Origin of the sequence: Vineibacter terrae, assembly GCF_008039615.1 — a bacterium.
Classification (GTDB): Bacteria; Pseudomonadota; Alphaproteobacteria; order Reyranellales; family Reyranellaceae; genus Vineibacter; species Vineibacter terrae.
In genome coordinates this window covers 55,918-168,530 of record NZ_VDUZ01000008.1, presented here as the reverse complement: position 1 = coordinate 168,530, position 112,613 = coordinate 55,918, and the positions used below count along the sequence as shown (strand labels likewise).

108 protein-coding genes and 1 pseudogene (2 of these 109 only partly in view) are annotated in these 112,613 nt (G+C 68.4%); 59 read left to right on the top strand and 50 right to left on the bottom strand.

Features of this window, described 5'->3' with window-relative positions; all coding sequences use genetic code 11:
* Both FHP25_RS09585 and FHP25_RS09580 read left to right on the top strand, forming a co-directional pair.
* On the top strand, positions 1-879 hold the 3' portion of the coding sequence (locus FHP25_RS09585; protein ID WP_147846700.1) for an NAD(P)-dependent oxidoreductase. 6 nt of this gene lie to the left of the window's left edge; 879 of the gene's 885 nt are visible here — the last part of the coding sequence; the start codon falls outside the window, past its left edge; it ends in the stop codon at positions 877-879.
* Between the two features lie 147 nt (positions 880-1,026).
* Complete coding sequence (locus FHP25_RS09580; protein WP_178133418.1) at positions 1,027-3,072, top strand: vWA domain-containing protein; 2,046 nt, start codon at positions 1,027-1,029, stop codon at positions 3,070-3,072.
* Between the two features lie 149 nt (positions 3,073-3,221).
* Here FHP25_RS09580 and FHP25_RS09575 read toward each other — a convergent pair whose 3' ends face one another.
* Together FHP25_RS09575 and FHP25_RS09570 are read right to left on the bottom strand one after the other, a co-directional pair.
* Positions 3,222-5,048 (bottom strand): acyclic terpene utilization AtuA family protein, encoded by a 1,827-nt coding sequence (locus FHP25_RS09575; RefSeq protein WP_147846698.1) that lies wholly within the window; start codon positions 5,046-5,048, stop codon positions 3,222-3,224.
* Positions 5,049-5,166: 118 nt separating this feature from the next.
* On the bottom strand, positions 5,167-5,946 hold the full coding sequence (locus FHP25_RS09570; protein WP_218578297.1) for an enoyl-CoA hydratase: 780 nt from the start codon (positions 5,944-5,946) through the stop codon (positions 5,167-5,169).
* A 103-nt stretch (positions 5,947-6,049) separates the two neighbouring features.
* Between FHP25_RS09570 and FHP25_RS09565 the strand changes: the two genes are divergently transcribed.
* The 3 genes from FHP25_RS09565 to FHP25_RS09555 all read left to right on the top strand — a co-directional run bounded on the left by FHP25_RS09565 (position 6,050) and on the right by FHP25_RS09555 (position 8,765).
* The gene (locus FHP25_RS09565) at positions 6,050-6,994 is read left to right on the top strand and encodes a PaaI family thioesterase (RefSeq protein ID WP_178133417.1); all 945 of its coding nucleotides are present in this window, start codon (positions 6,050-6,052) and stop codon (positions 6,992-6,994) included.
* Complete coding sequence (locus FHP25_RS09560; RefSeq protein ID WP_147846695.1) at positions 6,991-7,467, top strand: PaaI family thioesterase; 477 nt, start codon at positions 6,991-6,993, stop codon at positions 7,465-7,467. The genes FHP25_RS09565 and FHP25_RS09560 overlap by 4 nt, the downstream gene beginning before the upstream one ends.
* Before the next feature lie 188 nt (positions 7,468-7,655).
* Positions 7,656-8,765: an ARPP-1 family domain-containing protein gene (locus tag FHP25_RS09555; protein WP_147846694.1), complete on the top strand. Its 1,110-nt coding sequence runs from the start codon at positions 7,656-7,658 to the stop codon at positions 8,763-8,765.
* Between the two features lie 21 nt (positions 8,766-8,786).
* Here FHP25_RS09555 and FHP25_RS09550 read toward each other — a convergent pair whose 3' ends face one another.
* The 5 genes from FHP25_RS09550 to FHP25_RS09530 form a co-directional block, all read right to left on the bottom strand.
* Positions 8,787-9,359, bottom strand: coding sequence for a helix-turn-helix domain-containing protein (locus tag FHP25_RS09550; RefSeq protein WP_147846693.1), 573 nt, complete (start codon positions 9,357-9,359; stop codon positions 8,787-8,789).
* A gap of 30 nt (positions 9,360-9,389) precedes the next feature.
* Complete coding sequence (locus FHP25_RS09545) at positions 9,390-10,187, bottom strand: phosphodiesterase (RefSeq protein WP_147846692.1); 798 nt, start codon at positions 10,185-10,187, stop codon at positions 9,390-9,392.
* An 87-nt stretch (positions 10,188-10,274) separates the two neighbouring features.
* Positions 10,275-10,823, bottom strand: coding sequence for a tetratricopeptide repeat protein (locus FHP25_RS09540; RefSeq protein WP_147846691.1), 549 nt, complete (start codon positions 10,821-10,823; stop codon positions 10,275-10,277).
* A 68-nt stretch (positions 10,824-10,891) separates the two neighbouring features.
* Positions 10,892-12,307, bottom strand: coding sequence for a chromate efflux transporter (gene chrA / locus FHP25_RS09535; protein ID WP_147846690.1), 1,416 nt, complete (start codon positions 12,305-12,307; stop codon positions 10,892-10,894).
* Entirely contained in the window at positions 12,304-13,284 is a 981-nt protein-coding gene (locus FHP25_RS09530) for a chromate resistance protein ChrB domain-containing protein (RefSeq protein WP_231712263.1), read from the bottom strand. Before FHP25_RS09530 ends, chrA begins: the two co-directional genes overlap by 4 nt.
* 96 nt (positions 13,285-13,380) lie before the next feature.
* Between FHP25_RS09530 and FHP25_RS42450 the strand changes: the two genes are divergently transcribed.
* The 8 genes from FHP25_RS42450 to FHP25_RS09490 all read left to right on the top strand — a co-directional run bounded on the left by FHP25_RS42450 (position 13,381) and on the right by FHP25_RS09490 (position 20,178).
* Positions 13,381-14,334 carry a Fe-Mn family superoxide dismutase gene (locus FHP25_RS42450; protein WP_147846688.1) on the top strand — a complete coding sequence of 318 codons (954 nt, stop codon included), beginning with the start codon at positions 13,381-13,383 and terminating at the stop codon, positions 14,332-14,334.
* A 15-nt stretch (positions 14,335-14,349) separates the two neighbouring features.
* The gene (locus FHP25_RS09520) at positions 14,350-14,802 is read left to right on the top strand and encodes a chromate resistance protein ChrB domain-containing protein (protein ID WP_147846687.1); all 453 of its coding nucleotides are present in this window, start codon (positions 14,350-14,352) and stop codon (positions 14,800-14,802) included.
* Between the two features lie 241 nt (positions 14,803-15,043).
* Positions 15,044-15,979: a YncE family protein gene (locus FHP25_RS09515; RefSeq protein WP_147846686.1), complete on the top strand. Its 936-nt coding sequence runs from the start codon at positions 15,044-15,046 to the stop codon at positions 15,977-15,979.
* 2 nt (positions 15,980-15,981) lie between these two features.
* The gene (locus FHP25_RS09510) at positions 15,982-17,049 is read left to right on the top strand and encodes an ornithine cyclodeaminase family protein (RefSeq protein WP_147846685.1); all 1,068 of its coding nucleotides are present in this window, start codon (positions 15,982-15,984) and stop codon (positions 17,047-17,049) included.
* A gap of 108 nt (positions 17,050-17,157) precedes the next feature.
* Entirely contained in the window at positions 17,158-18,048 is an 891-nt protein-coding gene (locus FHP25_RS09505) for a DUF1259 domain-containing protein (RefSeq protein WP_218578296.1), read from the top strand.
* 73 nt (positions 18,049-18,121) lie between these two features.
* Positions 18,122-18,415, top strand: coding sequence for a hypothetical protein (locus FHP25_RS09500; protein WP_218578295.1), 294 nt, complete (start codon positions 18,122-18,124; stop codon positions 18,413-18,415).
* Between the two features lie 97 nt (positions 18,416-18,512).
* A complete protein-coding gene (locus FHP25_RS09495; protein WP_218578293.1) occupies positions 18,513-19,520 on the top strand; it encodes a YncE family protein in 1,008 nt (335 codons plus the stop codon).
* A 7-nt stretch (positions 19,521-19,527) separates the two neighbouring features.
* Entirely contained in the window at positions 19,528-20,178 is a 651-nt protein-coding gene (locus tag FHP25_RS09490; RefSeq protein ID WP_178133416.1) for a LamG domain-containing protein, read from the top strand.
* Positions 20,179-20,453: 275 nt separating this feature from the next.
* Here FHP25_RS09490 and FHP25_RS09485 read toward each other — a convergent pair whose 3' ends face one another.
* Positions 20,454-21,185, bottom strand: a complete 732-nt coding sequence (locus tag FHP25_RS09485; RefSeq protein WP_178133415.1) for a hypothetical protein — start codon at positions 21,183-21,185, stop codon at positions 20,454-20,456.
* A gap of 166 nt (positions 21,186-21,351) precedes the next feature.
* Here FHP25_RS09485 and FHP25_RS09480 point away from each other — a divergent pair, with 166 nt between their 5' ends.
* A complete protein-coding gene (locus FHP25_RS09480; RefSeq protein WP_147846682.1) occupies positions 21,352-22,398 on the top strand; it encodes a DMT family transporter in 1,047 nt (348 codons plus the stop codon).
* A 32-nt stretch (positions 22,399-22,430) separates the two neighbouring features.
* Here FHP25_RS09480 and FHP25_RS09475 read toward each other — a convergent pair whose 3' ends face one another.
* Entirely contained in the window at positions 22,431-23,240 is an 810-nt protein-coding gene (locus FHP25_RS09475) for an HAD-IIB family hydrolase (RefSeq protein WP_147846681.1), read from the bottom strand.
* A 91-nt stretch (positions 23,241-23,331) separates the two neighbouring features.
* Here FHP25_RS09475 and purB point away from each other — a divergent pair, with 91 nt between their 5' ends.
* The gene (purB, locus tag FHP25_RS09470) at positions 23,332-24,657 is read left to right on the top strand and encodes an adenylosuccinate lyase (RefSeq protein WP_147846680.1); all 1,326 of its coding nucleotides are present in this window, start codon (positions 23,332-23,334) and stop codon (positions 24,655-24,657) included.
* Between the two features lie 97 nt (positions 24,658-24,754).
* Here purB and FHP25_RS09465 read toward each other — a convergent pair whose 3' ends face one another.
* Positions 24,755-25,084, bottom strand: coding sequence for a DUF1476 domain-containing protein (locus FHP25_RS09465; protein ID WP_147846679.1), 330 nt, complete (start codon positions 25,082-25,084; stop codon positions 24,755-24,757).
* 165 nt (positions 25,085-25,249) lie between these two features.
* On the opposite strand from FHP25_RS09465, the gene FHP25_RS09460 reads away from it, so the two are divergent.
* The 4 genes from FHP25_RS09460 to FHP25_RS09445 all read left to right on the top strand — a co-directional run bounded on the left by FHP25_RS09460 (position 25,250) and on the right by FHP25_RS09445 (position 27,725).
* Positions 25,250-26,104, top strand: a complete 855-nt coding sequence (locus FHP25_RS09460; protein WP_147846678.1) for an FAS1-like dehydratase domain-containing protein — start codon at positions 25,250-25,252, stop codon at positions 26,102-26,104.
* 113 nt (positions 26,105-26,217) lie between these two features.
* Positions 26,218-26,460, top strand: a complete 243-nt coding sequence (locus FHP25_RS09455) for a carboxymuconolactone decarboxylase family protein (protein WP_147846677.1) — start codon at positions 26,218-26,220, stop codon at positions 26,458-26,460.
* A 51-nt stretch (positions 26,461-26,511) separates the two neighbouring features.
* Positions 26,512-26,772 (top strand): carboxymuconolactone decarboxylase family protein, encoded by a 261-nt coding sequence (locus FHP25_RS09450; RefSeq protein WP_178133414.1) that lies wholly within the window; start codon positions 26,512-26,514, stop codon positions 26,770-26,772.
* Positions 26,773-26,873: 101 nt separating this feature from the next.
* Entirely contained in the window at positions 26,874-27,725 is an 852-nt protein-coding gene (locus tag FHP25_RS09445) for a hypothetical protein (RefSeq protein ID WP_147846675.1), read from the top strand.
* Positions 27,726-27,732: 7 nt separating this feature from the next.
* Here FHP25_RS09445 and FHP25_RS09440 read toward each other — a convergent pair whose 3' ends face one another.
* Positions 27,733-28,869 (bottom strand): ferritin-like domain-containing protein, encoded by a 1,137-nt coding sequence (locus FHP25_RS09440; protein WP_147846674.1) that lies wholly within the window; start codon positions 28,867-28,869, stop codon positions 27,733-27,735.
* A gap of 263 nt (positions 28,870-29,132) precedes the next feature.
* Between FHP25_RS09440 and purC the strand changes: the two genes are divergently transcribed.
* The 11 genes from purC to FHP25_RS09385 all read left to right on the top strand — a co-directional run bounded on the left by purC (position 29,133) and on the right by FHP25_RS09385 (position 38,309).
* Complete coding sequence (purC, locus tag FHP25_RS09435) at positions 29,133-29,900, top strand: phosphoribosylaminoimidazolesuccinocarboxamide synthase (protein WP_147846673.1); 768 nt, start codon at positions 29,133-29,135, stop codon at positions 29,898-29,900.
* Between the two features lie 31 nt (positions 29,901-29,931).
* Positions 29,932-30,174, top strand: a complete 243-nt coding sequence (gene purS / locus FHP25_RS09430) for a phosphoribosylformylglycinamidine synthase subunit PurS (protein ID WP_147846752.1) — start codon at positions 29,932-29,934, stop codon at positions 30,172-30,174.
* Positions 30,175-30,231: 57 nt separating this feature from the next.
* Positions 30,232-30,918 (top strand): phosphoribosylformylglycinamidine synthase subunit PurQ, encoded by a 687-nt coding sequence (gene purQ, locus FHP25_RS09425; RefSeq protein WP_147846672.1) that lies wholly within the window; start codon positions 30,232-30,234, stop codon positions 30,916-30,918.
* Between the two features lie 202 nt (positions 30,919-31,120).
* Complete coding sequence (gene purL / locus FHP25_RS09420) at positions 31,121-33,367, top strand: phosphoribosylformylglycinamidine synthase subunit PurL (protein ID WP_147846671.1); 2,247 nt, start codon at positions 31,121-31,123, stop codon at positions 33,365-33,367.
* 6 nt (positions 33,368-33,373) lie between these two features.
* Complete coding sequence (locus FHP25_RS09415; protein WP_147846670.1) at positions 33,374-33,610, top strand: BolA family protein; 237 nt, start codon at positions 33,374-33,376, stop codon at positions 33,608-33,610.
* A 58-nt stretch (positions 33,611-33,668) separates the two neighbouring features.
* A complete protein-coding gene (gene grxD / locus FHP25_RS09410) occupies positions 33,669-34,004 on the top strand; it encodes a Grx4 family monothiol glutaredoxin (RefSeq protein WP_147846669.1) in 336 nt (111 codons plus the stop codon).
* Between the two features lie 289 nt (positions 34,005-34,293).
* On the top strand, positions 34,294-34,539 hold the full coding sequence (locus tag FHP25_RS42445) for a type II toxin-antitoxin system prevent-host-death family antitoxin (RefSeq protein ID WP_331461676.1): 246 nt from the start codon (positions 34,294-34,296) through the stop codon (positions 34,537-34,539).
* A gap of 339 nt (positions 34,540-34,878) precedes the next feature.
* On the top strand, positions 34,879-35,517 hold the full coding sequence (locus FHP25_RS09400; RefSeq protein WP_147846668.1) for a GNAT family N-acetyltransferase: 639 nt from the start codon (positions 34,879-34,881) through the stop codon (positions 35,515-35,517).
* A gap of 24 nt (positions 35,518-35,541) precedes the next feature.
* Positions 35,542-36,492: an extracellular solute-binding protein gene (locus FHP25_RS09395; RefSeq protein WP_147846667.1), complete on the top strand. Its 951-nt coding sequence runs from the start codon at positions 35,542-35,544 to the stop codon at positions 36,490-36,492.
* Between the two features lie 21 nt (positions 36,493-36,513).
* The gene (locus tag FHP25_RS09390; protein WP_147846666.1) at positions 36,514-37,422 is read left to right on the top strand and encodes a carbohydrate ABC transporter permease; all 909 of its coding nucleotides are present in this window, start codon (positions 36,514-36,516) and stop codon (positions 37,420-37,422) included.
* Positions 37,419-38,309, top strand: a complete 891-nt coding sequence (locus tag FHP25_RS09385; protein ID WP_147846665.1) for a carbohydrate ABC transporter permease — start codon at positions 37,419-37,421, stop codon at positions 38,307-38,309. The genes FHP25_RS09390 and FHP25_RS09385 overlap by 4 nt, the downstream gene beginning before the upstream one ends.
* Positions 38,310-38,317: 8 nt before the next feature.
* Here FHP25_RS09385 and FHP25_RS09380 read toward each other — a convergent pair whose 3' ends face one another.
* Positions 38,318-39,520, bottom strand: a complete 1,203-nt coding sequence (locus tag FHP25_RS09380; protein WP_218578292.1) for an iron-containing alcohol dehydrogenase — start codon at positions 39,518-39,520, stop codon at positions 38,318-38,320.
* A 59-nt stretch (positions 39,521-39,579) separates the two neighbouring features.
* Here FHP25_RS09380 and FHP25_RS09375 point away from each other — a divergent pair, with 59 nt between their 5' ends.
* A complete protein-coding gene (locus FHP25_RS09375) occupies positions 39,580-40,008 on the top strand; it encodes a cupin domain-containing protein (protein ID WP_147846664.1) in 429 nt (142 codons plus the stop codon).
* 8 nt (positions 40,009-40,016) lie between these two features.
* Here the strand turns inward: FHP25_RS09375 and FHP25_RS09370 are convergent, their stop codons facing one another.
* Positions 40,017-40,805 (bottom strand): DODA-type extradiol aromatic ring-opening family dioxygenase, encoded by a 789-nt coding sequence (locus tag FHP25_RS09370; RefSeq protein WP_147846663.1) that lies wholly within the window; start codon positions 40,803-40,805, stop codon positions 40,017-40,019.
* Positions 40,806-40,936: 131 nt separating this feature from the next.
* On the opposite strand from FHP25_RS09370, the gene FHP25_RS09365 reads away from it, so the two are divergent.
* Positions 40,937-42,505 carry an ABC transporter substrate-binding protein gene (locus tag FHP25_RS09365; RefSeq protein ID WP_218578291.1) on the top strand — a complete coding sequence of 523 codons (1,569 nt, stop codon included), beginning with the start codon at positions 40,937-40,939 and terminating at the stop codon, positions 42,503-42,505.
* Positions 42,506-42,658: 153 nt separating this feature from the next.
* A complete protein-coding gene (locus FHP25_RS09360; RefSeq protein WP_218578290.1) occupies positions 42,659-43,024 on the top strand; it encodes a winged helix-turn-helix transcriptional regulator in 366 nt (121 codons plus the stop codon).
* Position 43,025: 1 nt separating this feature from the next.
* Here FHP25_RS09360 and FHP25_RS09355 read toward each other — a convergent pair whose 3' ends face one another.
* A complete protein-coding gene (locus FHP25_RS09355) occupies positions 43,026-44,036 on the bottom strand; it encodes a succinylglutamate desuccinylase/aspartoacylase family protein (RefSeq protein ID WP_147846661.1) in 1,011 nt (336 codons plus the stop codon).
* A 425-nt stretch (positions 44,037-44,461) separates the two neighbouring features.
* Here FHP25_RS09355 and FHP25_RS09350 point away from each other — a divergent pair, with 425 nt between their 5' ends.
* Complete coding sequence (locus FHP25_RS09350) at positions 44,462-45,223, top strand: DUF2927 domain-containing protein (RefSeq protein WP_178133413.1); 762 nt, start codon at positions 44,462-44,464, stop codon at positions 45,221-45,223.
* Between the two features lie 165 nt (positions 45,224-45,388).
* Positions 45,389-46,177, top strand: coding sequence for a DUF2927 domain-containing protein (locus FHP25_RS09345; RefSeq protein WP_178133412.1), 789 nt, complete (start codon positions 45,389-45,391; stop codon positions 46,175-46,177).
* Positions 46,178-46,299: 122 nt separating this feature from the next.
* Here the strand turns inward: FHP25_RS09345 and FHP25_RS09340 are convergent, their stop codons facing one another.
* The gene (locus FHP25_RS09340; protein WP_147846658.1) at positions 46,300-47,172 is read right to left on the bottom strand and encodes a phosphonopyruvate hydrolase; all 873 of its coding nucleotides are present in this window, start codon (positions 47,170-47,172) and stop codon (positions 46,300-46,302) included.
* Positions 47,173-47,629: 457 nt separating this feature from the next.
* Between FHP25_RS09340 and FHP25_RS09335 the strand changes: the two genes are divergently transcribed.
* A complete protein-coding gene (locus FHP25_RS09335; protein ID WP_147846657.1) occupies positions 47,630-47,992 on the top strand; it encodes a hypothetical protein in 363 nt (120 codons plus the stop codon).
* Between the two features lie 48 nt (positions 47,993-48,040).
* Here FHP25_RS09335 and FHP25_RS09330 read toward each other — a convergent pair whose 3' ends face one another.
* The 4 genes from FHP25_RS09330 to FHP25_RS09315 form a co-directional block, all read right to left on the bottom strand.
* Complete coding sequence (locus FHP25_RS09330) at positions 48,041-48,991, bottom strand: lytic transglycosylase domain-containing protein (protein ID WP_178133411.1); 951 nt, start codon at positions 48,989-48,991, stop codon at positions 48,041-48,043.
* A 153-nt stretch (positions 48,992-49,144) separates the two neighbouring features.
* On the bottom strand, positions 49,145-50,956 hold the full coding sequence (locus tag FHP25_RS40730; protein WP_178133410.1) for a hypothetical protein: 1,812 nt from the start codon (positions 50,954-50,956) through the stop codon (positions 49,145-49,147).
* 438 nt (positions 50,957-51,394) lie between these two features.
* Positions 51,395-52,126, bottom strand: a complete 732-nt coding sequence (locus FHP25_RS09320; RefSeq protein WP_178133409.1) for an FkbM family methyltransferase — start codon at positions 52,124-52,126, stop codon at positions 51,395-51,397.
* Positions 52,127-52,477: 351 nt separating this feature from the next.
* Positions 52,478-53,608 (bottom strand): ferritin-like domain-containing protein, encoded by a 1,131-nt coding sequence (locus tag FHP25_RS09315; RefSeq protein WP_147846654.1) that lies wholly within the window; start codon positions 53,606-53,608, stop codon positions 52,478-52,480.
* 324 nt (positions 53,609-53,932) lie between these two features.
* Here FHP25_RS09315 and cas9 point away from each other — a divergent pair, with 324 nt between their 5' ends.
* Positions 53,933-57,019 carry a type II CRISPR RNA-guided endonuclease Cas9 gene (gene cas9, locus FHP25_RS09310; protein WP_147846653.1) on the top strand — a complete coding sequence of 1,029 codons (3,087 nt, stop codon included), beginning with the start codon at positions 53,933-53,935 and terminating at the stop codon, positions 57,017-57,019.
* A 1,972-nt stretch (positions 57,020-58,991) separates the two neighbouring features.
* Here cas9 and FHP25_RS41800 read toward each other — a convergent pair.
* Positions 58,992-59,225: pseudogene (locus tag FHP25_RS41800) on the bottom strand (PQQ-dependent dehydrogenase, methanol/ethanol family); the annotation flags it as partial.
* 212 nt (positions 59,226-59,437) lie between these two features.
* Here FHP25_RS41800 and FHP25_RS09300 point away from each other — a divergent pair.
* The 3 genes from FHP25_RS09300 to FHP25_RS09290 are packed head-to-tail and all read left to right on the top strand — an operon-like array spanning position 59,438 to position 62,251.
* A complete protein-coding gene (locus tag FHP25_RS09300; RefSeq protein ID WP_147846652.1) occupies positions 59,438-60,460 on the top strand; it encodes a TRAP transporter substrate-binding protein in 1,023 nt (340 codons plus the stop codon).
* 4 nt (positions 60,461-60,464) lie between these two features.
* Positions 60,465-60,959 carry a TRAP transporter small permease subunit gene (locus FHP25_RS09295; RefSeq protein ID WP_147846651.1) on the top strand — a complete coding sequence of 165 codons (495 nt, stop codon included), beginning with the start codon at positions 60,465-60,467 and terminating at the stop codon, positions 60,957-60,959.
* On the top strand, positions 60,956-62,251 hold the full coding sequence (locus tag FHP25_RS09290) for a TRAP transporter large permease (RefSeq protein WP_147846650.1): 1,296 nt from the start codon (positions 60,956-60,958) through the stop codon (positions 62,249-62,251). The genes FHP25_RS09295 and FHP25_RS09290 overlap by 4 nt, the downstream gene beginning before the upstream one ends.
* Before the next feature lie 17 nt (positions 62,252-62,268).
* On the opposite strand, the gene FHP25_RS09285 is transcribed toward FHP25_RS09290, so the two are convergent.
* The 6 genes from FHP25_RS09285 to FHP25_RS09260 all read right to left on the bottom strand — a co-directional run bounded on the left by FHP25_RS09285 (position 62,269) and on the right by FHP25_RS09260 (position 67,944).
* Entirely contained in the window at positions 62,269-63,315 is a 1,047-nt protein-coding gene (locus FHP25_RS09285) for an amidohydrolase family protein (protein WP_147846649.1), read from the bottom strand.
* Positions 63,316-63,507: 192 nt separating this feature from the next.
* The gene (locus tag FHP25_RS09280; protein WP_147846648.1) at positions 63,508-64,305 is read right to left on the bottom strand and encodes a cysteine hydrolase family protein; all 798 of its coding nucleotides are present in this window, start codon (positions 64,303-64,305) and stop codon (positions 63,508-63,510) included.
* Positions 64,302-65,489 (bottom strand): CaiB/BaiF CoA transferase family protein, encoded by a 1,188-nt coding sequence (locus tag FHP25_RS09275; protein ID WP_147846647.1) that lies wholly within the window; start codon positions 65,487-65,489, stop codon positions 64,302-64,304. Before FHP25_RS09275 ends, FHP25_RS09280 begins: the two co-directional genes overlap by 4 nt.
* A complete protein-coding gene (locus FHP25_RS09270) occupies positions 65,486-66,346 on the bottom strand; it encodes an HpcH/HpaI aldolase/citrate lyase family protein (RefSeq protein ID WP_147846646.1) in 861 nt (286 codons plus the stop codon). Before FHP25_RS09270 ends, FHP25_RS09275 begins: the two co-directional genes overlap by 4 nt.
* Positions 66,347-66,400: 54 nt before the next feature.
* Positions 66,401-67,009, bottom strand: a complete 609-nt coding sequence (locus FHP25_RS09265) for a GntR family transcriptional regulator (protein ID WP_178133408.1) — start codon at positions 67,007-67,009, stop codon at positions 66,401-66,403.
* Between the two features lie 35 nt (positions 67,010-67,044).
* Positions 67,045-67,944 (bottom strand): allantoinase PuuE, encoded by a 900-nt coding sequence (locus FHP25_RS09260; protein ID WP_218578287.1) that lies wholly within the window; start codon positions 67,942-67,944, stop codon positions 67,045-67,047.
* Positions 67,945-68,039: 95 nt separating this feature from the next.
* Between FHP25_RS09260 and FHP25_RS09255 the strand changes: the two genes are divergently transcribed.
* The 6 genes from FHP25_RS09255 (at position 68,040) to FHP25_RS09230 (ending at position 76,191) form a co-directional block, all read left to right on the top strand.
* Entirely contained in the window at positions 68,040-69,368 is a 1,329-nt protein-coding gene (locus FHP25_RS09255) for a tetratricopeptide repeat protein (RefSeq protein ID WP_147846643.1), read from the top strand.
* Between the two features lie 171 nt (positions 69,369-69,539).
* Positions 69,540-70,379 carry an AraC family transcriptional regulator gene (locus FHP25_RS09250; protein WP_147846642.1) on the top strand — a complete coding sequence of 280 codons (840 nt, stop codon included), beginning with the start codon at positions 69,540-69,542 and terminating at the stop codon, positions 70,377-70,379.
* Positions 70,380-70,516: 137 nt separating this feature from the next.
* Positions 70,517-73,144, top strand: a complete 2,628-nt coding sequence (locus FHP25_RS09245) for a spermidine synthase family protein (protein ID WP_147846641.1) — start codon at positions 70,517-70,519, stop codon at positions 73,142-73,144.
* On the top strand, positions 73,141-73,995 hold the full coding sequence (locus FHP25_RS09240; RefSeq protein ID WP_147846640.1) for a protein-L-isoaspartate O-methyltransferase family protein: 855 nt from the start codon (positions 73,141-73,143) through the stop codon (positions 73,993-73,995). Before FHP25_RS09245 ends, FHP25_RS09240 begins: the two co-directional genes overlap by 4 nt.
* Positions 73,996-74,072: 77 nt before the next feature.
* Positions 74,073-74,963: a TauD/TfdA dioxygenase family protein gene (locus FHP25_RS09235; protein ID WP_147846639.1), complete on the top strand. Its 891-nt coding sequence runs from the start codon at positions 74,073-74,075 to the stop codon at positions 74,961-74,963.
* Between the two features lie 220 nt (positions 74,964-75,183).
* Positions 75,184-76,191: an NAD(P)-dependent oxidoreductase gene (locus FHP25_RS09230; RefSeq protein ID WP_147846638.1), complete on the top strand. Its 1,008-nt coding sequence runs from the start codon at positions 75,184-75,186 to the stop codon at positions 76,189-76,191.
* A 27-nt stretch (positions 76,192-76,218) separates the two neighbouring features.
* Here the strand turns inward: FHP25_RS09230 and FHP25_RS09225 are convergent, their stop codons facing one another.
* Positions 76,219-76,650 carry an acyl-CoA thioesterase gene (locus tag FHP25_RS09225; protein WP_147846637.1) on the bottom strand — a complete coding sequence of 144 codons (432 nt, stop codon included), beginning with the start codon at positions 76,648-76,650 and terminating at the stop codon, positions 76,219-76,221.
* A 156-nt stretch (positions 76,651-76,806) separates the two neighbouring features.
* On the opposite strand from FHP25_RS09225, the gene FHP25_RS09220 reads away from it, so the two are divergent.
* On the top strand, positions 76,807-78,015 hold the full coding sequence (locus tag FHP25_RS09220; protein ID WP_147846636.1) for a CaiB/BaiF CoA transferase family protein: 1,209 nt from the start codon (positions 76,807-76,809) through the stop codon (positions 78,013-78,015).
* Positions 78,016-78,230: 215 nt separating this feature from the next.
* Here the strand turns inward: FHP25_RS09220 and FHP25_RS09215 are convergent, their stop codons facing one another.
* Positions 78,231-79,280 carry an isopenicillin N synthase family dioxygenase gene (locus FHP25_RS09215; RefSeq protein WP_147846635.1) on the bottom strand — a complete coding sequence of 350 codons (1,050 nt, stop codon included), beginning with the start codon at positions 79,278-79,280 and terminating at the stop codon, positions 78,231-78,233.
* 208 nt (positions 79,281-79,488) lie between these two features.
* Between FHP25_RS09215 and FHP25_RS09210 the strand changes: the two genes are divergently transcribed.
* The 3 genes from FHP25_RS09210 to FHP25_RS09200 all read left to right on the top strand — a co-directional run bounded on the left by FHP25_RS09210 (position 79,489) and on the right by FHP25_RS09200 (position 82,392).
* Positions 79,489-80,664, top strand: coding sequence for an amidohydrolase family protein (locus FHP25_RS09210; protein ID WP_178133407.1), 1,176 nt, complete (start codon positions 79,489-79,491; stop codon positions 80,662-80,664).
* A 73-nt stretch (positions 80,665-80,737) separates the two neighbouring features.
* Positions 80,738-81,664: an ornithine cyclodeaminase family protein gene (locus tag FHP25_RS09205; protein WP_147846633.1), complete on the top strand. Its 927-nt coding sequence runs from the start codon at positions 80,738-80,740 to the stop codon at positions 81,662-81,664.
* Positions 81,665-81,780: 116 nt separating this feature from the next.
* Entirely contained in the window at positions 81,781-82,392 is a 612-nt protein-coding gene (locus FHP25_RS09200) for a pyridoxamine 5'-phosphate oxidase family protein (RefSeq protein WP_147846632.1), read from the top strand.
* A 142-nt stretch (positions 82,393-82,534) separates the two neighbouring features.
* On the opposite strand, the gene FHP25_RS09195 is transcribed toward FHP25_RS09200, so the two are convergent.
* A complete protein-coding gene (locus tag FHP25_RS09195) occupies positions 82,535-82,993 on the bottom strand; it encodes a 2,4'-dihydroxyacetophenone dioxygenase family protein (protein ID WP_147846631.1) in 459 nt (152 codons plus the stop codon).
* A 246-nt stretch (positions 82,994-83,239) separates the two neighbouring features.
* Between FHP25_RS09195 and gloA the strand changes: the two genes are divergently transcribed.
* Positions 83,240-83,785, top strand: coding sequence for a lactoylglutathione lyase (gene gloA, locus FHP25_RS09190; RefSeq protein ID WP_147846630.1), 546 nt, complete (start codon positions 83,240-83,242; stop codon positions 83,783-83,785).
* A 290-nt stretch (positions 83,786-84,075) separates the two neighbouring features.
* Here the strand turns inward: gloA and FHP25_RS09185 are convergent, their stop codons facing one another.
* The 8 genes from FHP25_RS09185 to FHP25_RS09150 all read right to left on the bottom strand — a co-directional run bounded on the left by FHP25_RS09185 (position 84,076) and on the right by FHP25_RS09150 (position 92,919).
* Positions 84,076-85,614, bottom strand: a complete 1,539-nt coding sequence (locus FHP25_RS09185) for a hydantoinase/oxoprolinase N-terminal domain-containing protein (protein WP_147846629.1) — start codon at positions 85,612-85,614, stop codon at positions 84,076-84,078.
* A 124-nt stretch (positions 85,615-85,738) separates the two neighbouring features.
* Entirely contained in the window at positions 85,739-86,818 is a 1,080-nt protein-coding gene (locus FHP25_RS09180) for a DUF917 domain-containing protein (protein WP_147846628.1), read from the bottom strand.
* Positions 86,819-86,929: 111 nt separating this feature from the next.
* On the bottom strand, positions 86,930-88,009 hold the full coding sequence (locus FHP25_RS09175; RefSeq protein ID WP_147846627.1) for a DUF917 domain-containing protein: 1,080 nt from the start codon (positions 88,007-88,009) through the stop codon (positions 86,930-86,932).
* The gene (locus tag FHP25_RS09170) at positions 88,009-88,680 is read right to left on the bottom strand and encodes an AroM family protein (RefSeq protein WP_178133406.1); all 672 of its coding nucleotides are present in this window, start codon (positions 88,678-88,680) and stop codon (positions 88,009-88,011) included. The genes FHP25_RS09175 and FHP25_RS09170 overlap by 1 nt, the downstream gene beginning before the upstream one ends.
* Positions 88,681-88,893: 213 nt before the next feature.
* Positions 88,894-89,961: an ABC transporter ATP-binding protein gene (locus FHP25_RS09165; protein ID WP_147846625.1), complete on the bottom strand. Its 1,068-nt coding sequence runs from the start codon at positions 89,959-89,961 to the stop codon at positions 88,894-88,896.
* A gap of 137 nt (positions 89,962-90,098) precedes the next feature.
* The gene (locus tag FHP25_RS09160; RefSeq protein ID WP_147846624.1) at positions 90,099-91,151 is read right to left on the bottom strand and encodes an ABC transporter substrate-binding protein; all 1,053 of its coding nucleotides are present in this window, start codon (positions 91,149-91,151) and stop codon (positions 90,099-90,101) included.
* A gap of 53 nt (positions 91,152-91,204) precedes the next feature.
* On the bottom strand, positions 91,205-92,008 hold the full coding sequence (locus tag FHP25_RS09155) for an ABC transporter permease (protein ID WP_147846623.1): 804 nt from the start codon (positions 92,006-92,008) through the stop codon (positions 91,205-91,207).
* On the bottom strand, positions 92,005-92,919 hold the full coding sequence (locus FHP25_RS09150; RefSeq protein ID WP_147846622.1) for an ABC transporter permease: 915 nt from the start codon (positions 92,917-92,919) through the stop codon (positions 92,005-92,007). Before FHP25_RS09150 ends, FHP25_RS09155 begins: the two co-directional genes overlap by 4 nt.
* A gap of 98 nt (positions 92,920-93,017) precedes the next feature.
* On the opposite strand from FHP25_RS09150, the gene FHP25_RS09145 reads away from it, so the two are divergent.
* Positions 93,018-94,001: a zinc-dependent alcohol dehydrogenase family protein gene (locus FHP25_RS09145; RefSeq protein ID WP_147846621.1), complete on the top strand. Its 984-nt coding sequence runs from the start codon at positions 93,018-93,020 to the stop codon at positions 93,999-94,001.
* Between the two features lie 211 nt (positions 94,002-94,212).
* Here the strand turns inward: FHP25_RS09145 and FHP25_RS09140 are convergent, their stop codons facing one another.
* Both FHP25_RS09140 and FHP25_RS09135 read right to left on the bottom strand, forming a co-directional pair.
* Positions 94,213-95,460, bottom strand: a complete 1,248-nt coding sequence (locus tag FHP25_RS09140) for an amidase (protein WP_147846620.1) — start codon at positions 95,458-95,460, stop codon at positions 94,213-94,215.
* A 55-nt stretch (positions 95,461-95,515) separates the two neighbouring features.
* Entirely contained in the window at positions 95,516-95,920 is a 405-nt protein-coding gene (locus FHP25_RS09135) for a DUF423 domain-containing protein (protein WP_147846619.1), read from the bottom strand.
* Between the two features lie 66 nt (positions 95,921-95,986).
* On the opposite strand from FHP25_RS09135, the gene FHP25_RS41325 reads away from it, so the two are divergent.
* From FHP25_RS41325 to FHP25_RS09120, 4 genes are read left to right on the top strand one after another with little or no spacing between them, the layout of a single operon-like run.
* Positions 95,987-96,283 (top strand): hypothetical protein, encoded by a 297-nt coding sequence (locus FHP25_RS41325; protein ID WP_218578286.1) that lies wholly within the window; start codon positions 95,987-95,989, stop codon positions 96,281-96,283.
* Positions 96,280-97,692, top strand: coding sequence for an amidase (locus FHP25_RS09130; RefSeq protein WP_218578285.1), 1,413 nt, complete (start codon positions 96,280-96,282; stop codon positions 97,690-97,692). Before FHP25_RS41325 ends, FHP25_RS09130 begins: the two co-directional genes overlap by 4 nt.
* A 51-nt stretch (positions 97,693-97,743) precedes the next feature.
* Entirely contained in the window at positions 97,744-98,970 is a 1,227-nt protein-coding gene (locus FHP25_RS09125) for an alpha-hydroxy acid oxidase (protein ID WP_147846617.1), read from the top strand.
* A 14-nt stretch (positions 98,971-98,984) separates the two neighbouring features.
* Positions 98,985-99,986, top strand: a complete 1,002-nt coding sequence (locus FHP25_RS09120) for a phosphotransferase (protein WP_147846616.1) — start codon at positions 98,985-98,987, stop codon at positions 99,984-99,986.
* An 18-nt stretch (positions 99,987-100,004) separates the two neighbouring features.
* Here the strand turns inward: FHP25_RS09120 and FHP25_RS09115 are convergent, their stop codons facing one another.
* Together FHP25_RS09115 and FHP25_RS09110 are read right to left on the bottom strand one after the other, a co-directional pair.
* On the bottom strand, positions 100,005-100,979 hold the full coding sequence (locus FHP25_RS09115) for a diacylglycerol/lipid kinase family protein (protein ID WP_147846615.1): 975 nt from the start codon (positions 100,977-100,979) through the stop codon (positions 100,005-100,007).
* Positions 100,980-101,116: 137 nt separating this feature from the next.
* Positions 101,117-101,308, bottom strand: coding sequence for a DUF6496 domain-containing protein (locus FHP25_RS09110; protein ID WP_147846614.1), 192 nt, complete (start codon positions 101,306-101,308; stop codon positions 101,117-101,119).
* A gap of 106 nt (positions 101,309-101,414) precedes the next feature.
* Between FHP25_RS09110 and FHP25_RS09105 the strand changes: the two genes are divergently transcribed.
* Positions 101,415-101,984 carry a phosphatase PAP2 family protein gene (locus FHP25_RS09105; RefSeq protein WP_147846613.1) on the top strand — a complete coding sequence of 190 codons (570 nt, stop codon included), beginning with the start codon at positions 101,415-101,417 and terminating at the stop codon, positions 101,982-101,984.
* A 63-nt stretch (positions 101,985-102,047) separates the two neighbouring features.
* Positions 102,048-102,368 (top strand): hypothetical protein, encoded by a 321-nt coding sequence (locus FHP25_RS09100; RefSeq protein ID WP_178133405.1) that lies wholly within the window; start codon positions 102,048-102,050, stop codon positions 102,366-102,368.
* Between the two features lie 33 nt (positions 102,369-102,401).
* Here the strand turns inward: FHP25_RS09100 and FHP25_RS09095 are convergent, their stop codons facing one another.
* Entirely contained in the window at positions 102,402-104,657 is a 2,256-nt protein-coding gene (locus FHP25_RS09095; protein ID WP_218578283.1) for a cation:proton antiporter domain-containing protein, read from the bottom strand.
* A 229-nt stretch (positions 104,658-104,886) separates the two neighbouring features.
* Here FHP25_RS09095 and FHP25_RS09090 point away from each other — a divergent pair, with 229 nt between their 5' ends.
* Positions 104,887-105,096, top strand: coding sequence for a hypothetical protein (locus FHP25_RS09090; RefSeq protein WP_147846610.1), 210 nt, complete (start codon positions 104,887-104,889; stop codon positions 105,094-105,096).
* 93 nt (positions 105,097-105,189) lie between these two features.
* Here the strand turns inward: FHP25_RS09090 and FHP25_RS09085 are convergent, their stop codons facing one another.
* From FHP25_RS09085 to FHP25_RS09050, 8 genes are all read right to left on the bottom strand, one after another.
* Complete coding sequence (locus tag FHP25_RS09085) at positions 105,190-105,936, bottom strand: ABC transporter ATP-binding protein (protein WP_147846609.1); 747 nt, start codon at positions 105,934-105,936, stop codon at positions 105,190-105,192.
* Positions 105,933-107,750 carry a branched-chain amino acid ABC transporter ATP-binding protein/permease gene (locus tag FHP25_RS09080; RefSeq protein WP_147846608.1) on the bottom strand — a complete coding sequence of 606 codons (1,818 nt, stop codon included), beginning with the start codon at positions 107,748-107,750 and terminating at the stop codon, positions 105,933-105,935. Before FHP25_RS09080 ends, FHP25_RS09085 begins: the two co-directional genes overlap by 4 nt.
* A gap of 4 nt (positions 107,751-107,754) precedes the next feature.
* Complete coding sequence (locus FHP25_RS09075) at positions 107,755-108,633, bottom strand: branched-chain amino acid ABC transporter permease (protein ID WP_147846607.1); 879 nt, start codon at positions 108,631-108,633, stop codon at positions 107,755-107,757.
* Between the two features lie 151 nt (positions 108,634-108,784).
* Positions 108,785-110,041 (bottom strand): ABC transporter substrate-binding protein, encoded by a 1,257-nt coding sequence (locus FHP25_RS09070; RefSeq protein ID WP_178133404.1) that lies wholly within the window; start codon positions 110,039-110,041, stop codon positions 108,785-108,787.
* Between the two features lie 183 nt (positions 110,042-110,224).
* Positions 110,225-110,659, bottom strand: a complete 435-nt coding sequence (locus FHP25_RS40725) for a nuclear transport factor 2 family protein (protein ID WP_178133403.1) — start codon at positions 110,657-110,659, stop codon at positions 110,225-110,227.
* A 14-nt stretch (positions 110,660-110,673) separates the two neighbouring features.
* The gene (locus FHP25_RS09060; protein ID WP_147846604.1) at positions 110,674-111,441 is read right to left on the bottom strand and encodes an ABC transporter permease; all 768 of its coding nucleotides are present in this window, start codon (positions 111,439-111,441) and stop codon (positions 110,674-110,676) included.
* The gene (locus FHP25_RS09055; RefSeq protein WP_147846603.1) at positions 111,438-112,271 is read right to left on the bottom strand and encodes an ABC transporter ATP-binding protein; all 834 of its coding nucleotides are present in this window, start codon (positions 112,269-112,271) and stop codon (positions 111,438-111,440) included. The genes FHP25_RS09060 and FHP25_RS09055 overlap by 4 nt, the downstream gene beginning before the upstream one ends.
* Position 112,272: 1 nt before the next feature.
* Positions 112,273-112,613, bottom strand: the end of a protein-coding gene (locus FHP25_RS09050) for an ABC transporter permease (RefSeq protein WP_178133402.1). It continues 433 nt past the right edge of the window; the window shows 341 of its 774 coding nt (coding positions 434-774); its start codon lies beyond the right edge, outside the window; the stop codon is at positions 112,273-112,275.

The window sequence follows — 112,613 nt, the reverse complement described above, 5'->3', positions numbered from 1 at the left end:
ATCCGGAAAGTGGCGGTGATCGGCGTCGGGGCCATGGGCAACCCCATGGCCCGGCGCATCCACGCGGCCGGCTACGAACTCACCGTCTGCGATACCAGCGACAAGGCGCTGGCGCCCTTCGCCGAGCTCGGTGTCGCCACGACCACGCGGGCGGCCGATTGCGCCGGCTGCGACGTGGTGATCATCCTCGTCGCGACGCCCGACCAGGCGCGACAGGTGGCGCTGGGTGAAGGCGGCCTGCGCGCCGGACTGTCCGGGACACCGCCCCTGCTCGTGGTCATGGGCACGGTGGCGCCGGCCTCGATGCACGAGCTGCAGCGCGAGCTGGAGCCTTTGGGCATCCGTGTCGTCGACGCGCCGATCAGCGGCGGCGTGGTCAAGGCACGCGACGGCACGCTGGCGATCATGATGGGCGGCCGCGCCGACGACCTGGACGCCCTGCAGCCCCTGATGGCGAGCATGGGCACGAGCCTGTTCCGATGCGGTGCGCTGGGCGCGGGCCAGGCGACCAAGATCGTCAACAACGCCATGGGCATCGCCAGCATCATGGTCGCGGCCGAAGCCTACCGCATCGGACTCGACAATGGCCTTCGCCTCGAGGACGCGGTGCCGGTGTTCGAGGCCAGCAGCGGCCGGAACTTCTTCACCCACGGCGCTCGCGATGCCAGCGACGCCTACGCCGCCTGGGCGCCGACACGAGCCGATTTCAACTCGCTGCAGGCCATCATACGCAAGGACCTCGACCTGGCGCTGGCGATCGGCGGCGATGCGGCGTCGCTGCCGGTCATGCGTGCCCTGCGCGCCATGCTCGACGGCATCGGCGATGAGACGTTCGAGACTTGGCGCACGGTGGCGCGCGCCGGCACGCCCGTGAGCTGAGGCGGAGACGACCGTCATCCCGAGCGCAGCGAAATGGATCCTCGATCCATAAAGATCCTCGCTTCGCTCGGGATGACAGCCTTTGTTTGCATGGAACGGGCATTGCGACGATAGTCCCGCCGGTTTCTCACCGGAGGTGATATGCGCGTGCGCGTCAGTGCCTGGTTGTCCGTCGTCGTCGTTGCCACCCTCGCTGCCACCTTTCCCTCCGGTCCCACGACCGCCCAGCCCACCGCCAGCAAGAACGCCGACGGGCCGCCGCGGACCATCATCGTGCTCGACGCCTCCGGCAGCATGCTGGCCCCGGTGGGCGGGCGGCCCAAGATCGCGATCGCGCGCGAGGCGCTGGGTGACCTGCTGAAGGGTTGGGACCCCAAGGTCGAGGTCGGGCTGATGGCCTACGGGCACCGGCGCAAGAACGATTGCAGCGATATCGAGCTGCTGGTGCCCGCCGGCAGGCTCGATGTGACGCGCGTCATGACCGTCGTCGGCGGCATTCAGCCCAAGGGCATGACGCCGCTGTCGGAGGCCGTGAGGCAGGCGGCCCAGTCGCTGCGCTTCACCGAGCAGAGCGCCACGGTGATCCTGATCAGCGACGGCATCGAGACCTGCAAGGCCGATCCCTGCGCCGTGGGCGCCGAGCTCAAGAAGCTGGGTGTCGACTTCCGGACCCACGTCATCGGCTTCAACGTGCAGCGCCAGGACGAAGGCGGCCTGCGCTGCCTTGCCCGCGCGACCGGCGGCACGTACTTCAGCGCCAAGGATGCAGCCGCGCTGCACGAAGCGCTGACACAGGCCGGACGCGCGGCCGCCGCGCCGACACCGCCGCCGGTACCGGCGCGCCCGGCACCCAACCCGGCACTGCCCAAGGCAACGCTGACAGCACCGGCATCCGTGACCGCCGGCAGCGCGCTTTCGGTCGCCTGGACCGGCCCGAACGCCAAGGGCGACTACATCGCCTTTGTCGCGCCCGGCACCGAGGGCGACAGCGGCAACATGACCGAGACAGCTGCCGGCAATCCAGCGCCGTTGCGGGCGCCGGACAAGCCCGGCCGCTACGACGTCGTCTATGGCAATGCCGCGGGCAAGGCGCTGGCACGCCAGCCGATCGACGTGACGCCGGCGCTGGCCACGCTGGAAGCGGTCGAGACGATCACGATCGGCGGCACGGTCGATGTCGGCTGGACCGGCCCCAACGGCCCCGGCGACTTCATCACGGTCGTGCCGCCGGCCGCCGACAAGAGCGCCTATCGCGACTACGCCGACACGCGCAATGGCAGTCCGGCCAAGGTGCGCGTGCCGGACAAGGCGGACACCTACGAGATCCGCTACGTCACCGGCGAGACCAACCAGATCCTGGCGCGACGCACGGTCGTGGCGGCTCCCGCCCAGGTCGAGCTGCAGGCGGTGGAAAGCGCGCCCGCCGGCAGCCGGATCAAGGTGGTCTGGACCGGCCCCAACAACGCCGGCGACTTCATCACCCTGGTCAAGCCCGACGCGGCCAGGAGTGAGTACACCGACTACTTCAACACCCGGGATGCCAGCCCTGACGGGCAGACGCTGCGCCTGCCCGACCAGCCCGGCACCTATGAGCTGCGCTACGTCACCGGCCAGAGCAACGAGGTCCTCGCCCGCCACCGCATCGTGGCCACCACGACGCGGGCCACGATCGAGGCGGCGGCCAACGGCCCGGCCGGGGCACACATCAAGGTGAAATGGACCGGCCCCAACGGCGACGGCGACTTCATCACGGTGGTGAAGCCCGACGAGCCGAAGAGCGCCTACGGCACGTACTTCAACACCAGGGACGCCGACCCGGACGAGCAGACGCTGAAGCTGCCCGGCCAGCCCGGCAGCTATGAGCTGCGCTACGTCACCGGCCAGAGCAACGAGGTCGTGGCCCGCAGGCCGATCACCGTCACTGCCGTCACAGCGACGCTGGCGGCGCCGGCGTCCGCGCCGACCGGCGCCCGCATCCGGGTGACGTGGACCGGGCCCAACAACGAGGGCGACTTCATCACTGTCGTACGCCCCGACGCAGAGAAGAGCGCCTATACCGAGTACTTCAACACCAACGGCACCGAGCCCGAGGACGGCAAGCTGGTCCTGCCGGCCGATCCGGGCGCATACGAGCTGCGCTACGTCACCAGCGACAGCGAGGTGCTGGCGCGACGGCCGATCGTCGTGAAGTGAACATCTTCACCTCTCCCGCAGGCGGGAGAGGTCGACGAACGCGAAGCGTTCGGCGGGTGAGGGCTTAGAGACGAGGCATCTTGTCTGTAGCCCTCACCCTCCCACGCTGCGCGTGGGCCCCTCCCTCTCCCGCTCGCGGGAGAGGGGATTCAGGCCGCCTTCTGTGCTGCCTTGAGCTCCCCGGCAACCGCCGGTGGCACGCGCACGGGCATGTCGAGCAGCATCTGGGCGAAGGCCTTGGCCAGCGGATCCGCCTTGATCGAGGCCATGCCGCCACCGCCCAGGGCTTCGCGCAGCAGGAAATTGAAGCCGCCGATGCCGGGCAGACGCCAGCGCGTCACCTTGCCGTTGATGCGGTGCGCGAACCACTTCGCCACCGCCTCTTCCGTCACCTCGGCATCGAGGATCGGCTCGTAGGCCGGCTTGCGCGCGAAGATGCCGATATTGGCGTTGTCGCCCTTGTCGCCGGAGCGGCCATAGGCCAGCGCCACCAGCGGCACGGTCTCGGTCGCAGCGTCGGGGCCTGTCATCGGCAACGGCGGCGCCGGCGGTGCCTCCTGCGGCAGCAGGCCGGCATGAAAGCCGCCCGGCGGCGCACCAGGGTCGACCGCGATGGTCCTGCCCTCCAGCTCGACCGTGACCGGCACCATCGTCTTGGGCACCAGGCAGGAGAACATGCGGATCACCGGCGAGGGCGCGACCCGGCCGGCGCCAAATGATCCCGACATGCCGACCACGCCGCCGGTCGCCATGGGCGCGATCTCGCGGCCCAGCAGCCCCAGCGCCTCCTTCTGATCGTGCCGTGCCGCGATCTTGACCACCACCTCGCGCGCATCGGCGGCGCGGCTGTGCGGGCCGTAGGTGTCCTCGCCGCCGATCACCTCGATGCTGACCTCGCGGTAGTCGCCCAGGTTCTTCTCGCGGAACATGCGGCGCGTCTTCTTGATGATCATCTCGGCGCTGTGGCGGCCCTTGGCCACCGCGTCGATGCCGCTGAGCATGAAGATCGAGGCGAACTTGAAGCCGTCCGGCCAGGTGGTCGAGACCTTGTAGCTGTCGGTCGGCGCCCGTCCCGTCACGCCTGAGATCCGCACCTTGTCCTTTCCGACCTGCTCATAGCGCGCCTGCGTGAAGTCGCAGGCCACGTCGGGCACCATGTAGGCGCGCGGATCGCCGATCTCGTAGAGCATCTGCTCGGCGACCGTGGCGGTGGTGATCAGGCCGCCGGTGCCGTCGGGCTTGGAAAGCACGAAGCTGCCGTCGGCCGAGACCTCGGCGATGGGAAAGCCCATGTTGTCGTAGTCCGGCACCAGCTGCCAATCGGTGAAGTTGCCGCCGTTGCACTGCGCGCCGCACTCCAGGATATGCCCGGCCAGGGTGCCGGATGCGAGCCGGTCGTAGTCTTCCATCGTCCAGCCGAACTCGTGGATCAGCGGCCCCAGGGTGACGGCCGAGTCGACGCAGCGGCCGGTGATCACCACGTCGGCCCCCTCGGCCAGCGCCCGCGCGATGGGGAAGCCGCCGAGATAGGCATTCATGCTGGTGATCTTCGCCGGCAGCGGCGCATCGCCATCCATCTCCTTGATGCCGGCGTCACGGAACCGCTGCACCTGCGGCATCAGGTCGTCGCCTTGCACGACCGCCACCCTCAGCTTCACGCCGGCGGCCTCGCAGGCCTTCAGCACGGCGTCGCGGCAGGCCTGCGGATTCACGCCGCCGGCGTTGGTCACCACCTTGATCTTCTTGTCGGCGATCTCGCGCGCCAGCGGCGCCATGACCGCGGTCGCGAAGTCGGTGGCATAGCCCGCCTGCGGGTTGCGCATCTTCTGCGCCGCCATGATCGACATCGTGACCTCGGCCAGATAGTCGCTGACGAGGTAGTCGATCTTGCCGTGGCGCACGAGCTGGATGGCCGCCGTCTCCGTGTCGCCCCAGAAGCCTGAGCTGCCGCCGATGCGGACCGTCTTGCCGCCCATGATCATTCCTCCCGATCCATACCTGAAAACTGTCATTCGAAGCGCAGCGAGGAATCTTCCGCGAACGGAGACTCCATACACGGGAGATGTCTCGCTGCGCTCGACATGACGGTGTGACCTACCCGCGCTTGCGGTTGATGAAGGCGGTCATCTTCTCGGTGTGCTCGCCCGTGGTCACGGACTGCGCGAAGGAGTCGATGCCGACCTGGATGGCGCCGGACAGCGGCAGCTCCTCCCAGCGCCGCATCAGCGCCTTCTGCGCCCGGATCGCCTTGGGCGTGCCTTCGAGGATCGACTGCACGCAACGATCGATCGCGGCGCCGATCTCCGCGGTCTTCACGACCTGCTCGAGAAGGCCCCACTCTTCGGCCTTGCGGGCGCCGATGTTCTCCGCCGCCATCAGAAGCCATGAGGTGCGTCCCCATCCGATCAGGCGCGGCAGCAGCGCCGCCTCGATCACCGAGGGGATGCCGACCCTGACCTCGGGCATGCCGAACGCGGCGCTTTCCGTGGCGATGCGGATATCGCACGCCGCCGCCACCTCGAGCCCCGCCCCCAGCGTGTAGCCTTCGAGCCGCGCGATCACCGGCACCGGGCAATCACGGATCGCCTGGCAGAGCTTGTGGATCGACGTGATGAAGGCACGCCCCTCGTCGGCGGTCTTCAGCGCCGCCATGTGCTTGATGTCGGCGCCGCCGATGAAGGCCTTGCCGCCGACACCCGAGAAGACGACCACGCGCACCTGCTCGTCGCGGGCGATGTCCTCGAACGCCCGCACGAGGTCGGCCAGCGCCGGCGGGTTCACGATGTTGAGCCGCCGCGCATTGTCGTACATCACATGGGCGACGATGCCGCCGTTGCGGGACTCGCGGACGATCTCGACCTTGTGCTCTGCCACGGTGCGCTCCTTGCTGTCCGCAGGGCGGAAATCGGCCGGCCGCTTCCGTCCCTGCACCTTTTCCCGTAATACAGCGCGAACGTCCGTTCAAAGAGGATTTGTCGTGCCGGATACGCTGCTGGCGCCCGATCTGTCGGGCTACAAGCTCTATGACCCGAGCGATCCGTTCGAGGACTATGTTGGGCCGATCTATTACCAGCGCCAGAACGACGGCATTCATTGCGTGATGCCGACCCAGGAGCGGCACGCCAATGGTGGCGGCGTCCTGCATGGCGGGGTGCTGCTGACCTTCGCCGACTACGCGCTGTGCTCGGCTGCCGGCTACGCCGCATCGGGCGGACAGATGCCGGGCAGCTTCGCCATGACGCTGAGCCTGACTGTCCAGTTCCTTGCTGGCGGCCAGATCGGCCCGGCTATCGAATCAATGGGCGAAGCCACCCAGGTCACTGGCCGGCTCGCCTTCGTGCGCGGCTCGGTCACGCAGCAGGGGCGCCGGCTCGCCACCTATAGCGGCGTGTGCCGGCATGTCGCGCGCGACAAGGCCATGGGACGGCGCAACGACAGCGGCCTGGCGGTCGTGCCCGGCGGCACGCGCCCACCCGGGCCGCCTGCCGACGTGCCGCTGCCGGAGGGCTATGCGCCCGTGCTGCGGCCCAGCCCGTTCACCACCCTGCTGGGCCCCACCTTCTACCGGCAGGCCGGCGATCAGGTGCATGTGCTGCAGCCGACCTTCCCCTACATGCAGAACTCGGGCGCGTCCTTCCATGGCGGCATGCTGATGACCTTCGCCGACAACGCGCTCTGCACCAGCATCACGGCCAACACGGGCAAGGCGCCCTACACCGCCACCTTCTCGGCCGAGTTCCTGGCCGGCAGCAGCACGCTGGGCGTCCCGCTGGAATCGACGGTCGACCTGGCGCGGGTCACCCGTTCGCTGGGCTTCACCACCGGGCTCGTGACCCAGGGCGGCAAGAAGCTGCTGAGCTACAGCGCCTCGGTGGCGCTGAAGGACTGGGACGGCGCCAAGCGCGCCGGGTCGGCGGCATGACGCCGCCCGACGCCGGCAATGCAGCCGCTGCCGCCGATGTCCCGCCGCATTTCGAGCTGCTGCGCGATGCCAGCGGCTTCGGCGGGCTGGTCGGCCCGCTCTACATACGCAAGCCCCGGGACGGCCGCACCTTCGCCTGGGGCTTCCGTGTCGCCGACAAGCATCTCAATATCGGCGGCATCGTGCATGGCGGCATGCTGGTCACCTTCGCGGACCAGTGCCTGGGCGCGCTGGCGTTCTTCGCCGCCGGCAAGCAGCCCAGCTCGACGGTCGACCTGGCCGCCAGCTTCGTCGCGCCGGGGCGGCCGGGCGACTGGATCGAATGCACCGGCGCGGTCAGCCGGGTGACGCGCGAGCTGGTCTTCGTCACCGGCCGGGTCACCGCCGATGATCGCACCCTGGTTGAGCTCAAGGGCATCTGGAAGCGGCTCGACCGGTGGCTGGGCGAAAAGCCTTCCAAGTCACCACGTTGAGCATTACTGGCGAGGTCGAAAGAGACCTTGCCCATGCCAGTAAACTTCGCCCGGAGCCGACTCGGCGGATGAAATATGCCGCGTGCCGGCAAGAATAGCGGCCGCCACAATCCCGCCGTATCGCCACCGCGCCTTCGCCGAAAACGTGGCGCGACAATCCCTTGTCAAAGACAACGGGAGGCATCGTCATGGCAGTCTCGGGCATTCTGCGCCGATGGGCGCCGTTTGCGTTCGCCGCAGTCGCTTTTGCCGTCACCGCCCCACCCTCGCTGGGCGCCGATCTCAGCGCCGCCGACTACCGCTTCTCCGGCCCCTACACCCACGAAAACCTTACGGTCTTCCTGGTGCACGGCAAGCCGGGGCTCGCCGGCAAGCCACCGATCACGCTGCAGGAAGCGCTGCAGCGCGGCCTGGTGCGGGTCATCGAGACCGGCAGCGTCAACCAGCTCGAGGTCGAGAACGTGGGCGCCGACGCGGTGTTCATCCAGTCGGGCGACATCGTCAAAGGCGGCCAGCAGGACCGTGTGCTATCGGTCGACCTGATCCTGCCACCTCGCTCGGGCAAGGTGTCGATCGCCTCGTTCTGTGTCGAGCAGGGCCGCTGGGCGCCGCGCGACAAGGAGGACGCCAAGACGTTCAGCCGTTCGGCGACAATGCTGCCTTCACGCGAGATGAAGATCGCGGCCCGTGCGCCGCTGATGGCGGCCAATACGCCGACGCCCCAGTCTTCGACCGGCGGACGGCGCGTGCAGGCCAATGATGCCGCCGGCAGCGTCGGCAGCAGCCAGGGTAAGGTGTGGCGCGGCGTCGCCGACATGCAGGAGAAGCTCAAGCGCAATGTCGGGGTCACGGTCGCTGCGCCACAGTCGGCATCGAGCCTGCAGCTCTCGATGGAGAACGAGGCGCTGAAGAAGACAACCGGGGCCTACGTCACGGCGCTCGCGGGTGCGGTCGACGGAACACCCGATGCGATCGGCTTCGTCTTCGCCATCAACGGCCAGATCAACAGCGCCGACGTCTATGGCGCGCCCGAGCTGTTCCGCAAGATGTGGCCCAAGCTGCTGCAGGCCAGCACCATCGAAGCGGTCGCCGAGCGCAAGGACGGCGCCTCGCCGGCGGCACCCTCGGTCGATGCCGTGCGCGCCTTCCTGAGCGCCGCCGAAAGCGGCAAGCGCGCCGACCGGCAGCTCGCGCATGGCGTCACCATCGAAACCCGCGACGCCGACAAGGCGCAGCTGCTGGAGTCGCGCGCCGGCACGGGTGGCGGCTATGTGCATCGCAGCTACGTGCTCAAGTAGCAGCCCTTCTCGGGGCTGAGCTCAGATACACACGACATCCGGCGGCAGCGGCGCTGCTGCCGCCAGGGTGCTGACCAGGCGCGCCTCGCTGCCGTCCTCCAGGCGGAGGCGCTCCCACAGCACGACGCCGGGCGCGATCGGCACCACGGGATCGCGCGTCGCCTGCGTGCGGAAGGCGACGGCGCGGACAGCGCCGTCACGCCAGCCCAGCTCGTCCAGGCGCGCTTCCGCCGCCGCGATGGCCGGTGACGCGAACGGCCAGAGCGACCGGCCGATGAGCGCGGTGGCCGGCGCGCCCCACTCCGCTGTCCGCGCCGGCGAGGCCGCGAGCAGGTGATGGCTCTCGTCGCAGATCAGGTGGACGCGCTGGCTCGACGACTCGACCAGGCGCCGCAGCGCCGCATCGCCCCCGCCCGGCGGTGGGCCGCCGATCAGCGCCATCAGCGCCTGCCGTTGCGCCGGCGACGGCGGATGGATGCCGCGCTCCCAGCGCGAAACCGTCGCCTGCGTCACCGACAGCAGCTCGGCCACGTGGCTCTGCTTCAGGCCACGCAGCAGGCGCTGGCGCTTCAAGGTACGACCGAGCTGCAGCATGTGTCGCTCCAACGGATCCGGCGGCACCCGTCAGAACGGGTACGGCCCGCCGTAGTCGCCGATATAGCTGAGATGGCTGACCAGCCCGGTGCCCGGCCGCCACTGATAGAGGGAGGCGGCAGGCGGCTCGAAGCCGAAGGTGAGCGGCGCGGCAGGATCGAGGTCCAGCGTCAGCTGATGCGCGGTGCTGGGCACTGTCGCGGCGATCGTGCCGGCCCAGCGGACCTGGATCGGCCGGTGCAGGTGACCGCACAGCACCCGCTCGATGTTCGGATGCCGTCGCACGATCCGCGCCAGGCGGTCGGCGCCGTCGCGCAGGCCATAGTCATTGTCCATGACCGCGATGCCGCTGTCGAACGGCGGATGGTGCATGAACAGGATCGTCGGCTGGCTGGACTCGGCCAGCCGCGCGTCGAGCCAGTCGAGCCGGGCCGTGCACAGCTCGCCGTGCCCCTCGCCAGGCACCAGCGTGTCGAGCGCGACCAGCCGCAGCTCATGGCCTTCGACGGTGTATTGCAGGAAGCCCTCGGCGGGCAGATAGCGATGCTCGGCGAACACGGTGCGCAGCGGGTCGCGCGCATCATGGTTGCCGGGGATCAGGTATGCCGGCATCGCGAGCGGCGCCAGCAGCGCCTTGAGGTGGGCGTACTCCGCCGGCGATCCGGCATCGACCAGGTCGCCGGTCACCAGCACCAGATCGGGCCGTGGCTTGAGCGCGTTGAGATGCGCCACCGCTCTGGCGAGATGCGCCGCCGTGTCGACCCGGCCATTATTGGCGAGCTGCCCCTGCGGCTTGATATGCGTGTCCGAGATGTGCGCGATCAGCATCGGTGCGGCCCCCCGCGGCCATGAACCCGTCGGCGGCCTTCATATCAGGCCGACGGGTGGGACGCACCTGTGCCCACAGCGGCGCTGTCACGTCTTCTGCCGCGCCGCCTTGCGCTTCACGTCCTCGATATGGGCGCGCAGGCCTTCGGCGTAGGGGTTGTACTTGAGGCATTCCTCATAGGCGCGGATCGCCGGCTCGTACTGCTCGCGCTCCTCGAAGATCATGCCCAGCCCCGACCAGGCGCCGAAATGGCGCGGCTCGAGCGCCACCGTCTTCTGGATGTCGGCGACCGAGGCCTCGTGGTCGCCCCGCATCCATTGCACCGTGGCGCGCTTGTTCCAGGCCTCGGCGAAATCGGGCGCCTTGTCGATCAAGGCGGTGAAGGTGGCCACGGCGCCGTCGAGGTCGCGGACCTGCATCTGGCCCAGGCCGCGCGCCATCAGCGCATCGAGCGCCGGGTCGCCGGACGCCGTCCACGTCTCCCAGATCGCCTGGATCAGCAGCTGCGCCTGCAGCGGGTCGGTGACCGTCTGGAGCCGGTCGAACAACCCGTCGAGCGAGGGATCCTTCTGGGTGGCCATGGCAGGTGCGTCGAGGCTGGCGGCAAGCATCAGGGCGAGAGCGAGACGGCGCATCGGTCTCTCCGGGCAACGATGCGACTGCAGCCTACACCCCGCCTGTCTCCCGCGCGAGGGCCCTGTCCTCACAACTTCGGCAGGCCGACGAGCAGGTCATAGGCCATGCCCGCCAGCGCGCATGCCCCAAGCACAGGGATCATCCCGGCCTTGAAGCGGAAGACGGCCAGCACCGCGCCGGCCGTCAGCACGAGAGACGGTGCGTTCAGTGATGCAGGCACCGGCACGCTGACAGACATGCCGAGCCAGCTCACGGGTGTCTGCCGGGCGAAGAGGACATGCAGCGCGAACCAGATCGCGAGGTTCAGGATCACACCGACGACCGCAGCCGTGATCGCGCCCAGCGCGGCGGACAACGCTTTGTTGCCGCGCAGCGCTTCGGCGAACGGGGCGCCGAAGAAGATCCACAGGAAGCAGGGCGTGAAGGTCACCCAGGTCGTCAGCAGGCCGCCGAGCGTGCCGGCAATCATGGGATGCAGGCCACCCGGCTCGCGGAAGGCGGCCATGAAGCCGACGAACTGCGTCACCATGATCAGCGGTCCCGGCGTCGTCTCGGCCATGCCCAGGCCATCGAGCATCTCGCCGGGACGCAGCCAGCCGTAGTGGTCGACCGCCTGCTGCGCGACATAGGCCAGCACCGCATAGGCGCCGCCGAACGTCACCACGGCCATCTCGCTGAAGAAGACGGCGATCCTGCTGAACACGTTGCCGCCGCCGAGGAGCACCAGCAGCAGCGCCACCGGCACCAGCCAGAGCAGCAGAAAAGCGCCCGTGACGCGCAGCGACCAGCCAAGCGAGGGGCGAGCATGCGCCGGCGTCTCCTCGCCCAGCAGGGAGTCGCTGTCCATGACCTGCCTGCCGCCGACCTTGCCGTGTCCGCCGCCAGCCAGAAACGCCGGCAGGCCGGCGCGGCCACCGAAGAACCCGATCAGCCCGGCGGCCAGGATGATGATGGGAAACGGCACGTCGTAGAAGAAGATGGCGATGAAGGCGACGGCCGCGATCATCACCATCACATTGTTCTTGAGCGCGCGCCGGCCGATGCGAAGCACCGCCTCGAGCACGATGGCGAGCACCGCGGCCTTCAGTCCGAAGAAGAGGGCCTGCACGACGCCGACATTGCCGACGCCGGCATAGATCCAGCTCAGCACCATGATGGCGAGCACCCCCGGCAGCACGAAGAGCGTGCCGGCGACCAGGCCGCCTTTCGTCTTGTGCATCAGCCAGCCGATATAGATTGCCAGCTGCTGCGCCTCGGGGCCGGGCAGCAGGGTGCAGTAGTTCAGTGCCTGCAGGAACCGGTTCTCGCCGATCCAGCGCTTCTCCTCGACGATGATGCGATGCATGACCGCGATCTGGCCGGCCGGGCCGCCGAAGCTCAGCGCCGCCACCCGGGCCCACACTTTCATGGCCTCGCCGAAGGAGGGATACGCGGACGCCGCGCCGGTGGTGGCGCCGGCCGCGGTCGCCGTGCTGGCGGTCATTTTTTCTTCTCCTTCTTCGCGGCGGCAGCGAAGGCATCGTACAGGCCGTCGAGCAGGTCGGCGCCGCGCGCCAGGCGCGCTGCGTCATCGAGCGGACCGTTCGCCAGCGCGCTCATCAGCGTGGCGACTCCGGCGGTCTCCGGCCGCTCGTAGCGGTCGTCCTTCAGGTCGATGTCGTGCACGACCTCGCCGATGGCGACGAGCGCCGGATCGTCGAGGGACGCGCGGCGCAGCAGGGTCTCGAAGGTGCAGCGATCGCCCTCGTGCGTGAACTCGGCCTCGAACATGTCGAAGCGCAGCTCCTCCGGCTCGGGCTTGTAGCCGCGGCCGTCGACGAACTTGAAGCGCGCCTGCGGATCGATGAAACGCCGGATCAGCCAGGCGCTGGCGATACGGTCGACGGCAACGTTGCGACGCGTCACCCAGGTGCGGTTGAGCCATAGCTTGAGCGCTGCCTCTGTCGTCATGGCCGGGGCCTCCCGCTCAGCGCCACCCGCCAGACGGCGCTGCAGTTCCTCGATGAGGCCAGCCGCGGCGACGCGGCCGGTCGTGCCGAAGAAGTCGATGGCGGCGATCTTCTCGGCACGCTTGGCGAGCCGCTCCACGCGCGTGCGCGCCTCGTCGGCGGCGAGCTCGCGCCAGCCGTCGGCGAGCTGGCGCGCCTCGGCCACGATCTCGTCCCAGTCGGCCGTGCGCGCCGCATCGAACAAAGCGATCACCTGTTGATCGCTCAGCCCGTCGACCAGGCGCGCCTCCACGATGGTGGCCTCGCCGCCCCCGGCGACGATCTCCTGCGCCAGCCACTGGAAATCCTCCAGCGCATCGTCATTGGCCGGCAGGGCGTAGACCGAGTTCTTGACCGCGACGGCGCCCAGGCTCTGCAGCCGGCGCCAGATCTTGACGCGGAAGTAAGCGGGCTGCGGCGGCAACTGGTGCAGCAGCAGAAGCCAGGAACGGGCGATGGATGCGTCGGTCACATCTTCGTGTATAACATATGTTTCTTAAAAAGCAACATTTGTATCATTTCAATCTCGGGCGTATCTCCCCGGTGTGCCCAGGGGAGGAGCAAGCCGATGACCCGCTACGTTCGTGCCCTGTCGTTCAAGCCGTCGCGACTGCACGGCCTGTCGTTGCGGCTGATCGCCAGCCACTACGAAAACAACTACGGCGGCGCGGTGCGGCGGCTGAATGCGATCCGCGCGCAACTGGGCGCGCTGAACGTCGCCGCTGCAGCGGGCTTTGCCCTCAACGGCCTGAAGCGCGAGGAGCTGATCGCGGCCAACTCGGCCGACCTGCACGAGATCTATTTCGATGGGCTGGGCGGTGACGGGACGATCCCGCCTGACATGGAGGCGGCCCTGGCGCGCGACTTCGGCTCAGCCGACGCCTGGCGCCGCGAGTTCGTCGCCATGGGCAAGGCGCTGGGCGGCGGCTCGGGCTGGGTGCTGCTGAGCCTGTCGCTGGGCGACGGCATGCTGCGCAACGTCTGGGCCGCCGACCATACACACAGCATGGCGCTGGGCGTGCCGATCCTGGCGCTCGACATGTACGAGCATGCCTATCACCTCGACTTCGGCGCCAACGCCGGCGCCTATGTCGAGGCCTTCATGTCCAACATCGCCTGGGATCGCATCGCACGCCGCCATGCGGCGGCGACTGCGCTGCTTGCCATGAGCACCCAGCCGGCACCGGATGAGATCGACGGCGTGCCGATGGTCGATATCGACACGGCGCGCGTCCTGACGGCCGATCCTGCCGTGACCGTCATCGATGCCCGCATGGACGACGACTACGCCTTCCAGCACACGGTCCTGCCTGGCGCCCGCCATTTCGCGCCCCAGAAGCTTGATGCGCTGGCGGCGGCGGTGCCGGCCGGCGGCAAGGCACTGGTCTATTGCGCCTACGGCTTCGAGATCGGCCGCAACGCCGCGCAGCGCCTGCGGCAGCAGGGCGTCGATGCCGTGGTCGTGCGCGGCGGCATCGGCGCCTGGCGCGCCGACGGCCTGCCGACCGAGCCGGCTTCATGAGAAGGGAGACGCATCATGAAATGGGTGACCCGCGAGCGGCCCAAGATCGATCGGCTGGCCTGCCCCTGGCTGATCACGCGCTTCATCGACACGCAAGCCGAGTTCCTCTATGTGCCGCCGGCCGAGGTGGCGGTGACCGCGACGAACGCGGGCGCCATTCCCTATGATGTGCCTGGCGTGAAGTTCAGCCATGTCGGCGAGCGCTGCAGCTTCGACGCCTTTCTCGCCGAATATAGCCTCGACGACCCGGCATTGCGTCACCTCGCCACCATCGTGCGCGGCGCCGACACATCGCGGCTGGATCTCACGCCGCAATCATCCGGCCTGTTCGCGATCTCGCTGGGCCTGTCGTCGGTGTTCGCCGACGATCACGCCATGCTGCGCTGGGCCATGATCATGTACGACGCGCTCTACGCCTGGTGTCGCGATCACCAGGATGAGACGCACGCCTGGCCACCCAAGATGTGAGGCGCGCGGTGCCATGACGTCGCCGGCTTCCGAGGCCGCCTTCGCCCGCCCACACGGGATGGGTTCGTCGCCCGCAGCCGCGGCGCGCGTGAGACTGCTGCAGGAGCCGATCGTCGCCACCTTGCTTCACGGACAGCGGTGTGGCGGGGCTCGCGGCCGTGACGGCGCTGGGTCTCGTCATCGCCGGCGCCATGGTCGCGACAGCCTTCGGGCTGCGCATGCGCCGCCGGCAGGAGGTGCCATGATGGCCGTTTCACCCTTGCGCCTCGCGGGATATGTCGAGCTGCCCGAGCACCGGGCGAAGGGCGGCTTCGACCATGCCGCGGTCCATGGCGCCACGGGCCATGTCTATGTCGCGCACACCGCCAACGACACGGTCGACGTCTTCGATCCCGCAGCGCGGCGGCATCTCTTCTCGATCCCCGACGCACCTGGCGCCGCCGGTGTCCTGGTGTGCAGCGAGGTGGTCATCGTCTCCAACCGCGCGGCCGACACGATCGGCGTGTTCGCGCCAGGGCCCCATCCCTTGGTGCGGCGCATCGCGGTCGGCATGCGCCCCAACGGCCTGGCCTACGATCCCGGCCGGCAGATGGTGCTGGCGGCCAATGTCGGCGATCCGTCCGTGTCGGGCTCGCACACGCTCTCGATCGTCGGCCTGGCGCCCGATGGCGTGCGCCGCGAGATTGCCGTCCCCGGCCGCACGCGCTGGGCGATCTTCGATCCTGACCTGGCACTGTTCTACGTGAACATCGCCGACCCGGCCGAGATTATCGTCGTCGATCCGCGGCAGCCGGACAGGATCGCCCGCAAATTCGCCGTTCCCCATGCCGGTCCGCATGGCCTTGATCTCGACGGCGCCACCCACCGCCTCTTCTGTGCCTGCGATGCGGGCATGCTTGTCGTCCTGGATGCCCGGTCGGGAAGCGTGCTGTACGAGAGACCGCTCAGCGGCGTACCCGACGTCGTCTTCTTCAACCGCCAGCGCCGGCAGCTCTACGTCGCCGTGGGCGATCCCGGCGTCATCGATGTCTTCTCGACCGCGACTCTGGAGCGGCTGGCGGTCGTCGAGACGGAGGCGGGATCCCACACCACCGCCCTTTCCCCCGCCGGAGACCGGCTCTATGCCTTCCTGCCTCGCACACATCGGGCGGCAATCTACGATCTGGCGAGCGACTAGCCATGGTCACGCTCACCACAGGTCCCGATCCAGCAAGCGCACCGTTGGGCGACGGGGCGTCCAGTGGACATGCGATCGCAGCGCAGGATGGTCTGCTGGTGCTGTCTCGGGCTGAGATCGCACGCCTGCTGTCGTTCAGCGACTATGTCGACGCTGTCGAGGGGGCGCTCAGGGCCGCCGCTGCCGGTCGCGCGACCGCACCACCGGCGTCCGCCCTGCACGTGGCCGATGGCTCGTTCCATGCCAAGGCGGGCGCGCTGGTCGACGACGGCGGCACCGTCGTGGCGATCAAGCTGAACGGCAACTTCCCCGGCAATCCAGCCGCCTATCGGCTGCCGACGGTGCAGGGCGTGATCTATCTCGCCGATGGTCGGAATGGCCGGCCTTTGGCGCTGATGGATTCGATCGAGGTCACCATCAATCGCACAGGTGCGGCCACCGCGTTGGCGGCTCGCCACTTGGCGCGCCCCGATTCGCGCATCGCCACGATCTGCGGCGCAGGCGTGCAGGGCCGCATCCAGGCCGTGGCCGTCGTCGCCGCCGCCAAGCTCGAACGCGTGCATGTCTGGGACGCCCGGCCGGAAGCGGCCGTCGCTCTGGCCGCTGAACTGGCCCGCGAGCTGCGGCTGGATGTGCGCGCGAGTCGTGATCTGGCGCCGGTATGCGACAGCGACATCGTCGTCACCTGCACTTCCGCCCGCCGGGCCTTCCTCACGCGCAGCCTGATACGGCCGGGCACCTTCGTCGCCGCGATCGGCGCCGACAACGACGACAAGAGCGAGATCGATCCGACGCTGTTTGCTTCCGCACGCGTCGTGGTCGATTCGCTGGAGCAGTGCGCCAAGATCGGTGACCTGCACCACGCGCTGGAGGCCGGCACCGTCACGCGTGGTGACGTGGATGCGACGCTGGCCGAGATCGTAGGAGGTGGCAAGCCGGGACGATGCGACAATCACGAGATCACGCTGTTCGACAGTACCGGTCTGGGACTGCACGACGTTGCGGCGGCGTACGCGATCTATCGCCGCGCGCTGGCCCAGGGTTTCGGCACGCGTTTGGTCCTTAACTGAACTGAACGGAATGCGGATCGTATCGCAGGCAATTTGAACGCTGGAAGATCACAACGATCGAACTTCGGGTTGCGGGTGATAGCCACATCGATTGGGATGGAGATTTCCATGCTTCGTATGGTCAGCACCGCAGCAGCCATCTTCATCACGGGCTGCTTTCATGTGTTTCCTGCCCGGGCGGCCGATATCGACTGGTCAAAGGTCGCAACGGCCTTTGGCCGACCTCTGCCGGCCGCCGCTGCCGGCATCTATCGCTTCGGCTTGCCACGCGGTGATCTCAAGGTGGTTGTGGATGGCGTCGCGATCCGCCCTGCCTTCGCCTTGGGCGGATGGATCGCGTTCATGCCGGCGGGCGATGGCGTCATGGCGATGGGCGACCTCGTCCTCACTCAGAGCGAGGTCAACCCGGTGATGAAGCGCCTCATCGAGGGCGGCTTCGAGATCAGCGCCGTCCACAATCACCTGCTGCGCGCAGAGCCGTCGCCCATGTACATGCATGTCAGCGGCCATGGCGATCCTGTGCGTCTTGCCGAGACACTACGCGCGGGGCTCGCCCTCAGCGCCCTGCCCGCAGCCTCTGCACCGGCTTCACCACCGCCGCCACTCGACATTGACACGGCCGCGATCGACAAGATCATGCAGGCGAAGGGCGCCGCGAATGGCGGCGTCTACCAGTTCAGCGTACCCAGGCCGCAGCCGGTTCATGAAGGCGGTATGGAAGTGCCGCCCGCCATGGGATCGGCGCACGCCATCAACTTCCAACCGACCGGCGGCGGCAAGGCCGCGATCACCGGTGATTTCGTGCTGCTGGCCGATGAGGTCAATCCAGTGCTGCGCACGCTGCGCGACCATGGCATCGAGGTCACGGCAGTGCACAGCCATATGTTGCGTGACGACCCACGGCTGTTCTTTATGCATTTCTGGGCCAATGATGACGCCATCACCCTGGCACGTGGCGTGCGCGCCGCGCTCGACATGGCCAAGGGCAAGAGCGGTTGACGTCGGCACGGTTACGCCTTTTCCGCAAGCAGCCGGCATGGGGATCGCCGTCGATTTTCCGGAGGGTCACGTCATGAGATTGCTGATCGCGATTGCAAGTGTCGTTCTTGTCACAACGGCCGCCACCGGGGTGAACGCACAGCCGATTCTCCGGGATCCGGGCACAGGCGTGGTCCTGGCGCAGGCGGAGATGACACCGTCGGAGAAGGCTGCTCGCTCGAAGCTGGAAGCGGCCGGGTACAGCCAGATCAAGGACATCAAGTCTGGTCCGGAAGGCATCACGGCAACGGCGGTCAAGGACGGAAAGGAGGTGGCCGTCATCGTCGACTCCGGCGGCAGGATCAAGGAACTGCGCCCGAAACAATGAACGGTCGGAGTCAGGGGAGGCGCCGTGCCTGTTCCCGAGCTGATTGTCCGTGACCACCGATGCGTGAGCACGGCTATCGTCCTCGATGGAGGTCGCAATGGTGTTCCGATCAGGCGGACTGGCCTTTTTATTTGGAGCGTTGCTGGCAATATCGTTCGGTCGCATGACCGTGGCCGAACCCAATCCCTCCCTGGTGCTGGAACGGACGATTCCACTCAAGGGAGTCTCTGGGCGGATCGACCACTTGGCGGTGGACCTTGGGCGTAGCCGTCTGTTCGTCGCCGAGCTTGGCAACAACACAGTCGACGTAATCGATCTGGCCAGCGGCCAGGCGCTCCATCGCATCGCCGACCTCAAGGAGCCGCAGGGTGTCGCGTACACGAAGCAGGGGGACGTCCTTGCCGTCGCCAATGCCGGCGACGGATCGGTCCGGCTTTTCCGCGCCGATGATTTCTCCGCGGTCGGAACCGTCGCGCTGGGTGACGACGCCGACAACATACGTGTCGAACCGCGTCGCGGTCATCTCATCGTCGGATACGGCAGGGGCGGCCTGGCCATTCTCGACTCGACCAGCCGCTCCCTCGTCGGCACGATCAGCCTTGAAGCGCATCCGGAAGGTTTCCAGATTGATCCGCGAACGCAGAGGGTGCTTGTGAACGTCCCGGACGCTCGGCAGATCGCCGTTGTCGATCTGGAGGCCCGCAAGCAAATCGCGACCTGGAAGGTGCCGGCTGCGCGCGCCAATTTTCCCATGGCGATCGACGGCGATGCGGCGAGACTCGCAACGGTGTTCAGAAATCCCGCACGGCTGATCCTGCTCGATACCGGGACCGGAGGGGTCGTCTCCAGCCTCCCCACTTGTGCTGACTCGGATGACGTCTTTTTCGACGCCAAGCGTCGCCGGATCTATGTCAGTTGCGGCGAGGGTGCGGTCGATGTGTTCCAGGGCTCTGCAGCCGGCTATCAGGCAGCCGATCGCATCAAGACGTCCTCGGGGGCACGCACCTCTCTTTTCGTTCCCGAGCTGGACCGCCTGTTCGTCGCCGTCCGTGCCGGCCTGCTCGGATCGGACGCATCCATCCTGGTGTTTCGACCCGCACCGTGAGGCTGAGATGTCCACCTATCGAATCGCTCTCGCCGCAGCTGCCATGCTGAGTACGCATGCCACGACACAGACGCACGCGCAGCACCCGATTCCCGTCGAGCTGGTCTCCTCGACCGGCACGCCGACCTGCACGCCGGCGTTGACCGGCAGCGGCAAGCCCGTGCGCTGGGAGGTCGTGGCAGCGCCGGGCGCACCCGGCGATCGCGCCGTTGCCGAGACAACACGCGACCGTACTGACGAGCGTTATCCGCTCTGCATCCATGAACCACTATCAGCGGCAAATGTCGACGTGACGCTGAACTTCAAGCCGGTCGACGGCAAGAACGACCGGGCGGGCGGCATCGCGGTGCGCCTGCGTGATGCCGACACCTACTATGTCGTGCGCGCCAACGCGCTGGAGGACAATGTCAGGCTGTATCACGTGCTCAAGGGCGTGCGCCGGCAGTTCTCGGGCAAGGATGGCGTCAAGGTCGCATCGGGCCAGTGGCACACGTTGCGCCTGCGCGTCGTCGGCGATGCGTTCGAGGTGTTCTTCAACGGCCAGCCGCTGTTTGCTGCCCGAGATGCCCGCATCACGGCCGCCGGCAAGGTGGCCGTGTGGACCAAGGCCGACAGCCTCACCCAGTTCGGCGCGATGACGGTAACGGTGCTGCCGTGACAGGTGCGACCGAACGGAGCTACCTTGCCGAGGGTCACGCCGGCCTGGGTCAACTCGATGCATGGATCCGCCAGGATCCGGTCCACCGCGACGATTGCGATTGCCCGATGGCGAAAAAGGAAACATGCACGACGCATACGTCATCAACGGCAATACCTTGAAGCTGGCATTCACCCCCGAGGATCTGCTCATCGCGCCTGATCCGAAGCCAATGTTGCCGCAGTAGGCAGACGTCAGTTCCCTCGGGAACTGCTGGAGCCCATGCTTATAGATACTCAGGCTACGCGCGGAAACGCGGCGGCCAGCATGAGCACGCCGAGCAGAAGCACGATCGCTGAACTGCCGATCTCGATGACCTGCATCACGATCCGCACAGATCGTCGCGATGGATCGAGCAGTTTCAGCCCGAGGCGGCGCGATGCTATGGCAATCGTGCCGATGAGCGCGATGGTCATCGCCGCGCCCACGCTGACGAAACCCGCCTGGACAAGGCCGGCGGCGAGGGCCTGACTGCCCAGAGCGTACGCAAACACGATCATCGTCAGTGGGCACGGCAACATGCCGACGGCAACGCCAAGCAGCGGCCGTGGCCGCCCGTCGCGCCGGTCATGGGCATGATCTGCGCCGCCGGTGATCGCCTTTGCCAGGTACCAGACACCGATGGCAGCGACGATCACACCACTGAAGACCTCCACGCCGGCGGCGGCCCCCACCGGGCGGCCGAAGCGGCTGACAGCACCGCCCAGCAGACTGACCAGCAGCACAGCGAAGACGCCGTGCGCCGTGGCGGCTACAGTCCCCACGCCAAGGCCCGCGGCGGGATGTGCATCCCTGCCGATGAAATGGGAGAACACAACCGACTTGCCGTGGCCGGGCGTAAAGGCGTGGACGCACCCCAGAGCGATCGCCAGGCCCGCCGTACCGAGGAATTGCGGGACAGAGTCGAACATTTGGGTGCCCTGCACACCGAGCTGCTGCTGCAGAGCGCGTTGAAGGCTGAAGATCATCTCGGGGATTGTCTCCACGGCCGGAATCACTCTCCTTTGAGAAATTCGTCAGTCAGTGTCACTGGGCGCGAAGCCATAAGATAACGACAAGCGCGCTGAACCGGCATCGTCTAAACTGTCACGGTTAAAGTGACAGAGCCGCGCTTTGCTTCCGAGGATCCGCCACATGAATATTACGGCCGTCGCCTACGCCCTCGCCGCGGCCGCCTTATTCGGCATGTCGACGCCGATGGCGAAAGCACTCGTCGGCGTGGTGGATCCCTGGCTGCTGGCGGGCCTGTTCTATCTCGGCTCGGGTGTCGGCCTGAGCGTACTGCATACGGCGCTGGGACGATGGCGGCCGGCATCGGAAGCACCGCTGGCGCGCCGCGATATTCCTTGGCTTGCGGGCGCAATCCTGTCTGGTGGTGTTGCCGGGCCGATCCTGCTGCTGATCGGATTGACGAAAACCGAAGGCACGACGGCGTCACTGCTGCTGACCATGGAAGGAGTCGCCACGGCGCTGATCGCCTGGTTCGCCTTCCGCGAGAACTTCGATCGGCGCATTGCTCTCGGCATGGCCCTGATCGTGGCCGGTGCCATGGTGCTGGCCTGGCAGGATGAACCGGGCTTCGCCGGCATTCTGGGTCCGCTGCTGATCGTGGGTGCGTGCGTCGCCTGGGGCATCGACAACAACCTGACGCGCAAGGTTGCGCTGGCCGACCCGCTGCAGATCGCGATGATCAAGGGCCTCGTCGCTGGTCCCGTCAGCCTGGGGCTGGCGTTTGCCAACGGCGCTACGCTACCGGCGACCCATTCCGTCATCGCCGCCCTGGTGGTCGGTTTTCTCGGATACGGCGTCAGCCTGGTGCTGTTCGTTGTCGCGCTCAGGCATCTGGGCACGGCAAGAACCGGCGCCTATTTCTCGACCGCGCCCTTCTTGGGCACCGCCGTCGCCATTCCGCTGCTGCATGAGCCGCTGTCGCTGCAGCTCCTGGCCGCCGGCGTGCTGATGGGTGCCGGCGTCTGGCTGCACCTCACGGAACGTCATACGCACGAGCATGAGCACGAGGTGATCGAGCACACCCACCGCCACATGCACGACGACCACCACCGCCACGCGCACGATGCCGCTGACCCGCCGAGCGAGCCTCATAGCCATCGCCATGTTCATGTCCGGCTGCGTCACGCGCACCCGCATGTGCCGGATGCACATCATCGCCATGTGCACTGATCAAAGGCGCCTCAAGGATCCATCCCGAGCTCCTATCGCGCCGCCAGCAGCGCCTGCGCCAGCTCGGCGAAGCCGGCGCCCGACCGCGCGGTGGTGATCCAGCGCGGCAGGTGCGCCATCCGGTCGGCGAAGTCGCGCACATTGGCGACGCCGACGGCGTCGGGGAAATAGCCGAACATCGGGGCATCGTTGGGCGAGTCACCCGAAAACACGTAGTGCTCCCGTTCGGCGTCGAGATCGACCCCGAACAGCTCGCGCATCATCTGGCGGGTGGTCGTGAGCTTGTCGTAGTCGCCGAACCAGCCGTTGACATGGATCGAGCTGACCTTGGCCTGGGCGCCATGGGCTTCGAAGATCGCCACGATCCGGTCGACCGCGGCGCGCGGCAGCGGCGGCACGTCCTCGCAGAAATCGATCGCGAGGTCGGCTAGCCGATAGGGCTGATCGGAGGCGATGCCGGCCCCTGGCACGTCGCGCAGCACGGCGGCGCGGACCGCCTGCAGCCGGCGGCGCCCCTCCTCGCGCTCGGCATCGGGCTGCACGAAGCGGGTGCGCAGCTTTCCGGCCTGGCGGTCGAGCCACATCCAGAAGGCGCCGTTCTCGCCCACGACCGCGTCGACCGGCCACATGCGGGCGATGTGGTCGCACCAGCCAGCCGGCCGGCCGGTGACCGGCACGACCAGCAGGCCGGCGCCTTTGAGGGCGGCCAGCGCGGCATAGGCCTCGCCGGTCAGGCTGCCATCGGTGGTGAGGGTTTCGTCGATGTCGGTGAAGATGCCGCGCACCAGGCGTCGCGCGGACGCAGAAAAGGCGGATAGCGGCAGCAGGCGCTGATCGGACATGAGCACTCTTTGATACGGGCGGACGCACGATTCTTACCATGGCGGCGCCGGGCGAAGGGCTGTAAAAGGCGCCGTCAAGAACGAGGCCGAGATGATCCCCCGCTACAGCCGCCCCGCGATGGTCGCGATCTGGGAGCCGCAGAACCGGTTCCGCATCTGGTGCGAGATCGAGGCGCATGCCTGCGATGCCATGGCCACGCTCGGCGTCATCCCCGAAGCGGCCGCCGCGTCCATCCGCGCGGGTGGCCGCAAGGCCATGGCGGCGATGGCGGCCGACCCGGCGACCCATGTCGCCCGCATCGACGAGATCGAGCGGGTCACCAAGCATGACGTCATCGCCTTCCTCACCTGGCTGGCCGACTTCGTGGGTCCGGATTCGCGCTTTGTCCACCAGGGCATGACCTCGTCGGACGTGCTGGACACGACGCTCGCCGTGCAGCTGTCGCAGGCCGCCGACCTGCTGCTGGAGGATATCGACAAGGTGCAGGCGGCGCTGAGGAAGCGCGCCCTGGAATTCAAGGATACGCCGACCATCGGCCGCAGCCACGGCATCCATGCCGAGCCTACGACCTTCGGCGTCAAGCTGGCCGGCCACTACGCCGCCTTCGCGCGCTGCCGCGAGCGTCTGGCTGCTGCCCGCAAGGACGTCGCGACCTGCGCCATATCCGGCGCGGTGGGCACCTTCGCCAACATCGACCCACGGGTCGAGGCGCATGTCGCAGCCAAGCTGGGCCTGGCGCCGGAGCCGGTCTCCACCCAGGTGATCCCGCGCGACCGCCACGCGATGCTCTTCGCCACCCTGGGCGTGATCGCCGGCTGCATGGAGAACCTCGCCACCGAGATCCGCCACCTGCAGCGCACGGAGGTGCGCGAGGCGGAAGAGTTCTTCTCGCCCGGGCAGAAGGGCAGCTCGGCGATGCCGCACAAGCGCAACCCGGTGCTGACCGAGAACCTCACCGGCCTGGCGCGCCTGGTGCGCGGCTACGTCGTGCCGGCGCTGGAGAACCAGGCGCTGTGGCACGAGCGCGACATCTCGCACTCCTCGGTCGAGCGCACGATCGGGCCGGATGCCACCGTGACCTTGGACTTCGCGCTCAACCGTCTGGCCGGCGTGATCGAGAACCTGGTGGTCTATCCCGAGCGCATGCAGGCCAACTTCGATGCGCTGGGCGGCCTGGTGTTCTCGCAGCGCGTGATGCTGGCGCTGACACAGCGGGGCATGAGCCGCGAGGACGCCTACGCCGCCGTGCAGCGCAACGCCATGGAAAGCTGGAAAGGCAACGCCTCGTTCATGGCGCTATGCCGCGCCGACGCGGATATCCGCCGCTGCCTCGCCGACGACGAGCTCGTGGCCCTGTTCGACCTGCGCTACCACACGCAGCACGTCGACACGATCTTCAAGCGGGTGTTCGGCTGACTCCTCGCAGCGTCGGGCAAGAGGCACGCACGACGCTACGCCCGAGAATGACAGGAAGGCGATAGACCTTCCTGCCGTGACGGCTTGACGGCGGAGGCTACTTCGCCTCCTGCATCACCTGCTCCTTGGCCAGGTCGAGCAGTCTTGTCATGTGCTTGCGCACGGCGGCGGCATCGATCGCCTTGCCGGCGGCGGTGAGGTCGGTCAGGACCTTGGTCAGCACGTCCTCGTCGCCGGGCTTGTCGAAGTCGGCCATCACGACGTCCTTGGCGTAGGCGTCCGCAGCCTCGCCCGATTTGCCCATCTCGGCAGCCGCCCACAGCCCCAGCAGCCTGTTGCGCCGGTTGTTGACCTTGAACTGCAGCTCCTGGTCCTTCTGGAACTTGGTCTCGAAGGACTTCTTGCGGTCGTCGAAGGTCGTGGACATTAGCGCGAGTCTCCCTGGCGTCATGGTCGGCGGCCCGCAGCCGCGGCCTTTATATAGCTATGCACATAGGCCAGCGCCACCCTGCCACGCCCGCCATTGTCGGCGCCGCTGTGGGAGTGGCACAGTATCGTCACATTTGATCACCGTACCCGGGATGGAACCGCCATGGCTGATGCAGCCTCCGACTATCGCGCCTGGATCGGACAGCGGCGCACGCACGAGGACGTCATCGCGCCCTTTCCGCCCAAGGCGTTGATCGCAACGTTCGACACCGGCGATCCCGACCCCCGTATCGGCGATCCCCTGCCGCCGGTCTGGCATTGGCTCTACTTCCTCGACACCGCGCCGTGGTCCAAGCTGGGCCGCGACGGCATGCCGACCCGAGGCGACTTCCTGCCGCCAATTCCGCTGCCGCGGCTGATGTGGGCGGGCACGCAATTCACGTTCCACGATGCGCCGCTGCGGATCGGCGATCAGGTCACCCGCGAGCAGGAGGTGTCGAGCATCGAGCCCAAGACCGGCAGCACCGGGCAGATGGTGTTCGTCACGCAGCGCCTGCGCATCCATGGTCCCGCCGGACTCGCCATCACCGAGGAGCGCAGCTCGGTGTTCCGTGAGGATGCCAAGCCCGGCGAAAAGCAGAAGGCGCCGCGTCAGGCGCCGACCGACGCCAGCTGGTCCAAGACGATCGCGCCCGACCCGGTGCTGCTGTTCCGCTTCTCGGCGCTCACCTTCAACCCGCATCGCATCCACTACGACCAGCCCTACGTGACCAGCGTCGAGGGCTATCCCGGCCTGCTGGTGCATGGGCCGCTGATGAGCCTGCTGCAGATCGAGCTGGCCCGCCGTTCGACCCCCGGCCGCAAGGTCGCGTCCTATTCCTGCCGTGCGCTGGCACCGGTCTACGCCAACGCCGCCTTCTCGGTGCATGCGCGGGCGGAAGCCGATGGCTCGGTGACCACCTGGATCGCCGACCCGAACGGCGGCATGGCGCAGCAGGGCAAGGTGACGTTCGCCTGATTTTTTGGACCGCGCGCGTCCACGCGCGCAATCGCCCGAAGCGCGAGCGGAGGGCGGCAATCGGTGCTGACACCGAGGCGTGCGGTCCGAACAAAGATCGAAAGGAGTACTTGATGCCACGCGTTCGCGAAATCACGGAGGATGGCGGCGATCCCATCCTCACCGAGATCTTTGACAAGGAGCGGGCGGCGTTCGGCGACCTGCTGAACCCCACCAAGGTGATGGCGCATTGCCCGCCGATCATGATCGCGGCCAAGCGGCTGAGCGCCGCCGTCGAGAAATCCAACCTCCTGCCGGCGCAGCTGCGGGCATTGCTCTACCTGCGGGTAGCGACCATCAACGGCTGTCCCTTCTGAATCGACATCAACGCATCACGTGTGATGCAAGGCGAGGAAGGCGAAGCCAAGATGCGTCAGGTCGCCGATTGGCGATCGAGCACGCTGTTCAGCGACGCCGAGCGCGCGGCGCTGGAGTATGCCGAGCGCATGACCATCACCGGCCAGCGTGTCGATGACGCGCTGTTCGAGCGGCTGAAGCGGCATTTCGACGAGCCCAAGCTCGTCGAGCTGACGGCGGCCATCGCCCTGGAGAACTTCCGCAGCAAGTTCAACGTGCCTTTGCAGGTCGACGCTCAGGGTTTCTGCATCGTGCCGCAACGGGGCACCTGATGCAGCGCCATCGGGAATCCGCTTGATCCGGCGCTGATCTCGTTCTTCCGTCGTGCCTTGGCCGGCAGCACCACGGCACGAACGGGTGATGGAGATCGCGCATGGCTTCCCCAGTTCCCGCACCGATCCTGCGCGCCATCGGCTGGCTGTGGTGCGCCGTGATCGTCGTCTACATCGCCTATGGCTGGTATGCCTACGCTGGCCTTTACCGCATGCTGGCCGAATGGCAGCTGGCCGTCTTCGGCGGCTACCGCGTGTTCCTGACCGCGCTGCTGCCGGCCATCGCGCTGGCGCTGCCCGGGCTATGGCTCGCCGGCCTCGGCCATCGCGGCGCGGAAGCCGCGCCGGCCAACCCGCGCCGCAGCCTGCTGCTGGTGACGGCGATCGGCGTGGCGGGGCTGGCCGTCGCTGCCGCTGCGGTGGTGCTGGGCCTGCAGGAAGCGCGCCGGATCCCGGTCGTGGCCACGCTCGACCTGCGCCAGTCGGCGACGCTGCCGGATGGCGACGTCTTCGTCGTCATCGGCCTGGCGCGCACCGACCTGATGCTGGCCTTCGCGACTGAAATGCGCGGCGCCAAGCGCGACTATGCCTACGTGCCGCTGACCACGCCGCAATGGCGGCGCGGCGAGCCGCTGGCCTATTTCCTCAAGACCAACCAGAACGCCTATATGCCGCCCGAGGGTGGCCGCATGTTCCGGCTGGCGCCCGGCGAGGCGCCGTTCCTGATGACCCTGCAGCGCGCCGTGGTCGAGACCGACACCCTGCCCGGTCCCGTGCGCGAGATCTACCGCACCCACAACGTGGCGCTGGCGCCTGAGCTGCACGTCTTCAGCCAGAACGTCTCCGTGACGCTGGACCACTACTGGATCACGGCCGCCATCGCCGGCCTGAGCGGCCTCGTCTGCCTGCTGGCCGCCGGCATCACCGCCCTGCGCCTGCGGCCCGGCGGCTAGGACCGCTTCACTCCGCCGCGACGGAAGGCTGGGCGATATCCTTGCTGACGATGCGGCGGCGCTTGGCGTTGATCTCGCGCAGGCTCACCATCATTTCCTCGGCGACGATGTCGCCGGGCATCTCCTCGCTCTCGGTGGCGAGCTCCTTCATGTCGACCCACACGGCGTAGAGCGGCTTGGTGCGGTCGCTGATGATGCCGGCATGCAGCAGCGTCTTGATCAGGACGCGGAAGATGTTGGTGTTGTCCTGCATGCGCGCGCGCCGGTCGTCGTCGGTGAAGGCCTCCTTCAGCGCGTCGCGGGCCCATTGCCAGTCGATGCCATATTTCTCGTAGACGACCTTCTTCTGCTCGGCGTTGATCAGGTTGAACAGCAGCACCTGGAAGCACTGCGCCGTCCAGTCCTCGACCTTGCGGTGCTCCTCCTTGGTCAGGTGCTTGATCGTCTTCTGCGCCCAGATGCGGCCGAAACGGTGGTGGAAGGCCTCGTCGCTCATCACCAGCTGGATCAGCCGGCGCAGGGTGGGATCGTTGGTCTTGGCGTTGATGGTGGCAAAAGCCCCCATCGCCAGGCCTTCGACCAGCATCTGCATGCCCACGATCTTCTTGTAGACCTCGTGCGCCGTGACCAGCTCGGTGAGCAGGTTGCCCAGAGTCGGCCCGACCGGCAGCGGCTCACCCCAGCGCGCCGTGATGTACTTCGTGAAGCCGGTGACGTGCCGGGCCTCCTCGCGCGCCTGGTTGGCGGCATATTCCTGCGCCCCCGGGTCGAGCAGGATGTGGCAGAGGCTGGCCGACAGCGACAGCGCCCCCTGCTCGCCGTGCAGGATGCTCGACAAGGAAAAGTGCGTCAGGTCGTTGGCGAAGCGGATCCGCTTGTCCTGCGGCACCCGCTCGATCACCGCGCATTTCAGCTCCAGCGTCTGGTCCTCGGGCAGGATGAGCTGGCGATCGGTGTCGAAGGGCGCGTCGAAATCGATATAGGCCTTGTCGAGCGGATCCCAGAAATGGTCGTGGGTCTGGGAGATGATGGTGTCGAAGGCATTCGACCGCCGGCCATAGCGCGGCACCGCCATCATGGCCGGGAAATCCTCCGGCGCCACGGTGTCGTAGGCGGCGTCGTAGGTGATCTGCTCGCTGGCCATGGCATTCCTCCGGCGCGCCCGTCCGGCGCACGGTTGATGAGCAATTGCCCCAACTTACAGGACGCTGCATCCTTCGACAATATGACGTTACCGTCATTTTCATAAAAGCAGCGTGATTTGGGAGTCTTGGATCAAGCCCGAGCCGGCTGGAAGATGGCCGGCCGGCGCTTGTTGCGCCGCAACGGACCCCCCTGCTAGAACCCCGCTTGCCCGGGGCCGGCCTCGCCCCTGGCATGGGCGCAGACGCGCCCCCGGAGATCGCCATGAGTAGCCGCCGACGCCGCATCTACGAGGGCAAGGCCAAGATCCTGTACGAGGGGCCGGAACCCGGAACCATCGTCCAGTACTTCAAGGACGACGCCACCGCCTTCAACAACCAGAAGAAGGGGACCATCACGGGCAAGGGCGTCATCAACAACCGCATCAGCGAATACCTGATGACCCGGCTGAACGAGATCGGCGTGCCGACCCATTTCATCCGCCGGCTCAACATGCGCGAGCAGCTCGTCCGCCAAGTCGAGATCATCCCACTGGAAGTGGTGGTGCGCAACGTCGCGGCCGGGTCGCTGGCACAACGGTTCGGCATCCCCGAGGGCCAAGCCCTGCCACGGTCGATTTTGGAATTTTATTACAAGAACGACCAACTCGGCGACCCAATGGTTACCGAAGAGCACATCACCGCCTTCGGCTGGGCCACGCCGCAGGACATCGACGACATCGTGGCGCTGGCGTTGCGGGTCAACGATTTCCTGTCCGGCCTGTTCCTCGGCATCGGCATCAAGCTGATCGATTTCAAGATCGAGTTCGGCCGCCTCTACGAGGAGGAGATGGTGCGGGTGGTGCTGGCCGACGAGATCAGCCCCGATTCCTGCCGGCTCTGGGACCTCAAGACCAACGAGAAGATGGACAAGGACCGCTTCCGCCGCGATCTCGGCAAGGTCGAGGAGGCCTATCAGGAGGTCGCGCGGCGGCTGGGCATTCTTCTCGACCCGGGTGCCGGCGACCATCGCGGCCCGGCCACCGTTCAATGACGATCTGGCCAATGACGATCTGGAGTGCGCCATGAAGGCCCGCGTGCACGTAACCCTCAAGACCGGCGTGCTCGACCCGCAGGGCAAGGCGATCGGCAATGCCCTGCACCGGCTGGGCTTCCCCGAGGTCGGCGACGTCCGTCAGGGCAAGTTCATCGAGCTGGAGCTGGCCGAGACCGACGCCGACCGCGCCAAGAGCCGGCTGGACGAGATGTGCCGCAAGCTGCTCGCCAACACCGTGATCGAGAACTACCGGATCGAGCTGGTCTCCTGATGCGGACACGCGCGACCCGAATCTCGCCTTCTCCCTCCTGACACCGCAGGCTGCGCGATGAAATCCGCCGTCCTCGTCTTCCCCGGCACCAATCGCGAGACCGACATCGCCGGCGCCATCGAGCGCAGCGCCGGCATCAAGCCGCATATGGTCTGGCATGGCGACAGCGACCTGCCCAAGGTCGATCTGATCGTGGTCGCCGGTGGCTTCTCCTACGGCGACTATCTGCGCTGCGGCGCCATGGCGGCTCACTCGCCGATCATGCGCGAGGTCAAGGCGCGGGCCGAGAAGGGCGTGCCCGTGCTGGCGGTGTGCAACGGGTTCCAGATCGCGGCCGAGATCGGCCTGGTGCCCGGCGTGCTGATGCGTAACGCCCACCTGCAGTTCGTCTGCAGCGACGTGAACCTCAAGGTCGAGAGCAGCCAGAGCCTGTTCACCCACCGCTACCAGGCGGGTCAGGTGATCCGGGTGCCGGTGGCCCATGCCGAGGGCAACTACTTCGCCGACGACGACACGCTCAAGCGCCTGGAGGATCGCGGCCAGGTCGCCTTCCGCTACTGCGACAGCACGGGCGACGTGACCGCGGGCAACCCCAACGGCTCGATCCGCAACATCGCCGGGGTGTTCAACGACACCAAGACCGTGCTCGGCATGATGCCGCACCCGGAGAACGCCACCGAAGCCTTGTTCGGCGGCACCGATGGCAAGCCGCTGTTCGATGCGCTGGCGGCGGCGCTGGTGTGATGAAAGAGACGTGCGCTTCTTCACCTCTCCCGCCACGCGGGAGAGGTCGACGAGCGCGTAGCGCTCGGCGGGTGAGGGCCCAAGGACACGGCGCCTCGTCCGTGGCCCCTCACCCTTCCCATTGCGCTGCGCACAATGGGCCCCTTCCTCTCCCGCGCCGCGGGAGAGGAGCAGGACGCCTCTTGCAACAGATGATCACACGATGACCACCTGGGAACAGAACCCGCCCGTCAAGCTGCCCAACGAGCCGGCGATCACGCCGCAGATCGTCGCCGAGCACGGGCTGTCGCCGGACGAGTACCAGCGCGTGCTCAAGATCATGGGCCGCGAGCCGACCATGGTCGAGCTCGGCGTCTTCTCGGCCATGTGGAGCGAGCACTGCTCCTACAAGTCCTCCAAGGTGTGGCTGAAGAAGCTGCCGACCGAGGCGCCCTGGGTGATCCAGGGGCCGGGCGAGAACGCCGGCGTGATCGACATCGGCGACGGCCAGGCCGCCATCTTCAAGATGGAGAGCCACAACCACCCGTCCTACATCGAGCCCTACCAGGGCGCCGCGACCGGCGTCGGCGGCATCCTCCGCGACGTCTTCACCATGGGCGCCCGCCCGATCGCCAACGTCAATGCACTGCGCTTCGGCGATCCGGAGCATCCCAAGACGCGGCACCTGGTGGGCGGCGTCGTGGCTGGCATCGGCGGCTACGGCAACTGCATGGGCATCCCGACCGTGGCCGGCGAGACCAGCTTCCACCGCGCTTACAACGAGAACTGCCTGGTCAACGCCATGACCGTGGGCATCGCGCGCGCCGACCGCATCTTCTATGCCGCCGCCGCAGGTCTCGGGAACCCGGTGGTCTATGTCGGCTCCAAGACCGGCCGCGACGGCATCCATGGCGCCACCATGGCGTCGGCTGAGTTCACCGAGGACAGCGAGAGCAAGCGGCCGACCGTGCAGGTGGGCGACCCGTTCGTCGAGAAGCTGCTGCTCGAGGCCTGCCTGGAGCTGATGGAGACCGACGCCATCGTCGCCATCCAGGACATGGGCGCCGCCGGCCTCACCTCCTCGTCGTTCGAGATGGCCGACAAGGGCGGCCTGGGGCTGGAGATCGCGCTCGACAAGGTCCCGATGCGCGAAACCGGCATGAACCCCTATGAGCTGATGCTGTCGGAGAGCCAGGAGCGCATGCTCATGGTGCTGAAGCCCGGCCGCGAGGACGAAGCCCGCCGCATCTTCGAGAAATGGGAGCTCGACTTCGCGGTCATCGGCCGGCTCACCGACACGCGCCGCATGGTGCTGCGCTGGTACGGCGATGTGGTCGCCAGCATCCCGATCCCGCCGGTCGTGACCGAGGCACCGGTCTACGAACGGCCGTGGACGGCAACGCCCCTGCCACCCGCGCTCGACGCCGCCACGATCGCGCCGCCGAAGGATTACGCCGACGCGCTGCTGCAGCTGGTGGGCTCGCCCGACCAGTGCAGCAAGGCCTGGATATGGCGCCAGTACGATCACCTGATCATGGGCAACACGGCGATCCGGCCCGGCGGTGATGCCGCGGTGGTGCGCGTGCCCGACGGCAACGGCAAGGCGCTGGCGATCACGTCGGACTGCACGCCGCGCTACTGCCAGGCCCATCCCGAGACCGGCGGCCGCCAGGCCGTGGCCGAGGCCTGGCGCAACCTCACCGCCGTGGGCGCCACGCCTTTGGCCTGCACCGACAACATGAATTTCGGCAACCCGCAGAAGCCCGAGATCATGGGCCAGTTCGCCGGCTGCACCATGGGCATGGCCGAGGCGTGCACGACGCTGGCCTTCCCGATCGTCTCGGGCAACGTCTCGCTCTACAACGAGACCCAGGGCCGCGGCATCCTGCCCACGCCGGTGATCGGCGGCGTCGGTGTGATGAAGGACGTGACCCGCTGCGTCGATATCGCTACCCGCGAGGCCGGCCTGGTGCTCGTGCTTATTGGCGAGACCAGGGGCCATCTCGGTCAGTCGATCTACCTGCGCGACATCCAGGGCCGCGAGGACGGACCGCCGCCGCCGGTCGATCTCACGGTCGAGAAGCGCAACGGCGACTTTGTGCGAAGCCAGATCCAGGCCGGCCATGTCGCCGCCTGCCACGACCTGTCGGACGGTGGCCTTGCCATCGCGCTGGCCGAGATGGCCATGGCCGGGGGCACGGGATTGACCATTGCCATCCCCGAGGACGCCGGCTGTCCCGTCCACGCCTACCTGTTCGGGGAAGACCAGGGCCGCTACGTCATGGCCGTGCGACCGGCTGTCGCCGACGCCGTCCTCGCCAGCGCCGCCGCGGCCAAGGTGCCCGCGACGCGGCTGGGCAGCAGCGGTGGCGCTGCATTGACAGTGGAAGGTGTGCTCGCCATATCCGTGGCGGACCTGCGCCGGACCCACGAAGCGTGGCTGCCGGCCTATATGGAAGTGCGGAGCTAGCCTGCCATGCCAATGGCCGCCGACGACATCGCCCAGCTCATCCGGGAAGGCATCCCGGATGCCCAGGTCCAGATCGAGGATCTGGCGGGTGACGGCGACCACTATGCCGCAACGGTCGTTTCGGCCACCTTTGCCGGCAAATCGAGGGTCGCCCAGCACCAGATGGTCTATGCCGCCCTGAAGGGGCGCATGGGCGGCGAGCTGCACGCCCTGAAATTGACCACCTTGGCGCCGCCGCGCTGATTGCGTAACATCCCCGTCAAAGGAACGGCCCCAACCCGGGCTCAGGCAGGAGACAGACATGAGCGACGTCGCCACCCGCATCCGCGACGAGGTCACGCAACACGATGTCGTGCTCTTCATGAAGGGCACGCCGGTCTTCCCGCAATGCGGCTTCTCGGCCGCCGTGGTCGAGGTGCTCGACCATATCGGGGTGCAGTTCAAAGGCATCAACGTGCTGGTCGACCCCGAGATCCGCGACGGCATCAAGGCCTACAGCGACTGGCCGACGATCCCGCAGCTCTACGTCAAGGGCGAGTTCATCGGCGGCTGCGACATCGTGCGCGAGATGTACAGCACAGGCGAGCTGCACCAGCTGCTGAAGGACAAGGGCATCGCGCTGAGCGAAGCCGCCTGACGCGGCAGCATCGGCTCCTAAAAGCGCCGTTCCGGGATACCGGAACGGCGCTTTTGTTTTTGCCGGGAGCGCCGACGTCTCGCCCGCCCTGCGACGCTCGCTCGTGATGAGGATCGTGCCAGAAAGTGGGGCGTCGTCGAGATGGATGAACGCATCTCATGGCGGTCTACCAAGGCCTGCGCATTCGGCACCGCCTTTCCGGAGGCCGTCATCGATACGGCACTTCAGAACCTACAGCGCCAGCTCCACTTCATTGATATTTCAGTGTCCAGAACGTATAATATGAGTTATCCGTATAACTGAACTGCGAGGACTCCATGGCTCAGACAACGGCCGTCGAGTTCAGCGCAAATTCGGCGAGTTCCAGCATCAAGCCCAGCGAGAGCCAGTTGAGATCACACGACACGGACGGCGTGAACTGGTGCTGATGTCCGCCGATCACTATGACTGGCTGGTGGCTCCCCTGCGTCCCCGCGCTTTGTCGTCATTCTCGCGATCACTCACGTCCGACCCGGCAGCGATACAGTCGGCGTAGAAATCCCGGCCAAAGTCCGTGAAGCCTTGGGATTGGATGACTCGCCGAGCTGGATCACCGTTTCAGAATTTAACGTCGATGAATGGCCGAACGCGGGCTTGGCACCACTACCGAGGCAGCCCGGTATCTTTAGCTACGGCTTTATTCCGCCCGCCCTCTTCGCTCAGGTGAAAGCGAAGTTTCTCGAGCTGTACGCAAACGGACGAAGTACAAGCGTGCGACGATGAGCTTCATCGGATCCATGCTCTGTCGCGAAATCATTGACGGAGGCGAGCACGCTGACCAAGACTTCGAGAAGACGCATAGAAGTGGCGCCGGAACGGCCTGCAGGGTGACGGAATGACAGACGATCGGACTTTCACCCCCGCCGTCCTCACAGCGGTCGACCGCGATGCCGCCGCGGATCTGCTGGCCGAGGTTTTCTTCGACAATCCAGGCCACACGTTCATCTATCCTGATGTCGCGAGCCGCCGCGAGCAGCTGCGATGGCTGATGCACACGAATTTGGGCGCGCAATTCGCGGTCGGCCGCAGCTTTGCCGAGAAGGATGCCCGAGGCGACATCGCCGCCATGGGGTTCTGGCACGCCCCCGGCACCCCGAAGGCGACACGCGAGCAGCTCGCCCAATTCGGCTTTCTTGATATGGCAGCGCGGCACGGCCAGGCGGCCTTCATGCGGATGATCCAGTCTGTCGAGGAACTTGAGAAACGTCGCGCGGACAGACTGGATGGCCGTCAGAGTTGGTACCTGAACAACATGGTCGTCAAGCCGGCCTACCAGGGTACAGGCCTGGGGACCCGGGTGTTGCGGCAACAGCTCGAACAGGTCGTCGACCCGTCAGGCTATCCGGCGTCGCTCACGACGCAGAAGCCGCAGAACGTGACGTTCTATCAGCGCCTCGGGTTTCGAGTGACGGACGACAGGCCGGTCGGCCCCGCTGCGAACAGCTTTCCCAACTGGATCATGATCTACGGTTAGGCCGGCCGCGCGGTCCTGGCGTCTATGTATCGCGACCACACAACAGATGGCGACATCTCCAAGCCGGGCATCGATTACGCGACGACCAGTGAAGGCAAGATCACCAGCCTGCCGCTGCTCGTCGATTACTTCATTCTCTATTACAACAAGGAGCTCTTCGCGAAGAAGAACCTGGCCCCGCCCAAGACGCTCGACGAAATGTATGACGCGGCGGTCAAGCTCAACGATCCGGACAATGGCATTTCAGGCTATGTCGGCCGCGGGCTGCGCAACGCCAACGTTGTGCTCTATACGCAGTATCTGTCCGGGTGGGGCCAGCAGACCACGACCGGCACGCCGCCGCGCCTGTTGACGGACACGCCCGATGCGGTCGCTGCCGCCGAGTACTACAAGAAGATCCTGACGACAGCTGCCCCCAAGGGGGTGACCGGCTTCAACTGGAACGAATGCCAGGGCTTGTTCGTCCAGGGCCGTGCAGCGATGTGGCTGGACGGCATCGGCTTCGCGCCGCCGGCCGAGGACAAGACCAAGAGCCGGATTGTCGGCAAGGTCGGCTATACTGTGCCGCCGGCCGGCCCGAAGGCGCATCATTCTGTGTTCTTCGGCGGCGGCGCCGCGATCCCGGCCGCCAGCACCAAGAAGGAAGCGGCGTACATGGCATCGCTGTGGATGACCGGCCGCGAGATGTGCAGCCGCATGCTGCAGACCGGCGGCGGTGTGCCGTTCCGCTCGGCGCCGCTCAAGGACCCCAAGGTCCTCGCGCAGCTCACCATCCCCAAGGAATGGGCCGACGCCGCAGCGGGCTGCGCGCCGATCTCGATGCCGGGCCTGCCGGTCATCGTGCCGGTGACCCAGTTCCGCGACACCATCGGCACGGCGCTGACCAACCTGCTGGGCGGCGCCGACGCGGCGAGCGAGATGAAGCGCGCCACCGCCGAGTTCAAGCCCATCCTCGACAAGAGCGAGCAGGGCTGACGGCGGCGAGACCGTACCGCCATGGCTGACACTGACATCGTCGCGACCAGGGCTGACCGTCCGGCGGGAGACCGCCGGCTGCGGCCCTATCTCGGCTTCATCTGGCCGGCGCTGCTCGTCTGCACGGCCGTCATCATCTTTCCGTGGCTGTTTACGGTCTGGATGAGCCTGAACGACTGGCACATCGGCAGCGACCGGACATTCGTCGGCCTGGAGAACTACATCAAGCTCGCCACCGACCGGCGCTTTCTCGAGGCGATCGGCCACACCTTCTACTTCACGGTGCTGGCGGTCTTCCTGCCGCTGGTCCTGGGGACGCTGTCGGCGCTGGTGTTCCACAGGAAGTTCCGCGGCCGCGGCTTCTTCCGCACGTTGTTCATCATGCCGATGATGGCGACGCCGGTCGCCGTGTCACTGGTCTGGACCATGATGTTCCATCCCCAGCTGGGGGTGCTGAACTATCTGATGAGCCTGGTCGGCCTGCCGCCGTCACAGTGGGTCTTCTCGACGGGCACGGTGATCCCGAGCCTCGTGCTGGTCGAGATCTGGCTGTGGACGCCGTTCGTGATGATCATCGTGCTGGGCGGCCTCGCCTCGCTGCCCAACGAGCCCTATGAGGCGGCGCTGATCGATGGCGCCACGCAATGGCAGATGTTCTGGAACATCACCTACCCGCTGGTGCTGCCGTTCCTGGTCGTGGCCATGATCATCCGCACCATCGACGCTCTGAAGGCCTTCGAGACCATCTGGGTGATCTCGAATGGCGGGCCGGGGACGGCGTCCGAAACGCTCAACATCTACCTCTACGCGCAGGCGTTCTCGTACAACCAGGTCGGCACCGCATCGGCCGTGGTGGTGGTGTTCTTCGCCATCATCGTGGCCCTGTCGCTGGTACTTCTGTGGACCCGGCAGAAGGCCAAGTGGGCATGACGACCATCACCGGATCCGACACCGGCAGCGCCGCGCCGGCACGAACGGCCACGAACCTGCGCACGCGGCGCAAGGTCCGCAAGCTGCTCGACAAGGCCGGCCTGGCGCTGGCCGTGGCGGTGCTGCTGGCCCCCTGCCTGTTCGTCTTCTTCTGGATGCTGTCGCTGTCGCTGAAGTACGACATCGACAATACGGCCTGGCCGCCAGTCTTCATCCCGACCCAGCCCACGCTCGACAATTTCGTGCACGTCTTCGACGAAAGCCCGATGCTGCTCTACTTCTGGAACAGCATCCAGGTCACGGGCACGGCGACGCTGGCGGCGCTGCTGCTGGGCGTGCCGGCCGGCTACGGCATCGCCAAGGCGCGCGCCCATGGGCTCGCCGCCCTGCTGCTGCTCAGCCGCATGACGCCGGGACTGTCCTACCTCATCCCCCTGTTCACCCTGTTCCAGATGATGGGCCTGATCGGCACCGTCTGGCCGATCGCGCTCACCCACATGGTGATCACCCTGCCGATCGTGGTGTGGATCATGATCGGCTTCTTCGAGACCCTGCCGCAGGAGCTCGAGGAGGCCGCGCGCATCGACGGCGCCTCGCTGTGGCAGGCCTTCCGCTACATCGCCCTGCCGCTGGCGCGGCCGGGCATCGTGGTGGGCGCCATCCTGTCGTTCATCTATTCCTGGAACAACTTCATCTTCGGCGCCGTGTTCGCCGGCCGCACGACGCGCACCATGCCGGTCGCGGTCTACAACATGCTGACATTCGAGAGCTTCGCCTGGGGTCCGCTGGCCGCCGCCGCCATCGTCGTGATGCTGCCGGTGATCCTGCTCACCATCGTCATCCAGCGCGAGATCGTGCAGGGCCTTGCCGCCGGCGGCGTGAAGTAGTCCCAGCCCTACGCCGCCATGCGCAGGATCTCCTTGATGTCGGCCGGGCCGCGGATCTTGCGCGGGTTGGTGTAGATCCAGCGGTCATGCATGGTATTCTCGGCCAGCAGGTCGAACTGGTCCTCGCCGACGCCGACGTCACGCAGCGAGCGCGGCAGGCCGAGCCCGGCGATCAGCTCGTGAAGGGCATCGCCGGCATCGGCGCCGGGCCGGCCCAGCGCCTCGCTGATCACGGCCTGACGATCGGCGTTCACCGGCTTGTTCCACTTCATCACGAAGGGCAGCATCACGCACGACGTGTAGCCGTGCGGCACGCCCGCGGTGCCGCCCAGGATGTGGCCGATGGCGTGGCTGGCCCCCTTGTCGACACCCGCCTGCGAGCCGACCACCGACAGCCACATCCCCAGCAGGCAGTCGAGCCGCGCCTTGAGGTCGGCCGGGTCCTGCTTCACGCCGCGCAGGCCGCGGCTCAGCAGCTTCAGCGCCTGGATGTCCGACGCTTCGCTATAGGCATTGCACAGCGGCGAGCAGATGTCCTCGGCGGCATGGTCGACGGCGCGGATCCCCAACGACAGGAACAGCCATAGCGGCGTATGCACCGTCGCGGCCGCGTCAAGCACCACGCTGCGCGGCACATGCAGAGGATGGAAATACGACTCCTTCTTGCGGCTGACGGTGTCGGTGCAGCCGGCGCCGGCATTGAACTCGCCGGCCGACAGGGTGGTCGGCACCGCGACCTGACGCACCTCGGGGACGTTCAAGGTCCTGCGCGTCGGCGGCGTGGCATTGGTGATGCGCTTGTAGTCGTCGAGCTGGTCCGGCGAGGTCACGTCGTTGGCCAGGCAGAGCTGCACCATCTTGCCGGCATCGGTCACCGAGCCGCCGCCCACGGTCACGATCAGGTCGGCCTTGGCCGCCCGGGCCGCCGCGGCGGCCTCGACGCAGTCGGTGCGCGGCGTGTGGGCAGCGATGCGGTCCCAGGTCGCGGCGTGGCGGTTGCCCAACGCAGCGACCAGTGTCTCCACCACGTCCGTCGTCCGGTTCAGCGTGCCGCTGGCGATGACGAAGACGCGGGACGCTCCCAGCCGCGCCGCCTCCTCGGCCACGACATCGGCACAGGGCCGGCCGAACACGACCTGGTCCATATGCGGATAGCGATAGACCCCCGCCTGCTGCATCGCGGCCTCCATCACGGTGGTGCCAGCACGCATTGCCAGCTGGCCGGCTAAGGTCGCATAGTAGCCGCCTCCGAACGAGAGGGAGCGTCATCATGGCATCCGTACTGACAGCCGACAAACCGGCAGCCACGCCGGCCAAGAAGAAGCAGGCGTGGGCGAGCAGCAAGAGTCCGAAATTCGTGCAAGGCCGCCGCGCCTTCTTCAAATACCGCGAGCTCGGCGTGACCGAAGCCAGCGACGGCAGCATGCGCGCCCAGGTGACGTCGGCCACCCAGGGGATGTCGCGCCCGACGGGCTGGCACTACCATGTCTGTGAATCGCAGCTGGTCTTCATGCTCAGCGGCTGGGTCGACCTCGAGTTCGAGGACGGCGAGAGGATCCGCGTCGAGGCCGGCGACTCGCTCTATATCCCGGGTGGCCTGCGCCACAACGAGATCGGGACATCCGACACGTTCGAGCTGCTGGAAGTCTCGGTTCCGGCCGACATGGGCACGGTGCCCTGCGACGCGCCCACGAAGTGACGGACAGGTCAGGTCGCAGCAAAGGCGAAGGACGTCATCGATAGCGCCCCGTGCGTGAAGGAGCGGTGCAGCGCCCTGCCCTTCACGCCCTCGCCGGCAGCGCCCAGCGCCACGAACAGCGGCAGGAAATGCTCGTCCGTGGGATGCGCCATCTGGGCCATCGGCGCCTGCCGCTTCCAATCCACCAGAGCATCGACATCGCCGGCCTCGACACGCTCGACCAGCCAATCGTCGAAGCGCTGCGCCCAGTCCGCCACCTGGTCGTGCCGGTCGCGGGCCAGCGCCCGCAGGTTATGCGTCGCGCTGCCGCTTGCCAGGACCAGAATGCCCTCGGCCGCCAGCGGCGCCAGCGCGCGCCCCATCGCGACGTGGTGCGCGGCATCCATGTAAGGCTGCACCGAAAGCTGCAGGATCGGGATGTCCGCCGCCGGCCATGCCAGCAGCGCCGGCACCCAGGCACCATGGTCCAGCCCCTGGGCCGGATCGAGCGCCGCGCTCATGCCGGCGGCGTGGAGCGCATCGGCGATCCGCTGCGCCACGTCGGGCGCGCCGGGTGCCGGGTATCGCAGCGCGTACAACGCCGGCGGGAAGCCGTAGAAGTCATGGACGGTCTCCGGCCGCGCGGCGCTCGATGCCGCCGGGCCGCGCGTCATCCAGTGCGCCGAAACAGCCACGATCGCCTTGGGCCGCGCCACCGCCGCGCCGAGCTGGCGCAGGAAGCGCGTCGCCGGCACATCCTCGAGGATCAGCGTCGGCGAGCCGTGCGACACGAACAGGGTGGTGGCAGGCGCGGTCATGCGTGATCGTAGCGCTTCAGCCGGCTTGGCGACAGGCCCTTGGCGGCGTCTTGGCGCCGCGACGATACGGCTGCTATCGTCGACGGACACGCCAAGGCGGCACGGCTTTCGGGGGTACGACGACAATGTCCATGTTCGGCAAGAGGATCGCGCTGGCGGCCGGCCTGATCGGCCTGAGCCTGCTGGGATCGACGGCGCAGGCGCAGACGACCTTGCGCGTGGTCGCCCATTCGGACCTCAAGGTGCTCGACCCGATCTGGACGACGGCCTACATCACGCGCAACCATGGCTATCTCGTCTACGACACCCTGTTGGCGCAGGACAGCGATCTGCGCATCCGGCCGCAGATGGCCGACTGGAAGGTCAGCGCCGACAAGCTGGTCTGGACCTTCACGCTGCGCGACGGGCTGGAGTGGCACGACGGCCAGCCGGTGACCAGCGAGGACGTCGTGCCGTCGCTGAAGCGCTGGGCCGAGCGCGACGGCATGGGCCAGCAGCTCTGGCAGTTCGTGAAGGAGATCAAGGCGGTCGACCCCAGGACGGTGGAGCTGGTGCTCAAGGAGCCTTATGGGCTGGTGCTGGAATCGCTGGGCAAGCCGAGCTCGACCGTGCCGTTCATCATGCCCAAGCGGGTTGCCGAGACGCCGTCGAACCAGCAGATCAAGGAGTTCGTCGGCTCAGGCCCGTTCATCCTGAAGCTCGATGAATGGAAGCCGGGAGACAAGGTCGTCTACGTCAAGAACCCGAAGTACAAGCCGCGGGCGGAGCCGCCTTCGGGCCTTGCCGGCGGCAAGGTCGCCAAGGTCGACCGCATCGAATGGCTGTCGATCCCCGATCCGCTGACCGCGGCCAACGCGCTGCTGGCCGGCGAGATCGACATGATCGAGCTGCCGCCGCCGGACCTGTTCCCGGTCCTGAAAGAGGACAAGAACATCGAGCTCTACGGCTGGAACGCGCTGGGCAGCCAGATCATCGCCCGCATGAACCACCTCCACGCGCCGTTCAACAACGTCAAGGCGCGGCAGGCGGTGCTCTATGCCACCGCCCAGGAGGACTACCTGAAGGCGCAGGTCGGCGACGAGGCGATCTACAGCACCTGCAACGCGCCGCTGGTCTGCGGCACGCCCAACGGCAAGACCTACGGCGACCTGCTGATCAAGCCGGACCTCGACAAGGCGCGCCAGCTCCTCAAGGAGTCCGGCTATGACGGCACGCCGATCGTGATCCTGCACGCCACCGACCTGCAGTCGTCGAACCGCCTGCCGCAGGTCGCCAAGGCGCAGCTGGAGAAGGTCGGCTTCAAGGTCGACATGCAGTCGATGGACTGGCAGTCGGTGGTGTCGCGCCGTGCCAAGAAGGACCCGCCGGCGCAGGGCGGCTGGCACATGTTCTTCACCACCTCGGTCGCCGTTGATTCGGCCAACCCGGTGGCCAACATCTTCACCAGCGGCGGTTGCGAGAAGGCCTGGTTCGGCTGGCCCTGCGACGAGGCGCTGGAGAAGCTGCGCATCGCCTATGCCCGCGCCACCGACGACGCCGAGAAGAAGGCGCTGGCCGACAAGGTCCAGGACCGCATCATGGAGCAGGCGCACTACCTCGTCGTCGGCCAGTACAAGGCCTTCGGCGCCTACCGCAAGGAGCGCATGCAGGGCTGGCTGCCCGGGCCTGCGGCGGTGTTCTGGAACATCAGCAAGAAGTGAGGCCGCCGATCTCAAAGTGTGTCTTATCGGTGTATTAGTGAATTTTATAGATCGACCCCCTATCCAGTGACTTTATGGAATAGGGGTAACACCTCCGGTGTTCTCGTGGGGGAAGCGCGCCGACCAAGGCAGCCTGCGCGCACCGGAGGACAAATGAACGACGAACGGCATAACGCAGTGTCGTGCCCCATGGACTTCATCCTGCGCATCCTGATGGGTCCGTGGACCACCTACATCCTGTACACGCTGGGGGAGCACGGGCCGCAGCGTTTCGGCGAGCTGAAGCGTCGGGTGACCGGCGTGTCGGCCAAGATGCTGACCGAGCGGCTGCGCTCGCTGGAGCAGGCCGAGCTGATCAGCCGCCACTACGAGCCCACCATCCCGCCCAAGGTCACGTACGCCCTCACCGCCCGCGGCCGCGAGCTGGGCGGCGTTCTCGAGCAGCTCTCGGCCCTGGGCGAGAAGTGGATGGCGGAGGACCAGAGCCACGCGCCCGCAGTCGCCCAGGCGGCGGAGTAGCCTAGCCCGGATAGGCCGAGCCGAGGTGGTAGAGGCAGTCGCCACGCTCGGTGCGGCCGGGGACGCGCTTGCAGATCACCAGCCCGTCATGGGCGAAATGCGCCAGCGCCGGGGTGCGCCAGGGCGTGTCGTGGAAATGGATGCGCCCGGCCGGCTGGCCGCGCTTGACCTCGTCGCCCAGCTCGGCCAGCGGCTCGAACACGCCGCCGTCGGGGGCATAGACATAGTAGTCGTTGCCGCCCAGGGTCAGCAGGCGCGTGTCGGGCGTGGCCGGCACCGGCCCGACATAAGCGCCGATATGGGCCAGCAGCCGGCGCATCCCCTCCGCGGCCAGCTTCAGCACCGATGGCGTGACCTGCCCGCCGCCACCCAGTTCGGTGCCCATGCTGGCCACGCCCTGCCGCCGCGCCGCCGCCGTCAGCGTGCGGTCCTGGCCCTGCAGCGCCGAGCCGACCCAGCCCAGCGGCGCCCCGAACGCCTTCATCATGCCCAGCAGCCGCGCCATGGCGGCCAGGTCGGGATCGCGCCGGCACAGGGTGCTGGGGATGTACATCAGCGAGCTGCCCCCGGAGTGGAAGTCGAAGGCGTAGTCGCATTGCGGCAGCAGCACATGCTCGATGAAATAGGCGATCTGGCGCGTGACGTCGCCGTCGGGGTCGCCGGGGAAGCTGCGGTTCAGGTTGCCGTCGTCGATCGGCGAGGTGCGTAGCCCGGCCTGCGCCGCCGGGAAGTTGGCCGACGGCAGGATGATCAGCCGGCCGCGCACCTGCGCCGGCTCGAGGTCGCGGATCAGCCCGCCCAGCGCCAGCTGGCCCTCCCATTCGTCGCCGTGGTTGCCGGCCATCATCAGCACCCGCGGCCCGTCGCCGTTCTTGATGCAGGCCACGGGGATGGGCAGCCAGCCATAGGCCGAGCGGTGCACCGAATGCGGCACCCGGATGAAGCCGGTCTGCTTGCCGTTGCGCGCCAGGTCGAGCTCAAGAAAAAGGCGGCTGCGTTCGGCAGCTTTCATGTCGGCCTCCCAGGATCGGATCGCATCGGCGCGCACTGTGCGGCGGACGCCCGTGCGATCGCAAGCGCCACACGGCGCGGCGACGGCCGCGCCCCAGCACAATCCACAACCCTGTTTTCGATTGGTCACAGAACAGCCATAGCCCCAAGGGCTTGTGGCCGTATAGACTCACGACCTCTACCTGCGGTTCCCTTGGGAGAGGGACCGACCGCCATCCGGCTCACCAGCTGTCGTCAGCATCCCGGCTCCGCATCGGGATGCGGACCAAGACAATGCCGACGACGTCCGTTCACACCGCCCCGGATCAAATCCGTTATGAGTCTGACCTAATGTCTTTGATCAACGCAAGATCAGCCTCTAATGTACTCGAATATTTCGCGTTTTCAATAAACTTGCTCGATTGTCGAAAATTTATTTTAGGCAAAATGATTAACCTGAGATGGGGCCGCCTGCACGCGGCTCGAGCCTTCCTCGCCCTGGGGATTGCCAGCGGTTTTGCCACTGCCGGCCAGGCCAGCGACACCCTTTCGCCGGCGCTGCTGCAGGACGCGGCTCAGGCTTTCGACGACTCCGCGCTGCGGGTCAACGATGCGCAGCCGGCCGACCTGGTGCGCTGGACCGGACCGATCTTCCTGGCCATCGCCGACGGCGACGGCCTGCACGCGCGCGCCGCCGAGATCGAGGCGTCGGTGCGGACCCTGGCGTCGATCGCGCGCGTGCCGGTGTCGCGGGTCGCCGCCGACGACCCGCGGCGCAACTTCCTCGTCCGCCCCGCCGCCACCGGCGGCCGGGCCGCCTGCCGCGCCGCCGTCGCGTCGCAGGCCGGCCGCATCGCCAGCGCCGAGGTCGAGATCTATCTCGGCGGCCGCGGCTCGCTGACACGCTGCATCAACCACGAGGTGATGCACGCCTTCGGGTTCCGCTCGCACGCCCATGCGGCGCTCAGCATCCTGAGCTACAAGCAGTCCCGCCAGATCGACCTCTCGGCGCTCGACCGGGTGATGATCGAGACCCTGTACGATCCCCGCCTGCGGCCCGGCATGAAGCCCGCCGAGGCGGCGCCGACAGCCTGCGCCGTTCTTGCCGAGAAGCTCGGGCTGGGCGCCCGCGATGCCGGCGCGCAATGCGGCAGCCGTGACGATGGCGGACAGCTGGCGCTGTTCGGCCGCCGTGCCCGCCCGAACTGACCGGAAACACCCCGACCTAATGTGATCAATAAGATCAAATTTACCCTCTAACGAACTAAGATAGCTGGAATTTTCCAAGCCGGACTGGCTCATCGCTTTTGCAGAGAAGTCATTTTCGAGACGATGGTGATGGCGACCACGATATGGCGGCGCCGGATGGCGCGAATGGCGTTGATGGTCGGCGTGGCCTGCGTGGCACCGGCGGCCGGCCACGCCGGCGACGAGCCCGTGCGGCTGTCGCTGGCGGATGTCGCCAATGCCTTCGATGACGCCACCCTGCGGGTCAACACCGCGCCGGCGACCGAGCTGGCGCGCTGGACCGGCCCGATCTACCTGGCGATCTCGGATGCGCCCGGCATGGGCAATGTCGCCGCCGATGTCGAGGCATCGGTGCGGGGGCTGGCGGCGATCGCGCGCGTGCCGGTGACGCGTGTCGGCGGACGCGACCCGCGCGCCAATTTCGTCGTGCGCCCCAATGCCGGGACCGTGGCCGGGCGCTCGCCCTGCCGCTCGTCGGTCGACTGGACCGAGGACGGCCGCATGCTGCGCGCAGAAATCCACCTCAATCTGGCCAACCCCGACCGCATTCAGCGCTGCATCAACCATGAGGCCATGCACGGCTTCGGCTTCCGCGCCCATGCCCATGCCGCGCTGAGCGTGCTCAGCTACACCTACGCCGACCAGGCCCAGCTCACCGCCATCGACCGCATCATGCTGGAGACCCTGTACGACCCGCGCCTGCGGCCGGGCATGGCCACGGCCGCTGCCGCGTTGGTCGCGTGCCACATCATCGCCGAGAAGCTGGCCGCCCCGGCGGTCCAGGTCGCTACCGCCTGCCTCGACCGTGCGCCGGCACCGAAGCGTGCGCTGGCCGCGCTCGGACGGCCGCGGCCATCCGGCGACGCGCCGGCGACGCCCTCGCTGCAGCCCGGCTACCGCGACGGCGGGATGTAAGCAGGTGAGGCTCGGCCGGGGCCAACACGCGCGTGACCTCGCGCCGATTCTGCTCGGTGGCATGGAGGACGTTCTCCATGTTGAATGCGTGACGCAGCGCTGACGAGTCGCGGTGCGTGCCTTCAGCGCAGGAAGGTCTTCTCCGCCGCCTTCATGGCCGGCACGTCCTGCAGCTCGAAGATGTCCTCGACCGAGACGATGCGGCGGTCGGCCTGGGCGATGCCGCCGTCGCGGCGGATCTGGGCGAAGACCTCCTGCATGGCGGTGACGGCGGCGCGGATGGCGTGGTTGCCGTAGATCACCAGGCCGATCTTGCCGGTCGCCTTCATCGCCGCCTCTGTCAGCTCGGGATAGGCGGTCGGCACCAGGGCGATCGGCCGGCTGCCGTCCCAGCGCGCCGCGAAGTCCATGACCTCGGCCGGCGTCTTCTGCTTGGAGTGCACCAGGATGAGGTCGGCGCCGGCGGCGACGTAGGCGTGGGCGCGCGCCAGCGCCTCGTCCAGGCCGGCGCCGGCGATCAGCGCCTCGGTGCGCGCGATCACGACAAGGTCCGGGTCGGGCCGCGCGGCGCAGGCGGCCGCGACCTTGCCCTGGAACTCCTCCAGCCGCACCAGCTCCTGCCGGCCGCCGGCCAGCAGGCTGGTGTCCTTGGGAAAGAGCTTGTCCTCCATCACCACGGCCCCGACGCCAGCGCGGCCATAGGCGGCGACCACATGCATGACATTGATGGCGTTGCCGTAGCCGGTGTCGATGTCGGCGACCACCGGCAGCGCGACGCGCTCGGCGATGGCGCGGGTCATGTCGAGATGCTGCGTCATCGACAGCAGGCTGGCGTCGGGCACGCCATAGGCCGCGCTGAGCTCGAAGCCGCTGGCCCAGATGGCATGGAAGCCGGCCCGCTCGGCCAGCCGCGCCGACAGCGGGTTGTGCGCCGCCATGGCATGCGCCAGGCCCTCGCGGGCGATGATGTCACGCAATCTGCGGCCGGCAGTCATGGGCGCTCCTTTACAGGCAGACACAATTCGGACACAAAAAAATATCCAAGAAACGCGTTACGGAAATTACCAAAAATACTAAAAATATTCTTTCTGTTTCATATCATGAACTTGATGGACGTCTTTCATGTCGACTAAAAATCGACGGAAACGATCGCAAATTTGCCCATCGTGCCCTCCTCACTCTCAGCGGGACGTTGGCCGTCCCTGAATCAGGCGCACACCATCATCATCCCGAGCGCAGCTCGGGATGATGAAGCACCGTCGCGTTCACTATTACTATATTCTTTTTAAGAGAACAAGAAGAAATACCGGTGCCCACACGCACGGATCGATCAGCATCGTGTCAGCCCCGACCGCAAAAGCGGCGAGATCCGATCATGGCGGCAGCATATTGCCGGCGCCGAATGAGACCGCGATCGGTATTCGGAGGACTCGAGCAATGTCCAATCTATGGATGAGCGCCGGCGCCTTCATGGTCGCGGCGATGATGAGCATCAACGTGACCGGCGGCGTATCGGCCCCGTCGTCGCTCGTCTCCATCGGCGCGCCCGCGCACGCCCAGTGGTGGCGCCTGCCGTCGGGCGAGCGTGAACATGCCGATCGCGAAGCCTGGGAGCGCGCCCATCGCGGCCAGCGCTGGGATCACGACGCATGGTGGCGCTGGGACCGTGAGCGCGAGCGGCGGCTGGCCGAAGCGGAGCGCATCGACCGCGAGCGCTGGGAGCGCGAGCATCGGAACCAGCGCTGGGACCGGGACCGTTGGCTGCACGAGCGCCGGGATCATGACGATTACCGCAACACCTGGGACAAGAGATAGCCTCGCGCGGAAACCGTCATCTTCACTGCGCCGGATGCGCAGCGGAGCTCAGCCCGGGTTGCGCAGGACCATGCAGGCGCCGCCGACAGCGCGCAGCCGGGCGCACAGGGCCTCGGCATTGGCGCGGCTGCTTTCCGACACCCGCACGATGTAGCGCGCCGGTCCGCGGCGGCGGGCATAGAGCACCAGCGGCAGCCGATCACCCAGCACGGCATCGAAGCGACGCCGCAACCGCTCATAGGTGGCCAGGACGCGGCCTTCGGACCAATGACCGGCGAGCTGCACACCCCAGGGGCCCCAGGCCGGGCTGGCCGTGAGCCGCCGGCGCGGGCTGTCCGCCATCAGCCTGGCGAGGTCGACGCAGCTCACGTCTTTCGATGCGTCGGGATCCTTGAACTGAGGCGGCGGCTGCACGGCCCAGGCATCGGCCGGAAGCCCCGTGATGAGGAAGACATAGGCACGGGTCTCGTCGGGCAGGCCGACACGACCCGCAAGCCAGGCGTCGACGCGGCTGGGGCCGGCATTGTAGGCGGCGGCCGCCAGGCCCAGGCTGCCGCGGAACGTGGTGCGCAGCTCGCGCAGATAGCTCGCCGATTCGCGCAGGGCCTGGATTGGCTCGAACGGATTGGTGAGTCCGCGTCCGGCCGCCGTCTGCGGCATGAACTGCGCGATGCCCTGGGCGCCGGCGGGACTCACCGCTTCAGGGTCGAGCCGGCTCTCCTGCCAGATCAGGCGCGTGAAGAACACCACCGGCAGATCGTTCTCGGCAGCGGCCTGCGCCAGCGTCCGGCAAAGGGCGTCGGGGGTCGGGCGCGGCCCCTTGGCATCCGGCGGCGGCTCGGCGCTGACATCGCCGGCGGCCTCGCCCGCCGGCTCGGCTCGCGCCGGCTGGTGCAACCCCAGCGCAAGCGCAATGGCGACGGCCGCGCACCGCGCGGCGGCGCGGTATCGGGAAGGCGGTCGAACCGCGCGCAGCGTCGGGCGAAGGCACCCCTGCATGCATCGAGCGTAGCGGGGCAACGGCGTGAAATGGAGTCTTTGTTGCGGCGCCGGATGATCCGTCGCGCAGCGCGCGACCAGTGCCGCGCGTGGTCCAGGCATGATGGCAAGGCGCGCACCACGGCACGCGCTTCGATGACGGCACGCCGTGGTCTACTTGCTGCCACCACCTCCACCTCCACCTCCACCTCCGCCTCCGGAGCCGCCACCACCGGCACCACCACCAGAGCCGCCGCCGGCACCGCCTGCACCACCACTGCCGGATCCGCCGCCGCTACCAGAGCCACCGGCCCCGCCACCAGTGCCCGCGCCGGAGCCGGAACCGCTGCCCGCGCCGCCGCTGCCTGCGCCGGAACCGGAGCCACCGCCCGCACCGCCGCTGCCTGCACCGGAACCGGAGCCACTGCCCGCACTGCCGCTGCCTGCGCCGGAACCGGAACCACCGCCCGCGCTGCCGCTGCCTGCACCGGAACCGGAGCCACTGCCCGCACTGCCGCTGCCTGCGCCGGAACCGGAACCACCGCCCGCGCTGCCGCTGCTTGCGCCGGAACCGGAGCCACTGCCCGCGCTGCCGCTGCCCGCGCCAGAACCGGAGCCACCGCCTGCGCTGCCGCTGCCCGCGCCGGAACCGGAGCCACCGCCCGCGCTGCCGCTGCCCGCGCCGGAACCGGAACCGCTGCCCGCGCTGCCGCTGCCCGCGCCAGAGCCGCTGGCACCGCTGCCGCCACCAGCACCGCTACCACCCGTCCCCGTGCCGGCGGCGCCACTGCCGCCGGCAGCGGCGCTGGACCCGCTGGCACCGCCGCCGGCACCGTCGAGGCCATGGCGCGCGAACGGATCGTCGGCGCGGTTGCCGCGTCGCGCTGACGGTGGTGGTGATGGTGGTGGTGGCGACCACACGGGCTGTGGTGCCGGAGCCGCGACAACCGGCTCCGGGTCAGGTGGAATCACGATCTCCGTCGGCGTCGGCTCCGGTGGTGGTGGAGGCCGTCGCACGACACGCGGTTTCGGCGCCGGTGACTTGGGCGCCGGTGACTTGGGCGCCGATGGCTTGGCTGCCGGCGGCTTGGCCGCGGCCGGTGGGCTCGGCGGGGCTGTCGTCGTAGCCGCCGCCGGCGGCGGCGAGACGGTTGCCGTCGCAGGCGCCGGTGGCGGCGGCGGTGGCAACGGCGCTGCCGCCGGCGGCGGCGGCGGTGTCGGCACGGCCAGCAGGTCGAGCGGAATGGTGGTTCGGGTCGAGACGCCGGGGCCGCTTTCCGGTCCCGTCGGAGCCGTGCTCGTCGATGACAGAGGCGCATCAGGCGGCGCATCGGCGCGCGGCTCGGCGGTGGCGGCCGCAGGCGTGGCGTCGAACGGCACCAGGGTCTGATCATGTGCGTCGGGCGTCGGCGAGGCCGGGCGCTGCGGCGCGGCAGCGGCGACCGGCGCCAGCTTCTGCACCTTCGGCATCGGCATGCCGGGCACCGGCGTGTGGCTTGCAGCGACCGCGGCAAGAGCGATGTCGGACGCCCCTTGCTCCGGCATGGACATGGGCTGCGGCAACCGCATGACCGAACGGGAGATGCTGTCGCCGCCGGTCCCCGGCTGCTCGGCGTTGGGCGCGGCCCCCGCGGCCGGCGCCGCGGGCGCAGACGTGCCGGGCGCGGATGTCGCTTGCCGGTCGGTCGGCAGGAGGGTGCGATCGACGGCGCCGGGTGGGGCTTCGGACGCGCCCGGAGCAGCGGTCGCGGTCATGTCCGGCGCCTCGTCCGGCGCCGGCCGCGCCGCCTTGTGAGCGCCGCGGAAGGATTGCAGGTCGACGGCAATCGCTCCCGTGCCAAGGGCGGCGTCGCGACCGGCGGTCACGGCGATCTCCTCAAGGGTGCCAGGCCGTCCGGCGATCAGCGCGCCAATGACCACTATATGCAGTGCGATCGAACCCAGAATGGGAAGCGTCGCACCTTCTCCGAACCTTGCCGCCGCCATCGCGAACCCTCTTCGCATGCAGACGCAGTCGTGTGTCACGCGTAGACGACAGGTCGTGCGGAAGGTTCCCCATCCGGGGCGGCACTGGAGCCCCGGCGGTTGTGACCGTTGTGTGGGTGCCAGAAGCGCGGTTCATTGCCGGGGATTTTCCCCCAGGGCGATCGCTATGGCCTCGGCGGAGCGATCACACGCTGGGGGCGCGCCACTCCGTGGCGCGTCATAACGACAGCTCGAGGCGCTGCCCACGAGCATGAGCCGACCGTGTGGGCAGCACCGCAGATGCCGTGCGGCATCGGCTATGAGCAGGACGCGCCACGGAGTGGCGCGCCCCCAGCGTGTGACCCTCCCGTCCGGGCCGCCCCCACGCCATACGCGATCGCCCTGCCCTCCGGGGAAGGATCAAGTCACATACGCGGAATGACGGAAGGCGTGTTGCGCCTAGCCGCACCTGGCCGGAGCGGGAGCTGAGATCTCTGTGGGCGCGGCTGCCGGATCGCGAAAGCAGAAGACGCAAAGCTCACGCACGATCCAGTCGTAGGGCTGCCGGGCCAGCGCCGCCATGGCGGTCCGGCCGGCGCCGTCCCAGGGATGCGCCCAATCCCCGGGCATGTAGATCACCAGCGGCGTTCGATCGAGCCATTCGGTATTGCTGCGGAACACGGCCTTCTCGGCGCCCTCAATGATCAGCTTGACGATCAGCGGCTCGCCGCCGGCGGTGGCAAGCAGCTCGTTGACGGTGACGGACCGGACCGTGCCGGCGGTCGGTGCCTGCTCGACCTCGCCGACCTTCCGCTCCCATGGACGGGCTTCGGGGTTCACGATCTGCAAGCTTGCCGGACCGTCCCACAGGCCCGCCTGGACCGTCACGATGTTGGGATAGCCTGCGGCGTTCTTCCTGATCATCGCGACATTGGCGGGATCAGGCTCGACCGCCATGATCTTCGCCTGCGGATAGCGGCGCGCGAACCACACGGCCGCGAGGCCGATATTGGCGCCGCCGTCGATCACGACGGCGCGCGCCCCGAGCTCACGGGCGCGGGCGTCGACGCGGCCTTGCTGGGGATAGGAATTCGCGTCGAGCGCGTGGCGCAGGAACATCCGCTCGAACACTGCGACGTCGGAGGTGCCGGGCCTTATCCACACCGGCTGGGCGTACCCCGGCACAATCACGGCGCTGGGTTCATCACCGCCCCGCCGGCGCATGCCCCACCACATGCGCATCCCGGCAGGGGCTCCGTACGCGCTGATGCACCGCGCAAGGAGGCGCAACGGCGCGAGCCTGGACCACATACGCATACTTCGAACGCCGCTCGCGCCCTCATGCTACCACACGAAGAAACGACCGTCGCATATTCGCGCATTGTTGTAAACGCGGCGCGGCCGGCCAGCCACAGGCGCCGACAGCACCGTCATTCCGTTGCGCAGCTCAACCGGCGGCAACAATGGATCGCCAGGAAGACGCATCACGCGTCGTTCCCAGGCGATCCTCCGCTCGCTGCGCTCGCGATGAACCGGATGGCGCTACGCCGCCGTCGCCTTGAGGTTGACGCCGCGGCGCTTGCGGTTGATCTCGCGCAGGTACTCGATGCCATCGGCGGCGATGGCATCGCCCACCATCGAGTCGCCTTCGCCGACCAGCTCGCCCAGGTCGACCCAGGGGCTGTACACGTGCTTCGTGCGCTCGGTGATGATGCCGGCCTTGAGCAGGGTCTTGATCAGCACCCGGAAGATATTGGTGCTCTCCTGCATCGAGTTGCGCCGGCTGTCGCGGCCATAGGCCTCGCGCACGGCATCGCGCACCCACTGCCAGTCGAGCCCGAGCTCCTCGTAGATGTAGGTGCGCTGGCTGATGCTGGTGAGGTTGAACAGCAGCGACTCGAAGACGTGGGCGGCCCAGTCCTCGACCTTGTTGTGCTCCTCGGGCGTCAGCTTGGGCAGGGTGCGGTCGGCCCAGATCTTGCCGAACTTGTGGTGGAACGCCTCGTCGGTCATCACCAGCTGGATCAACCGCTTCAGCAGCGGATCGCGGGTGTAGGCATAGGTGTCGGCGAAGGCGCCCATCGCCAGACCCTCGAGCATGATCTGCATGCCCACCAGCTTCTTGTAGACGATGGGCGACAGCACGATGTCGTTGAGGAACTTGCCGAGCTCGGGCGCGCAGGGATAGGCCTTGCCCCAGCGGGCCTTGATGTAGCGGCCGAAGCCGGCGACGTGGCGCGCCTCCTCGCGCGCCTGGTTGGCGGCGTATTCCTGGGCGCCGGGATCGAGCAGGATGTCGCACAGCGAGGCCGACAGCGACAGCGCGCCCTGCTCGCCGTGCAGGATGCCCGACATGCGGAAGCGCGTGATGTTGTTGGCCAACCGGACGCGCTGGCCCTCGTCGAGACGGTCGGAGACGGCGGTGTTCAGCTCCAGCACCCGCTCCGGCGGCATGATGTACTCGCGCGTCACGTCGAAGGGCTGCGCGTAGTCGAGATAGGCCGGGTTGAACGGATCCCAGAAATGGTCGTGGGTCTGGCCGATGATGCCGTCAAAGGCGTCGGACCGCGTCTCGTAGCGGTCGACCTCGATCATCGCCGGAAAGTCGTCGGGTGCGACCACGCTGTACGCCGGATCATGGGTGATATGGGCGTCGTCGGGATGGCCGGTCATCAAATCCTCCATTGGCCGCTGATGCCTGGACGGCATTTTCTATTTCATTTCAGAAAAAGTGTACTGCCGACCGGCGGTGAAATCCACCGAAACAAATGGGGCTCCCCGCGGGGAGCCCCGATCTTGTGCCCCATCCGCCGAAGCGGAGGGCTTGTTAACGGAGGGACCGCGCTCTCTCATCGGCTAGGCATATCTACGTTCCACCCGCTGCAAATATCGTGATAGAGTGGCAGGAGGTTGTCAATACGGATGACAGCACACGCATTGCGGCTGATCGTCGTGGGATGAATCCAATAATAACAAAAACTTTGGGGTGGAGAGCAGATGAAGAGGACGCTTCCGTTTCGCCTCGGGCTGGATTTGGGGACCAATTCGATCGGCTGGTGCATCACGGACCTTGGCAAGCCGGGCAAGGACGGCCGCATGCATCCCGTCCGCATTCGCCGCATGGGCGTGCGGATATTCCCGGATGGTCGCGACCCGCAGTCGGGGGCCTCGCTTGCCGAGGCGCGGCGCACCCCCCGTTCCGCCCGCCGACGGCGGGATCGTTTCCTGGACCGCCGCGCCGACCTGATGAAGCTGCTGATCGCGCATGGCCTCATGCCGGCCGACCCGGCGGCGCGCAAGGCGCTGGCAGCGCTCGACCCATGGGCGCTGCGCGGCGAAGGGCTCGACCAGCAGCTGACGCTGCACGAGCTGGGCCGCGCTCTCTTCCATCTCAACCAGCGCCGCGGCTTCAAGAGCAACCGCCGCACCGACAAGAAGGCCGACGACAAGGAAGCACAGGGCATGAAGGCCGGCGCCGCGGCGCTGGCGGCGAAGCTCGACGGCCGGACACCGGGCCGGCGCACGCTGGGCGAGTACTTCTACGCGGCGTATCGAAAGGACCGCACGCCACGGGGCGCGCCGGACGGATCGACGCTGCCGATAGCGGCCGTGCGCTTCCGCGCCCACGCCGGCAAAGGCAACAAGCTCGAATGGGACCTCTACCCCACACGCGACATGGTCGAAGCCGAGTTCGACGCGCTATGGACGGCGCAGGCGGCGCACCATCCCGCTCTCACCGAGGAGGGCCGCGCCGCGATCCGCGATGCGATCTTCTATCAACGGCCGTTGCGCCCGGTGGAGCCCGGTCCATGCACCCTCGATCCCGAGCCCGACCCGCACAAGCGTGAGCGGCGCGCGCCGCTGGCGCTGCCGCTGCAGCAGGAGTTCCGCATCCTGCAGGAGCTCGCCAACCTGGAGCTGCGCCATCGGCGCACCGGGCAGGTCCGGCGGCTCGGCCGGCAGGAGCGCGACAAGGTGCTGCACGAGCTGAAGCGCCGCGAGAAATACAGCTTCTCCCAGATCCGCAAGCTGCTGGGAATCGACAACGTCTGGTCCTTCAACCTGCAGGACGACCGCCGCGACGGGCTCAAGGGCGACGTCGTCGCGTACAAGCTGGCCAAGAATGGTTTCGGCAAGTCGTGGCATGACATGGCGGTCGAGCAGCAAGATGAGGTCGTGCGCTTCCTGCTCGACGAGGAGCGCGAGGACGAGGTGCTGCGCGTGGCCACGACGAGCTGGGGCCTGGCGCTGGAGGCAGCCGCGGGTGTCGCCGGCACACCTTTGCCGGAGGGCTACGGCCGTTTGGGCCGCACGGCGCTGGCCAGGATCGTGCACCACCTGCGCCACGGCGTGTCATCGAAGGACGGCGGCCTGATGCACTATGACGAAGCCGTGCAGGCCGCCGGCTATCGGCACCATTCCGACTTCAGCACCGGCGAGGTGTTCACGGACGCGCCCTACTACGGCCAGATCCTCGAGCGCTACATGGTGCCGGTGAGCGGCGTGTCGGGCTCGGCCGACGAGCAGCAATACGGCCGCATCACGAACCCGACCGTCCATGTCAGCCTCAACCAGCTGCGCCAGCTGCTCGACGCGATCATCGCGGCCTACGGTCATCCCGACGAGATCGTCGTCGAGCTGGCGCGCGAGCTGAAGCAGACGCGGGAGCAGAAGCGGGAAACCCAGACGCGGCAGCTCGAGAACCAGAAGAAGAACGAGCGCCGCAAGCAGCAGCTGGAGGCGGCCGGCATCGCCCTGCGCGGCGACGCGCTGCTGCGCATGCGCCTGTGGGAGGAGCTGGGCGAGAATGTCGCCGACCGTGCCTGCGTCTACACGGGCGAGCCGATCGGGATCAAGACGCTGTTCAGCGACAAGGTCGAGATCGAGCACATCCTGCCCTTCACCCTGACACTGGACGACAGCCCGTCGAACCTGACGATCGCGATGCGTCATGCCAACCGCGACAAGGGCGATCGCACACCCCATGATGCATTCGGCACGAGCCCGACGATCGGCGGCCAATCCTATGACTGGGATGCCATCGCCCTGCGCGCCTCGGCGCTGCCGTGGGCCAAGCAGTGGCGTTTCCGCGCCGACGCGCTGCAGCTCATCAAGGATCGGCTGCTGCGCGAGGAGCAGCGCGCCAAGGGCAGCCTGCCCCGGGACGTGATGGCCGACATCGAGAACACTGGCGGCTTCCTCGCCCGGCAGCTCGTCGACACGGCGTACCTGGCCCGGGTCGCGCGCCAGTACCTGACCAGCGTCGTGCCTAGCGAGACCGTCGACGGCGTCATGCGCAGCAAAGTCTGGGTTGTGCCGGGCGGCATGACCGGCATGCTGCGCCGGCTCTGGGGGCTGAACCGCTATCTCTGGGGCAATCGCCCCGAGGCTGCGGACGAAGGTCCTGACGACTGGCGCGGCAAGCTGCGCACCGACCATCGGCATCACGCCGTCGACGCCTTCGTGCTGACCCTGATCGACCGCCCGCTGCTCAACAGCATCCAATATCAAGCGGGCCAAAGCGGCCGCCGCACCATCGACGACATGCCTGATCCGATCGACTGGCCGACCTTCCGCGAGGACCTGAAGGACCGGTTCGACCGCATCGTGGTGTCGTACAAGCCCGAGCATTCGCCCTCGGGACGCCTGCACGAGGAGACGGCCTACGGCATCGTGCGCGAGCCGGCGAAAGAGGATGGTGCGACGCTGGTCTACCGAGCGACCTTTGTTGACCTGGATACCGATGGAATTGCCCGCATCCGCGACTTGCATCTGAGGGCTCGCGTGCTGGCCGCCGTCGAGGGTGTGACGTCGGACAAGAAGAAACTGAGGGAAACGCTAACAGCTTTCGCGGCGACCGAGCCGCAAGCACTTCGCCATGTTCGTTTGTTGAAGGTCAAGAGCGATTACCGGACAATTCTCCATTCGCGGAGCCACTACTCCAAAGCATTCGTGCCCGGCAAAAACCATCGCGTGGATGTTTTCGAGCGCCCTGACGGTACGTGGCAGGCGGCAGGCAATTTCAGCCCAGCCCAAGCTAGAGACTCCGCAGCGTCGCTGCGACGAGACCGTTCGGCGTGCTGATGTCCCAGGCCAGAACAACGACGAGGGTCACGGTCACAAAGACAAAGAACGAAGCCAACAGTGTATCCCCACGGTCGTGAGTCATCGCCCCCTCCCACGCTCTACACACCGCCACTTCACCCATCACGACCGAGCATCGCGCCTGCTGCCTGGGGCCTGCACTCGTGAATCCAGGCCAGGGATGTTGATCCGTCGGGACTACCGCCAGAAGCTCTGGTTGACGGTATCGAGCGCGGATGCGCTTTCTCGGATGAAGCTGCATTGCTTCGGATTCGGTGAATGACTCGCAAATCATGCAGTCCACCGGCGCTGCCTGAACAAGCCCGTGCGCGCAATGCCAATGCGCAACTATGAGTCGCTGCGGATCCGACACGCTAGCCGAACGACCGCGTCATGGTCGTTACCGCGCCGCATGCGCGGGGAAAGCGCGTCGCGCGACGAGCAGGCGATCCAGGCGGGCGTGGTCGAACCCGCACGCATGTCTCAGGCCTCGACGTGCGGCGCGTGCGCCACTGATATTCGGCAAGTTGGCCCAAGGGTCAATGGATACGGGAATTGAGGTGGTGGTATCGATGCCCAGCCTTGTTGCGAGACTGGACAGCGTCCTCGTGGCCGACATGCCGTTGAGTTCGTCGTTCCAAAACCGCGTTTGCGACCAGCTCAGGGGCCGTCGATGCCCAATAGCGAGATTGGCGAGAGTATCGGTAAAGTCCCTCTCTGCAGGGCATGCGGGACCCGGATGTCGCTCGTGCAGCGAACCCTTCGTACCTGCCCCTATGAACTTCTTACTTTTGAATGTCCTGGTTGCAAGGACGTCAGATGCGTTACTCACCCGCCGAGCGGCCGGCGCGGCGGGAAGCGCTTTCGGGTGGAAGAACGCATTGCGGAGACCGAGTTTCAGATCAGTAGGCAGCAGGAACTGATTTCGTCGGGCCGTGCCGGAGATCCCCGGGAGGCGGTTGAGCTCGTCCAGGTCCTACAAACCATACTGGTATCGCTCCGCGAAGCTCGGGATACTTACGAACGGCGCCACATCGCCGACCAAACGGGCGATTTCACTGGCCGAAAGAATGCGTCGAATAATCGCCAGTGAAACCAAACGTTCAGGCTCCCGGCATGACAAGAATTGACGGGCAAATGCAAGAACCGTAAAAATACTGACAACCCACCCAAGACACGCTAATGTAGCAACGATTTACGATAATATCTTCAGATCGCAATATAAGCGGTCGACGCATCCCCTCGGACGAGAACAAGCCGCGCAGCGGCTTTCGACGCTGTAAGCAATGGGGAGCGTTATGGGGCGTTTGTGTCGCTTCGATCAGTTCGCCGATTTCAGTGAGTTTACGGACCAGCTTCGAGGGTCAGAGACGACTTTCGTCCAGCTCGCTGTCGGCCACCCGGACATCACGCACTGCTGCTTCGACGCAGGCGATGTAATCTTGCATCGGACACAGTTCGGACTTGGCTCATCCTGCAGGTCGACGAGACGCCCGGATTGGGCATCGCTCGTCATTGACCTCTCGCCGAAGCGCTGGTGCGGCATCGATGTGGCGGCAGGTGCGGTCCGACTGATCGTACCCGGCCGTGAAATGCACGTCGCTTTTCAGGGCCCGTGGGATACGGACACGTTGCGCGTGGCCCAAAACGCACTTGGGCAGGCATGAGGGAGGGGTCGATGTCGCGGGACCGCCAGGCCAGGCTGCTGGCCATGCTCTTTGGCTTTGTGACGGTGGCACTCGTCCTTGTTCTGGTCTGGGACATGAGCACCCCCAACGGCCTCGCCGCCGCGAGCTTCGAGCCTCGGCTCACAGATCGATAGATCCCCGGCCATCTCAAGCAGGTCGAGGGTCCGACGCTCGAGACGGGCAACACGACCTGCTGCGACGCTGGTGGTCGCTGCACCGTTGCCGGTCGCGCCGCGGGGTGTCGCGCTCCACCACCGCGGCGGGATGGGCACCAGCGCCGATAAATCGCCGGACGTCTCCTGGTAGTGCCAGACGTACTTCCCGGTGTCGGCGTTCAGCGACGCCAGCGACGCCAGATAGAGGTTGTCGCCGCCGGCCGGGCTGCGGACCTTGCGGTTCCACGGCGATCCGTTGCCGGTGCCGACATAGATCATGTTCAGCTCGGGATCGAAGGTGATCGTATCCCAGATCGTGCCGCCGCCGCCTGCGACCCAGTACTTGCCGGCGGGGTCAGATCTTCCTGCCCGTGCGGACATCGATGGCGTGAGCGACGCTCCAGGGCGCCGTAACATACATGATGCCGTCGACGACAAGCGGCGTCGCTTCCACGCCGAGGCGGGCACTCAAAATTGTCTACAATTTTCTTTGACCGCCTTCTTGCACGGGTGTTAGCCTGCCTGCGGCCTCAGGTGCGGTCGGCTGAGGCGCGCATGCATTGACGGGGACCATCATGAAGCGGATGACGTGGCTTGCGGCGGCAATCGCCCTCTCGATCAGCAGCCTGCTCGGCGCCGGCCAGGCGCTGGCACAGGCGAAGCACCAGTGGAAGTTCGTCTCGATCATTCCGGCCGGCCAGGAGGTGTTCGTCGACCGCTTCAAGGAGCTGGCGGCCGAGATCACGAAGCGGACCAACGGCCAGGTCGAGGTGACGTTCTATGCCGCGGGCGAGCTGCCCTACAAGGCGCCCGAGTACATGCGCGTGACGGCCAAGGGACTGGTCGAGATGTCGGAGATCGTCGGCAGCATGGCGTTCGGCGACGCGCCGCCGCTGCTCCTGGGCGACCTGCCGTACCTCGCGCTGAACGACGCGGAGCGCAAGATCCTGCGCGACATCATGTGGCCCAAGATCTACGCCGCGCTGCGCAAGAACGGTGTCGAGCCGATCGGCTGGGGCGCCTACCCGCCGCGCAACATCGTCATGCGCGAGGCGGTCAAGGGGCTGGGCGACATCAAGGGCAAGAAGATCCGCACCGCCGGCGGCCTGGAGGCGGAATACGTGAAGACCTGGGGCGCCGCGCCGTCCTTCGTGGTCTGGGCCGAGGTCTATCCGGCGACGCAGCGGGGCATCGTCGACGGCGTGCTGACCGCCGCCGTCGCGATCGAGACGGCCAAGCTCTACGAGGTGGCGCCCTACTTCCTGAAGATCGACGGCCCGGTGGCCCATTTCTACATCTCCGTCGACCAGAGCTCATGGAAGAAGCTCTCGCCCGAGCTGCAGAAGACCGTGAAGGAGGTCGGCGACTGGTGGACCGACCGCTGGCAGAAGCTGGTCGTCGAAGAGGCCGACAACGGCGCCATCAAGCGCATGCAGGACAAGGGACAGCTCAAGGCCGTGGTCCAGGTGCCGCCCGAGACCCATGTCGAGACGCGCAAGAACCTGATCCCGGTCTATCGCAGCTACGTGAAGGACAAGGTCGGACCGGAGGGCAGCGCCGCGCTCGAGCAGGCGTTGACGGCGCTCAAGCTGCAGTAGCCCGATGCGCCTGTCGACCATTGCCGCCCGCCTGAGCCAGGCGGGCGTGGCGGTCGGGGCCGTCGCCCTGACGGCGATGATCGTGCTGATCACCGTGCAGGTCATCTCGCGGCGGATCCTGACGGCGCCGATGGTGGTGGCCGACGAGCTGTCCGGCTACCTGCTGGTCATCACCACGTTCTCGGCGCTCGGCTACGCGCTGCTTCACGGCGACCATATCCAAGTCACGCTGGTGACCGACCGCCTTTCCGACCGGCTGCGCCGGTATCTCAGGGTGGCATGGTGCCTGGTCGGGCTGCCGTATGTCGGCCTGCTCGTGTGGCGCAGCGCGGTCCTGGTGCTGGACAGCTACCACAGCGGCTCGTTCTCGGTCACGGCGACCAATGTCGTGCTGTGGCCGATCCAGGCCTTCGTGCCGCTTGGTCTCGCCGTGCTGTTCGTGCAGATGCTGGCCGAGCTTCTCGAGGCCCTGAACCTGTTGCGCCGAGGTGCTGCGTGAGCTGGGAAATCGTGGCGGCGATCTATTTCGGCGTGATGCTGGCCCTGCTGTTCGGCGGCGTGTGGATCGCCATCAGCCTCGGCGCAGCCGGCGTGATCGGCATCTGGATCGTCAAGCCGGCCCTGCTGGGCGGCCTCGAATCCGTCGTCTGGAACACGCTCGAGAGCTTCGTGCTGACCGCGGTGCCGCTGTTCATCTTCATGGGCATGGTGATCCTGAACAGCGGCATCAGCACGCGGTTCTATCGCAGCCTGGCGCTGTGGCTGAACCGTGTCCCCGGCGGCCTGGCGCAGACCAACATCCTGGCCTGCAGCATCTTCGCGGCGCTGTGCGGCTCGAGCGTCGCCACGGCGGCATCAGTCGGCTCGATCGCCATCCCGGAGATGCAGAAGCGCGGCTACGGCGTGCGGCCGATGACCGGCACGCTCGCCGCCGGCGGCACGCTCGGCATCCTCATCCCGCCGTCGATCCCGTTCATCATCTACGGCTCGACCGTCGGGGAGTCCGTGGGCAAGCTGTTCATCGCCGGGATCATCCCCGGCCTGGCGATGGCCGCGATCTTCATGGTGTTCCTGGCCGGCCACGCCAAGCTGATGCCGGGGCAGTTTCCCGTCCTCGGCGAATCAGTGCCCTGGCGCGCGCGGCTCATGGGGCTGCGCGACCTGGTGCCCGTGGCGCTGCTGATCGGGCTGGTCATGGGCGGCATCTATGCCGGCGTGATGACCCCGACCGAAGCGGCCGGCGTCGGGGCGGCGGGCGCGGTGGCGGTCGCGGCGCTCTACGGCGGGCTGACGATGGATGCGCTGCGCAAGAGCCTGCTCGACACGCTGCGCACGAACGCGATGGTGCTGTTCATCGTGGTCGGCGCCCAGATCATGTCGTTCGCGCTGGTCGCCGCCGGCATCCCGCGCGCCATCGTCGCCGCCATCGAGAGCGCGCACCTGGCGCCCTATGTGGTGTTCGCCGTCGTGGTGGTGATGTACCTGGTGCTGGGCTGCCTCGTCGATGCCCTGTCCCTGATGCTGCTCACCCTGCCCGTCGTCCACCCGATCATGACGGCGGCCGGCTTCGATCCGATCTGGTTCGGCGTGGTGCTGGTCATCCTTCTGGAGATCGGCCTGGTCACACCGCCGGTCGGGATGAACCTGTTCGTCCTCCAGGGAATGGCCAAGACCTCGCTCGGCGAGGTCAGCTGGGGCTCGCTCCCCTACGTCGTGCTGCTGCTGGCCGGCGTGCTCGTCCTGACGCTGTTCCCCGGCATCGCGCTGTGGCTGCCGCAGCAGATGTTCTGATGCTGATGGCCCTACACTCAACCGGGCAGGCGATAGACCTTGCGCGCCGTGCCGCTGTAGAGGGCGGCCTTCTCGTCGGCGGAGAAACCGGTCGTCAGCCGCTTGAAGGCGTTCCACAGCACGCGGTAGCTGCACGTCCCCTTGTCGACCGGAAAGTTGCTCTCGAACATGCAGCGCCCGGCGCCGAACGCGGCGATGCAGGTCTCGATGTAAGGCTTCCAGGCGGAAGCCAGGTCCTGCGATGACGGCGGCTGCGGCCGGGCGTGGAAATCAAACCCGATCAGGTGCATCCCGAGGCCGCCCAGCTTGACGTTCACGTTGGGGCAGCGCGCCAGCGCGCGGATGGCGGCGGCCCATGCCGCGAACACCGCCTCGCGCTGGCCGACATACGGACCGATGCCGACCGGACCGCCGACATGGTCCAGCACGATGGTGGTGTCGGGGAAGGCCCGCGCCAGGTCGAGCACCTCGTCGAGCTGGGTGTGCATGAGCCAGGCATCGAACGTGAGGCCGAGCGGCGCCAGGCAGGCGAAGCCGTCGCGGAAGCCGCGATCGAGCAGCAATCCCTGTGGCGGGCTCGCGCTGGTTGCCTTGATGCCATCCGGGTGCCAGGCCGAGACGTTGCGGATGCCGCGAAAGCGGCCGCCGGACACCGCCACGTGCGCTTCGAGCGCGGCCCTGGCCCGGCTGCCCAGCCTGAGGTCGACGTTGCCGATGATCGCGGCACAGGCGGCGGTCGGCCCATAGGCGCCGCTTGCGCTCATGGCGGCGATACCGTTCACGAACTCGGTCTCGCCCAGGGAGCGCAGCTCGATCGGGCCACCAGCGCGATACATCGACCGGGCTTCGACATACACCGTGGCCATGACGCTATGGCCGCTGCCGGTGTCCGCCAGCAGATCGGACAGCAGGTACGGGTTGCCCGGATGATCCCAGAGGTGATGGTGCGGATCGACGATCGGCAGGTCGGGCTCCAAGACCGCCTCGGTGCGCAGCGCCAGCCAGTCCGGCCTGACGCGCAGGAAATCGTTGGAAATGAGAGCGGGGTCCACGGTTGTGCTCATCTGCGTCTCCATCGTCGTCCTGAATCGAGGGTCAGTCCGTCATCCCGATCTCCAACACCTCTCCCCGCGAGAGCGGGGAGAGGGAGGGGCCCGCGCGCAGCAGCCTGCCCTGAGCCTGCCGAAGGGCGGGAGGGTGAGGGGTACGAACGTCCAATCTCGGCATGCCGGGGTGTCGCAGCAGCGGCAGCATGTCTACCCCCTGCGCATGCTTTGACCGGCCCTACTCCTCACCCTCCCATCGCTTCGCGATGGGCCCCTCCCTCTCCCCGCTCTCGCGGGAAGAGGGAGGGGCAACTCTCCGTCGCGGCAGCGCGAGAGGACGTCGACGACGGCATCGGTCTGCACGACGTCGGCGAACTGGCGGTCCATGTCGAAAAGGCTGATGGCGTGCGACACCTGGATCCGGTCGAACACCGCATCGGCCGGCACGATGGTCCGGAAGTTGTACGACGACGCGTCGAACACGGTGGCCCTGATGCAGTTCGAGGTCGCGCCGCCGCACACGATCACGGTGTCGACCTGCCGGTCGACGAGATAGGCCAGCAGCGGTGTGCCGAAGAAGCCGGACGGCTTCTTCTTCACGAACACCATGTCGCCCGGCTCGGGACCCAGCTCGGGCACCAGTTCCGCCCCCACCGTGCCCTCGAGGCACCAGTACGGCGACTGCAGCAGATCACGCTTGCGCCCATAGACGCCGATATCGGCGCCGCCGGGATCCAGCGTGAAGCGGCTGAAGAATACCGGTGCGCCGGCCGCGCGTGCGGCGCGGACCAGACGCAGGATCTGGTCGACGGCAGCCCATCCCGCTGCGCCGCAGGATGAGGGGTAGAGGTCCTGGCTCGCGTCGCGCTCGCCCACCATGTAGCGCTGGCAATCGATCACGACCAGCGCCGGACGCCGGCCGAACCCCATGCGCCGGCCGAACCGCGCCCGGCTGATCACCTGCCGGTCGGCTTCGCTGACATAGGCGTCCCAGATCGGCACGCTCATATGACGCCCCGGCTCTTCAGGTCGCCGAGCTCGGCCTCGGTGAGGCCGAGCTCGCGGACCAGGATATCGGCGTTGTGGGCGCCGAGCCGCGGGCCGGCATGCCGCACGCGGCCCGGCGTCCGCGACATGAACGGAAAGGCGTTTTGCATCTTCACCGTCCCCAGCTCCTCGTCCGGCACGTCGATCACGTCACAACGGGCCGCGTACTGCGGATCCTCGAAGATCTGGGCGACATCGTAGACCGGCGCGATGGCGCCTTCGTAGGCCTCGAACGCCTGCAGCACCTCGGCCAGCGTGTGCCGGCCGATCCAGCCGCCGACGATGGCGTCGATCTCCTCGACATGCTCGACACGGCCGCGCGCCGTCCTGAACCGCGGATCGGCCGCGGCCGCGGGTCCGCCGGTCAACGTCAGCACGCGCTCGACGATCGATGGCGCGGCTGCCGACAGGGCGACCCAACGCCCTTCCCTGGTCTGGTAGGCATTGCGCGGCGCATTGTTGACGGAGCGGTTGCCGGTGCGGCCCTGGATCACGCCGAGCTGATCGAACAGGGTCGGCTGGTAGCCCAGCAGTGCGAAGATCGGCTCATAGAGCGACAGGTCGATGAACTGTCCCTTGCCGCTGCCCTTCGCGTCGCGCTCATAGAGCGCGAACATGGTCGCAAAGGTGCCGTAATGGGCGGCGATCCCGTCCGCCAGTCCGAACGGCGGCAGCGTGGGCGGACCATCGGGCGTGCCGGTGATGTGCGCGAAGCCGCTCATGGCTTCCGCCAGCGTGCCGAAGCCCGGCTTGCTGCTGTAGGGGCCCGTCTGGCCGAAGCCCGTGACACGCACCATGACGAGGCGCGGGTTGATGGCGGACAGGACGTCCCAGCCCAGGCCCCACTTCTCGAGCGTTCCCGGACGGAAATTCTCGATGACCACGTCGGCACCGGCGACAAGCTTCTTGAAGATGTCGCCCCCTTTCTTGAGGTCGAGCGTGATGCAGCGCTTGTTGCGCGCCACGACCTTCCACCACAGGGGCACGCCGTCCTTCTGGTAGCCGGTCTTGCGCAGCGCGTCGCCGCCGGGATGCTCGACCTTGATGACATCGGCGCCGAAATCACCCAGGAGGCTCGCGATCACCGGGCCGGCGAACAGCGATGCCGCGTCGATCACGCGCAGGCCGTCGAGGGGGCCGCTCACGACAGCTGACCCAGGAATTTCCGCGCCTCGGCGGCATGGACGGCATCGACCAGCCGGCCGCGGAACAGGACCGCGCCGATGCCGCGCTGCGCGGCATCGTCATATGTTCTCAGCAAGGCGCGCGCCTCCTCGATGTCGCTATCCGCCGGAGCGAAGATCCGGTTGCAGGGCTCGACCTGGCTGGGATGGATGCAGCTCTTGCCGGCGAACCCGAGATCGCGCGCCTCGGTGGCATCGGTCTCGAAGGCGGCAGCGTCCACCACATTGACGAAGGCGCTGTCGAACGCCGCGATGCCGGCCTCGGCGGCCGCCAGGATCACCAGGGTGCGCACGGCACCCAGGCGATGCGTCTGCGGCCGCATGCCCGTGACGGCCTTGAGATCACCGAGGCCGAGCTGGATGGCGTCCACGCGCGGACAGGCGCCCGCGATCGCGTGGGCGTTGCGCAGCCCCGCCGGTGTCTCGATGGTGGCCATGAGGCCGATGCTTCCCCGCGGCAGGCCGCGCCCGGCCTCCACATGGGCGAGAACCGCGTCGGCAACATGCAGATCGCGCGGACTCTCGCACTTGGGAACATTGATGGCATGCAGAGGAGCGGACGCGACCGCCAGGATGTCGGCGATCATCAGGCCCGTGTCCAGGGCGTTGACGCGCACCACAATCTGCTTGCCGCAGCCTGACGCGCCGGCCGCCAGGAAGGCGGCGGTGATCTCGCGGGCGCCGCTCTTGCCGTCCTGCGGCACCGCATCCTCGAGATCGAACGAGAGGCTGTCGGCGGGGCCGGCAGCCGCTTTCCTCATCAGGTCCGGGCGATTGCCCGGCACGAACAACTTGCTGCGCCTGAGCCGCTGCACCATGCCTTCCCCAGCGTCTGCAACCGGAGAGAACCTAGTTGGCGGTATAAAAATTGTCTACAATTTATCTGCCAGCGCCAGCAGCGCCGGCAGGTTGTCCAGGATGTGCGCCTCGGTGGTGCTGGCGGCGACATCGATGCGCCCGCTGCGCAGGAGCTCGGTGATGCGGCGGTGGTCGGCGAGCGACCGTCCCTTCTTCAGGTTTCGCGACAGCAGCGCATAGCGCAGCGGCTCGGCCATCTCGTTGAGCACGTTGAGCGTGCGCTTGAGCGGCTCGTTGCCGCTGGCGTCGATGACAAGGGTATGGAACGTCACGTTCTCGGCCAGGTACCCTTCGATGTTGCCCTTGTTCAACTGCGTTGCCATCCGCGCATTGCTGGCCTCCAGCCTCTCCACCAGCGCGTCGAGCGCCGCGTCCCTCAGGCACTCGACCGCATGCCGCTCGAGAAGGGCACGCATGCGGTAGAGATCCTCGATGTCCTTGACCGTGTAGGTCCTCACCCGGAAGCCGCGGCGCGGGGCATGAGTGACGAGGCCGCGCAGCTCCAGCAATCGCAGGGCCTCGCGGATCGGGCCACGACTGACCCGGTATTCGGCTTCCAGCGTCTCCTCGCGCAAAGCCTGGCCGGGGGCATAGCGGCCCGTGATGACGGCCCGCCGCATCATGTCCATGAGCTGATACGGCTTGGGCCGGGGCGGCCTCACGGCCGATGCGGATGCACGGCGATCCAGTGCTTCGCGATGTCGAGACGACGGCAAATCCAGACTCCCTCGCGCTTCATCACGTAGTCCAGGAACCGCGCGAAACCTTCCGACCGGGCCGGGCGCCCGGTGATGCGGCAATGCAATCCCACCGACATCATCTTCGGGGCAGCCGCACCTTCGGCGTAAAGCACGTCGAACGTTGCCCGCAGATACTCGAAGAAATCGCTGCCGGTGGCAAAGCCCGCGGGATGGCAGAACTTCCCGTCGTTCGAATCCATGGTGTAGGGCACGACCAGATGCGGCCTGCCCATCTCCGTCACCCAGTAGGGCAGCTCGTCGTTGTATGCATCCGAATCGTACAGGAATCCGCCCTCCTCGACGAGGAGCCGTCGCGTGTTCGCGCTGGGGCCGTAGCGGCAGTACCAGCCCTCGGGGCGTTGCCCCGTCAGGCTGCGGATGCTCGCCACCGCGCGCCGGATGTGGTCGCGCTCCTCGCTCTGCGACAGCCGGAAGTGCTCCACCCAGCGCCAGCCGTGGCAGCAGATGTCGTGGCCGGCCTCGGCGATGGCCTGCGCGGCCGCGGGATTGCGCTCGAGCGCCACGGCACAGCCGAACACCGTCATCGGCAGGTTGCGTTCCTGCATCAGGCGATGGATGCGCCAGAAGCCGACCCGGCTGCCGTACTCGTACATCGTCTCGAAGGCGATATCGCGCTCGCCGGGGGGCAACCGCCCGCCCGGCGCCTCCGCCAGGCCGACCTCGACACGGCCGTCGCCCTCGGTGATCGCGTATTCCGACCCTTCCTCGTAATTGAGCACGACGTTGAGCGCGATCCGCGCGCCGTCGGGCCAGCCGGCATGGGGCGGGTTGGCGCCATAGCCCACGAAATCACGCATTGCGGACTCTCGATAAATGATCGCGGTCATGCGGTAGTATCCGGAATCACGACTCCCTGCCACATGGAACCAGGTCGAGTCGACCAGGAGATGCGATGGCACGCTCGATATGCGGGCTACTGGTGATGCTGCTGGCATGGCCGGCCGCGGCGCAGGACGGACGCTACGATGTCGAGCACGCGCCGGCGACACTGCAGGACCTGCGATCGCGCTGCGGGCTGGCGCGGGTGATCACGCCCTGCCCGCTGCCGGCCGACGATCTGCGGTTGCTGGAGCGCGCCGTGCAGGGCGATCGCCTGGCGCAACACGTGCTGGCCAGCCGGCTCGCGGCGGGCCGCGGCTTCGCCGGCAGCGACGGGCGGCGCAGCGCGATCGGCTGGTTCGGCCGTTCGGCCGAGCAGGGCAATCCCGAGGCGGCGCTGCGCTACAACGACCTGCGCAGCGACGGCCTTGAGCCGGCCGCCGACGAGGCGCGCATCGCCTCGGGGCTACGGCAAGCGGCGCAGGCCGGCAGCACCGCAGCGCAGATGGCGCTGTCGGAGATGATGCTCTACGGCCGCGGCACGGTGCGCGACGTGGCCGGCTCGATGCAGCTGCTGCGGCAGGCCGCCGATTCGGGCGACAGGCGCGCTCGCCAGCTTCTCGGGCGGCGGCTGACGGTGGGGGCGCCCGGCGTGCCGCCCGACCGCGCCGCCGTGATCGAGATGCATCGCCGCGCGGCGTCGGGCGGCGATGCCCCGGCCATGGCGGCGCTGGGCCTGATGCTGCTGGACGGCAGAGGCGCCGCGCCGGATCCGGCCGAAGGCTATCGCTGGCTGATGCGGGCGGCGCACCTGGAGCACAAGCCGGCGCTGGAGCGCGTGATCCAGCTGTTCGATGAAGGCCTGGCGCGCGACGGCAGGATCATCGTCGCGCCCGATCCGGTGCAGGCCTACACGTGGATCCTGATCGCGGCCCGCCGGCCGGAAACGCGCACGGCGGCCGGCACGCAGGCACGCCTGCAGGGCACGATGGCGAGCGCCGACCTGGCGGAGGCGCGAAGCCGCGCCGCTTCATGGCGGCCGTTGACGCCGGCCGAGGCCACGACAGCGGCGTTCGAGCTGCCGCCGGTCACCGCCGAGGGCGAGGCGCGGGCGATCGTGGCCGCGCTGTCGGGCGATGCGCGCCGGCATTTCGAGCTGCCGCCCGGCGTCACGCCGCTGCCCTGGCAGGTCGTTCCCGACTTCGACCGCGCCGCCGATGTGGCCGCCGCCATCGGCGCCATCAGCCGCTACTGCGAGGCGCAGGGGCATTCGCTGTGCGTGAGCGTCTGCCGGGCCAATGCCCATGCCGAGCGCACGGCCGACGATCCGCGCGGCCGGCAGCGCTGGATCGAGGCCTGGCAGAGGTGCGCCTCGGGCGTGGGGATCCCGCGCTTCCGCTGAGCCGTCCCGTCCCGCGGCGCGCGCCACCCGCGCTTCAGCGAGGCTATGCGGTCCTCGGCCGTGACCGGCGTGCCGTCGTGCTGGCAATTCGCGGGCCGCCATGCGCAAGAACGATCAAGCGCGGATACCGGCAAGCGCCTACAGCAGGCGCCGCGTCGAGAGCGAGGGCGGATGACGACACCGGCACGCAAGGCCATCTGGTATGTCGAGAGCCACTACGCCGCGCCTCTCACCCTGGAGGATGTCGCGGCCAATTGCGGCGTGTCGCCGTACCACCTGACGCGGGCGTTCGCGTCGCTGACCGGCTGGCCGGTCATGCGCTACGCCCGCAACAGGCGCCTGACGGAAGCGGCCCGGGCGCTGGCCGGCGGCGCGCCGGACATCCTGGCCGTCGCGCTCGACGCGGGCTACGCCTCGCACGAGGCGTTCACCCGGGCCTTCCGCGACCAGCTCGGGCTAACGCCCGAGGCGGTGCGGGCCCAGGGCCATGTCGACAACATCGCACTGACGGAGCCGTTCAACATGAGGTACGCCACCGGCAAGGCGCTCGAGGCGCCACGCATCGAGATGACGCCGAGGCCGCTGCTGATCGCCGGCATCAACCAGCGCTATTCCTGCGAGACCGCCATGGGCATGCCGGCGCAATGGCAGCGCTTCCATCCCTATATCGGCAACATCGCCGGCCAGGTCGGCGCGGCCGCCTACGGCGTCGCGCATAACGGCGATGACAACGGCAATGTCGACTATCTCTGCGGCGTCGAGGTCGGCAGCTTCTCGGACCTGCCCCAGGCGCTGACGCCCCTGCGCATCGCGCCGGCGCGCTATGCCGTCTTCGCGCACCGCGACCACATCGCCGCCATCCGCAGCACCTTCACCGCGATCTGGGACACCTGGCTGCCGCAGTCCGGCCACAAGGCCGCCGACGCGCCGTTCTTCGAGCGCTACGACGCCACGTTCAGCCCCGACACCGGGCTCGGCGGCATCGAGATCTGGATCCCGATCGAGGGCTGATCTTCCGTCCCCACGAAGTGGGGAGGTGCCCCGAAGGGGCGAGGGGACCCCTTGTGGTCTTCGCAACACGGACCACGTCGGCTCCCCCTCCGCCCCTTCGGGGCACCTCCCCCAACTGCGTTGGGGGAGGGAAGAAAATGGGCTACAGTGGCGGCGCCTCGAGTGGACAGGAGTGGGTTTCGCTGGTGCCGATTGATCTCGCCGCGCGTGCGACCCCCGTCCGCCTGCTGCCGCTCTTCCTCGTGTCCATGGCCGCGATCGGCTACGAGATCGCGCTGACTCGGTTCTTCGCGATCGCGAGCTGGTCGGAGTACGGCTACTGGGTCATCTCCATGACCATGGTCGGGCTGGCGGCCAGCGGCATCGCCGCCTCGCTGCTGCAGCGCCCGATCCTGCGCCATGCCGGACGCCTGCTGGCGGTGATCCCGCCGCTCCTGATCCTGGCGGCGGCGCTGGGCTGGACCTGGACCACGCTGGTGCCGTTCAACCCGCTGGAGCTGCAGAACAGGCAGCTGTGGGCCGACCAGCTGGGCAACATCGCGCAGTACTACGCCGCGCTGTTCCCGTTCTTCTTCCTGGTCGGCTTCTACATCTCGCTCTATTTCATGGTGCACAGCGCCGCGATCGGACGCGTCTACGCCTTCGACCTCGCCGGCGCCGGCCTGGGCGCGGTCTTCGTGCTCGGCCTGATGTTCGTGGTCCATCCCTTCTTCCTGATCGCCGGCCTGCTGCTGCCGCTGGCCGTGGCCGGCGTGCTGGCGTCCTTTTTTCCTTCCCCGCTTGCGGGGAAGGTGGCCGAGAACGACATATCGACGCTCCGCGTCGATATGTCGGGGATGGGGAGCGCCCGTGGTGCCGATAATGAAGACCACGTCGGCTCCCCTCCGGCCCTTCGGGCCACCTCCCCACGCTTTGCGTGGGGAGGAATCGGAACCATCGCCGCCCTGGTCGCGGCCGAGGTGCTGGTGTGCCTGTTCAACCCGGCGCGCATCAACGAGTACAAGGAGATCTACGGCCCGCTGAACGTGCCCGACAGCCGCGTCGTGGCGACGCGCGTCTCGCCCAAGGGCCTCTATGAGCTGCTCGACAACTTCACCGAGCGGCTCGACCTCGACATGTCGAACAATTCGGGCGTCGTGCCGGACCCGACGCTGCCGCGCGCCTACGGCCTCTACGCCGACGGCAACCGGCTGGCATCGCTGCCGCGGTCGACCACGGTCGACACTGGCTATTTCGGCGCCGCGCTCGATGCGCTGCCCTATCGCCTGCGGCGGCCTGACAAGGTGCTGCTGCTGGGCGCTTCGGGCGGCTTCCGCATCCACGAGGCGCTGGGCGCCGGCGCCGGCCATGTCACGGTGATCGAGCCTGACCGCACCCTGCGCCATGCCCTGCTCGACGGCCTGGGCCCGGCGCCGGCCTTCCCGCCGCAGCCGCAGGTCAGCATCCGCGACCTCGGCGCCACGGCCGTCGATGCCATCGCCGCCGGCGGCCCGTTCGACGTCATCGACATCGGCCGCGACTTCGTCACCCAGTCGGACACCAACCGGGCGGCGCTGTCGGTCGAGGTGCTGGCGGGCTACATCCGGATGCTGTCGCCGCAGGGCGTGCTCTCGATCCCGGTCTCGATCCGCGAGTTCACGGTCTATGCCGTGAAGATGTTCGGCACGGTGCGCCATGCCCTGGCGGCTTCCGGCGTCGCCGACCCGGCGCAGCATCTCGTGATCTACCGCTCGGCCTGGAACGTGCGCATCCTGGTGGCGCGCAGCCCGTGGCCGGCGGCGGCGCTGCAGGAAGTACGCGACTTCTGCGACGCGCGCTCGTTCGATCCGGTGCACTACCCCGGCATCGACCCGGCCGGCGTGCGCATCTTCAACGAGCTGCCGGTGGTGTCGTTCGACACGGTGGAGACGCGGGCCGGCGCGCAGGACGCCATGATGGCGGAAGCCGCCGCCAGCCTCGCCGGCGCGCCCTCGCCCTACCACGCGTTCTTCCGCCTGACGCCGCCGACCTTGGACCGGCCGTTCGTCAATGCCGTGCTGCCGCTGGCGCAGCTCGGCACCATCCTGGCGCGCATCGAGCTGGTGCCGCGCGAGGAGCTGGGCACGCTGATCAACATCGCGGTGCTGGCGCAGGCGGTCGTGATCGCGCTGCTGGTGATGCTGCTGCCCCTGGTGCGGCCCTCCGGCGGCGCGCTGCCGGCCGGCCAGTTCCTGCGCGCCATGGCGTATTTCGCCGGGCTGGGGCTGGGCTTCCTGTTCCTGGAGATCTACCTGATCGAGAAGGCGGCGCTCTACCTGCACGACCGCGTGCTGGCCTTCGGCCTGGTGCTGGCCACCATGCTGGTGTTCTCGGGCATCGGCAGCTGGCTCGCCGAGCGCTTCCGCAGCCGCCCGTCATACGGCGTTGGGCTGGCCGTGGCCGTCGTGATCGGCTGGAACCTGTTGCTGCTCGTGGGCCTCGATGCGGTCCTGGCGCTGACCGCGGCGTGGCCCGGCTGGCTGCAGATCCTGATCGTGATCGCGCTGGCGGCGCCGCTGTCGGTAGCGCTGGGCATGCCGATGGCGCTGGGGCTGAGCCAGTTCGCCGGCAAGCGGCTGGCGTTCCTGCCCTGGGCGTGGGCGGTGAACGGCGCCTGCTCCATCGTCTCGACGCCGCTGGCCAACCTGCTGGCGGCCGCGATCGGCTTTATGGTGCTGCCGCTGGCGGGTATCATGCTCTACGTCATGGTGGTGCTCACGATCCCGGTGGCCCGACCTACGCGATGACCATATCAGGCCGCGCCTTCCCCCTGTCGCGCCGCGCGGCGCTGGCGGGGGCGGCGTGCCTGGCGCTGCCACCGCCCGTGCATGCCGCCGACTGGACGTTCGATGCCTATGCGCGGGCGATGCAGGCGAGCGGCCGCGCCACCGACCTCACGGCCCAGACCTTCGCGGCGATGCGCCAGCGGCGCGGGCATGCGCTGCAGCAGCTCGAGACCTGGCTGCGCGGCGAGCTGGGCACGGCCGATCCCACGGTCATGCGCGCCATTGCCGCGCTGCCGCGGGAGTATTTCCACTACGACTACGCCGCCGGCCGGTCGTTCGCGCGCGATGCCTACGACTGGTACCCGCGGGCCTGGCCCATCGGCCACGGCTCGACCCTGTCGGCGCTCAACGTGCAGGCCTACATGACCCAGCTCGTGCAGCCGCGGCCGCACGAGACGGCGCTGGAGATCGGCACCGGCTCCGGCTACCAGGCGGCGCTGCTGTCGCGCCTGGCGCGCAAGACCTGCACGATCGAGATCATCGCCCCGCTGGGCGCCGCGGTCGGCCGCATCTTCGGGCCGCTGGGCCTCGACAATGTCGAGACCCAGGTCGGCGACGGCTATGACGGCTGGCCGCAGGAGCGCGACGGCTTCGACATCATCGTCGTCACCTGCGCCGCCCAGGCCGTGCCGCCGCCGCTGCTGCGCCAGCTCAGGCCCGGCTCCGGCCGGCTGGTGATCCCGGTCGGGCCGCCGCTCAGGACGGAGCAGTTCCTCTACCTCTTCACCAGGGACGCCGACGGCCGCGTCCGCTCGCGCCGCGACATCGGCGTCTGGTTCGTGCCCATGACCGGCCGCATCGCAGGCGGCTAGGAGCAAGGCAGATTTGCACGCGGCGAAAGGCGGGTGGTGATAGGATCACGCTACCGCGTGACGGGAGGAAGAAGCCGATGGAACTGGTTCCGCTCGGACCTGGCTTCGGTGTCGAGGTGCGCGGCGTCAGCCTGCTCGACGTCGCCAGCAGCGCCGCGGCCTACGAGGCGGTGCGCGCCGCCTTCGAGGAGCACTCGGTCCTGCTGTTCCGCAACCAGACCGTGACCGACGACATCCAGTGCGCCTACTCGCGCGCCTTCGGCCCGCTGGAGCTCACCAAGGTGGCCGCGGTCGGCACCGGCACGTTCTATGCCCGCATCACCAATATCGGTCCCGACGGCACGCTGGTGCCGGCGACCCACCGCCAGGCGCTGACGGCGCGCGCCAACCAGCTGTGGCATACCGACAGCTCGTTCAAGCAGACGGCAGCCCTGGCCTCGGTGCTGTCGGCGCGGATCCTGCCCGATGACGGCGGCGAGACGCAGTTCACCTCGACCCGCCTGGCATGGGAGCGGCTGCCGCCGGCGATGCAGGACCGTCTGCGCGACGCGATCGTGACCCACAGCTACGCCAACTCACGCGGCCAGATCGATCCCGGGATGCTGACCGCGCAGGAGCACGCGTCGCTGCCGCCGGTGCGCTGGCGCATGACCTGGCGCAACCCGGCCAACGGCCGGCGTGCGCTCTATGTCGCCTCGCATGCCTACGCCATCGAGGGCATGGGCGACAACGAAGCCAAGGCGCTGCTGGCCCGCCTGATCGAGGAGGCGACGCAGCCGGAATATACCTACCTGCACCAGTGGCAGGCCGGCGACGTGGTGATGTGGGACAACCGCGCCACCATGCATCGCGGCCGCCCGTGGCCCGGCAACCAGACGCGCTCGCTGGTACGCACCACCATCTCCGCCACCGACGCCGACGGCCTGGCCGAGCTGCGCCCGCCGGCGCCGCTGCCGCAGGCGGCATGATGGCTGTCGTCCTCTGCCACTTACGACCGGCGGTGCTGACGACGCATCGCGGGAAGAGTTCGCCACAGAGGCACAGAGGACACAGAGTGGCACACAGAGAAGCTGCCGCGCGCCTCCGGCGCGCTATCTTTCATACCTCTGTGCGCCTCCGTGACCTCTGTGTCTCCGTGGTGACGTCTTGCTGCCCAAGGCGACCGATCGGCACGACGGGAATCACGCCGTGACGACGGTCCGAAACCGGCCGCGGGTGTTCCTGACACACCCGCCGGCGGCGCTGGCCGGCTATTTCGGCGAGCCGGCGCTGGGCGAGCTGCGCGCCGTCGCCGACGTCACGCTGAACCCGCACGAGCGCGAGCTGTCGCCGGCGGAGCTGATCGCCGCGGCCGCCGGCCACGACGTCATCATCTCGTATCGCCAGACGCCGGGCGTGGCGGCGATCTTCGACGGCCTGCCCGACCTGGTGGCCTTCCAGCGCGTCGCCGTCGACATCCGCAACATCGACGTGGCGGCGGCCAGCACCCGGGGCGTGCTGGTGACTCGGGCCAGTCCCGGCTTCGTGCCGGCCGTCACCGAATGGATCCTCGGCGCCATGATCGATGCGGCGCGCCACGTGACCGACTATGCCGCCGCCTATCGCGGCGGCGCGGTGCCCGCGGCGCGCATGGGCCGGCAGCTGCATGGCGCCACGCTGGGCGTGATCGGCTACGGCGCCATCGGCAGCCGGCTGTGCGCCGTGGCGCAGGCGCTGGGCATGCGCGTGCTGGTGCACGACCCCTACAAATCCGCCGCGCCGCCGCTGGAGGCGGTCGACCTGCCCGGCCTGCTGGCGGCGGCGGATTTCGTGGTGCCGCTGGCGGTGGCGACACCCGAGACGGAGAACCTGATCGACGCCGCGGCGCTGGCGCGCATGAAGCCCACGTCCTGGCTGATCAACGCCTCGCGCGGCAACCTGGTCGACGAGGCGGCGCTGGCGCAGGCGCTCGATGCGGGCCGCATCGCCGGCGCCGCGATGGATGTCGGGCGCGCGCCCGACCAGATGCCCTCGCCCGGCCTCGCCGCCCGGGCCGACGTCATCGCCACGCCGCATATCGGCGGGCTGACGCCGCAGGCCATCGCGCACCAGGCGCTTGAATCGGTCCGGCAATGCGCCGCCATCCTGCGCGGCGAGGTGCCCGAGGGCGCCGTCAACGCGGCGCAGGCGACACGGCTGGCGCGGCTGAGACGCTGACAGCAGACGCGATGCCGCACGGTGTGATCAGCCGTCGCGCAGCCGCAGCGCCTCGAGCGCCTGGCGCGTCGCCGCATCGAGCGGATGCGGCGCCGTACCGTTGAGGCGCACGATCGTCATCTCGGCCGTGGCGATGCAGGCGCCGTCCTTGAAGACGCCGCTGCCGATGCGGATCGACGAGGTGCCGAGCGACAGCACGCCGCAGCCGATCTCGACGTCGCCCGGCCAGTGCGACTCGCGCAGGAAGCTCACGTCGAGACCGGCCGAGATCGCACGCAGCGGCGGCGGCTGGTGCATCAGCCCGGCGTCGCGCACGAAGGTCAGCCGCCCGGTCTCGAGATAGGCGCAGATCGCGACGTTGTTGACGTGCCCCGCCGCGTCCTGGTCGCAGAAGCGCACGGTATCGCGCGACCAGTGCGGGTAGATGCGCCGATCCTGGAGCCTGGGATTACGCGACATTGGTTCTGCCTTCGATGCAAGCCGACTTGTCCTTCACGGACGCAGCAGAGCATCGCCACCGGCCACGGCGCAACAGGAGTCGACGTGGCTCTTGCGGATTGCGACATCGTCAATACAAGTGGATGCGGCAACAACGCATACATCCGGGAAGCGCCCATGACGCTGCCATTGCAGGGAATCCGCGTCGTCGATCTGAGCCGGCTCCTGGCGGGCCCGTTCTGCACCACGATCCTCGCCGACCTCGGTGCCGACGTGGTGAAGGTCGAGGCGCTGCCAGAGGGAGACCTGTACCGCAAGTCGCCGCCTTTCCACGGCGGCGAGAGCGTCTCGTTCCTGGCGGTGAACCGCAACAAGCGCAGCATCGGCGTCGATTTCCGCAAGCCTGGTGCGCTCGATCTCGTGCGCGACATGGCCGCGCGCGCCGATGTCGTCGTCGAGAACTTCAAGCCCGGCATCATGGAAGAAATGGGGCTCTCATACGAACGCCTCAGCGCGGCCAATCCGCGCCTGATCTTCGCCAGCATCAGCGGCTTCGGGCGGACCGGGCCCTATGGCGCGCTGCCGGGCGTCGACCAGATCGCGCAGGGCATGTCGGGCTTCATGAGCATCACCGGGCAGGCCCAGACCGGCCCCACCCGGGTCGGTGTGCCGATCGGCGATCTCGTCGCGGGCATGTGGACGGCCATCGGCGTGCAGTCGGCGCTGATCGCCCGCCAGACGACCGGCAAGGGGCAGCGGGTCGACACGTCCCTCCTCGGCGGCCTGGTCGGCCTGCTGTCGGTGCAGGGCCAGCGGCAATTGAGCCTGGGCGAGGTTCCCGAGGTCGCGGGCAATCATCATCCCGTCAGCTCACCGTACGGGCTGTTCCATGCCAAGGACGGCGTCTTCAACCTGTCGGCCACGACGCCGGCGATGTGGCAGAACCTCTGCCGGCATCTGGGCATGGCCTGGCTGCTCGACGACGCGCGCTTCGCGACCGGATCCGCGCGGCTGAAGAACCGCAAGGAGCTCGAGGGACTGCTGGATGAGCGCTTCGCGCAGCGCTCGCGCGACGAATGGATCGCCGAGCTGCGCAGCCTCGGCATGCCTGCCGGCCCCGTCTACGATCTGGCGCAAGTCTTTGCCGACCCGCACATCGCCAGCACCGGCTTCGTCGAAACCATCAGCCACCCGACGATCGGGCAGCTCGCCCAGCTCGCCTCGCCGCTCAAGATGGAATGCTTCGCCGACGGGTCCGTGCGACGGCCGCCACCCCTGCTGGGCGAGCACACGCAGGAAATCCTGGAAGAACTCGCCCTCGGCGACCGCAGGATCGCCGAGCTTGAGGAAGCCGGAGTCATCCAGGCGCGCCCTCGCGCCAGCTGAGAGGCACCTTTCACGACACGGCAGCGTGCGCGTCCGCCGGAGCACATTGCGGCTACGTAGAAGCGTGTTCTCGCAGCTGTCATCCTGAGCGAAGCGAAGGATCTCGCGGTGTCTATCCAAAGCACTGCATGTGCTGGTGATCATCAGCACCGCTCTTTTCCTGAATGATCCACCGCAAGGTCCTTCGCTGCGCTCAGACGGCAAGATCGATTCGATCAAAGACCGAGATGCTCCAGCTTTGCTGCCTGCGACTCGTGGCCTTTCTGGTGGAAGTAGTTCTTGCGGTAGAACTCCAGCACCAGGTCTCGGTAGACGGCCGGCGGATATTTCGGCGGATCGTCCGGGCCGCAGCAGGTCGGCAGCACCTCGATCGTGGTGGCCACGTTGGGGCTGTAGAAGAACGCGATCGAGTAGCGGTCGGTGCCTGAATCGTTGAGCACGCCGTGCGGCGTCGAGAGATAGCGGTCGTTGGACCAGCGCCGCATCATGTTGCCGAGATTGACCAGGAAGGTGCCCTCGATCACCGGCGGCGGGAACCATTCGCCTGACGTCAGGCGCACCGCCAGCCCCGGCACGTCCTCGCGCGCCAGGATGGTGAGGAAGCTGTTGTCGGTGTGCGGCGCCTGGCCGAAGACATTGTCCTCGTCGGTGTCCTGCGGCGGGTAGTGCAGGAAGCGCAGGTTGATATGTGCCTCGTCGGCGAAATGCGGCGCGAACCAGTCCGCCTTCAGGCCCAGCGACGTGGCGAACACCGGCAGCATGCGCTCGCCCAGCGCCGCCAACGCCGCGAAGTAGCCCATCATGTCGGCGCGGATGTCGGGCAGGCCGGGCGGCCACTGGTTGCGGCCGCGCAGGGGCAGGCCGGCCAGCACGTCGCGATGGTCCGGCCCGCGGTCATGGCTGACGAAGAAGCTCTCGTTCTGGTTCGGCTTGGTGGCCTTGTGCACGGTCGAGGCGCCTTGCACCGAGGCGTTCATCGGCAGGTAGCCGATGTTGTTCTCGTTCAGCCGCAGCGCCAGCTTCTCGTGCAGCGGCAGGGCATGGAAGCGCCGGGAGGCGGCGAAGGCGCGGGCCACGATGTCGGGCGGCACGCCGTGGCCGGCGATGTAGAAGAAACCGACACGCTCGCAGGCGTCCCTGACCTGCCGCGCCAGCGGCGCCAGTGCGGCGGCATCGCCCGCGAAATGCGGACCGAAATCGATGATCGGGATCCGGGCGGCGACATCGTCGACATCACGCACGGCATGCTGCTTGAAGAGGTGCACGGGCGACCTCCCGCTGGGAGCGCGCCACTCCAGTGGCGCTCCGGCCCGAAGGCCGGCTTATGCTCAAATGTCGGCCCATGATCCGGCGCTACGCGCCGGTGCGCCACTGGAGTGGCGCGCTCCCCGCGGAGCCCAGCCATGCTGTGGGCGAATAGCGGCAGGCCCATCGGCCCCCTACGCTGTGATCAACAACCCAAGAGGAAGCGCCATGCAGCCCATATTCGACCTGTCATCCGTGCATCGGCTGAAGTTCAACGGCGGCATCGACGCCGACGGCCACGTGCTGGAAGCGTCCGATCTGTGGGAAACCTATATCGAGGCGCGCTACCGCGACCGTGCCATGCGGCTGCGGCGCGATTCGGACGGGCTGGAGTACCTGGAGATCGACGGGCGCCCCTCGAAGATGACGCGCAAGGGCTATCCGGCGACCCTGGGCCGCATGGGCCAGAAGGAGCTGGAGGCGTTCAAACCGCATCCCGACAAGACCTATGCCGCCAACATGCCGTTCGGCGCCTGTGATGCCGGGCAGCGCCTGAAGCTGCTCGATGCCGAAGGGCTGGCGGCGGCCGTGCTCTATCCGACCCTGGGCATCCTGTGGGAGGCCGAGCTGGAGGATGTCGAGCTGTCGCAGGCTTATTGCCGGGCCTACAATCGCTGGATCGCTGATTTCTGCCGCAGCTCCGGCGGCCGGCTGGTGCCGATCGCGCATCTGTCGCTGGGCGATCCGGCCGCCGCCGCGGCCGAGCTCGAGCGCGCGGTCAAGGATGGCTGCCGCGGCGCCTTCGTCGTTCCCTTCACGCTGAGTCGCAAGGCGCATGGCGATCCCGTGCATGATCCGGTCTACGCCAAGGCCGTCGAGCTTGACGTGCCGATCGCGCTGCATCCCAGCTTCGAGCCCTTCACGCTGCGCTCGGCGCGCTTCGAGAACGGCCATCGCCTGCCGCTGCTGTCGGCGGCGCGCGCCGGCGACGGCGTGCGGCATGCGTTCACGACGTTCTTCGACTTCGCGACCTTCGACCGCTTCCCGACGCTGAAGCTGGTAATCCTGGAGTCCGGCGCCGGCTGGATCGGCTACTGGCTGGACCGTCTCGACGGCATCGTCGAGGCAACCTTCATCGGCGGCCGCGCGCCGCTGAAGCACAAGCCGAGCGACTATTTCCGCCGCCAGTGCTGGATCTCGGCCGACCCCGACGAGCGCACCATCCCGGCGATGGCGGCGCTCTACGGCGCCGACCGCTTCTTCTGGGCCAGCGACTATCCGCACCCCGACCATACCGGCGACTACCTCGCGGCGCTGGAGCAGACCGCGGCGACGATGCCCGAGGCGGCGCGCACGGGCCTGCTGGGCGCCAATGTCCGGGCGGCGTATGCTCTGGCCTGTTAGTGTCGGGGCACCGCGAGTCACTGTGCGTCGGCCGGGATGACGACAGGTCACGCAGTGATCGTGGGAGAGAGATGTGCGTTTTGTCGACGCCGTGGAGATCCGCAAGGTCCTGAGCTTTCCGCTCCTGATCGACGCCATCGAAGCGGCGCATCGGCGCCCCAGGATCGCCGTGTTGGACGGCTGCCTGGGCAGCGAGCGGGAATTCTATTTTGCCCGCAGCGCCGTGGATCGAGGCCGCTTCATGGCCAGCAAGCTCATCACGAGCTTTCCGGCCAACCTGGACGCGGGAGAACTGCCGGCGGTGCAGGCTGTCTGTGTCCTCTTCGATGGCACGAACGGCAAGCCGCTGGCCGTCCTGGACGGCACCGAGATCACGTACTGGCGCACCGCTGCCGATTCTGCGCTCGGGGCCAGGCTGCTGGCACCGCCCTCGCCGCGGACGCTGCTGGTCGTCGGCGCCGGTGAAATGTCGCGATGGCTGGTCCGCGCACATCGCACCGTGAGGCCATCGCTGCAGCAGGTGCTGATCTGGAACCGCACCCCGCAGCGCGCGGCCGACGTCGCCGCCGCGCTGAGGCAGGAGGGCATCGCTGCCGAGGTGACGGATGATCTGGACGCAACAATCGGGTCGGCAGACATCATCACCACGTGCACGCGCGCGCATACCCCGCTCGTCAAGGGCGCCAAACTGAAGCCCGGGGTCCATCTCGACCTGGTCGGCGGCTACTCGGCACAGACTCGCGAGGCCGATGACGATGCCGTCCGGCGCTCTCTTGTCTTCGTCGATCGCCGCGAATCGGCGTTCGACGGCGTGGGCGACATCCTCCAGCCCATCGCCAGCGGTGCGATCGCGGAATCCGACGTGCTGGGGGATCTGTATGACCTGATCAGCGGCTCGGTCGCCGGCCGCCGGACGTCCGATGACATCACGTTCTTCAAGAACGCTGGCGGTGGCCACTTCGATCTGATCGCCGCCGAGACGATTTTCCGGCACCTCTGACGTCGTGCGTCCGCGGACGCAGACCGCGGCTGGCGGACTGCAGCACCTGTCTATCTTGCCTCGATGCGCTGGCTCCGATACATCGGCGCGGCCTCGAACCGCAGCAGGTCCCGCCGATGTCGATCATCACCAGCGTCGCTGAGCTGGAAGCGCTCTACGGCACGCCCAACGACGCCTCGACGGTCAAGGAAGTCGACTGGATCACGCCGCACTACCGCGCCTATATCGACGCGGCGCCGTTCGTGGTGCTGGCGACCAGTGGGCCGGAAGGACTGGACTGCTCGCCACGTGGCGATCTCGCCGGCTTCGTGCAGGTGCACGACCGCAAGACGCTGATGCTGCCCGATCGACGCGGCAACAACCGCGTCGATTCGCTGCGCAACATCGTGCGCGATCCGCGCGTGGCGCTGCTGTTCATGATCCCCGGCGTCGGCAACACGCTGCGGGTCAACGGGCGCGCGCATCTCAGCATCGACCCGGAGCTGCTGGCCTCGTTCGCCGTCGACGGCAAGGCGCCGCGATCGGTGATGGTGATGACGGTCGATACGATCTTTTTCCAGTGCGCCCGCGCCCTGGTGCGTTCGGAGCTGTGGAACCCGGCCCGCCACGTCGATCCCAGGAGCCTGCCCAGCGCCGGCCAGATCCTGGCGGCGCTCAGCCAGGACCGCGTCGGCGGCGAGGAGTACGACCGCACCTGGCTGGACCGCGCCCGCCAGACAATGTGGTGAGCCGGCGCGCCACCTGGCAGCACCACCGCACCATTGTCCGCTGCCGTCCCTGCCGTCCTTCCGTCATCCCTCGCGGCGCTCGGGATGACAGAAAGGGCGGCGGCGTGCCATACGGATTGCCCCACCCTCCGGAGCAGCCGGCTCAGGCTGCCGCCTTGCAGGACTCCAGATGGGCCTGCCAGGCGCCTTGCGCCTCGCCCCAGCCGACGTTGGCGATGACGGTGCCGTCGGGTTGGATGAAGGCCAGCGGGCCCGAGAAGGTCATGTAGAAGGCGCTGTCGACGGGGAAGTACGTCTTGTCGTGGCGCGCCCCGGACGACTCGAAGCCGTAGCCCGGGGCGACGGCGGTGTCGCCGCCCGCGTCCTTGCCGCCGCGGACATCCATGCGCCCCTTGTAGAGGAAATACTCGCCGGGGCCGGTATGGAAGTGGGCATTGAACGACGAGCCGGCAGGGCATTCGAACACGGCGGTCCAGGTTCCGGCCTCGGGCGAGACGTGCAGCAGCCGCCACGTGATGCCGCCTACCGAGAAGGCATCCGGGAACGGCGCCCACGGGCCGTCATCGATCTGGACGTATTCTTCGGGGGTCTGGGGCTTCATGTCTGGTCCTCCCTGTCGCGGGCCCTGTGGCCACGGGTGCCGCCGGTGATCGAGGCCCGTCGCCACCGGCCGGTTCCTTGATGGCACGACGCCAGCGGCGTGGTATCCGTCGGGCATTGCCGGCAATGCACAGTGACGCGACCGGCAGTGCACGCAGAGTTGGATCAAAGTGCGCTGCCGCGCGCGCCTTTCCAAGGCATTGCGGCTAACGCTGACGCAGGCACACGGAGCAGGAGCAGGACGCCCATGAGCACGGATACGACGGCCGCGACCGGCGATTTCATCTTCAACCAGACGATGCTCCGGATCAAGGACCCCGAGCGCTCTGTCGCCTTCTACCGCGACGTCCTCGGCATGACCCTGCTCGACCGCTTCGACTTCCCGGACATGAAGTTCTCGCTCTATTTCATGGCCTATGTCCGTGCCAGCGATGAGCCGGTCCCCGACGAGGCGGTTGCCCGGGCCGAGTATGTCTTCCGGCAGAAAGCCACCCTCGAGCTGACCCACAACTGGGGCACCGAGAGCGACGCGGATTTCGTCGGTTATCATAACGGCAACGCCGATCCGCGCGGCTTCGGCCATATCGGCATCACCGTGCCGGATGTCCACGCCGCCTGCGCGCGCTTCGAGGACCTGGGCGTCGCGTTCGTGAAGCGCCCCGATGACGGCAAGATGAAGGGGCTTGCCTTCATCAAGGACCCCGACGGCTACTGGATCGAGATCCTGGCGGCGCCTGCGCTGGCGGCGATGATCAAGGGCGCCCAGGATGGCGCGAGGGCTGCGGCCGGCTAATGCACCGGCGCCAGATTTGGCGATACGCGCCAATGCGCCACTGGAGTGGCGCGTTCCCGGCGATTGATTGCGGTCAACGGCTGCGTCGTGCCTCCTGAAAAGCGAACTGGCCCGGGCGCTTCGATCAAACGCTGGGCGCGCGCCACTCCGTGGCGCGTCATGCGCCGCACCAGACGAAGACGCGTCACGGAGTGGCGCGCGCCCAGCGTCTGTCCCTCGATCGTGAGCCGTTCCAGTCTTTGTAGGCGGCGTAGCCGGTGGGGAGCTCTGTGGTTGCTCTTCTCGCGGTCTTACGCCGCCGCGACGTCGCCGACGACGCGCACGCGCACCCGAAGCGCGTTGCCGGGCAGGTAGGCCAGCGGCATGTCCTCGCTTTCGATGGTCGTGAGCGTGGCGCGATCGGCGCCGGCGGAGGCGGCGCGGTCGGCGGCGATCGCACGCGCCTTGGCGAGGGCGTCGGCGCGCGCCAGGTCGCGGAAGATCTGATCGCATTCGCCCGAGACCTGCGCGATGGCGGCGCCCACGGCGTTGGCGCAGTCGCCGTGCGGCACGCGCACGACCTGCGACACACCTTCGAGCCGGTCGGGCACCAGGAAAGCGCCGCCGCCGACCGCAACCAGCGGCACATTGCCGGCTTCGGTCTTCATGCGGTCCACCGTCTCCTCGATCATGCGCTGGGCCTCGGCGAAGACGCGGGCGCAGGTCGCCGCATCGAGATGCTTCACCCTGGCGCGCTCGCCCAGGTCCAGCCTGCCGCTGGCGACGGCGACGTCGGTGGTGGTGAGCTGCCGGCCACCGAAGGCGACGCCCTCCTTCAGCAGGCGATAGCCCACCGACAGCGGCCCGACCGACAGCGGATCGAGCGACACGTGGCTGCCGCCACCCAGACCGATCGACATCAGATCGGGCATGCGGAACAGCGTGCGCACACCGCCGATCCGCACCACCGAATTGGCCTCACGCGGGAAGCCATGCCGCAGCTGGCCGACATCGGTCGTGGTGCCGCCGACGTCGATCACCATCGCGTCCTGCAGTCCCGACAGGTAGGCGCCGCCGCGCATCGAGTTGGTGGCGCCCGAAGCGAAGCTGTAGACCGGCAGCCGGCCGGCCTGCGCCGCCTCGACGACGGTGCCGTCGTTCTGGGTGATGAAGAGCGGCGCCTCGATGCCGCTGTCGGCGATCGCCTTCTCGAAGGCAGCGATGGTGTCACGCGCCAGGTCGGCCAGCGCTGCGTTCAGGAGGCCGGCATTCTCGCGCTCCAGCAGCCCGATGCGGCCGAGATCCGCGGAGCAGGTGATCGCCGCCTCAGGCAGAGCACGGGCCACGATGGCGGCCGCCTGCTGCTCGTGCGACGGATCAAGCGGCGAGAAGACGGCGGAGATCGCAACGGCGCGCAGCCCCTTGGCCTTCATCGCGCGCGCCGCCTGCTCGATCGCGGCCACGTCGAGCGGCATGAACGGCCGGCCGTCGTATTCGTGGCCGCCTTCGACCATCCAGATGCCGCCGCGCACGATCTCGGCCAGATCGTCGGGCCAGTCGCAGAACGGCGGCAGCGAGGCGCCAGCCGGCATGCCCAGCCGCAAGGCCGCGACCCTGGTCAGGTGGCGTCGCTGCACCACGGCGTTGATGAAATGCGTGGTGCCGATCATCACCCCGTCGATGCGCCTGGCCTGCACAACGCCGGTGCGGCCCAGCGCCGCCAGCGCCTCCAGGATGCCCGTGGTCACGTCCTCGCTCGTCGGCGCCTTCACGGCGCGCACGACCTTGCCCTCCTCGATCAGCACCGCGTCCGTGTTGGTGCCGCCGACATCGATCCCGATCCGTCTCATCACACTGTTCCAAAGCTCCTGGGGGAAGACCGCTTCATGGTGAGCCTGTCGAACCATGAAGCGGCTCGCACTGCTGTTCGTGCGTAGCCTTCATGGTTCGACAGGCTCACCATGAAGGCTGTCATCATGCGAACACGCTCCTGAAGCCGATGTCGTAGCCGAAGGCGCGCGGGCCGACGTAGTGCAGGCCCTTCTCGCTGAGGAACACGTCCGGCGGCGGCAAGGCGATCACCGTGACGCGTTGGCCGTAGCCGATAGTGTCGGTGCCGACCGCCTCGCCCGAGACGCTGTCGAGCACGCAGATCAGGTCCGGCGTCATGGCGATCGGCTCGCCATCGCGCCAGGCCACGATCCACTCGTTCTGGAAGCTGGTCTCCATCATCGCGCCGCGCCAGCCATCGGCGCCGTCGAACCGTACACGGCCGCGCAGATAGCCCTCGGTGGTGCGCCGCTCGACATCGACCACCTTGCCCTTGTAGAGCAGCTTGCCCGGCTCGACCGAGAGGATGGCGGCGATCGGATCGTCGTGCCGGCGCTGCGCCGCGCGCACGGCATGGCCGATGGCGATCGCCTTGGTGGTGGTGCCGTGGATGCCCCACCGCTTCACCTCGGCGCCGGTGCGCGGCGCCTGGCAGGTGGCGGCGACCGAGCCGTACTCGACGCAGATCTTGCGCGCGATCCGTTCCATCCACGTCCAGCTCGGCACCTTGTCGACGATGGCCTCCAGCCCGCGCACGTCGACCGCAGCCAAGGGCCAGGGCCGCAGGTCGCCGATCGCGACACTGGTCATCTGCGCCTCGGGATAGGCGCGACCCATGGTGTCCGAATCGATCACCGGCCGGCCCAGCAGCGCTGCCGCCATCAGCGGCCGCACGCCGTTGCCGCCGCCGATCTCCACGCCCATGATGCCGGCGAAGCGATGCCTGACATGCGCCTCCATCACCTCGACAGCACGGGCGATGGTACGGCTGTCGGTCAGCCGCTCCAGCCCGACCAGCGGTGCGCCCATGCCGGCGACGATGGCCACCTGATCGTCGTCGGCCAGGTCGCTCGCCGGCATGAGCTGCACGCGATGGCCATCGCGGTAGAGTTGCCGCATGTTGAGCAGCGACAGGTAGGGATTGCCGCCGCCGCCCGTGCCCAGGATCCAGGCACCGACCGCCAGCGACTCGATATCGTCGAGGGTGATGTCGCGACGGGGCATGAGGTCGCCTCAATCCTTAGAGTGCTTCATGGTGAGCCTGTCGAACCATGAAGCGCCGCACCACGGCCCGTGCCTGGCCTTCATGGTTCGACAAGCTCACCATGAAGGCCATCACGCGAACACGCTCCTGAAGTCGATGTCGTAGCCGAAGGCGCGCGGGCCGACATGCTGCAGCCCCTTCTCGCTGAGGAATACCTCGGGCGGCGGCAGAGCGATCACCGTGACGCGCTGGCCGTAGCGGATGGTCTCGGTGCCGACCGCCTCGCCCGACACGGTGTCGAGCACGCAGATCAGCTCGGGCGACATCGCGATCGGCGCATCGTCGCGCCAGGCCACGATCCACTCGTTCTGGAAGGCGATCTCCATGGTGCTGCCGCGCCAGTCTTCCATGCCCTCGAACCGCGTGCGGCCGCGCAGGAAGCCCTCGGTGGCACGCCGTTCGACATCGACCACCTTGCCGCGGTACAGCACCAAGCCCCGCTCGACCGAGAGGATCGCCGCGATCGGGTCCGCGTGCTGGTGCTGCGCCTCGCGCACGGCGTGGCCGATGCGGATCGCCTTGGTGGTGGTGCCGTGGATTCCCCATTTCTTGACCTCGGCACCGGTACGCGGCGCCTTGCAGGTCGAGGCGATGGAGCCGTATTCGACGCAGATCTTGCGGCTCACCCGCTCCATCCACTTCCAGGTCGGCACCTTCTGCACGATCGCCTCCAGGCCGCGCACATCGACGGTGCTCAGCGGCCAGGGCTGCAGGTCACCGACCGCGACGCTGGTCATCTGCGCCTCGGGATAGGCGCGGCCCATCATGTCGGAGTCGATCACCGGACGCTCCAGGTGCGCTGCCGCCATCAGCGGCTGGATGCCGTTGCCGCCGCCGATCTCAAGCGCCATGATGCCGCGGAAGCGGTGGCCGGTATGCTCCTCCATCAACGCCACGGCGCGCGCGATCGTGCGGCTGTCGGTCAGCCGCTCCTGGCCGACCAGCGGTGCGCCCATGTTGGAGACGGCGGCCACCCAGTCATCGTCGGCAAGCTCGTCCGCGGTCATCAACTGCACGCGATGGCCGTCCTTGTAGAGCCGCCGCATGTTCAAGAGCCCGAGATAGGGGCTGCCGCCGCCACCGGTGCCCAGCACCCAGGCGCCGACCGCCAGCGACTCGATGTCGTCGGCCGTGATATCGCGCAAAGCCATCAGTCCAGCAACTCCCTCAATACCCGCCCCGTGGCGGTGATTGCCAGCAGGGTCGGCACACCCAGCACACGCTTCACGACCGCCTTGGTCTGCGGCGTGTAGCTCATGCAGTCCATGGCCACGAGATCGGGGCGCTGCGCCTTCAGCCGCACCGCCGCCGCCTCGACCGCGGCGTCATCGCCGCTGGGCACCAGCGCTTCGGCCGCAATCTCGATCCCGGGCCGCTGCCATTTTTCCTTCAGCTTCACGGCCTGCTCGGGCAGCGGCACCAGCAGCGCCAGCCTTCCCTGCGGCAGCAGGCCGGCGGCGAGGCCGGCCAGCACACGCGATGGAAAGAGCACGCTGGCATCGCCGGCCATCGGCGGAAAGGCGCCGGTGCAGTTGAACACCAGCGCATCGGCGCCGTCGGCGCGCAGCCTGGCCAGCGTTTCGGGCGCGCGGGCGACCACGGCCTGCTTGGAGATCCTGGCATCCCGCCCGCCGGGCAGCCGCGTGTAGAGCGTGTCGGCACCGCCCGTAGGCGGCAGCGCATCGATCTCGGCGTCGCTCAGCCCATCGAGGCAGCCGCGCATCACGACGCGCGTGCCCGCAGGCGCCTGCGCCGCAAACAGCGCCGCGATGTCGGGCCGCGGCGCCTGACCGATCACGGCGATGCCGAGCGTGCGAGGCATGTCAATTCTCCGTTGAATTCCCTCTCCGCCCACGCAGTGGGGGGAGAGGGAGGCGCCCATGCCGAAGGCATGGGAGGGTGAGGTGGGTGCCGGTGCCGAAACCGATCTCAATCACAAGAATACACTTGTCCATACCACCCACCTCACCTTCCCATCGCGCTGCGCGCGACGGGCCCCTTCCTCTCCCCCCGCTGCGCGGGCGGAGAGGAGAAATCACCCCTCCAGCACGACGGCGTCGGCTTCGTTCCACAGCAGGCCGACCTCGGTGCCGACCGGGCGCGCGGCGGCACCCATATTGGTCTCCTTGGCCAGCATGTGGCGGTCGCCGCTGGCGGCGATGCGGTACAGCACCTGGCCGCCCAGGAAGTTCGCGCTTTCGATGCGGCCGGCGACAGCGCCCTCGCCCGGCGCCACGATGCGCGCCTTCTCCGGCCGCACCGCCACCGCGCCGGCACCGGGCCGGGCGCCGTTCATTGTGGCCGGCAAGGAACGGCCGTCGCCGGCGATGAACCGCCCGCCGTCCCAGGTGCCATCGAACAGGTTGATCTCGCCGATGAAGTCGGCGACGAAGCGCGTGCGCGGGCGGTCGTAGATCTCGGCCGGCGCGCCGACCTGCTCGACGCGGCCGGCATTCATCACGGCGATGCGGTCGGACATCGCCAGCGCCTCCTCCTGGTCGTGGGTGACGAAGACCAGGGTGACGCCCAGCTCCTTCTGCAGCTGCTTGAGCTCGAACTGCATCGACTGGCGCAGCTTGCGATCGAGCGCGCCCAGCGGCTCGTCGCACAGCAGCACCGGCGGGCGGATGACGATGGCGCGCGCCAGCGCCACGCGCTGCTGCTGGCCGCCGGAGAGCTGGCCCGGCCGGCGGTCCTCGTAGCCGTCGAGCGCCACCTGCTTCAGCGCCGCCGCAACCCGGCGCCTGATCTCCTCGCGCGGCAGGCTGCGCATGCGCAGGCCGAAGGCAACGTTCTCGGCCACCGTGCGGTGCGGAAAGAGCGCATAGGACTGGAACACCATGCCCATGTCGCGCTTGTGCACCGGCACGTCGGTGATGTCGGCGCCACCGACCCGGATGCGCCCGGCATCCGGCGCCTCGAACCCCGCGATCATGCGCAGGCTGGTGGTCTTGCCGCAGCCCGACGGTCCCAGCAGCGAGAAGAACTCGCCCGGCGCGATGGCCAGCGACACGTCGTCGACGGCCTTGACCTTGCCGTCAAAGCTCTTGCTGACACCCTCGAGCCGGATGTCGGCGGAGGCCGGAAGAGAATGATCTGTCATGCGCTATTCATCCCTTCCCCGCTTGCGGGGAAGGTGGCCGAAGGTCGGATGGGGACGCGACGTGGTCTCTGTTGCCAAAATCACCACGGGTCCCCTCCGGCCCTTCGGGCCACCTCCCCACTGCGTGGGGAGGAAAATCACCCCTTCAGCAGCCGGGTCACGCGCGTGTCGATCTCGTCCTTGCGCGCGTTGTACCATTTCCAGTCCGGCTGGATGAGCTGCGCCACCTTGGCCTCGGTGTTGAACAGCCGGGCGTCGTATTTGGGGGCGAGCTTCACCTTCTTGTTCGACGGCGAGTACCACACCGTCTCCGCCAATTTCTTTTGTACGTCAGGCCGCAGCATATAGTCGATATAGGCATAGGCCAGCTCCTTGACCTTGCTGCCCGGCGTCACGTTCAGCACCTGCTCGAGCGCCATCACGCCCTCGCTGGGGATCGCGAAGTCGATCGGCTGATTCTGGCCCTCGTAGCGCAAGACCCCGCTGTCGTGGATCACGCCCATGTTGACCTCGCCGGCCAGCAGCATCTTTTCCATCTGACCGGTGAAGTCGACCAGCTTGATCGGCTTGAGCGCCTCCAGCGCCTTGTAGGCGGCATCGAGGTCGGTGAAGCCCTTGCCGTAGATCTTGCCAAGCATCATGAGGTGGCACTGGCCGAGGCTGTTCACCGGGATGATGTAGCCGCCGCGCATGCCGGCCAGCGCCGGGTCGGCGAAATCCTTCCACGAGGTCGGCTTCTTGAGCCCCTTGTCGGTGCGGTAGCCCAGTCCGATGGCGCTGGTGAAGATCGACACGCCGACGATCTTGTCGCTGATCGCGTAGGGATAGACATCGGCGAGGTTGGGGATCTTCTTGTGATCGAGCCGGGCTTCGACGAGGCCCAGGTCGAGCGAACTCCACTGCTCGTTGGAGTTTGTGTGCAGCACATCATAGACGGGATTGCTCTTGGGGCTGGCCTGCAGCTTGGGCACGAACGGAAAGGCCTGGTCGGCCGACACCGTGCACTTGAACTCCTTCTCGAAGGCGGGCAGCAGCTCGGCCTTCATGATGTCGCCCCACTTGCCGCCCCAGGTGGTGATCTTCAGGGTGGCGGTCTGGGCATGCAGGATCACCGGCGCCCCGATCGTGGCAAGCGCGGCAGCGGCGCCGGCGGACAGCACGGCGCGGCGGGTCAGACGGTTGGCAGTCATGTCACTCCCCTGTTTGACGAACCTTTCTTCCCCCGGAGGGGGAAGGATATCGGTCACAGCTTGACGTAGGCCTTGAGCCCGATGACGCGTTCCAGCAACAACACGACGGACAACGCCAGCAGGATCGAGACCATCGAGGCCGCCGCGATGGCGCCGTCGAGGTCGAACTTCATGTAGTTGAACAGCACGACCGGCAGCGTCTCGCCCTTGGGCGGCACCAGGAACAGCGAGATCGGGAACTGGTCGAACGACACGATGAAGGCGAAGATGCCGCCGGCGATCACGCCGGGGCGGATCAGCGGCAGGGTGACCTCGACGAAGACCCGCATCGGCGAGGCGCCGAGGCTGGCGGCGGCCTCCTCGACGCGGGTGTCGAAATTGGCCAGCACCGCGAGCGTCGTCCGCAGCACGTAGGGCACCGCCACCAGGGTATGGCCGACGATCAGGCCCCAGACCGGCCGGTCGAGCTCGGCGAGCTGGAAGACCTGGAACAGCGCCAGGCCGGTGAGGATGGCCGGCAGCATCAGCGGCGACATGAAGAAGGCGGTGAGGAAGCGCGCGCCGGGCAGCCGGCCGCGCGCCAGCGCCAGCGCGCAGGCGCCGCCGATCAGCATCGACAGCAGCAGCACCACGACCGCCACGCGCAGGCTGAGCCATAGCGCCACCATGAAGTCGTCGGTGGCGAAGAACTTCACGAACCAGCGGCCGGTGACACCCACCGGCGGGAACGAGATGTAGGGTGTCGGGTTCAGGGCGAAGACGGCGACGATGGCGATCGGCGCCAGCAGGAAGGCGATGATCGCGCCATTGAGCGCGTAGTAGGCAAGGCGGCCGGCATCGACGCTGCGCGCGCTCATGTCAGCCCCTCCGGGCCGGAGAAACGCGCCAGCACGTGGTTGTAGGCGATCACGACCAGCAGCGACACGGCCAGCAGGATGACGCCCAGCGCGCCGGCGAAGCCGAGGTTGAAGGAGGAGCTGACCTGCTGGTAGATCAGCATCGGCAGGGTCAGCACGTTGGTGCCGCCCATCAGGAAGGGTGTGACATAGGCGCTGATCGACAGCGCGAACACCAGCAGCGAGCCCGCGAAGATGCCGGGCAGGCTGAGCGGCAGGGTGACTTCGGCAAAGGCGCGCAGGCGCGAGGCGCCGAGATTGCGCGCCGCCTGCTCCAGCCGCTCGTCGATGCGGCCAATCACGCCGGTCAAGGTCAGCACCATGAACGGCACGTAGATATGCACCAGGGCCACGACGGTGCCGAACTCGTTGTACATCAGCGGCAGCGGCTTCTCGATCAGCCCCAGCCCGATCAGGGTCGTGTTGATGACGCCCTTGTCCTGCAGGATCGTCATCCAGGCGAAGGTGCGCACCACGATGCCGGTCAGCATCGGCGCGATCACGGCCATCAGCAGCAGCGCATGGCCCAGACGCGACTTCATGCGCGCCATCCAGTGCGCCAGCGGGTAGCCCACCAGCAGCGACGCCAGCGTCGTGACGATGCCGATGCGCAAGGTCGACCACAGCGCGTCCCAGTACAGGTCGTCACCTGCGAAGCGTACATAATGCCGCGATGTCAGATAGACGTTGGGGTTCTGCGCCGGGTTGCCGCTCAGCAGCGACAGCACCGCCATCACGGCGAACGGCAGCACGAAGAAGATCACGAACAGCAGCAGCGCCGGCCCCACCAGCCACGCGATCGGCGATACCGCCGGCCGCCGCGGCCGTGGCGTCAGCCGCGTCGCGGGAAGCGCATCAGCAAGGCTAGCCATGGATCTGCCCGCACGATAGGAACCCCATGCCGGGCCTGTCAATCGGCCCGCCCGGCAGGCCAAGCCTTGCAAGATGCGGTCCGACGCGGAGGTCCTCGATGCGTGCGATGGTGCTGCAGCGGCCGAACACGCCGCTGATCGACATGCCGGCCGCTGACCCGGTGCCCGGACCGGGCCAAGTGCTGATCGCGGTCAGCGCCTGCGGCGTGTGCCGCACCGACCTGCATGTCGTCGATGGCGAGCTGACGTCGCCCAAGCTGCCGATCGTGCCGGGCCACGAGATCGTCGGCCGGATCCTGGCCTGCGGCCCGGGCGCCGACCGTTTCGCTCCCGGCGCCCGCGTCGGCGTGCCATGGCTGGGCTGGACGTGCGGACAGTGCGACCTTTGCCGGGCCGGCCGTGAGAACCTGTGCGACGCGGCGCGCTTCACCGGCTACCAGATCGACGGTGGCTACGCCGACCGCGCCGTGGCCGACGTACGCTACGTCTTCGCCCTGCCCGAGGGCTACGACGACGTCGAGGCCGCGCCGCTGCTCTGCGCCGGGCTGATCGGCTACCGCGCGCTGGTGAAGGCCGGCGACGCGCCGCGGCTGGGCATCTACGGCTTCGGTGCCGCCGCCCACATCGTGGCCCAGGTCGCGGCCTGGCAGGGCCGCCGGATCTTCGCCTTCACACGCGCCGGCGACGATACCGCCCAGGCCTTCGCGCGCGAGCTGGGCGCAGCCTGGACCGGCGCGTCCGAAACCGCGCCGCCCGAGCCGCTCGACGCCGCCATCCTGTTCGCGCCAGCGGGCCACCTCGTGCCGCTGGCGCTGCGCGCCGTGCGCAAAGGCGGCCGCGTGGTCTGCGCCGGCATCCACATGAGCGACATCCCGAGCTTCCCCTACGACATCCTGTGGGGCGAGCGCGAGATCGTGTCGGTCGCCAACCTGACGCGCGGCGACGCCGAGGCCTTCCTCGCGCTGGCGCCGAAGGTGCCGGTGCGCACAACGGTCGAACGCTATCCGCTGGCGCAGGCGAACGCGGTGCTGGACCGCCTGCGCCGCGGCGACGTCAGGGGCGCTGCGGTGCTGGTACCGTGACGGTTTCCTTCCCCATCTTATCCGCCGCGAGCGAAGCACGGACCCTGCGGTGGTTCGGCCAATGAACGGTGGTGCCGGCGACGGCTGGGACCGCGCCGCTCCAGCGGCGCATTTGGCTGCGAGCCGGCGCTTCGCGCCGGGGCGTCGCTGGAGCGACGCGGTCCGACCTTTCACCAGCGGCGGCGGGGTCCTGAAGCGTGGGGAGCAGGGTTTACCCCAGGACGTCCTCGATCCAGGCGGCGGCGTCGAGCAGGTCGTCGTCGGTATCGCGTGCCGCCACCAGCTGCACCGACAGCGGCAGGTCCTTCGGACCCTGGCGGTAGGGCAGCGCCACGCAGGGCACGCCCAGCAGGGTCCAGGGGCGGTTGAACAGCGGATCGCCGGTGGCGGCCAAGCCCTCGGGCGCCTCGCCGGGCGCGGCCAGCGTCAGCCACACCTCGCCGGCCGGCAGCAGCGTCGCCATCTCGGCCCGCAGGGCATCGGCGTTGGCGCGCGCGGCCTGCTCGGCCTCCGGCGTGATCTTCTGGCCGTGCTCGATCTGCTCGCGGATCGAGGCGCTCAGCTTGTCGGCGTGCTCGGCCAGCAGCGGCGCGAACTGCCGGCCCATGTCGCTCAACATGATGGTCAGCTGCGTCGCCACGATGTCGGTCCAGGATGCGGGCACCGGCGCCTCGTCGGTGCTGGCGCCGGCATCCCCCAGCATGCGCAGCGCGCGCTCCACGGCGCGGCGCGCCTCGGGCGTGGCCTGGTCCCACATCGGAGTCCGGAACAGGCGGATGCGCGCGGGCATGCGCGCCGCCGTCGCGGCGCGGGCACCCTTGGCCAGCACGGCGCGCACCGGCGCGATGTCGGCGACGCGGCGCGTGAACAGCCCCAGCGTGTCGAGCGACGGCGCCAGCGGGCGCACGCCGGCCATGTCGGTCCAGCCGTAGCTGCCCTTGTAGCCGACGACGCCGCAATAGGCGGCCGGACGGATCACCGAGCCGGCCGTCTGTGTGCCCAGCGCCACCGGCACCATGCCGTCGGCCACGGCCGCCGCCGAGCCGCTGGAGGAGCCGCCCGGCGTGTGCGCCGGGTTGTGGGGGTTGCGCGTCTTGCCGGGAAAGGCCGAGGCGAACTCGGTGGTGACCGTCTTGCCCAGCACCAGCGCGCCGGCCTGCTTCAACGTCGCCACGCAGGCGGCGTCCGCTGTCGGACGGTGGCCGGCGAAGATCGGCGAGCCGTAGCCGGTGGCGAACGCGGCCGTGTCGATGATGTCCTTCACGCCGACGGGCAGCCCGGTCAGGGGCCCGGCCACCGGCGTCGAATCCATGGCGGCGCGGACATCGACCACCTCCCAGGCGCCGACGGCACCCTCACGCTCCGTTATGCGCGCGCGGCAGGCGTTCAGCACCATTGCGGTGCCGGTGCCGCCCATCTGCAGCGCGCCGGTGACGGTTGGACAAAGCGGCGCGGCCATGGCTCTTCTCCCCGAAGTGACGAGCCGACAGCATGGCGCGAAGCGCCATCGGCGATCAACCGCGCGATTGCGGATCTTTGAAGGCCTTGACGGCGCCCCAGGCCAGCATCAACCAGCCGGTGATCATGCCCAGGCCGCCGATCGGCGCGACCGCGCCCAGCCATCGCGGCCCGCCGAAGGCCAGGATGTAGAGCGCGCCGCAGAACAGGATCATGCCCAGGGCGAACAGCTGGGCGGCCCGCACCAGTGCCGCGACCTGCCGGCCGGCGATGCGATGCAGGCCCAGCGCCGCCATGATCGCCAGCGCATGCCAGAGCTGATAGCGCACGGCGGTCTCGACCAGCGACACCGCACGGGCGCCGTAGGCCGCCTCCAGCCCGTGCGCCGCCCAGGCGCCCAGCGCCACCGCGACGGCACCGAGCACCGCGGCCAGGGCCAGCAGCGCGGCGGTGCGGTTCATGCGCCGCCCCTGCGGTGTCTTCGGGAGCGCCGGCTTCCAGCCGGCACCGGCGCCAGGCGCCGGATCATGAGCCGGCTCGAAGCCGGCGCTCCCGTCAGGACGATCATCGACAAATTCCACATCGCTGCGACACTATGGGACAGCTGCCCGGAGGAGCCACGCATGGAGGACAAGGCGGGACTGATAGCGGACATGGCCGACGCGCTGCAAGGCATTCGCCTGACGCCGGCGCGGGCCGCCGACCTTGCGGCCGAGGTCGGGCGCCTCAACGGCGCCGTGCGCGGCGCGGCCGCCGACAGGCTGAGCTTCGACGACGATCCGGCTGCCTATGCCGCGCTGCTCGCCAGGAGCGCGACACCGTGAACGACTGGACCACGCTCGACCTGACGGCAGCCGCCGCGGCCATCGTCGATGGCCGCGTCTCGTCGGTCGAGCTGACCCAGGCCTGCCTGGCGCGCATCGAGGCCTGGCAGCCGCGCACCAACGCCTTCATCCGGCTCGACCGCGATGCGGCGCTGGCCACCGCCCGCGAACGCGACCTAGAGCGCGGCGCCGGCCGGCTGCGCGGCAAGCTGCACGGCGTGCCGCTGGCGCACAAGGACATGTTCTACCGCCAGGGCCGCGTCTCGACCGGCGGCAGCGCGATCCGCCGCGACTGGATCGCCGACCGCACCGCCACGGTGAACACGCGCCTGGACGCCGCCGGCGCCGTCGACCTGGGCACGCTGAACATGGCCGAGTTCGCCGCCGGCCCGACAGGGCACAACGTCCATTTCGGCGACTGCTGCAATCCCTGGGATCCGGCCCGCGTCACCGGCGGCTCGTCCAGCGGCTCGGCCGCCGCCGTGGCGGCGCGCATGATTTTCGGCGCCCTCGGCTCCGACACCGGCGGCTCGATCCGCATGCCGGCCGCGATCTGCGGCGTCGTCGGCATGAAGCCGACCTATGGCCGCGTCAGCCGCTTCGGTGCCCTGCCGCGCGCCTGGAGCCTGGACCATGTCGGCCCGCTGACGCGCAGCGTCGCCGACAACGCACGGCTGCTGCAGGTGATCGCCGGCGCCGACGACAACGATGCGACGGCCAGCGGGCAAGCCGTGCCCGATTACGAGGCGATGCTGGACCGTCCGGTCGCCGGCCTGCGGCTGGGCGTGCCGCAGGACGCCGGGCTCGACGGCGTCGACGGCGATGTCATCGCCGCGCTGGCGCAGGCGCGCCGCGACCTGACACGGTTGGGCGTGACGTTCGTCGACGTCCGCCTGCCCGAGCTGGGCGCGCTGTTCGACAGCGCCGAGACCATCATCAAGTGCGAAGCCGCAGCGATGCACCGGCCATGGCTCGAGGCACGGCCGCAGGACTATGCCAACCAGGTGCGCTGGCGCATGGAGGCGGGCTTCCTCATCCCGGCGACGCAGTACATCGACGCGCTGCGGCTGCGCACGCACCACACTCAGGAATTCATCGCCGGCACGCTGGACGGCATCGACGCCCTGCTGCTGCCGACCATGCCGTTTGCGACACCGACACGGGCCGAGACCGACGTCGAGCGCCGGCCGGGCGCCACGGCGCTGGCCATCCTGAGCCGCTTCTCGCGCTTCACGCGGCCGTTCAACCTGCTGGGCCTGCCGGCGCTGTCGCTGCCCTGCGGCCGCGACGCCAACGGCCTGCCGATCGGCCTGCAGCTGGTCGGCCGGCCGTTCGCCGAGGCGACGCTGTACGCCGTCGGCCACGCCTACCAGCAGGCCACGGACCATCATCGCCAGGCACCGACGTGATCCCGCTGCGCTCGAGATGACAGCGAGGCCGAGGGAAAGGGGAGCGACCGCATGTCACCGCGCATGGATCCGATCGCCAGCCGCCGCCATTTCCTGCGGTTCATGGCGGCAAGCCCGTTGCTGGCCGGCAGCGGTGCGTTCGGCCAAGGCGTGCCGGGACACGAGGCGGCCATCGCCGATCCGGCCGAGGCGCTGAACGTCTTCGACATCGAAGCGGCGATGTACAAGACGGCGCCGCCGGCGCATGTCGGCTACCTGACGACCGGCATCGATGACGACGCGACCGTGCGCGCCAACCGCGAGGGGTTCCAGCGCCTGCAGCTGCGGCCGCGCCGCCTGGTCGATGTCAGCCGCATCGACATGGGCATCGAGCTGTTCGGCACGCGCTACGACAGCCCGATCGCGATCGCCCCCACCGGCAGCAACAAGGCATTCAACCATGGCGGCGAGATCGCCGTGGCCCGGGCGGCGCGCGCCGGCAACCACCTGCAGATGCTCTCGACCGTGGCAACGAGCGCCGTCGAGGATGTGATCGCGGCCCGCGGGGCGCCGGTCTGGTTCCAGCTCTATCCCACCAACGACCCGGCGGTGAGCGACGCCCTGGTCAAGCGTGCCGAGCGCGCCGGCTGCCCGGTGATCGTGGTGACGATCGACGTCGTGGCGCGCCAGAACTGGGAGACGCTGGCGCGCCTGCGCCGCGCCGACACGCGCCAATGCGGCAGCTGCCACGGCCTGGGCATCCGCGATTTCGTGGCCCGCAAGCCCAATTTCGACGGCATCGATGTCAGCCGCATCAGCAATACCGGCGCCACCAACCTGACCTGGGACACGATCAAGCGGCTGCGCGACAGGCTCAGCGCCAAGCTCGTCCTGAAGGGCATCCTGGCGCACGAGGACGCGACGCTCGCGATCGAGCACGGCGTCGACGGCATCATCGTGTCGAACCACGGCGGGCGCGCCGAGGACAGCGGCCGCGCCACCATCGACGCGCTGCCAGAGATCCTGGCCGCGGTCGGTGGCCGCATCCCGGTGCTGGTCGACGGCGGCGTCCGGCGCGGCACCGACATCATCAAGGCCCTGGCCCTGGGCGCCCGTGCCGTCGGCATCGGCCGGCCCTATCTCTGGGGCCTGGGCGCCTTCGGCCAGCCCGGCGTCGAGCGCGTGCTGCAGATCCTGCGCCGCGAGACGCAGGCGGCGATGCAGCAGGTCGGCGCGCCGACGGTCAAGGACCTGGTGCCGGCGATGGTGCGCCTGCCCGCCGGCGTGGACCGGCCCTGAGCCACGAAGCAATCATGACCGGCGGCCGTCCGGAAGACCTCTTCGCGAGCGCGCAGGAGACGGCGCGCGCCGCGCAGCAGGCGGCGTTCGGCCGCGCGCCCGTCGCCGCTTTGGCGCCGCTGTCGGGCGGCGCCTCGGGGGCCTTTCCGTTCCGGGCGCAGGTCGGCGGCCGCCGCTACCTCGTGCGGGTGGAAGGGCCCGCGAGCCCCTTGCGCAATCCGCACCAGTACGAGGCGATGCGCATCGCGGCCGACGCGGGGATTGCGCCGGCCATCCACCATCTCGACCCGGCGGCCCGGGTCGCGGTGGCCGACTTCGTCGACGAGCAGCCGCTGAGCACCTATCCCGGCGGCCGTCCGGCGCTGGTGCGCGCGCTGGCCGAATTGCTGGGCCGCGTGCAGGCGACATCGCCGTTCCCGGCCTTCGTCGAATACCCGGCCATCGTCGCCCGTCTCTGGGCCCATGTCTGCCGCACCGGGCTGTTCGCGCCCGGCGTGCTCGACGCCCACACCGCTCGCCTCGATGCGATCCGCAGGTCATATGCATGGGATCCGGCAAGCACCGTCTCGAGCCATAACGACCCGGTTCCACGCAACATCCTGTTCGACGGCGCGCGTCTGTGGCTGATCGACTGGGAGTCCGCCTACCGCAACGACCCTCTGGTCGACGCCGCCATCATGCTGGACAATCTCGCGCCGGCCGCCGATCTGCAGCGCATCTTCGTGCACGCCTGGCTGGGCCGCGCGCCCGACGATGCCTTCCACGCCCGGCTGAGCCAGGTTCGGGCGCTCACCCGCCTCTACTATGCCGGCGTCCTGCTGAGCGCCTCGGCCGCCGCCGCAGGCGCGTTGGCGGACACCGATCTCGCCGCGCCAACGGCAGCACAATTGCGGCGCGCGATGAGCGACGGACGGCTCAAGCCCGGCGCAGCGGACACCAAGCACGTCCTGGGCAAGATGTACCTTGCGTCATTCCTCACGGAGGTCGCACCACCGGGCCTCGACGCCGCCACTTGACGCAAGGCGGGTTGGATATCAATCCGACACCGGCAGGAGCGTCGGGACGGCCATCCGGGCCATATCCGGCAGGTCCGGTCCTGACAGCGGCGGCGCGAGCATCATCACGGTCTGCGCCTGCGCCTTGATCTCGACGTCGGGATGAACAGCCGGCGGCTTGGCGCCGGCGCGCCACAGGCGGTCGTCGACATGCGCGTCGTGCCGGGGCGCGGTGAGGGTCAGGACCCGTCCCCGGTGGATCTCGGCCGGCGACGGCGGATCGGCGCCCTGTGCCTTCTGCGCCAGATAGTCGACGAGCGCCTCGCGGTCGCCGGCCGAGACGAACGCAAAATCGAGAAGGCCGTCGCCCGGGTCGGCATCCGGCACCAGATCGATGCCCGGCCCGACCGACCGGATGTTCAGCGCTTCCACCAGCAGGAACGCGCCCTGCAGTCCGACGCCGTCGACGGCGCCGGTGAGCGCCATCGGCCTGTAGTCTGGCGCCAGCGCCTTCAGCGCCAGCCGGTCGCGGAACAGCTTGAAGACCGTATCGTCGCGCTTGGCGTCGCTGCGCTTGTCCTGGGCATGCAGCTGCGCCATGCACGTCGCCAGCAGGCCGAACCCGACCCCTTCGATGAACGACGTCACGCCCCAGGGCCCTGATGCCACGCCGATATCGACCTGGCGCGGCGACGCCGCCTCCCAGGAAGCGACATGCTCCTCCGGCGAGGCAGCCTGGATTCCCATCGCGCCGGCAATGTTGTTGGCGGTTCCCGTCGGCAGGATCGCGAGCGGCACACCCAGCGGCGCCAGCTTGACGGCAGCGGCGCCGACGGTGCCGTCGCCGCCGGCGATCACGACCATCTCGCCCGGATCCTCGGCCAGGTCCTTCCAGCTGTCGCTCTTGTCAACGCTGTGCGCCAGCGTGTGGCCGAACTTGCGCAGCAGCGCTTTGAGCTTCTTGGGCGCAAGCGCGCCGCCCGCCTTGCGATTGTAGATGAGGCTGATGCGCATCGACTTCTCCCCGAGCCGGTGCTCGTCCCCGAGCCGGTGCTCCGCCAACGCTGGCGGCACACAAACGTTGCCTGCTGGTCAGGGCAAGGACCGCAGCGGTGCGGCCAGACCCGATCGCCGGTCCGGCGCCGCAAGCCTCACGCCGACTTCCTGCGCGGCACCTTCTTTCCCTTCTTGCGCGCCTCGGACAGGCCGATGGCAACGGCCTGCCGGCGGCTCTTGACCTTTCCGCCGCGCCCGCCTTTGCTCTTCCTCAGCGTTCCCGCCTTGCGCTTGTGCATCGCGCGCTGGACGTCCTTCGAGGCCGATCTTGCGTATCGCCGAGCCATGGCTTCCTCCTCTCGACATGCAAGTCCTGAGGAGCAACGCCGGCTCCCTTCCCGGCGTTGCATGGCCATCTGCACAAGCAGGGGAAATCAGGCAGCGGAGGCGACCATGGCGCGTTGGCATGTCCAGCCCACGACACTGGACCGGGAAGTGGCGAGGATCATCGCCCGGCACGCTAAGCCTCCCGTCGAGCACGCGACCAGCACCGTCACGGTCGCTGCCGACGACCGCCTCCTGCTGGCGGCCGCCGCCGGACTGTGGCTGCTGTCCCGGTTGGGCAACGGGCATCAGCGTCGGCAGGCCGACTATCTCGCGCTCAACGTCGTCGTGACGGCAGCGGTGCCACGCATCCTCAAGCACTTCATCGCACAGCAGAGGCCCGACCGGACGATGGTTCATGGCCGGCGGCACGGCATTCCGCGGTCAGGGAAAGCCGACGACGCCTTTCCCTCGGGCCACGCCATGCATGTCGGTGCGCTCAGCGCCGCCGTGGCGCGCCTCTGGCCGCGTTCGGCCCCGATCGCATGGGCGGCCGCCAGCCTGCTCGCCGCGACCCGCGTCGTCGTCCTCGCCCACTGGGTGAGCGACGTGGTCGCCGGGTTCATGCTCGGCGTGGGGGTCGAGCACATCCTGGATGCAGGCCATGTGCTGAAGCCACCTGCCGGCGAGCGGGACTGAGCGGCAGGAACCGGCGGCTCGGCGCCGGCGTTCCAACGCCAGGCGTGCTGTCCACTGGAACACATGATGCCGATCTATCAGCTTGAGCCACGCAACCTGAATTCACCGCATTGGGGCCGAAGCTGGCACCGTGCGCTGTGCCTGGTTGCCGCGCCCACCGAAACGAAAGCACGGGCGCTGGCGACAGCCATCTTCGACCAGGTCGCCAAGCACGAGCCTGGTCCCGAGCCGCTCGTCAATCCGTGGAGCGACCCGAACCTGGTGACCTGCGCCGAGAGCGGGAAAAAGCCCAAAGGCATGAAGGAAGGCATGATCGCGCTGCCCGATGGCAGGGGCGGCTGGGACATCCGCGGTGGTCCCGTCGGCGGCACCGAGGTCGCCTGAGAGGCCGCAGCAGCCCTTCAAAAGCTGCCGCGATCAGCTCGACAGGTAGAGGATCGACCGGTCGCCGCGTTCCGCCAGCAGCGTGGCAAGCGGGCCGAACGACAGCGTGCTGCCGGTGCGCAGGCTGACGCCGACCACGACAAGGTTGTGGTCGCCACGCCGGATCTGCTGCAGCACGGCCTCGCCGGGCCTGATGCTGGCCCGCACCGCCATCTGCAGCGGCACGCCGTAGCTGTCGGCGAGGCTGCCGAACTGCTTGAGGATGGCGTCCGCCTCACTCAGCGGCGCCAGCCGCGTGCCCAGGCGGTGCTGCCATGACGGCACCCCCGCCTCCTGCGCGACATACAGCGCCGTCACCGACGTCCGCTGGGCGCGCGCGATCGCCAGCGCGATCTCGCCGGCGCGCAGCGCATGCGGCGCGCCGTTGATCGGCACCAGGATGTTCAGCGGATAGCCGACCGGGTCCTCGCGATGCGGGCCGCGCGCCGTCACGATCGCGAGCGGCCCCTCGAATCCTGCCACCATCCGCGTGACGCTGTCGCTGAAGGCGCCGCCGTCACCGATCGCGCCGTCGACGCCGATCGTCATCAGGTCGTAGCCCTTCCTGGCCTCGGCCGCGACTTCCGTCTCGGGCTGGCCGCGGGTCTTGCGGGTCGTGACGTCGGCCGCCGGCGGCGCGCGGCGCTCGGCATCGGGCTTGGCGCCTTCGGCGGCTTCCTTGGCGACCGTCTCGGGGGCAACCGTGCCGCCGTTCGCGCTGGCGGCGGCGCCGGCATCGGCCGCCTCACTCTCGCCCGGCCGCGCCGGCGTCGTGCCGGCAGGCACCGCCACGTCGACGATCGTCATGGGCGTGCGCCGCGCCCCGGCCAGCAAGCCGACCAGCCGCGAGGCCAGCATGCCGTCGGCGCTCTTGTCGGCCGCCACCAGCAGGCGCTCGAGCCCGAACACGAAACCCTTGGCCTCGAACTCCTCGCGCTCCAGGCGTGCCGCCTCCTCGGGCCGCAGCGGCAGGCGCGCCAGCGCCCAGCGCAGCATCGGCGGCATGGCCATTGTCGTGATCACCGCCATGGCCACGATCAGGCTGAACAGGTCGCGGCTGAGCACGCCCAGCGACAGGCCGATGGTGGCGACGATCACCTCGGTCGAGCCGCGTGCGTTCATGCCGCAGGCCAGCGCCAGCGATTCGCGGCGGCTGAGCCCGCCGAGGCTGCCGCCGATGAAGGCGCCGGCAAACTTGCCGACGCTGGCGATCAGGATAAGCCCCAGCCCCAGCGCCATCATCGCCGGATCCTTGACGATCGAGAGGTCGGCGCTCAACCCGGCCAGGCCGAAGAAGATCGGCATGAACAAGGCCGTGATCAGCCCGCGCAGCTCCTCGTCGATATGGCGGGTCAGGATCGGCGACTGGCCGACCAGGATGCCGGCCACGAACGCGCCCAGCACCGTATGCACGCCGATGGCCTGGGTCATCAATGCCATCAGGCCCATGATCACGATGATGGTGGTGATCACCGGCACCTCGCCGATGAAATTGTCGTTGGACCAGCGGATCAGGAACGACACCAGGCGGCGGCCCAGGGTGAAGCTGAGCGCCAGGAACAGCAGCGTGCCCAGCACGCTCTGCGCCAGGACTGCAAGATCGACGCCGCCGTGCATCGCCAGGCCGAAGATCACGGCGATGATGATCCAGCCGATCGTGTCGTCGATGATCGCCGCCGCCATGATCACCTGGCCGACATTGCGGCGCATGAAGCTCATCTCGCGCACCACGGCGGCGACGATCTTCACGGACGAGATCGACAGCGCGACGCCCAGGAACAGCGAGGTCAGCAGGCGATTGGCGGGATTGGGCAGCATCGAGCCGGGCAGCATCTCGCCCAGCGCGAAGCCGCAGGCGAAGGGAACCGCGATGCCGGCCACCGAGACGCTGAAGGCAGCGCGCCGAACCTTGCGGATGAGCGACAGGTCGGTCTCCATCCCGGTGAGCAGCAGAAGCAGCAGGACGCCCAGCTGCGCCACGGCATCGAGCATGCTCTTCTGCTCGCGCGAGTCGGGAAACAGCATGTGCTGCAGCTCGGGCAGCACGGCACCGAGCACGGATGGCCCGAGGATGACGCCGGCGATGAGCTGGCCCATCACCGCCGGCTGGCCGATGCGCTGGGCCACCTCGCCCAGCAGGCGCCCCAGCGCCAGCAGGACGACGACCTGCGCGACGAAGACCGTGATCGAGCCGCCGGCGCCGCCGCCTTCCGCGGCCAGCGCCGCGCCGGGGACCGCCAGCAGCAGCAACAACGCCCCTGCCGTGACACGGCATCGGCGTCTGAAGGGATGCGAGAGGGTACGGAACGCGACGATCAAGGGCACGAACTTCTATAACGCGTATTGGCATGCGCCGGTTCCAGCCGCAACCCGCGATCATTGCGGGCGCCTGTGCGGAACTTCGTGCGCCATGGCCTCGTTGAGACGGCGCCTGATGCCTGCAGCAGCGCAGGGCCTGTTCGATAACGGAGCCGCATCCATGCCGATTCCTTTCACCAAGCTGCTGGTGAACCACTGCTACCAGACCAAGAGTGGCGAGGTGCGTCGCGTCACCAGCATCACACCCACCGGCGACGTCGTCTTCATCGCCTACCCGAGCAACGGCGGCACCTCGGCCGGCGAGGAGGAGCAGACCGCGGGCGCGCTGTTCGCCGAGACCGCGGTGGAAGAAGTGCCCTGCCCCACCTGAGCCCCGCTTTACCGTCATCCCGAGCGCAGCGAGGGATGACGGGCGCTCGGGATGACGGGAACTGCGCTCGGATGACGGTGAGCCGGATGGCCTTCAGTCCGACGTCGCGTGCTCGCTGCCGGCGCCGAGATAGGCGCGTCGGATCAGGTCGCCGGCACGGATATCGGCCGGCGTGCCGTGGCCGATGACGACACCGTTCTGCAGCACATAGGCGTGGTCGGCGATCTCCAGCGCCCGCTCCACCATCTGCTCCACCAGCAGGATGGTGGTGCCGCCGGCGCGCAGCCGCAGGATCACGTCGATGAGCTGGTCGACGATCACCGGCGCCAGGCCCAGCGACGGCTCGTCGAGCATCAGCAGCCTGGGGCGCCGCATCAGCGCCTGCGCGATCGCCAGCATCTGCTGCTGGCCGCCCGAGAGCACGCCGGCACGCACGTCGGGACGCTCGCGCAGCGCCGGGAAGAGATCGTAGACGGCGCTGTAGCGCTCGGCTTCCGCTGCCCGGTCCAGGCGCGCGCCGACCAGCCCCAGCTCGAGATTGTCGTGCACGCTCTGACGGCGGAACAGGCGCCGCCCCTCGGCCACCTGCATGATGCCGAGATCGACAATGCGGTGCGGCCGCCAGCCGGCGATGTCGCCGGCCTCGAACACGATGCGCCCGGCGCTCGGCCGCAGCAGTCCCGAGATGGCGCGCAGCAGCGTGCTCTTGCCGGCGCCGTTGCTGCCGACCAGGGCCACGATGCTGCCGGGCGCCACGGCCAGCGCGACGTCGCGCAGCACGCCGACATGGCCGTAGCCGACATCGAGGCCGGTGATCTGCAGCAACGGCTGGGCGGTCATGATGCGGCCTCGATGCGCACATGGGCGCCCATGTAGGCGCTGATGACGGCCTCGTTGGAGAACACCTCGGCCGGCGTGCCCGACGCCAGCACGGCGCCGCGCTCCAGCACGGTGACGCTCGAGCAGATATTGGCCACCAGCTCCAGGTGATGCTCCACGATCACGACCGTGGTGCCCAGACCGCGGATCGCCGAGATCAGCTCGCCCAGGCGGTCGAGCTCGTCCAGCGACAGCCCGGCGGCCGGCTCGTCCAGCAGCAGCAGGCGCGGCCGGCCGACCAGCGCGCGGGCGATCTCGGCCAGGCGCTGCTGGCCGTGCGGCAGCTCGCCGGCCGGCTCCATCGCGCGCTCGCGCAGGCCCACGAAGTCGAGATAGCGCATGGCCTCGGCCAGCGACTGCGCCTGCTCGCGCCGCGCTGCCGGCAGGCGCAGCGTGGCGGCGAGCGCGCCCTGGGTCTCGGCCATGAAGGCGCCCAGCAGGATGTTATCCAGCACCGTCAGGTCGGGCATCATGCGCGGCGTCTGGAAGGTGCGGCCCACGCCGCGATGGGCGATGCGATGCGGCGCCAGGCCGATGACGGAGCGGCCGCCGACCGCGATGGCGCCGGCATCGACCGGATAGAATCCCGAGATCATGTTGAGCAGGGTCGTCTTGCCCGAGCCGTTGGGGCCGACGATGGCGTGGCTGGTGCCGGGCGCGACCTCGAGGCTGACACCGGCCAACGCCGCGACGCCGCCGAAGCGCTTCTCGACGCCGCGCACCGACAGCGCCACGCCGTCGATCGGACGGATGCCGCCGTCCTGCTGGGCGCCCGTCACCGGCAGCGGCGCGATGTTGGACAGGCCCAGCCGGGCACGCAGCCGCTTCCAGCCCGCCTCGACGGCGCCGACCAGGCCGTGCGGCGCATAGAGCATCAGCACCAGCAGGGCCGCGCCGTAGATCAGCAGACGCCAGCTCTGCAGCGCCGCCAGCAGCTCCGGCACGAGGAAGAACACCAGGGCGCCCACCACCGGCCCCCAGAGCCGGCCGGCCCCGCCCAGCACCACCACCAGGAGGAAGAAGATCGAGAACTCGGCGGTGAAGTCCTCCGGCGTGATCACCGTCTTCTGGACCGCGAACAGCGCCCCGGCCAGGCCGGCGATGGCGGCGCTGACCACGAACGCGAACATCTTGATCCAGACCATCGACACGCCGCTGGCGGTCGCGGCGACAGGATTGTCGCGCACCGCGATCAGCGCCCGCCCGAAGCGCGAGCGCAGCAGGCTGGCGACGGCGGCGACGGCCAGCAGGTCGAGCGTCAGCACCAGCCAGTACAGGCCCGTCGACGGCAGGGCGTAGCCCAGCAGCGCCGGCTGGGGGATGCCCACGACGCCGGCGAAGCCGTGCGTCAGCTCCCGCCACTCGGTCATCAGCCCTTCCATCACCTGGGCGAAGCCGAGCGTGACCAGGGCGAAATACCAGGTCGAGAGCCGCAAGGCCGGCAGCGCCATCATCGCCCCGACCACGGCGGCAGCGGCCATCGCCAGCGCCGCCGCCGGCCAGAACGACCACTGGGCGTCGACCATCGCCAGCGCCGCGGCGTAGGCGCCGATGCCGACCAGCGCCCCGTGCCCCAGCGACACCTGGCCGCCATAGCCGTTGAGCAGGTTCAGCCCGATCGCCACCATCACATAGACGCCCATCTGGGTGGCGACGAAGAGCCGGTATTCCGTACCGACCAGCAGCGGCGCGACGTACAGGATGGCGGCGAGCGCCAGCAGCAGGCGCCAACCGTTGGCCGGCGAGTCGACGAGGCGGCGGACAGTGTCACGCATCGTGCTACACCGTGCGGGCTTCGGCGCTGCCGAACAGGCCGTGCGGGCGGATCAGCAGGATCACCAGCATCACGGCGAACACCATGGCGAGCTGGTAGCCCGGCGACAGCACCGCCGCGCCCACGGCCTCGGCCATGCCGATGATGTAGCCGGCCAGCAGCGCGCCGCGGTTGTTGCCGATGCCGCCGACGGCGGCGGCAGCGAAGCCTTTCAGCAGCAGCGACGGCCCCAGCCCGGTCGAGGCATAGAGCAGCGGCGCCGCCAGGATGCCGGTGAGCGCCGCGACGGCGCCGCCGAGGAAGAACGACCAGCGCGACAGACGGTCGGGGTCGATGCCGCGCAGCAGCGCGGCATCGCGGTCCTCGGCCACCGCCATCACGGCCTTGCCCGAGCGCGTGCGGTAGAAGCCTTCGACCCCGAACACCAGCAGCAAGGTCACCGCGATGAGCGCCAGCTGGTAGCTGCTGACCGCCATGCCCAGCAGGTAGAATGTCTCGGTGCTGAGCGGCGCCGGCGGCTTCACGGCGATCGGGTCGGGCCCCCAGATGCGGCCCACGAGGTTGCCGATGATCATCGAGATCGCCAGTGTCGTGATGACCCAGCTATGGCCGTGCGCCGAGCGCTTCAGCACCGGCGCCACCGCCACGCGCTCCTCGACCAGCGCCAGGACGGCCACGCACAGCATCGCCGCCGCGGCGCCGGCGAGCCACGGCAGGCCAGCGAGCGCCATCACCGAGGCGCCGACCATCGCCCCCAGCATCACGAGGTCGCCCTGCGCGAAGTTGAAGACGTTGGTGGGGCGATAGAGGATGTTGAAGCCCATCGCGACCAGCGCATAGAGGCTGCCCGCGGTCAGCCCGGCAGGGATCAGATCCAGGTCCATGTTAGGCCCTTCGCTTGTGGCCACTCGCTGGGAGCGCGCCACTCCAGTGGCGCACCGGCGCGCAGCGCCGGATCTTCAGCACCACTGGGGGGAACCGGCCCTTAGGGCCGGCGCGCCACCGGAGTGGCGCGCTCCCAGCCACGCTTGCGGCCTACTTGGCGCGCTCGCGGAAGACGCCCAGCGATTTCGGATCCTTGCCCGAGGCGACCGACGCCAGCGCGACATCCTCGATGGCGATCGCGGTGTGGTTCTCGGGCGTGAAGTTGACCGTGCCCAGCAGGCCCTTGTAGCCGCGCACATTGTCCAGCGCGCGTTTCACCTTGTCGGTGTCGAAGGTCTTCTCGCCCTCGATCACCATCTTCAGGATGTGCAGGAAATCATAGTAGGGGCTGTTCGCGACCGTGGTGCCCGAGCCCTTCGCCTCGGGATACGCCACGACCTTCTTCGCGAACTCGACCTGGCGCGGCCCTGGACTCTCGCCGTCGCTCCACATCAGGCTGCGGTACATCGTGCCATAGACGTTCTTCAGCGCCTCGTCGGGCACCAGGTCGAACAACGCATCGAGGAACAGCCCGTTATGGCCGGTGATCGCCGGGAACCATTTCTGGGCATTCATGGCGTTGAAGGCCATGGCCGCGTTGGGGATATTGGCGATCCACGCGATCAGCCCGTCGCAGCCGGCCTTGCGCAAGTTGCCGACATAGGTGTTCAGGTCGGGCGCGTTGAGGGGATAGACCTCGATCCGGACCGGCTCGACCCCGGCCTTCTTCAACGTCGCCCGCGACGCTGCCGTGGCCTGCTCGCCGAACGCGGTGTTCTCCTGCAGGATGCCGATCTTCTTGGCCTTGATCGTGTCGACCAGGTAGCGCGCCGCGACCTCGCCCTGCTGGTCGGTATTGAAGGTGCACTGGTAGTGGTAGGGGTACTTCTTGCCGTCGCCCATCTCGGCGCCGTTGGCATAGGTCGCTGAGATGATCTTCGCTGGTGTCGTGGTCGCCAGCGACGACAGGGCCTGCGAGCTGCCGGTCGGACCGGCGATATAGGTCAGGCCGGCCTCCTGCAGCTTCTTGATGACCGCCGGCTCCTTGGCGGGCGAGGCCTCGTCGTCCTCCTCCTGGCGCACGATCGGGCGTCCCAGGATGCCGCCCGCCTTGTTGATCTCGTCGATCGCGATCAGGCCGCCGATATAGAGGACGGAGAAGGACGAGGCGAGGCGGCCCGTCGTCGGCCGCACCCAGCCGATCTTGAACGGCTCGACATCGGCCCGCGCCACGCCGGCCGCCAGGCCGAGGCTCGAGGCGCCCAGCGCGCCCACGCCCAGCCGGCCGGCGGCCTGCAGGAACGCACGCCGGTCGATGCTGCCGTCGCTGCGAATGCCGAAGGGATAGCGCCTGTTGCTGCCCGTCATCCACGTCCTCCCGAACAAGCCCCAACTGCACATCTGTCATTCTTGTGAATGAACGTTAGTACAGCAACGATGTCCGGGGCAATCGCGATGGCGCGGCCTGCGCCGGCGCGCATCGACATGCGAAAGGCAGATGACGGCGGCCAGGTGCGCAGCACCGACGGCGGTGCTGCGCTCAGGCCGGCGTTATGCGCGGCGGAAGGCCGCCCTGGCCACGCGCCTGGCGATGCGCCAGCCGCCGGGCGTGCGACAATAGGTGTCGACGTATTCGCCCACCGTCTCCGGCAGGCCCAGCGGTGCCGGCCTGGCCGCGTCCGTGCCGGCCTCGGCATGATCGTGGCGGAACAGAATGAAGGACACGCTGCCCGTGGCGTGATCCGCGTCGATGACATCGACGGCGATATTGGCGCACAGGTGGCGCGTGACCAGGGTCGCGGGCCGCCGCAGCTGCGCCGCGCGGATCGCGTCCCTGCCCTGCAGCACCTCGCCTTTGCGCTCGAACACGGCATCCTCGGTGAACAGGCCGACCGCCGCCTCGATATTGCGCTGATCGACATAGCGGGCAAAGTCGATCGCCAGCCGCTGGCATTGCAGGATGATCGCCTGATCGGGATCGCTCACGGTGTCGGTTCCTTTCAAAATCCGCCTATGGCGGAATGGCGCCAGCCCATCGCGCGCTTCTGCGTATGGTCGAGCACTGCGTTCACGACCACGACCAGGACGGTCACGACGATGACGCCGGTGAAGACTCCCACCGTGTCGGCCTGCGACATGGCGTTCTGGATGTAGGACCCCAGGCCGGTGTCGGCGGCGATGAACTCGCCCACCACGGCGGCGCTGATGGCGCGCGGCAGCGCCACCTTCAGGCTGGCGAACACGAACGGCAGGGTCGACGGCAGCATCACCTCGCGCAGCAGCATGAGCTCGCGCAGGCCCAGCACGCGCGCCACCGCGATCAGCCGCGGGTCGGCGCCGCGGATACCGGCGAGCGTGCTGAAGAACAGCAGGAAGAACACCACCAGCGCCACGAACACGACCTTGGACAGCAAGCCGATGCCGAACCACAGGATCAGCAGCGGCGCCAGCGCCAGCTTGGGCACACCCATCGCGGCGGCGATGAAGGGCCGCAGCGCCGCCTCGAACCCGGGCACGCGGGTGATCAGGAATGGCAACGCGAAGCCCGCCAGGCCGCCGACGGCAAGGCCGGCGCCGGCCTCGAGCATCGTGACGCCGATGTCACGGAGCAGGACGCCGTTCTGCGCGATCTCCCACAATCGCACCGCGATATCGCCGAGCCCGGCGATGGTGTGGTCGCCAAGGACGCGATGCAGCAGCGTCCACAGCAGCACCAGACCGAGGCCCAGCAGCAGCCGCCCGGCGATGACGACGCCCGGGCGGCTCATGCGCGCCGCGCCTTGGGCGCCTGGCGCGCCAGCGACTGGCGGATGCTCTCGTACAGCCGCGCGAAGGCCGGCTCGGCGATCAGGTGATCGACGTCGCGTGGCCGCGGCAGGTCGACGCGATATTCGTCGACCACGCGCGCCGGGGCGCGCGACAGGACCAGGACGCGATCGCCCAGCGCGATCGCCTCGGTGATGTCATGCGTGACGAACACGATGGTCTTGCGCTTCAGGCTCCACAGCCGCAGCAGGTCGGCATGCAGCTCGGTGCGGGTCTGGGCATCGAGCGCGCCGAACGGCTCGTCCATCAGGATGACCGGCGGATCATAGGCCAGGGTCCGCACCAGCGAGGCGCGCTTGCGCATGCCGCCGGAGAGCTCGTGCGGGTAGTAGCGTTCGAAGCCGGTGAGGCCTGCGGTCTCGATCAGCGCCGCGACGCGGGTGCGCGCGTCCGCGTCGAGGCGGCGCTGCGCCCGCAGCGGCAGCAGGATGTTGTCCAGCAGCCGGCGCCAGGGCAGCAGGTTGTCCTCCTGCGTCACATACCCGATCTGGCAGTTCCAACCCGGGTTCAGGTCGGCCTTGCCCGGCGCCAGGATGGTCTCGCCGCGCAGATGGATCGTTCCTTCGCTCGGACGGTCGATCTGCGCGATCATGTTGAGCAGTGTCGATTTGCCGGATCCGGACGGCCCGGCCACGGTCACGAACTCGCCTTCGGCCACGGCCAGCGACAATCCCTCGATCACCGCCAGGGCATCGTCGCGGCCGTCGCGCCCGCCGAAGCATCGCGCCAGGTCGCGAACCTCCAGCACGGGCCCGCCCTTGCCGGGCGTCATGTCAGAAGCTGGTTTGAGCACGCTCAGCGATGCCTCCCGTAGGCCGCCATGACAGCAGGCGTTTCTCGAGCAGATCGAGCACGGCATTGAGCACGAGCACGATCAGGGCCAGCGCCACCACGCCGACGAACAGCTTGGCGGGCTCGAAGTTGGTGGCGGCGGCCTGGATGCTGTAGCCCAGCCCGCGGTTGGACGAGATCAGCTCGCCCACCACGGCCGTGCCGATGGCGTATGGCGCCGCCACGCGCAGCCCGGTGAGCACGTAGGGGATGGCGCTGGGCCAGACGATCTCGCGCGCGATCAGGCCGGGGCCGGCGCCGAACACCCGCGCCGCCGCGATCA

Bases quoted from the DNA above. Each gene is read 5' to 3' on its own strand.
- grxD (WP_147846669.1), top strand. From the start codon at position 33,669: ATGAGCGACGTCGCCACCCGCATCCGCGACGAGGTCACGCAACACGAT.
- FHP25_RS09085 (WP_147846609.1), bottom strand. From the start codon at position 105,936: ATGACCGCCCAGCCGTTGCTGCAGATCACCGGCCTCGATGTCGGCTAC.
- FHP25_RS09485 (WP_178133415.1), bottom strand. From the start codon at position 21,185: ATGATCTTCAGCCTTCAACGCGCTCTGCAGCAGCAGCTCGGTGTGCAG.
- FHP25_RS09150 (WP_147846622.1), bottom strand. From the start codon at position 92,919: ATGGCTAGCCTTGCTGATGCGCTTCCCGCGACGCGGCTGACGCCACGG.
- FHP25_RS09255 (WP_147846643.1), top strand. From the start codon at position 68,040: ATGGCACGCTCGATATGCGGGCTACTGGTGATGCTGCTGGCATGGCCG.
- purB (WP_147846680.1), top strand. From the start codon at position 23,332: ATGATCCCCCGCTACAGCCGCCCCGCGATGGTCGCGATCTGGGAGCCG.
- FHP25_RS42450 (WP_147846688.1), top strand. From the start codon at position 13,381: ATGACCCGCTACGTTCGTGCCCTGTCGTTCAAGCCGTCGCGACTGCAC.
- FHP25_RS09515 (WP_147846686.1), top strand. From the start codon at position 15,044: ATGATGGCCGTTTCACCCTTGCGCCTCGCGGGATATGTCGAGCTGCCC.
- FHP25_RS09505 (WP_218578296.1), top strand. From the start codon at position 17,158: ATGCTTCGTATGGTCAGCACCGCAGCAGCCATCTTCATCACGGGCTGC.
- cas9 (WP_147846653.1), top strand. From the start codon at position 53,933: ATGAAGAGGACGCTTCCGTTTCGCCTCGGGCTGGATTTGGGGACCAAT.
- FHP25_RS09370 (WP_147846663.1), bottom strand. From the start codon at position 40,805: ATGACCGCGCCTGCCACCACCCTGTTCGTGTCGCACGGCTCGCCGACG.
- FHP25_RS09185 (WP_147846629.1), bottom strand. From the start codon at position 85,614: ATGAGACGGATCGGGATCGATGTCGGCGGCACCAACACGGACGCGGTG.
- FHP25_RS09550 (WP_147846693.1), bottom strand. From the start codon at position 9,359: ATGCTGCAGCTCGGTCGTACCTTGAAGCGCCAGCGCCTGCTGCGTGGC.
- FHP25_RS09125 (WP_147846617.1), top strand. From the start codon at position 97,744: ATGTCACCGCGCATGGATCCGATCGCCAGCCGCCGCCATTTCCTGCGG.
- FHP25_RS09110 (WP_147846614.1), bottom strand. From the start codon at position 101,308: ATGGCTCGGCGATACGCAAGATCGGCCTCGAAGGACGTCCAGCGCGCG.
- FHP25_RS09175 (WP_147846627.1), bottom strand. From the start codon at position 88,009: ATGGCTTTGCGCGATATCACGGCCGACGACATCGAGTCGCTGGCGGTC.
- FHP25_RS09090 (WP_147846610.1), top strand. From the start codon at position 104,887: ATGCCGATTCCTTTCACCAAGCTGCTGGTGAACCACTGCTACCAGACC.
- purL (WP_147846671.1), top strand. From the start codon at position 31,121: ATGACCACCTGGGAACAGAACCCGCCCGTCAAGCTGCCCAACGAGCCG.
- FHP25_RS09300 (WP_147846652.1), top strand. From the start codon at position 59,438: ATGAAGCGGATGACGTGGCTTGCGGCGGCAATCGCCCTCTCGATCAGC.
- FHP25_RS09330 (WP_178133411.1), bottom strand. From the start codon at position 48,991: ATGCAGGGGTGCCTTCGCCCGACGCTGCGCGCGGTTCGACCGCCTTCC.
- FHP25_RS09100 (WP_178133405.1), top strand. From the start codon at position 102,048: ATGATGCCGATCTATCAGCTTGAGCCACGCAACCTGAATTCACCGCAT.
- FHP25_RS09210 (WP_178133407.1), top strand. From the start codon at position 79,489: ATGCAGCCCATATTCGACCTGTCATCCGTGCATCGGCTGAAGTTCAAC.
- FHP25_RS09200 (WP_147846632.1), top strand. From the start codon at position 81,781: ATGTCGATCATCACCAGCGTCGCTGAGCTGGAAGCGCTCTACGGCACG.
- FHP25_RS09555 (WP_147846694.1), top strand. From the start codon at position 7,656: ATGGCAGTCTCGGGCATTCTGCGCCGATGGGCGCCGTTTGCGTTCGCC.
- FHP25_RS09360 (WP_218578290.1), top strand. From the start codon at position 42,659: ATGAACGACGAACGGCATAACGCAGTGTCGTGCCCCATGGACTTCATC.
- FHP25_RS09220 (WP_147846636.1), top strand. From the start codon at position 76,807: ATGACGCTGCCATTGCAGGGAATCCGCGTCGTCGATCTGAGCCGGCTC.
- FHP25_RS40730 (WP_178133410.1), bottom strand. From the start codon at position 50,956: ATGGCGGCGGCAAGGTTCGGAGAAGGTGCGACGCTTCCCATTCTGGGT.
- FHP25_RS09350 (WP_178133413.1), top strand. From the start codon at position 44,462: ATGATTAACCTGAGATGGGGCCGCCTGCACGCGGCTCGAGCCTTCCTC.
- FHP25_RS09055 (WP_147846603.1), bottom strand. From the start codon at position 112,271: ATGACGCCCGGCAAGGGCGGGCCCGTGCTGGAGGTTCGCGACCTGGCG.
- FHP25_RS09270 (WP_147846646.1), bottom strand. From the start codon at position 66,346: ATGGTGCAGCGGCTCAGGCGCAGCAAGTTGTTCGTGCCGGGCAATCGC.
- FHP25_RS09155 (WP_147846623.1), bottom strand. From the start codon at position 92,008: ATGAGCGCGCGCAGCGTCGATGCCGGCCGCCTTGCCTACTACGCGCTC.
- FHP25_RS09575 (WP_147846698.1), bottom strand. From the start codon at position 5,048: ATGGGCGGCAAGACGGTCCGCATCGGCGGCAGCTCAGGCTTCTGGGGC.
- FHP25_RS09280 (WP_147846648.1), bottom strand. From the start codon at position 64,305: ATGAGCGTGCCGATCTGGGACGCCTATGTCAGCGAAGCCGACCGGCAG.
- FHP25_RS09225 (WP_147846637.1), bottom strand. From the start codon at position 76,650: ATGTCGCGTAATCCCAGGCTCCAGGATCGGCGCATCTACCCGCACTGG.
- FHP25_RS09495 (WP_218578293.1), top strand. From the start codon at position 18,513: ATGGTGTTCCGATCAGGCGGACTGGCCTTTTTATTTGGAGCGTTGCTG.
- FHP25_RS09120 (WP_147846616.1), top strand. From the start codon at position 98,985: ATGACCGGCGGCCGTCCGGAAGACCTCTTCGCGAGCGCGCAGGAGACG.
- FHP25_RS09385 (WP_147846665.1), top strand. From the start codon at position 37,419: ATGACGACCATCACCGGATCCGACACCGGCAGCGCCGCGCCGGCACGA.
- FHP25_RS09480 (WP_147846682.1), top strand. From the start codon at position 21,352: ATGAATATTACGGCCGTCGCCTACGCCCTCGCCGCGGCCGCCTTATTC.
- FHP25_RS09365 (WP_218578291.1), top strand. From the start codon at position 40,937: ATGTTCGGCAAGAGGATCGCGCTGGCGGCCGGCCTGATCGGCCTGAGC.
- FHP25_RS09400 (WP_147846668.1), top strand. From the start codon at position 34,879: ATGACAGACGATCGGACTTTCACCCCCGCCGTCCTCACAGCGGTCGAC.
- FHP25_RS09260 (WP_218578287.1), bottom strand. From the start codon at position 67,944: ATGCGTGATTTCGTGGGCTATGGCGCCAACCCGCCCCATGCCGGCTGG.
- FHP25_RS09170 (WP_178133406.1), bottom strand. From the start codon at position 88,680: ATGCCTCGCACGCTCGGCATCGCCGTGATCGGTCAGGCGCCGCGGCCC.
- gloA (WP_147846630.1), top strand. From the start codon at position 83,240: ATGAGCACGGATACGACGGCCGCGACCGGCGATTTCATCTTCAACCAG.
- FHP25_RS09145 (WP_147846621.1), top strand. From the start codon at position 93,018: ATGCGTGCGATGGTGCTGCAGCGGCCGAACACGCCGCTGATCGACATG.
- FHP25_RS09375 (WP_147846664.1), top strand. From the start codon at position 39,580: ATGGCATCCGTACTGACAGCCGACAAACCGGCAGCCACGCCGGCCAAG.
- FHP25_RS09390 (WP_147846666.1), top strand. From the start codon at position 36,514: ATGGCTGACACTGACATCGTCGCGACCAGGGCTGACCGTCCGGCGGGA.
- FHP25_RS09135 (WP_147846619.1), bottom strand. From the start codon at position 95,920: ATGAACCGCACCGCCGCGCTGCTGGCCCTGGCCGCGGTGCTCGGTGCC.
- FHP25_RS09540 (WP_147846691.1), bottom strand. From the start codon at position 10,823: ATGCGCCGTCTCGCTCTCGCCCTGATGCTTGCCGCCAGCCTCGACGCA.
- FHP25_RS09195 (WP_147846631.1), bottom strand. From the start codon at position 82,993: ATGAAGCCCCAGACCCCCGAAGAATACGTCCAGATCGATGACGGCCCG.
- FHP25_RS09250 (WP_147846642.1), top strand. From the start codon at position 69,540: ATGACGACACCGGCACGCAAGGCCATCTGGTATGTCGAGAGCCACTAC.
- FHP25_RS41325 (WP_218578286.1), top strand. From the start codon at position 95,987: ATGAGCCGGCTCGAAGCCGGCGCTCCCGTCAGGACGATCATCGACAAA.
- FHP25_RS09545 (WP_147846692.1), bottom strand. From the start codon at position 10,187: ATGCTGATCGCGCACATCTCGGACACGCATATCAAGCCGCAGGGGCAG.
- FHP25_RS09510 (WP_147846685.1), top strand. From the start codon at position 15,982: ATGGTCACGCTCACCACAGGTCCCGATCCAGCAAGCGCACCGTTGGGC.
- FHP25_RS09340 (WP_147846658.1), bottom strand. From the start codon at position 47,172: ATGACTGCCGGCCGCAGATTGCGTGACATCATCGCCCGCGAGGGCCTG.
- chrA (WP_147846690.1), bottom strand. From the start codon at position 12,307: ATGACCGCCAGCACGGCGACCGCGGCCGGCGCCACCACCGGCGCGGCG.
- FHP25_RS09460 (WP_147846678.1), top strand. From the start codon at position 25,250: ATGGCTGATGCAGCCTCCGACTATCGCGCCTGGATCGGACAGCGGCGC.
- FHP25_RS09355 (WP_147846661.1), bottom strand. From the start codon at position 44,036: ATGAAAGCTGCCGAACGCAGCCGCCTTTTTCTTGAGCTCGACCTGGCG.
- FHP25_RS09265 (WP_178133408.1), bottom strand. From the start codon at position 67,009: ATGATGCGGCGGGCCGTCATCACGGGCCGCTATGCCCCCGGCCAGGCT.
- purC (WP_147846673.1), top strand. From the start codon at position 29,133: ATGAGTAGCCGCCGACGCCGCATCTACGAGGGCAAGGCCAAGATCCTG.
- FHP25_RS09520 (WP_147846687.1), top strand. From the start codon at position 14,350: ATGAAATGGGTGACCCGCGAGCGGCCCAAGATCGATCGGCTGGCCTGC.
- FHP25_RS09455 (WP_147846677.1), top strand. From the start codon at position 26,218: ATGCCACGCGTTCGCGAAATCACGGAGGATGGCGGCGATCCCATCCTC.
- FHP25_RS09380 (WP_218578292.1), bottom strand. From the start codon at position 39,520: ATGCGTGCTGGCACCACCGTGATGGAGGCCGCGATGCAGCAGGCGGGG.
- FHP25_RS09235 (WP_147846639.1), top strand. From the start codon at position 74,073: ATGGAACTGGTTCCGCTCGGACCTGGCTTCGGTGTCGAGGTGCGCGGC.
- FHP25_RS09560 (WP_147846695.1), top strand. From the start codon at position 6,991: ATGACGCCGCCCGACGCCGGCAATGCAGCCGCTGCCGCCGATGTCCCG.
- FHP25_RS09450 (WP_178133414.1), top strand. From the start codon at position 26,512: ATGCGTCAGGTCGCCGATTGGCGATCGAGCACGCTGTTCAGCGACGCC.
- purQ (WP_147846672.1), top strand. From the start codon at position 30,232: ATGAAATCCGCCGTCCTCGTCTTCCCCGGCACCAATCGCGAGACCGAC.
- FHP25_RS09245 (WP_147846641.1), top strand. From the start codon at position 70,517: ATGGGCTACAGTGGCGGCGCCTCGAGTGGACAGGAGTGGGTTTCGCTG.
- FHP25_RS09445 (WP_147846675.1), top strand. From the start codon at position 26,874: ATGGCTTCCCCAGTTCCCGCACCGATCCTGCGCGCCATCGGCTGGCTG.
- FHP25_RS09140 (WP_147846620.1), bottom strand. From the start codon at position 95,460: ATGGCCGCGCCGCTTTGTCCAACCGTCACCGGCGCGCTGCAGATGGGC.
- FHP25_RS09240 (WP_147846640.1), top strand. From the start codon at position 73,141: ATGACCATATCAGGCCGCGCCTTCCCCCTGTCGCGCCGCGCGGCGCTG.
- FHP25_RS09465 (WP_147846679.1), bottom strand. From the start codon at position 25,084: ATGTCCACGACCTTCGACGACCGCAAGAAGTCCTTCGAGACCAAGTTC.
- FHP25_RS09295 (WP_147846651.1), top strand. From the start codon at position 60,465: ATGCGCCTGTCGACCATTGCCGCCCGCCTGAGCCAGGCGGGCGTGGCG.
- FHP25_RS09490 (WP_178133416.1), top strand. From the start codon at position 19,528: ATGTCCACCTATCGAATCGCTCTCGCCGCAGCTGCCATGCTGAGTACG.
- FHP25_RS09335 (WP_147846657.1), top strand. From the start codon at position 47,630: ATGAGCGCCGGCGCCTTCATGGTCGCGGCGATGATGAGCATCAACGTG.
- FHP25_RS09345 (WP_178133412.1), top strand. From the start codon at position 45,389: ATGGCGTTGATGGTCGGCGTGGCCTGCGTGGCACCGGCGGCCGGCCAC.
- FHP25_RS09160 (WP_147846624.1), bottom strand. From the start codon at position 91,151: ATGACTGCCAACCGTCTGACCCGCCGCGCCGTGCTGTCCGCCGGCGCC.
- FHP25_RS09440 (WP_147846674.1), bottom strand. From the start codon at position 28,869: ATGGCCAGCGAGCAGATCACCTACGACGCCGCCTACGACACCGTGGCG.
- FHP25_RS09395 (WP_147846667.1), top strand. From the start codon at position 35,542: ATGTATCGCGACCACACAACAGATGGCGACATCTCCAAGCCGGGCATC.
- FHP25_RS09180 (WP_147846628.1), bottom strand. From the start codon at position 86,818: ATGCCCCGTCGCGACATCACCCTCGACGATATCGAGTCGCTGGCGGTC.
- FHP25_RS09315 (WP_147846654.1), bottom strand. From the start codon at position 53,608: ATGACCGGCCATCCCGACGACGCCCATATCACCCATGATCCGGCGTAC.
- FHP25_RS09070 (WP_178133404.1), bottom strand. From the start codon at position 110,041: ATGACGGGCAGCAACAGGCGCTATCCCTTCGGCATTCGCAGCGACGGC.
- FHP25_RS09060 (WP_147846604.1), bottom strand. From the start codon at position 111,441: ATGAGCCGCCCGGGCGTCGTCATCGCCGGGCGGCTGCTGCTGGGCCTC.
- purS (WP_147846752.1), top strand. From the start codon at position 29,932: ATGAAGGCCCGCGTGCACGTAACCCTCAAGACCGGCGTGCTCGACCCG.
- FHP25_RS09475 (WP_147846681.1), bottom strand. From the start codon at position 23,240: ATGTCCGATCAGCGCCTGCTGCCGCTATCCGCCTTTTCTGCGTCCGCG.
- FHP25_RS09165 (WP_147846625.1), bottom strand. From the start codon at position 89,961: ATGACAGATCATTCTCTTCCGGCCTCCGCCGACATCCGGCTCGAGGGT.
- FHP25_RS09115 (WP_147846615.1), bottom strand. From the start codon at position 100,979: ATGCGCATCAGCCTCATCTACAATCGCAAGGCGGGCGGCGCGCTTGCG.
- FHP25_RS09415 (WP_147846670.1), top strand. From the start codon at position 33,374: ATGCCAATGGCCGCCGACGACATCGCCCAGCTCATCCGGGAAGGCATC.
- FHP25_RS09080 (WP_147846608.1), bottom strand. From the start codon at position 107,750: ATGCGTGACACTGTCCGCCGCCTCGTCGACTCGCCGGCCAACGGTTGG.
- FHP25_RS09285 (WP_147846649.1), bottom strand. From the start codon at position 63,315: ATGAGCACAACCGTGGACCCCGCTCTCATTTCCAACGATTTCCTGCGC.
- FHP25_RS09500 (WP_218578295.1), top strand. From the start codon at position 18,122: ATGAGATTGCTGATCGCGATTGCAAGTGTCGTTCTTGTCACAACGGCC.
- FHP25_RS09075 (WP_147846607.1), bottom strand. From the start codon at position 108,633: ATGGACCTGGATCTGATCCCTGCCGGGCTGACCGCGGGCAGCCTCTAT.
- FHP25_RS09105 (WP_147846613.1), top strand. From the start codon at position 101,415: ATGGCGCGTTGGCATGTCCAGCCCACGACACTGGACCGGGAAGTGGCG.